Consider the following 114,743-nt stretch of genomic DNA (forward strand, 5'->3'; position numbering starts at 1 on the left):
CAGAAGTGAAACGCCGTAGCGCCGATGGTAGTGTGGGGTCTCCCCATGCGAGAGTAGGGAACTGCCAGGCATCAAATAAAAGCGAAAGGCCCGGTCGAAAGACCGGGCCTTTTGTTTTATCTGTGGTCTGTCGGTGAGTGCTCTCCTGAGGAGGACAAATCCGCCGGGAGCGGATTTGAACGTTGCGCAGCAACGGCCCGGAGGGTGGCGGGCAGGACGCCCGCCATAAACTGCCAGGCATCAAATAAGTGAAGAAGCCCATCCTGCCGGATGGGCTTTTTTGCGTTTGTGCGGAATGAAAATCGCTGGATGCAGCGTACCATTTTATCCAGCCCATCATGTTGTAACCGGTGTTCAGGCCTGAGAAGCGCAGCACACCAGGCTCTCCCGGCAGCACATTGCCTGCTATCCGTGCACGGGGTTGAGTAACAGGTACTGTCGCTCGAGATCGTCCACTTCTGTACATCCCATCACGTTAAACCCCATCTTCTTATAGAACCCAGATGTCAGCTTGTTAACAGGCACGACTAATCTTACGTATGGATTTTGTGAGGGGTAGAGCAGTAAAGATATTGAGAGATGATCGGTTGGAAAGTATCAGAAACTATAAAAGCAAAAACCCGCCTCTAGGGCGGGTTCTTTAAATAGTGGTGCCCGGACTCGGAATCGAACCAAGGACACGGGGATTTTCAATCCCCTGCTCTACCGACTGAGCTATCCGGGCAACGGGGCGCATTAAACCGTATTCACGTCTGCCAGTCAATCAAATTTCGGGAAAAGATGTTCAACCGCTTAATATTGCGGCAATCTGCGCGATTATGCCTGAAGTTTGCACAAAACTTCCAGGCAATTTACCTATCAGACCTTCTATCTCAATGAGCAAAGGCTGACGAAAACGTTACGCGGCCTGTATTACTCCCGCACACTACCGCAAGTTGTGCACAAGCCTTTTCGACGTTTCCAGTAACTAACGGTGCAATTGCTGCGGCAGGACCCGCTGGTGTGTCGGGCGATGAGTTGGGCGGGCGGTTAACAGAGTATATTGCACCACCGTGGCGATGGTGCGTTTTAGAGACTGATGGCGCTGTGTTTACTCATTTCGGCCTTGCGGGCATGCTTGCTTAGGTCAGCGCACCGCCCATACGGCACTGAGCAAAGCGCAGGATATCTTCAGCCAGACGGTGTGCCGTTTCGACATCAGCATGGCTACGATTCACCAGCATGCGGCTCAGACAGCCCTCCAGCACCAGTTCCATCTGTTTGGCAACCATTGCAGGGTCGTCAACTTCCAGCGTCGTCAGCAGCTCATGGGTGAAGTCATGTGCCGCCTTTTTTTGCTGATCGGCTAACTGATGGATCGGATGCCCGGGATCGGGGTAAAACGTACAGGCGGCGATAAACAGGCAGCCTGGGTAGCGATTATTGCTCACGCATTCGGACAGCGCGGTGTAGCGTGCCAGTAATTTCTGTTCAGCGCTCAGGGTGTCATCCAGCAAAAGTTGACGCCGCCAGATATCCACCCGCTGGCTGAGGTAACGTAACGCATCGTACAGAATGGCCTCTTTGTCGGGCCAAAAGCGTTGTAGTTCATCAAGAGGATAATCGATACGTTCGGCCACCATTTCCAGTGTGGTATTGGCTATCCCTTGAACCTCAAGTAATTTCAGGGCTTCTCCCAGGACATCTTCACGTTGCACGGTATTCTCCTCCGTATTTCCTGTTGCAAGTGTCGCTCACGGTTGGCGATCGCGCAAATGTGCGCTGAAGGTCGCGGCATCCATAAAGCCGGTTACCCGAGCCTCCGGATGCTCTTTCCCCTCGGCGTCAAAGAACAAAATAGTCGGCAAACCTAAAACCTGTAGATGTTTCAGCAGAGCGACATCCTGGGCATTATTTGCAGTCACATCCGCCTGCAAAAGTACCGTGTCGCCTAGCGCTTGCTGAACCTGCTGATTGCTAAACGTATACTTCTCAAACTCCTTACAGGCCACGCACCAGTCAGCATACAGATCCAACATCACGGGCTTGCCTTTAGCTTGTGCCAGCGCCTGATTTAGCGCATCCACCGAAGCCACAGGCGTGAAGTTAAGGTGTGTCTGGGTTTGAGCATGCGGCACGCCGAACGCCCAGTCCTGCAATGGCCGTACGCTTACCAGCGCTGCAGCTAACAGGATAATCTGCACGATGCGCATCCAGGCGTGCTTTGCCTGCAGGCTGGTGATAAATGCCCAGCTAAAGAATGCGACGCCCAACAGCGACCACAGGCGAACGCCCCAGTCGTCGCCAATGATGCGTTCGAGTAAGAAGACGGGGAGCGCCAGAATGACAAAGCCAAAAGCGGTTTTGACATGTTCCATCCATGGGCCGCTTTTAGGCAACAGACGATTACCGAATACGGTAATTAGCATCAGAGGTAATCCCATCCCTAGCGCGTACAGATACAGCGTGCCGCCTCCCAGCCACATGTTCCCGCTCTGAGCGATATACAGCAAAATCGCGCTTAGCGGGGCCGTTGTACAAGGAGAACAGATGAGGCCGGCAATCGCCCCCATCGCAAAGACGCTACCGGGGGAACCGCCTTGCTGACGGTTACTCAACAATGTAAGGCGTGTTTGCAGCGATGAAGGGAGCTGCAGCGTGAACAAGCCAAACATCGAAAGGGCCAGCAGCGTAAAGACGACGGCAAGGCCAATCAGGACGTAAGGATGCTGTAGCGCAGCCTGGAACTGCAATCCGGCGGCCGCAACAACCAGACCCAGCGCGGTATAAGTGAGCGCCATTCCCTGAACGTAGAAAAACGTCAGCAGCAGTGCACGTCCGGTTGATAAGCGTTGCTTGCCGCCCAGCACGATACCGGAAATCAGCGGATACATCGGCAATACGCAAGGTGTAAACGCGATGCCAATTCCGATTAGCAATGCCCACAGCGCAGAGAAGGGAAGCTGGGTTGCGGGTTGTGGTCTCTCTTGCAAAGCATCGGTGGCAGGCACTGGCACAGGTGTCGCCCTGGTATTGGCAGACACTTCACTTAATGGCACCGTTTTAGTTTCAGGCGGATAGCAAAAACCGGCGTCGGCACAACCTTGGTATGTGACCGTTAATGTTGCGCCAGATTTAGCCTGATTAACCGTGACCGGGATAGTCAATTGTTTACGGTAAATCTCACTTTTGCCATAAAACTCATCTTCATGCCAGACGCCTGGCGGTAGTTTTACCTCGGCGATATCGGCCTGAGATGGCGTAATGCTTATCTGTTTGCGATACAGATAGTAGCCATCTTTAACCTGCCATGAGAGGTTCAGATCGTGTTGGTTTTGCTGAAAATCAAAAACAAACGCCCGATCGGCAGGAACAAACTGCGAGCGGCCAGGCGCGTCAAATAATCCGGCAAAGGTAGATGTGCTGCACAGCAGCAGGATCAGCGTAAGGATGCGTTGAGCCATGAGCGGTAATCAAAGTCTCCGTGAGTGACGGGTAAAACCAGAAGTTCAGGCGTTTGGTATGGATGATGTGACTTCAGGCAATCGAGAAGGGCTTGCTGGTGTGTGACGGTGGTTTTTAAAATCATCTGGACTTCATATTCCTGCTCCAGTTTACCTTCCCAATAATAGAGGGAGGTCGCGCCAGGCAGCAGCGTCACGCAGGCAGCCAGTTTTTCCGCCAGTACTTTGGCGGCCAGATCCTGGGCGGTTGCTTCATCCGGGGCGGTACAGAGCACCACAACGGTATCGGGGATGGAAATATCCTGACTCTTTACATCAAGCATAAACACCTCGAAAGAACAGAGTAACCAGCTAAAGAGTGGTCACTATACAACGGACGAGGGAAGGATGTTAGTTAAAGCGGGATGATGAGGAGGAGGAACTGCAGGGCGCGAAGGCACCCTGCAGTAAAGTCTTACAGCATGAAGCTGCCCAGCAAGAAGCCGAAGCAGACAGCCAAAAGCACGCCCAGAGTACCCGGGATGAAGAACGGATGGTTAAAGACGAATTTACCGATGCGGGTTGTACCGGTGTCATCCATCTGCACCGCCGCAACCAGAGTTGGGTAGGTTGGCAGAATGAACAGGCCAGAAACAGCTGCGAAAGACGCAACAGCAGTCAGTGGGGAAACGTTCAGAGCCAGAGCCATCGGCATCAGTGCTTTAGCGGTTGCAGCCTGAGAGTACAGCAGCGCAGAAGCAAAGAAGAAGATGACAGCCAGCAACCACGGATGACCCTGAATTACGCTACCTGCAGTATCTTTGATCCAGTCAATGTTGTGAGATACGAAGGTATCACCCAGCCATGCAACACCCAGGATACAAATACAGGCGCTCATACCCGCTTTAAAGGTGCTGGAGTTCAGGATGGAGTCAGTTTCAACGCGGCAGACGATCGTAGTCAGCGTCGCGACGCTCAGCATGATGATCAGGATTGCGTTGGTGGTGTTCATCAGCGGTTTAGCGACCAGGCCGAGGCTTGGGCTGTTGATGATGGCGTATACAACTACGCAAATCACGCCCAGCAGGAACAACCAAACGGAGGTTTTCGCGCCAGCTTTGATTTCAACTTGTCTTTCACCACGCAGTTCAACCAAACCTTCTTCCAGACGCTTACGATAAATCGGGTCGTCAGACAGTTTGGAGTTGAACAGCATCGTTACCAGGAAGGACATCACCAGAACGGCCAGCAGAGTGGACGGAATGACCACGGACAGCAGGTGAATGTAGCTGATGCCATGACCTTCCATTACGGAAGACATGTAAACCACGGCTGCGGAGATTGGCGACGCCGTAATCGCAATCTGTGCAGATACCACTGCGGTAGAGAGCGGACGGCAAGGTTTGATACCTTGTTCCTTCGCGACTTCAGCGATAACCGGCAGAGTTGCCAGAGAGATGTTGCCGGTACCGGCAAAGATAGTCAGGAAATAGGTCACGATTGGTGCAAGGATCGTGATGTATTTCGGGTTTTTACGCAGCAGTTTTTCAGTTTGATGAACCAGATAGTCCAGACCACCGGCAATCTGCATGGCAGAGATGGCAGCGATAACCGCCATGATAATGGAAATAACATCGAACGGAATATTACCCGGTTTTACGCCAATAGCGGCAAGAACCAGAACACCCAGCCCACCTGCAAATCCAATACCGATACCCCCAAGTCTGGCACCTAAAAAGATTGCCAGCAAAACGATGATAAGTTCTAAAACTATCATATTAGCCTTCCTTGTTGTTTAACAAGTTGATATTAAATTGTTGTTTTTAAGTAACTTCGAGTAAGAAAAAAGGCACGTCATCATGACGTGCCTTCTCCGGTACTACCCTACACGATTACTGTTCGCTTTCATCAGTATAACGTTTTGCTTTATAAGCAGGGTGCATCAGGTTCTGTGCAGAGAAGATATCGTCCAGTTCAGACTCGGTCAACAGACCGCGTTCCAGGACAACTTCACGTACGCTCTTACCGGTTTCGGCACAAATTTTACCGACGATGTCGCCGTTGTGGTGACCGATGAACGGGTTGAGGTAAGTAACGATGCCGATGGAGTTGAATACAAACGCTTCACAGACTTCTTTGTTAGCAGTGATACCACTAACGCATTTTTCCAGCAGGTTGTAGCAAGCATTGCTCAGAATGTGAATGGATTCAAACATTGCCTGGCCAATGACCGGCTCCATTACGTTCAGCTGCAGCTGACCAGCTTCAGATGCCATAGTAACGGTGATGTCGTTACCGATGACTTTAAAGCAAACCTGGTTTACGACTTCTGGAACAACTGGGTTCACTTTTGCTGGCATGATAGAAGAACCAGCCTGCAGTTCCGGCAGGTTGATCTCGTTCAGACCAGCACGTGGGCCAGAGGAGAGCAAACGCAGGTCGTTACAGATTTTGGACATCTTAACAGCCAGACGTTTCAGTGCGCCGTGAACCATAACGTATGCGCCGCAGTCAGAAGTTGCTTCAATCAGGTCTTCTGCCGGAACACAGGCGAAGCCAGTGACTTCAGCCAGTTTCTGTACTGCCAGCGGGGAGTATTCTTTCGGCGTGTTCAGACCCGTACCGATTGCAGTTGCACCGAGGTTAACTTCCAGCAGCAGCTCAGCGGTACGACTAATGTTTTTCACTTCTTCTTTCAACAGTACGCTGAAAGCATGGAATTCCTGACCGAGGGTCATCGGTACAGCATCCTGCAGCTGGGTACGGCCCATTTTCAGGATGTCCTGGAATTCAACAGCTTTTTGTTCGAAGCCTTCACGCAGCTGGTTCAGGGCATCGATCAGTTTGATGATGGATGCGTATACCGCGATACGGAAGCCAGTTGGGTAAGCGTCGTTGGTAGACTGACATTTGTTAACGTGGTCGTTCGGGTTCAGGTACTGATATTCACCTTTCTGGTGACCCATCAGTTCCAGACCGATATTGGCCAGCACTTCGTTGGTGTTCATGTTGACGGAGGTACCCGCACCACCCTGGTAAACATCTACCGGGAATTGATCCATGCATTTTCCGTTATTCAGGACTTCATCACACGCCGCGATGATGGCATTTGCCACACTCTTAGGAATGGTTTGCAGCTCTTTGTTGGCCATTGCCGCTGCCTTTTTAACCATTACCATACCGCGAACAAATTCAGGAATGTCGCTGATTTTGTTGTTGCTAATGTAGAAGTTTTCAATCGCTCTCAGAGTGTGAACACCGTAGTAGGCGTCCGCTGGAACTTCCCTGGTACCCAACAAGTCTTCTTCGATACGAATGTTGTTTAACATGTGAACCTTCTTTTTCAAGCTGCCAATGATTTGACTAAACACACAGGATATATGTGATTTCGATTGTTTCTCGACCGACGATTATCCCCTGCATCGGTCTGATACTCGAGATCATATGCTGGTTCAGGATTTCTACCGTAATCTGGATCACTTAAAGCGTGGAATTTACCCCTTATTTATTATTCTGTGAAATGGATCACCCCTTTAGGATTAATACTAAAAATAAGTGTACAAGCGACTTGAAATTTTGCTAACCACCTCAACATCTAATTGATGCGAGTCACATAATTCATCGGACAGGCGTTGAAAAAAACGACTGTTATTGACAGGAGAACCCTTTGCGCTGGATACCATTACTTGCCATTTTTCTCTATGTTTACATAGAGATATCTATTTTTATTCAGGTTGCCCATGTCCTGGGTGTCCTGATGACGCTGATTTTGGTTATTTTTACGTCGGTTATCGGTATGTCTCTGGTTCGTAACCAGGGATTTAAAAATTTTTTACTGATGCAACAAAAAATGGCGGCTGGTGAAAGTCCTGCTGCAGAAATGATCAAGAGCGTGTCGCTGATCATTGCTGGTCTGCTGTTGGTACTGCCCGGTTTTTTCACCGATTTCCTCGGTCTTCTTCTTTTATTACCCCCGGTGCAAAAACATCTGACGATGAAACTGCTGCCGCATTTGCGTTTTTCGCGTATGCCGGGCGGTGGTTTCAGCGCCGGAACTGGGGGCGGTGAGACCTTTGATGGCGAATTTCAGCGCAAAGACGACGATCGCAACCGTATTGATCATAAAGACGATCCTCGGGATTAAGCATCAGTATGCGGGCCGGATAAGCGTGAGCACCATCCGGCAAAATGCTTATCTGCCGGATGACGGCGTCAACGTCGCCTTATCCGGCCTGCGGGGTAAAAACAGCCACAGCCCTGCCAGCATAATCAGCGCATACAGGCTCTTCCAGCCAACCATTGCCAACAGCAGCAGACACAGTAGACCGCCAATGACCGCCAGCATGCGATAATGCCCTTTCAGTAATCGACATCCCGCCAGCATGCACAGCAAATAAATCATAATAAAGATGCCGTTAGCATAGACGATTAACGCATCGAGATTGATTTTCAGCATATAGATGCACAACGTACTGATCACGCAGCAGCCCAATACGGCGTTTAGCGCATTGCGCGGAAGGTGACGGGGAGACAGACGCGCCAGATGACTTTCCGGCTTATATTGCGCTTGCGACCAGACGAGCCGGGCGAAGCTTTGAATATAAATGTTGAGACTGGCAAAACAGGCCAGATAACCAATGATGCAGGCGACCCACAGTGCCTGTACGCCAAATAACTGCACGACGATCTCTGGCAGTGAGGCCGCCGCCGCCATTTGCTCACCGTAGGCGCCAAAATGAAGCACGACGACGGTGCATGCCCAATAAACAGAGCCCGCAAGCAGCAGGCCGATCATCAGCGCGCGCGGGAAATCCCGCTCCGGGTTTTTGAATTCAGATGCCAGATGGGCAAACGCTTCAAGGCCAACAAAACACCAGAACATCACCGACAGCGCGGCGAACAGTCCGGGGAGCTCAATCTCGGTTATCGCAGGGAAGGGGATTTCGCCAGGTTTCACATCGCCCGCCCACCAGATGGCGACAATGAGGGCAACAATCAATCCGGCAATGACCGTTTGCAGATTAGCGCTAGAGCTGGCACCGTGGGAGCCGATATACCAAACCAATGCCAGCGTACCGAGCTCTGCCAACAGAAGCTGTTCGTCATGCCAGCCAAACATCGCCTGACCAAATCCGGCGGCAATATGTAATGCCGCAGGCAAGCCGACGGGAATCACCGACAAAAATAGCCATCCGGTGACGCGCTCCAGGCGTGAGCCAAAGGCCATACCAACAAAATGCGCCACGCCACCCGCGCTGGGAAAATGACGACCCAGTACGGCAAAGACAATCGCCACGGGAAAGACTAGAACAATCAGCACCGGCCAGGCCCACAGGCTGTTGTTGCCAGCCACCAGCGCGGCTAGCGCAGGGACGGCGAAAACGCCTGTACCTAGCAATGATGTCGACAACAGGCCAATGCCCTGAGCCAGTCCCAGCTCTTGTTTCAGTCCGCTCATAAGTTGTTATCCGGTTATGCCCATTGACCGGGCTACAGCGCAGATTTTTGATGGTATCACAATCGTATTTGCTTATGACGACGTGACTGAAATCGTTATAAAATGTGATGCGCGTCGGCGTTTTGACGGAATTTTCTGCTGATATAAATTTTTTTTCGCTTGCCCCCTTGAAGGTACAAAGCCCCATCCCCATTTCTCTGGTCACTAGCCGGGAAACCGTTCACGGGCCGGCGTCACCCATAACTGATAAAGACTTTCTCAAAGGAGAGCTATCAATGAGTATTCGTCCGTTACATGATCGTGTGATCGTCAAACGTAAAGAAGTTGAATCTAAATCTGCTGGCGGCATCGTACTGACCGGTTCTGCAGCAGGTAAGTCAACTCGTGGCGAAATCATCGCTGTCGGTAAGGGCCGCATCCTGGACAACGGTACCGTACAGCCGCTGGACGTTAAAGTCGGCGATATCGTTATTTTCAACGATGGCTACGGTGTTAAATCTGAGAAGATCGACAATGAAGAAGTGTTGATCATGTCTGAAAGTGACATCCTGGCAATTGTTGAAGCCTAATCCGCGAACGACACTGAACATACGAATTTAAGGGAAAGAGAAAATGGCAGCTAAAGACGTAAAATTCGGTAACGACGCTCGTGTGAAAATGCTGCGCGGCGTAAACGTACTGGCAGATGCAGTGAAAGTTACCCTCGGTCCAAAAGGCCGTAACGTAGTTCTGGATAAATCTTTCGGTGCACCGACCATCACTAAAGATGGTGTTTCCGTAGCCCGTGAAATCGAACTGGAAGACAAGTTCGAAAACATGGGGGCGCAGATGGTGAAAGAAGTTGCCTCTAAAGCGAACGACGCTGCAGGCGACGGTACCACCACCGCAACCGTACTGGCGCAGTCCATCATCACTGAAGGTCTGAAAGCCGTTGCTGCGGGCATGAACCCGATGGACCTGAAACGTGGTATCGACAAAGCTGTCGCTGCTGCCGTTGAAGAACTGAAAGCACTGTCCGTACCGTGCTCTGACTCTAAAGCGATTGCTCAGGTTGGTACTATCTCCGCTAACTCCGACGAAACCGTAGGTAAACTGATCGCTGAAGCGATGGACAAAGTCGGTAAAGAAGGCGTGATCACCGTTGAAGACGGTACCGGTCTGCAGGACGAACTGGACGTGGTTGAAGGTATGCAGTTCGACCGTGGTTACCTGTCTCCTTACTTCATCAACAAGCCGGAAACTGGCGCAGTAGAACTGGAAAGCCCGTTCATCCTGCTGGCTGACAAGAAAATCTCCAACATCCGCGAAATGCTGCCGGTGCTGGAAGCAGTAGCAAAAGCCGGTAAACCACTGCTGATCATCGCTGAAGATGTTGAAGGCGAAGCGCTGGCAACTCTGGTTGTTAACACCATGCGCGGTATCGTGAAAGTCGCGGCGGTTAAAGCGCCGGGCTTCGGCGACCGTCGTAAAGCAATGCTGCAGGATATCGCTACTCTGACCGGTGGTACCGTTATCTCTGAAGAGATCGGTATGGAGCTGGAAAAAGCAACTCTGGAAGATCTGGGTCAGGCGAAACGCGTTGTTATCAACAAAGACACCACCACCATCATTGATGGCGTGGGTGACGAGGCTGCAATCCAGGGTCGTGTGACTCAGATTCGTCAGCAGATCGAAGAAGCAACTTCCGACTACGACCGTGAAAAACTGCAGGAGCGCGTAGCGAAACTGGCAGGCGGCGTTGCGGTTATCAAAGTTGGTGCTGCGACTGAAGTTGAAATGAAAGAGAAGAAAGCCCGCGTTGAAGATGCCCTGCACGCGACCCGTGCTGCGGTAGAAGAAGGCGTGGTTGCTGGTGGTGGTGTTGCGCTGATTCGCGTAGCGTCTAAAATTGCCGGTCTGAAAGGTCAGAACGAAGACCAGAACGTAGGTATCAAAGTTGCGCTGCGCGCAATGGAATCTCCGCTGCGTCAAATCGTACTGAACTGCGGCGAAGAGCCGTCTGTAGTGGCTAACACCGTGAAAGCGGGTGACGGTAACTACGGTTACAACGCTGCAACTGAAGAATACGGTAACATGATCGACATGGGTATTCTGGATCCAACCAAAGTAACGCGTTCAGCTCTGCAGTACGCGGCTTCTGTTGCGGGTCTGATGATCACCACCGAGTGCATGGTTACTGACCTGCCGAAAGGCGATGCGCCTGACTTAGGTGCTGCTGGTGGTATGGGCGGCATGGGTGGAATGGGCGGCATGATGTAATTTAATCTTCATACTTCAAGCCGCAGGTTTATTGGCTGCGTTCGTTTACCCCAGTCACTTACTCATGTAAGTACCAGGGGATTCATGAACTTGCCGCCTGCCTGCAACTTGAATTATTTGATTAAATACGTATCTCGCGAAAAATGAGAAACCCTCGGGCAGAAATGTCCGGGGGTTTTTCTTTTGGTCATCTTTTTAGTATATGATTCAGCTACGGACATAACGTCCAGCTCATTGATTATGGGGAATGACATGCACGTGAAATATTTAGCAGGGATCGTTGGTGCCGCGCTACTGATGGCGGGTTGTAGCTCCAGCAACGAACTGAGTTCAGCCGGGCAAAGCGTACGCTTCGTCGAAGAGAAGCCTGGCGCAGAGTGTCAACTGATTGGCACTGCAACCGGTACGCAAAGCAACTGGCTTTCTGGCCAGCACGGCGAAGAGGGTGGCTCTATGCGTGGCGCAGCAAACGATCTGCGTAACCAGGCTGCGGCAATGGGTGGTAACGTGATTTATGGCGTCAGCAGCCCATCACAGGGAATGCTGTCCAGCTTTGTTCCTACTGCCAGTGAAATGACCGGGCAGGTTTATAAGTGCCCAAATTGATAAATGCTGTTGATGCCTGATGGCGACGCTAAAACGTCTTATCAGGCCTACGATACAAATTCGTCGGCCTGATAAGCGCAGCGACATCAGGCATTTTGAGCGTTATGCGCTGACTGAGCGCGTAAATGATGCAGCGCGCGCAGGCACTGATCCTGATTGAGCTTTTGCGCCTTATCACGCGTTAACGTTCTGACAAACACCTGGCACGGTACACCAGCAAGCTTTTTCAGCCGTGGGCTGAAATCGAGAAGACGGCGAGTAATGGCTTCGGCCTCTTTGCTGCCGGAAGGGGCGCGAGTTTTTACTACCGAACCACAGAACTGGGCTTTTCCTTGATCATCTGTATAGCGGTAAATAATCGCCAGATAATGATTAAACAGGCTTTTTTTCCATTCGGGGTGCGTATAAGAGTCGTATTCCAGATTGTCGTTTTCTTGGCAATCAACATCGTACAGCGGCAGGAAATCCAGCAGCGATGTAATTCGTAGCGCTAATTCCCGCATGCCAGCATTATTTATTGCATGAATAACAGCATGGACCAGCACCCGAATCTGTCGTTCATTAATCAGTAATTCACGCGTTTGTCCATCATGCAGTGTCAGAGAAAATGTTAAGTTTTCGCCTTTGTCATCCATTAACATCAGCGAATTTACGCGACGATTAATGTCGGCATTTTTTAGCTCATCTTCCTGAATCAAAGGAATATTTTCGTGCATCTTTTTGCTGACTTTATCGCATTCCTTCTCATATTGCGCATGCTCTTCTTCGCTAAGCTGATGTTTGACGGATAGCCTGCTTTCCAGGGCGATAAGCAGATCTCTTAGCCCAAGCGGAGAAAGAAAAAATAACGACGTTTTATTCCTTGGTTCTTTTATCTTTAATGCTAAAGCAATAAATTCATTCTTCTGACGAATAACACCGGTATTAATGCCCTTAATATTTATAGCCATAAAAGGTTCTCCCTAACCATATATTTATTAATATTCTGAATTTGGCTCTACTGATACAAATTATGAATCGATGATTTTATAGCGCTAATTAAAATAGCACAGATTAAAAGCGTGGCTCCACTTGTGAGGATTTAAATAATAAGTAATCGTGGTGAGTGTCCGGAATCGGACACTCAATAATGGTTATTGTTGGCGTAGTTGCAGATCCAACGGCGTTTTACTTGGCTCTCCGCCAATTTCACGCGCCAGTTTGGGGACCATATAGCCGGAAACCAACGTCAGCAGTTCACGCATAATGTGACGTGCCTCATCGTCGCTGACCATAAAGTGGGCGGCACCTTGCACTTTGTCCAGTACGTGCAGGTAATAGGGCATCACCCCCGCATCAAACAGAGTGTTGCTCAGGTTCGCCAGCGTTTGTGCGTTATCGTTCACGCCACGCAGCAAAACGCTTTGGTTGAGTAGGGTGACGCCAGCGGTACGCAGTCTGACCATCGCCTGGTGAAACGCCTCATCGACCTCATTGGCGTGGTTAATGTGGTTGACCAGCAGAACCTGCAGGGAGGAACGCGCAAAGCGCTGGGCCAGTCCTTCAGTAATGCGCGCGGGGATCACAATCGGCAAACGGCTGTGAATGCGCAGACGCTTAATGTGCGGGATGGCTTCCAGTTGCGTGAGTAACCAGTCCAGTTCATGGTCCTTGGCCATTAGCGGATCACCACCGGAGAAGATAATCTCATCCAGCTCAGGATGCGCGCTAATGTAGTCCAGGGCGACCTGCCAGTTGCGCTTATTGCCCTGGTTTTCGGCATACGGGAAGTGTCGGCGGAAGCAATAGCGACAATTTACCGCGCAACCGCCTTTAACCAACAACAGCGCCCGATTGCGATATTTATGCAGCAAACCGGGGACCACGCTGTGCTGTTCTTCCAGCGGATCGGTCGAGTAGCCAGGTGCAGCAACAAACTCTTCCTGGGAAGTAAGTACCTGACGCAAAAGCGGATCGTCCGGATTGCCTTTTTCCATACGAGCAATAAAGGCGCGTGGTACGCGCAGGGCGAAAAGTCGTCTCGCGTCGCGTCCGGCCAACAGTTTTTCATCTGCGTCTATATTCAAAAGATGCAGAAGTTCATCAGGATCGGTCACAACATCGGCAAGTTGCGATAACCAATCTTCTCTGGATGGGGTATTTAGGGTTACAATATGCGCCATTTTGTGGCTTAGCTACCAGTTAACAATTTTCAGAGGGCCTTATGGCAACGTACTATAGCAACGATTTTCGTGCTGGTCTTAAAATCATGTTGGACGGCGAACCTTATGCGGTTGAAGCCAGCGAATTCGTTAAACCAGGTAAAGGCCAGGCATTTGCGCGCGTTAAGCTGCGTCGCCTGCTGACCGGTACTCGCGTAGAGAAAACCTTCAAGTCTACCGACTCCGCTGAAGGCGCAGACGTAGCCGACATGAACCTGACCTTCCTGTATAGCGACGGTGAGTTCTGGCACTTTATGAATAACACCACTTTCGAACAGCTGGCTGCAGACGAGAAAGCGGTAGGCGATAACGCTAAATGGCTGCTGGACCAGGCTGAATGCATCGTGACCCTGTGGAACGGTCAGCCGATCTCCGTGACTCCGCCAAACTTCGTTGAGCTGGAAGTCGTTGAAACTGACCCAGGTCTGAAAGGCGATACCGCTGGTACTGGCGGCAAACCGGCTACTCTGTCTACTGGCGCAGTCGTTAAAGTTCCGCTGTTCGTACAGATCGGTGAAGTGATCAAAGTGGATACTCGCTCCGGCGAATACGTTTCTCGCGTAAAATAAGATATCTATTTGATCTTATGGCGCAGGTTGCTGCGCCATACTTTTTCCAGGGCAGGAATGATGAAACGTCTTCTCAGTCTTGTAATGCTCATCCTTTTCACCAGCACTCTCCTGGCGGGTTGTAATACCGCGCGCGGCTTCGGTGAAGACATCAAACATCTTGGCAATTCAATCTCTCACGCCGCCAGCTAACACTCTCTCATAGTCTTAAAAACGGTTGTTTATCCATCACACTTCCGGATCTTGTCTATTATTAATGAGCTATACACAAACAATATTGGCTAGAAAAGGAAGACGTTATGGTTAAAAAGACAATTGCTGCGATCTTTTCTGTGTTGGTTCTTTCTTCAGCGTTGACTGCGTGCAATACCACGAAAGGTGTTGGGCAGGATATCTCCGAAGGCGGTAGCGCAATCTCTGGTGCAGCGACAAAAGCTCAACAATAATCATTAACGGTACGACGTCACGTCGTACCGTTAATTCCCCTTCCCGGGGAGTGAGAGAAACGGCGAGAAGCGGTTCCCCATGTGCAGTTTCATGCGGATATTCCGTTTATAGGTGTAGACCGTCTTGCCATGAATGCTGAGTGCGGCGGCTATCGCATTGTTACTCACACCATCCATCCACATCGACAATACTTTCTCCTCCTGCGGCGTAAGCAGCGGAGTCGCGTTTTCGGCTATTTCTAATGTGGGGCGAAGATGTAGCGCCTCCTGAATCGTGTGTGAGAGCGCGTTCAGCGTGGTGTGCTTGGTTAAGTCCGAATAGGCGACGGATTGAGAGGAAGCCATTGAGGTGTGCTGTCTTTCAACTGATTGCAGTAAAATCAGCGGGATGACGCCGCAGCTCATGAAAAAGGGTTTAATTGGCGGACTGGTATGCGTCTCGCTAATAAAACTGTATAAATCCGCGATCACCAGATGCGGCTTCCACTGCAAAATATGCTCTTTTGCTAACAGGAGATTATTGATCCCTGACACAAGAAATGAGGAGCTGAACCTGCCAGAATGATTAAGCAAGGCCTCAATCCCTGTGCGGGTAAAGTGGCACCGGTCAATCACTAAAATTTTAAGCATAACCTTTTCGCATTCAGAAGAGAGGCAATCGACTTTCTGGATTCAGAAAGCCCTTCATCATAGAGAACTCCATGAGTGCCAAATGCGGGAACTACGCCGCTAATTATGCTTAATTCTTGCTTTTAGCGGGCAGCGAATAAAAAGGTTGAAATTCATTTTCTCTCGCGCAAAAATGCCATTTCACACATCAGCTTTGCAGGACGACCTGCAAACGCTTCTTTCACCGGGGACGGCCCCATTGTTCTGGAGCCTTATATGTCCTGGATCGTATTATTAATTGCAGGTCTGCTCGAAGTTGTCTGGGCGATTGGCCTGAAATATACCCACGGTTTTACGCGTTTGACGCCAAGCATTATCACTATTGTGGCAATGATCGTCAGTATCGCCATGCTCTCCTGGGCAATGCGTACGTTGCCTGTAGGAACCGCCTATGCCGTATGGACCGGTATCGGCGCAGTCGGCGCGGCCATTACAGGGATTCTGCTGCTGGGAGAATCTGCCAGCCCGGCGCGGTTACTGAGCCTCGGGCTGATTGTGGCCGGTATTATTGGCCTCAAGCTGAGCACCCACTAAGCGCCAGGCTGTTTTACCCAAATCAGCTTATTCACCTCAAACCCTTCCCGGGTCGCGATGGCCAGCATTTGCTGTTTCATTTCATCTGAAATAGTAGGGGTCCGTGAAAGGATCCACAGGTAGTCGCGATCCGGCCCGCAAACCAGCGCGTGACGATATTCCCTGTCGAGGGCAATCACGTTATACCCGCCATAGAAGGGGCCAAAAAACGAGACCTTGAGCGCAGCGCGGTTTGGGGCGCCAGTGAAGTAGGCTTTCCCCTCCGTTTTCTGCCACATTCCTCTGTCCGGGTTATAGCCCTTGTTAATAACATTGATACCGCCGTCGTCGCGCAGGCTGTAGGTAGCAGTCACTTTTTCCAGTCCGCGCTCGAATCGATGGTCGAAACGCGCAATTTCATACCAGGTGCCCAGATAGCGTGTGGCATCAAAGTTATTTACTACGGTAACACCTTTCGGTGGTGTTGGGGTGCTGCAAGCGACAACCAGAAATGCAGCCGTAACTGCAGCAACGACGGGCAGAATGCGCATGGGATTTTCCTTGCTGGATTTTTGTTAAGTGTAGATGACAGCAGGAAAAAAAGAGAAAGAAAGGAAGCCCGATATCCAGGGCCTCCTTGTCCGTTACTGCAGTTTTTCAAGAATGCGCCAGGCGGCCTCGACGCGAACAGGGTTTGGGTAGCTCTTGTTTGCCAGCATCACGATGCCAAGGTTTTTTTCTGGAACGAAAGCAACATAGCTGCCGAATCCGCCAGTGGAGCCCGTTTTATGCACCCATGAGGCTTTCACGGCAGGCGCGGGCGGGTTTACCTCAACGGCAGGAAGCGCTGCCAGTGCTACTTTACTGTCGCTACCGCTAATTATCGAGTCGGCCTTCACCGGCCAGTTCAGCATCTCCCAACCCAGGCCCTGGTACATATCGCCAACACGCCAGTAACGTGACTGCGCAAGCTCGATGCCCTGCTGGAGCGTTTTCTCCTGAACCTGGCTGGCGTCCATGTTGGCCTGAACCCAACGGGTCATATCGATAACGCTCGATTTCACCCCGTAGGCTTCAGCATCAAGTTGGCCAGGGGATACATGCACAGGCTTTCCTTCGCGATAACCCCAGGCATAATCTTTTTGTTCGCTCTGCGGAACCGTAATCCAGGTATGCGCCAGTTTTAAGGGGTGCAGGACGCGTTTGGTCATCGCCTCTTCGTAGCTCATGCCTGAGGGGTTCACCGCCAGGGCGCCAAACAGACCAATGCTGGAGTTAGCATAAAGACGTTTAGCGCCTGGGGCCCATTGCGGCTGCCAGTTTTGATAAAAGCGTAGTAACGCGGCTTTATCCGTAACGTCGTCCGGAACCTGAAGCGGCAGGCCACCTGCCGTGTAGGTGGCTAAGTGCAGCAGGCTGATACCCTGCCACTGCTTACCCGTCAGTTCAGGCCAGTACTGCGTGACCGGATCGCTGAGCTTAATTTCGCCGCGGGCGATAGCATCGCCGCCCAGCACACCGTTGAACGTTTTACTGACCGATCCGAGTTCAAACAGCGTTTGTTGAGTGACTGGACGGTTATTGGCGATATCGGCTTTACCCCAGGTAAAGTAATAAGGTTTCCCTTGATAGATAATCGCAACGGCCATACCCGGAATTGCCTGCTCCTGCATCAGCGGTGTGATGGTGCGGTTAACGATATCGGCAATTTGTTGTTCTGTTTTTGCGGCGGCAAACGTGGAGAACGAAGCTGTCAGCAGCAGCGCGCAGCATATCGATTTTTTCATCATGAAATCAGTTCCGTAATTAAAAGCGAAAGGGTGTCCGGGCCCGTCAGACGTAATCAGTGTGTTTGATTTGCACCGTGTTGACAAACGGTTAAATTTAGCAGCAGATATAAGTTTTTCTAACAGGCCAGATAATGACGCGTAGCTATATCCCCCTTAACTCGCTGCGGGCTTTTGAAGCAGCGGCCAGACATCTCAGCTTTACCCGCGCTGCGATTGAGCTCAACGTGACGCATTCTGCAATAAGCCAGCATGTGAAAGCGCTGGAGCAACAGCTGAATTGTCAGCTTTTTGTGCGTGGTTCTCGAGGGTTAATGTTGACGACTGAAGGGGAAAGTCTGTTACCTGTACTTAATGACTCTTTCGATCGTATGGCGGGGATGCTGGATCGTTTTGCCACTAAACAGACTCAGGAAAAACTAAAAATTGGCGTGGTGGGGACCTTTGCGGTCGGCTGTCTTTTCCCTCTGTTGAGCGACTTTAAGCGCCACTGTCCGCATATTGATTTGCATATTTCCACCCACAATAACCGTGTGGATCCCGCCGCCGAAGGGCTGGATTATACTATTCGCTACGGAGGAGGAGCCTGGCACGATACCGATGCGCAATATTTGTGTAGCGCGCTGATGTCTCCGCTGTGTTCACCGACATTGGCCTCGCAGATTAAAGCACCTGTGGACATCCTGAAATTTCCGTTATTACGATCGTATCGGCGTGATGAATGGACGCTTTGGATGCAGGCCGCCGGAGAAGCACCTCCGTCACCGACGCACAACGTGGTGGTGTTTGACTCGTCCGTCTCAATGCTGGAAGCCGCGCAGGCGGGGATTGGTGTGGCAATTGCACCGGTAAGAATGTTCACGCATTTGCTCAGTAGTGAACGTATCGTGCAGCCTTTTCTAACGCAGATTGATCTGGGGAGTTACTGGATAACGCGTTTACAATCTCGTCCGGAGACGCCCGCGATGCGTGAGTTTTCCCGCTGGTTGACCGGGATGCTGCACTAATAAAAAGGCCCGCCATTGGCGGGCCTGATAATTAACGCATGCGATTAGATGGTCAGGATCCCAATAGCCGTTACAACGGTCAGGATAGCTGCCAGTCCGTAGAATACCCATTTGCCCGCAGGCACGTGGATTTTCAGGTCATGCATCGCGTGGTGCATACGGTGTAAACCGCACCACAGCGGCAGAACGATCATCAGGAACAGAAACGCACGTCCGATGAAGCTCTGAGCGAATGCCAGTACGCGTTCATAGCTGAAAGCATCAGGAACAAAGCCCAGCGGCAGCATAATGCCGACCAGCAGGATCATCACCGGCGCAATGATTGCGCTCCACATACCGCCTGCACCAAACAGGCCCCAGAATACGGGTTCGTCAGAGCGTTTTGGATTTGGATTAATCATTCCGGACTCCTTACCAGAACAGGGCAACAAACAGTATTACTACTGTCGCAACCACAGTAACTGCCCAGAGACCTTTGATGATCGGCTCTGGCCCCATTTTTTCGTCTTTTACGATGATGTTGGCAGCTTTTGGCGCCAGCTCAAACCAGGTTTTGGTATGCAGCAGCGCTGCTGCCAGGGCGATAATATTCAGGATCACCACCACCGGGTTTTGCAAAAAGGCGACAAAGCCCATCCAGGACTCTGCACCATGCTTGAGTGCAAACAGGCCGATAATCAGTTCAATGCTGAACCAGACTGCCGGAACCGCCGTGCCTTCGCGCAGCATGTAAAAACGATAAAATGGCAGCTTTTTCCACCAGGTGGACGTCATTGGTCGCACATAGGGTTTGCGTTTAGTCGTCATCGTGCACTCCTTAGCGTGGTTTCAGGGTAGCGATAAGAAAGTCTTTTGAACTTTCAACTTTACCCTGCTGAATGGCCGCAGCCGGATCGACGTGTTTCGGGCAGACTTCGGAGCAGTAGCCCACAAAAGTACAGGACCAGACGCCGTTCGGGCTGTTCAACTGAGCCATACGCTCCTTCTTACCGTGGTCGCGGCTATCTTCGTTGTAACGATGCGCCAGCGTAATCGCAGCCGGTCCAATGAACTCTGGGTTCAGGCCGAACTGCGGGCACGCGGCGTAGCACAGACCACAGTTGATGCAACCGGAGAACTGATGATACTTCGCCATCTGCGCCGGAGTCTGGGTGTTTGGACCCTGATCCGGTGTACGCGGGTTACCGATGATGTACGGTTTGATCGCTTCCAGGCTTTCGATAAAGTGCGTCATGTCGACGACCAGATCGCGCTCAATCGGGAAGTTGCCCAGCGCTTCAACCTTCATGCCGTTGGTGTAATCACGCAGGAAGGTTTTGCACGCCAGTTTAGGTACATTGTTGACCATCATGCCGCAGGAGCCGCAGATCGCCATACGGCAGGACCAGCGGTAGCTCAGGTCCGGTGCCAGGTTATCCTTGATGTAGCCCAGCGCATCCAGCAGTGACGTGGTTTCATCATAAGGAACTTCGTAGAAAGCACTGTGCGGCGCGGTATCGGTTTCCGGGTTATAGCGCACCACCTCAACTTTCAGGTTTTTCATCTCAGCCATTCGCCTTCTCCTTCTTATCGGCTGCTTCCGCTTCGCCACCGTAAACACGTTTAGCCGGTGGCAGAGTGGTGATTTTCACGTCGCTGTATTCCAGGCGAGTCGTGCCGTCAGCATCGCGGAAGGCGAGGGTGTGTTTGAGGAAGTTCACATCGTCACGCTCGGTGCAGCCTTCATCCAGACGCTGATGCGCGCCGCGGGATTCTTTACGCGCCAGAGCAGAGTGCGCCATACATTCAGCAACGTTCAGACCGTGACCCAGTTCGATGGTGTACAGCAGGTCGGTGTTGAAGACGCTGGAGGTATCAGTGATACGGACGCGCTTGAAGCGTTCCTGCAGCTCCGCCAGTTTATCAACGGTTTTCTGCATGAGTTCCGGTGTACGGTAGATACCGCAACCTTCTTCCATGGACAGGCCCATTTCGTCACGGATCTTAGACCAGTTTTCGTTACCTTCCTGGTTAACCAGATCTTTCAGACGTTTTTCAACGCCAGCAACCTGCGCATCGAGCGCGGCACTGTTTGCAGCGCCAGCCGTTGCAGCACGTTCTGCAGCCTGTTCACCGGCCATACGACCGAAGACCACCAGTTCCGCCAGGGAGTTAGAACCCAGACGGTTAGCGCCATGCAGACCAACAGAGGAACATTCGCCCACAGCGAACAGACCTTTAATGCGGGTTTCACAGTGCTGATCGGTTTCGATACCGCCCATGGTGTAGTGCGCGGTAGGACGTACCGGGATCGGCTCTTTAACCGGATCGACACCCACGTAGGCTTTCGCCAGTTCGCAGATGAACGGTAAACGTTCGAGCAGTTTTTTCTCGCCGAGGTGACGCAGGTCGAGGTGAACCACATCGCCACGCGGGGTGGAAATGGTGTTGCCTTTACGCCATTCGTGCCAGAAAGCCTGAGAAACTTTGTCGCGCGGACCGAGTTCCATGTATTTGTTTTTCGGTTCGCCCAGCGGGGTTTCCGGACCCATGCCGTAATCTTGCAGATAACGGTAGCCGTTTTTGTTGACCAGGATACCGCCTTCACCACGGCAGCCTTCGGTCATCAGGATACCAGAGCCTGGCAGACCCGTCGGGTGATACTGAACGAATTCCATATCACGCAGCGGAACGCCGTGGCTCAGCGCCATGCCCATACCGTCGCCAGTTACGATGCCGCCGTTGGTGTTGTAACGGTAAACACGACCTGCGCCGCCCGTTGCCATCACAACAGCATTAGCACGGATCTGCATCAGCGTGCCTTCCATCATGTTCATGGCAACCAGGCCGCGAGCATGGCCATCATCAACCAGGATATCCAGAACGAAGTGTTCGTCAAAGCGCTGAATCTGCGGGAACTGCAAAGATGTTTGGAACAGCGTATGCAACATGTGGAAGCCGGTTTTATCCGCGGCAAACCAGGTACGCTCGATTTTCATACCGCCGAAGCGACGTACGTTGACGCTACCGTCTTCACGGCGGCTCCATGGGCAGCCCCATTGTTCCAGTTGCGTCATTTCAGTTGGGCAGTGGTGGACAAAGTAATCCACGACATCCTGCTCACACAGCCAGTCTCCGCCTGCTACCGTATCGTGAAAATGGTAGTCAAAGCTGTCATGATCCTGCGCGACAGCAGCAGAGCCGCCTTCGGCAGCAACGGTATGGCTGCGCATTGGGTACACTTTTGAGATCAGTGCGATTTTAGCGTTGGGATTTGCTTGTGCGGCAGCAATTGCAGCACGTAATCCCGCGCCACCGGCGCCTATAATGGCAAGATCGGCTTGAAAGGTTTGCACGACATTCCTCCAGATTGTTGTTATTTCATTCCTGCCTGAAATCAGATGCTTCATCGGCTTCAAACAGGTTATGAACGCGTTTCCACTGCTCCTTTATAGGTACAATAGTATAGTCTCAGGGATGTGCGGGAAATTTGACGTGTTCGATTTTTTTAGCGTGTCAAAGGGGGGAATTATCATTGAATTTGATTAATTTAATTACTAAACCACCCCATGTCGCTTTTTTTATCCAATTGCCAGTGTGGATTATTGGCGTGCGAAATTTGTCTCGTTAACGCGATACGAGTAGACTTCGTGCCCTTGTCTTAAATCGGAGAAACAACCATGAGCGAAACGGCAACCTGGCAGCCGAGCGCGTCCATCCCCAATCTGTTAAAACGTGCAGCAATTATAGCGGAGATTCGCCGCTTTTTTGCCGATCGTGGCGTGCTTGAGGTTGAGACCCCTTGTATGAGTCAGGCAACGGTAACGGACATCCATCTGTTCCCGTTCGAAACGCGTTTCGTCGGCCCTGGACACTCCCAGGGAATGAATCTCTATTTAATGACCAGCCCGGAATACCATATGAAGCGCCTGCTGGTGGCAGGATGCGGCCCGGTGTATCAACTGTGCCGCAGCTTCCGTAATGAAGAGATGGGGCGTCATCATAACCCTGAATTCACCATGCTCGAGTGGTATCGTCCGCACTACGATATGTATCGCCTGATGAATGAAGTGGATGATTTGCTCCAGCAGGTGCTGGACTGCTCACCTGCGGAAAGTCTCTCTTACCAGCAAGCCTTCCAGCGTCATCTGGAGATAGACCCGCTGTCTGCGGATAAAACCCAACTGCGGGAAGTGGCGGCGAAATTGGATCTCAGCAATATCGCCGATACCGAAGAAGACCGGGACACCTTACTGCAGTTGCTGTTTACGATGGGCGTTGAGCCGCATATTGGCAAAGACAAACCGACGTTTGTGTATCATTTCCCGGCCAGCCAGGCATCACTGGCGCAAATCAGTACCGAAGATCACCGCGTGGCTGAACGTTTCGAGGTTTACTACAAAGGTATTGAACTGGCGAATGGTTTCCATGAATTGACCGACGCGCGCGAACAGCAGCAGCGGTTTGAACAGGATAACCGCAAACGTGCCGCACGTGGCTTGCCGCAGCAGCCTATCGACACCAACCTTCTTGAAGCGTTAAAAGTGGGGATGCCGGATTGCTCTGGCGTGGCGCTGGGCGTTGACCGTCTGGTGATGCTGGCGCTGGGCGCAGAGAGCCTTGCCGAGGTTATCGCATTTACCGTCGATCGCGCGTAACGCACTCTCCTTCCATACAAAGTGGCGGTGAAATGGCCACTTTGTAGCATATTTTTTCATTTACCCTCTAATAGCCACAATTTACTCCTGGATATTTGATATCGTTCAGGTATCAATTCTGTGTTGATTTTTCTATCGCTGAACTCTGAAAAGAGGGCAGTGCCAACCGGTGAGTGGCGTTTGTTAAACGCTTGCCAGAGTAAGGGATGGTTTAATGACCCAAACAATAAAAAAGATGAGCCTAATAGGTCTCATCCTCATGATATTTACGTCTGTTTTCGGTTTTGCGAATAGCCCCTCCGCATTCTATTTAATGGGGTATAGCGCGATTCCGTGGTATATATTTTCTGCATTATTATTCTTTATCCCATTTGCTTTAATGATGGCGGAAATGGGGGCTGCCTATCGGAAAGAAGAGGGCGGAATCTATTCGTGGATGAATAATAGCGTTGGGCCACGCTATGCGTTTATCGGCACGTTTATGTGGTTTTCTTCCTATGTAATATGGATGGTAAGTACCGCAGCGAAAGTTTGGGTACCTTTTTCAACCTTCTTATTTGGCGCAGACATGACGCAGCATTGGCGTTTTGCGGGGCTTGAGCCTACGCAGGTCGTCGGGTTGCTCGCCGTCGGTTGGATGATTCTGGTAACCTGCGTGGCCTCCCGGGGTATTAATAAGATTGCTCGTATTACGGCTGTAGGCGGAATTGCCGTAATGTGTCTTAATTTAGTTCTGTTGTTAGTGAGTGTCGCTATTTTGTTATTAACTGGTGGTCACTTTGCGCAGGATATTAATTTCATCTCCTCGCCTAATCCTGGATATCAGTCCGGTCTGGCCATGTTGTCATTTGTTGTGTTTGCTATTTTTGCTTACGGCGGAATAGAAGCCGTGGGGGGATTAGTTGATAAAACAGAAAAGCCAGAAAAGAACTTTGCGAAAGGCATTGTCTTTGCCGCGATTGTCATTTCTGTCGGTTATTCACTGGCCATATTTTTATGGGGCGTTAGCACCAACTGGCAGCAAGTATTAAGCAATAGCTCGGTCAACCTCGGCAATATAACGTATATCCTGATGAAAAGCCTTGGGATGACGTTAGGTAACGTGCTGCATTTTTCTCCTGAAACCGCGATGGCGACGGGGGTGTGGTTCGCGCGTATCACCGGGCTTTCTATGTTTCTCGCTTATACCGGCGCTTTTTTCACGCTCAGCTATTCGCCACTGAAAGCGATTATTCAGGGAACGCCGAAGGCGCTGTGGCCAGCGCCAATGACCAAACTGAATGCCGTGGGGATGCCGACGACGGCAATGTGGTTGCAGTGCCTGCTGGTGAGCCTGTTTATCCTGCTGGTTTCGTTTGGCGGCGATACGGCTTCAGCGTTCTATAACAAACTGACGCTGATGGCGAACGTCTCGATGACGCTGCCGTATCTGTTCCTCGCGCTGGCGTTTCCGTTCTTTAAAGCCCGTACGGGCCTGGAAAGACCGTTTGTTGTCTTTAAAACCCGAGCGGCGACGTTACTGGCCACATCGGTGGTTGTGCTGGCGGTGACGTTTGCCAATGTGTTCACCATCATCCAGCCGGTGATTGAAGCTGGGGACTGGAACAGCGCATTGTGGATGACCGGAGGCCCGATCTTCTTCTCGCTGTTGGCAATGGCGATTTATCAGAACTACAGCCGTCGTATGGTGAAACTCCCCCGGTGGGTGACAGACTAAGGAAAGATAAATATTGAATTTCCGCAAAGCCCGATAGGGATACCGTCCGGGCTTTGTTCGTATTAAATCATTTTTATAATTTATCAAAATGATATTCGTGTGTATATCTTTTGATATATTTATTATGACAATCATCTTGGGGTGATATTGTATAATTGGAAATGATTGCTGCTATGAATTTATTTTAAAAAATATAACTTCTGATTTTTCCTTTTATGCTTGTGATGTCTGTCTCATTACTGGTTGAGAATCATGGCTATTGTTAGGTCAATGTTTACATTGCCTTGGTGATTAAATTTTTATGATGATCAGCTCTCCGCCATTTTGTGAGATAGACGAATATGGTTTTCCTCATTGGAACGGGTTGGATTTTTTCCGTTGGTATGCCCTGCCTACCAATTGGCGTTTTATGACTGGGAAATCATATCTTTGGTATTATAAAACGGCTTGGTTAATTCACCATAGAACTATTATAAAACAATGTGCTTATGAAGCAAGAGTCCCAGAATTACTCCTTGCAGGTGTTGCTGTCGCAGAAGTTGGCGGAACTCCAGAGAGATTTAAAGGTGTTGGTGTTCTGCAATTTAGACAGGTAATTGAAGAAGTATTGGGAAAGAGCAGCAATGAATGGTCGAATGCTACATCTGTCGGTTCAGTTGCTATCCAGATAGGCGTTGCAGCAAGAACAATAGGTATTCACCCAGATAAACTGACTCATTTTCAGCAATTCCGCTTGTCGCAGTGTTTGCTTGATAACCACTTTAATATTCGGGTGGTAGCATTCCATTTACGCGATCTTATTTTATATGACAATCCAGATTCTGATACTATGTACTTGACAGATGAACAAATAATATTGGCTGGTTCTAGATATAATCGTGGAACCATGAGAAATAAAAAGGATATTATCCAATCTATTAGTGAACAACCCGGTTTTCCGGATCGTGAGTATAGTGAATATGGTCGTCGAATTATAGAAAAGAAAGATGCAATACTTAAAATTATGCGAGGCGGCTAATGAGTTGGAAGTCTTTTACATTGAATTTCATCTGGGGCATAGTTAGCATTATATTGATAATTATGTTTTCAACTCAGGACAAGGAATGGTTTATTGACGGCAGGGGAATCAATAATGTCTGTGATGTCATGGATTATATTGAGGACGACGATGTTCGTTCTGTGGGCATAATCTTAACACTACCTCTGTTTATTCCTTTTATCTATGCGATCGTATGGAGAAGACAGCGCGGTATCTGGCAATATTCTGTCATGGCGGCTCTCCTGCTTTTTTGGTTATGGCGTTTTATCATTAGATATCAATTATGCTGGTAAATAAGACGCTGGGTAGTGTAAGCACACCTCACGTCTTATTGTGGCATGACTTACAAACTCCCCGCCGGGCGACTGCTTCTGCCCGCAGAACTTAAGGTTCTTCCCGTTTGCTTACCGCCGAGGCTCTCCAGACGCATCTGGAACGGTGGGAACGGCATATCGATACCGTGCTCACGGAAGCCTGCCAGAATCAACTGGTGGATTTCGTGGCGCAGCGGCATACGATGCCCCATTTCAGCGGCATAAATACGCAGTTCGAAGATTTGAATCCCTTGCTGCAGGTCAACCAGGAAGACTTCTGGTGCCGGGTTATCGATAACCAGCGAGCAGCGTTGTGCGGCAGTAAGCAGGATCTGCGTAACCTCCTCGCTGTTAGCCTCCGACGGTGCCGGGATGGTTAATACCACACGGGTGACCGAATCCGATAACGACCAGTTGATAAACTGCTCGGTGATAAAGGCTTTGTTGGGGACGATGATCTCTTTGCGGTCCCAGTCGCTGATGGTCGTGGCGCGGGTATTAATTTTCGTCACGCTACCGGTAAGATCGCGAATCGTCACCGTGTCGCCAATGCGGATTGGTTTTTCAAACAGGATAATCAGGCCGGAAATAAAGTTGGCGAAGATCTCCTGCAAACCAAAGCCCAGACCGACACCGAGAGCCGCTACCAGCCATTGCAGTTTGGACCACTCAATACCGATCATTGAGAAGCCAACCAGACCGCCAATCAGCATCAGCAGGTACTTGGTGATGGTGGTGATGGCGTAACCGGTGCCGGGGGTTAAATCGAGATGTTGCAGTAGCGCCAGCTCAAGCAGCGCGGGCAGGTTGCGCACTAACTGGGTAGTGATGATAAACACCAGGATTGCGATAAGCACCGCACCCAGCGTTATCGGCTCTAAACTTTCCACACCCTGCACCGTGGAGGTGACATCCCACAACGAGATATTTTCCAGGAAGCCGAAAGCGGAATGAATTTCTGACCACAGCACAATGACCGAGAGCAGGGCGATAAGCATCAGGATAGAGCGCACCAGGCGCAGTGATTGCGCGCTGATAGCATCCAGATCCACTTCGCTTTCATCAACATCAATCGTGCCTTCAAGGCTGGTGGAATGCGCTGGTTCTTCTTCACCCCGTGCGCGCTGCGCCAGCATTTCAGCACGTCGATGCTTGGCGCGGTCAAACGCCAGCCGGCGGCGCTGGATCAGCATCCAGCGGCGGATAACGTGATACACCACCAGTAACAAGAACCAGATAGCTACGGACGTTTCCAGACGCGCCAGTAAAGCTTGCGACGTGGCGAGATAGCCCACTGCCGCAGCGAGAATGGCAATTAGCGGTGCGCCCATCAGCATATTCCACAGCATGCTGTTGACCATGTTATCGCTGTTGCCTTCTTTATCGAGGTACAGCGGTATTCCGGCGCGTTTCAGGCTCAGGGTCACGACCGCCAGCGCACCGCAAATCAGAATAAAGCACAGACGCCCCAGTGAGGCGGAGAATTCCCGGTCATTGAGATTATCAAACATAATCACCGCCATGATCAGCGGCACAATCAGCCCGATACTCATCAGGTAATAGTGCATGGCTTTCGCGACGCGGTTACGCGGCCAGCCAAAGTGGGCAATGAACAGACCGTTGGGGCGCGCAAAGGTGGCGCAAATCATTACTGCCCACAGCATGGGCACCGTGGCGGTAACGCCATCGCCGATAGCGACAGCCAATGGATAAGGCCAGGCTTCCTGCAATCCGTAACCGAGCGTTGCCCACAGCACCGGCAACGGAGAAGCGACGAGTATCGACCAGAACACCGTGCGTATCGTCAGCCAGAAGTGGTCCTGGGTGACTTTCCCGACCCGGGCAGATGAACGCTCCAGAAAACGGGTGAAGTGTTTGCGCGAAGAGAGGCTAAAGCCAACCAGCACCAATGCCGCGAAAAGCGGCAGCAGCGTTTCTTTGCTGGTCAGCATCATGATGCTGGCTTTGCCCAACTGATTAAACGTATCTAATGAGATCAGACGCCGCAGATCCTGGACGATGTCGACAGGCCAGGAGAGGGAGATGGGGCTAACGTCCGACGTCCAGAACAGATAACGGTGCGTTGCTTCGTTGACCTCTTTTAGCGCATCTTCCAGTTGGCTATTAGAGACTTTGAGCTTGGTCAGCTCAAGGATCAGCGTATCGCCACCCTGTAACAAAGAGTTCAGCAGCTCACGTTGGGTGCGTAACTGGGCGTTGAGAATGCTGCTCTGTTCAGCGGTCAGCGGTTGTCCATCGGCCTGATGAATCTGACGCAACTGCGGCTGTTTGTTGAGGAGATCCTCATAGCGCATACGGTGCACGCGAAGCTGCGCCATTTCGGTATCCAACTGCTGAGGCTTGGGCATTTCCGGTAAACGGGATACCTGCGCGCGCAGTGCTTCTCCCAGCATATTTGAGACCCCAAGCCACTGAGACTGCTCTCGCAGCGTATTCAATGCCTGGCGCACCTGTAGCGTTTGGCTGGCGGCTTGACGCTGTTGCGAGGCGACCAGGTCCATACGTTGCGCCTGCTGGTTTAATGCCTGAGACAGTTCGCGGTTAACCTTGAACTGGTCGACAATACCTTCCGGCAGTCCCGCGCTGTTTTCCGCCAACAGTTCGGTGCTTTCCAGCGCTCGCTCTGCTTCACGCTGACGTTGACTGTTGAGCTGGTTGCGCAAAGCCTGCAGGTAAGTATCGAGCTGCTGGCTCTGTTTTTCCGCCAGCTCTGAGCGCATACGCGCCAGCTCCTGGCGGTTATTAGCGGAAAGCTGCGCCAGCTCCAGTTCATCGACCAGGGCTTTGAGTTTGGCGGATTCAGCCTGCATCGCCTGATTCTGCGCGGGATTAGAGTTGGCGGTACCAATACGTCGCTCAAGCTCATTTAGCTGGCGGCGGGCATCGGTTTGCTGTTGAGGAAGCTGGCTTAACGAGTCGGCGATTTCCCGGGCGCGATCCTGCTCCTGCTGGGCTTGACGACTCTTTTCCAACAGTTGGCTGCTGACCTGGAGGATCTCCTGGTTTAACGCATCGGTGGTGAGTCCGGTTGGCACATTGCGCGGTTCGTCGCGCAGGTTGCTAAGCTGCGCGCGTAATGTTGCGGACAGCTTGGGGAAGTTATCAATAACCTGCTGATATTGCTGGGCACGTTCGAGAGAACCTTTACGCTCCTCGAGGGCATTCAGCGCGGACTGGAGCGCCTCGACGGTTTCTGGCTGAGCAGGTTTCGCCGCTTTTGCCTGCTCCAGTTCCTGGGTGAGTTGTTTGGCATCGGGGGCCGTCGCAGCGTACGCCCCCAGGCTGAGGCACCAGGCCATCAGAAAAGTGATAATCAGGCGCACAGCAGCGATTCCTATGTTTAACTTTCGTCTTTTTTGTCGTCAACCAGCGGGCTGGCGTCGTGTTCTGCTTCGATCTCTTCTTTCGCAAGCGGGGCAGGTTCTGCCTCTGGCGTCACGAATGTCTCGGTCGAGATGGCCATTGGCTGGCCGATTTTGGTCACTGAAAGGTCCTGCAACTGCTCAACCAGGTTAACTTTGCCAGGCGCGAACAGGTTGATAACGGTGGAACCGAGCTTAAAGCGGCCCATTTCCTGACCTTTCAGCAGCGCCACCGACCCTTCGCTTTCGCCTTCCGGCCAGGTCCAGCGTTTGATGACGCCTTCACGCGGTGGGGTAATGGTGCCAGCCCATGCGGTTTCAATACTGCCGACGATGGTCGCGCCGACCAGAATCTGCACCATCGGGCCAAATTCGGTATCAAACAGACAGATTACGCGTTCGTTGCGTGCAAACAGGTTTGGAACGTTTTGCGCAGTCAGGATATTTACAGAGAAGAGATCGCCTGGCACGTACATCATTTCACGCAGGATACCGTTACACGGCATATGTACACGGTGGTAATCGCGTGGAGATAAGTAAGTGGTCACAAACGTACCGTTGCGGAATTTGTCCGCCATCTGGTAGTTGCCGGCCAGCAGTGCTTCAAGGGTATAGCTGTGCCCTTTGGCCTGCAGCAGTTTGTCTTCTTCGATGTTTCCTAACTGGTTAATCACGCCGTCAGCAGGCATGACCAGTACGTTTGGATCGGTGTTAATCGGGCGAACGTCGTCGCGCAGTGGGCGAACAAAGAAGTCGTTAAAGGTGCGATAGCTGGCGGTATCCGGCTTTTGCGCCTCTTTCATATCGACCTTGTAATATTTCACGAACAGATCGATAACCAGTTTAGTCAGCCATCCCGCTCGTTTGCTCGCACCCCAACCCGCCAGGCGAGTGAGCCATAGTTTCGGCAGAATGTATTGTAGCGAAAGCTTAAATGAGTTTAACAAGGTAGCCTCCAGGCCATAATTTGTTCCCGATCCGGCATACGGGCCGGATCCTGAAAAAAGGGGGACGATTCTAGCGATGCTTAGCTTAGTTGTCAGTTGTCTGTATCAGAAAAGTTTTTACGTGTTTTTACCTGCGCCATGCTTTCCAGGATGCGGTGATAATTTTCAAACCGAGTTTCAGCTATTGCCCCTTTTTCTACGGCCTCACGGATAGCGCAGCCTGGATCGGTATCATGCTTGCAGTCGCGGTATTTGCAGTGGCCCAGGTAGTCATGGAATTCGACAAAACCATGTGTGATTTGTTCCGGCTCCAGATGCCACAACCCGAACTCACGTACGCCAGGGGAGTCGATAACGTCGCCACCGTGCGGGAAATGATACAGGCGAGAGGCAGTGGTGGTGTGCTGTCCAAGGCCGGAGTTGTCGGAGACATCGTTGGTCAGGATCTCTTCCTGCAGACCGAGAAGATTATTGAGCAGGCTAGATTTACCAACGCCCGACTGACCGGCAAAAATGCTGATGCGATCGGTTAATGCTTCTTCAAGCGGTTTCAGGCCGTCTTTCGTGCGGCTTGATACCATCAACACGCGATAGCCAATGTGGCGATAAATATCCATCTGTTCGTTAACAAAGGCCATGCCTTCGTCATCCAGCAGATCGATCTTATTCAATACGATAATTGGTTCAACGTGTAGCGTTTCACAGGCTACCAGATACCGGTCGATAATATTGAGTGACAGCTCGGGTAAGATGGCTGAGACAATAACGATCTGGTTGATGTTGGCGGCAATGGGTTTCACCCCGTCGTAAAAGTCGGGACGTGTCAGTACCGAGGTACGCTCGTGTACCGCCTCAACGATGCCTTTGACATTCACGCCTTCTGCTGCTGCTTTTCCCGGGCGCCAGACAACGCGATCGCCGGTCACCAGCGAGCGAATTGTACGGCGGATGTTGCAGCGGTGAATCTCACCGTCAGCAGATTCCACGTCGGCATGCATGCCAAAACGGCTGATAACGATGCCTTCAGCGGTTTCGCCAAACAGGTTGTCGTCGTAGTCTGGCTTCTCCGTGGACGTTTTCAGACGACGCTGGTGATTGGCGTTCACACGGCGCTGTTGGCCTTTGGAGAGTTTATTCTTACTCAATCGGACTGACTCCTGGTCGCCCATAATGGGCAAAACATTTATGATACACGCAATTTTAGATGAATATAGTCACACTGAATGTGACGCTGAAGGGTGGAAAATAGCATGAGTGCCAATGAAAACAACCTGATTTGGATCGATCTGGAGATGACAGGTCTGGATCCCGAGCGCGATCGCATAATTGAGATAGCCACGCTGGTGACGGATGCCAACCTGAATATTCTGGCTGAAGGACCGACAATTGCGGTGCACCAGTCCGACGAACAGTTGGCATTAATGGATGACTGGAACGTACGTACGCATACCGGTAGTGGGCTAGTGGATCGCGTGAAGGCGAGCACCATGGGGGATCGTGAAGCTGAACTGGCTACGCTGGCTTTTTTGAAAGAGTGGGTTCCAGAAGGGAAATCACCTATCTGCGGCAACAGCATCGGTCAGGATCGCCGTTTCCTGTTTAAATACATGCCGGAGCTGGAGGCGTATTTCCATTATCGCTATCTTGACGTCAGTACTCTGAAAGAGCTGGCGCGTCGTTGGAAGCCGGAGATTCTTGCTGGCTTCACCAAGCAGGGAACGCATCAGGCGATGGACGATATTCGTGAATCTGTTGCTGAGCTTGCTTACTATCGCGAACATTTTATTAAGCTTTGATTTTATGGATTGCCGGGCGGTGCTGTGGCTTACCCGGCCTACGAATATCGTTCCTGTGAGCTTGCACTGAGGCTGGATTGTCGCTAAATTAGACGACTTGCCGATAAATTCAGCACTTAAACAGAAAAACAAAAAAATCGCTTTTAGGGGGGTTGCAGCTAAACGGATTTCTCGTATAATGCGCCTCCCGTAACGACAGAGAATTACACGTTACGGCAGCAGCAAAAGCAGTACAAATTTGCGGGAATAGCTCAGTTGGTAGAGCACGACCTTGCCAAGGTCGGGGTCGCGAGTTCGAGTCTCGTTTCCCGCTCCAAAATTTGAAAGTGCTTGTAAAGCACAGACCACCAATCGCAGAATTTCGAATTGCGACAAGGCGGCAACTGAATGAGTCCTTAGAAGCTTACCGAAGTAAGTGACTTAGGCGAATGAAGGCAGCCAACGCAGTAGCGGTTCGAAAGACGAAGATTAAGCGGGAATAGCTCAGTTGGTAGAGCACGACCTTGCCAAGGTCGGGGTCGCGAGTTCGAGTCTCGTTTCCCGCTCCAAAATTTGAAAGTGCTTTTGTCTACAAAGCACAGACACACCCAAGCGGGAATAGCTCAGTTGGTAGAGCACGACCTTGCCAAGGTCGGGGTCGCGAGTTCGAGTCTCGTTTCCCGCTCCAAATTCTTACCCCAATAAAAATATCCACAGCGAATAAATACGTTGGGGACGTTTTGTTTCGTCATTGACATACTCTTGTAAACAGACTTATCCACAGGTTTGGGTATTATTCCTGGAGTGCAAAAAACTTAGTCGGGTGAATAGTATCATTTTAACTCTTTGAAAATATTGAATTAATTATCATTTCAAATTGTTAATGCGATCACTTGACGATTTTTTCCCTCTTGAATATCAATGTGTTTTTATTTTTATACACAAGCTGTGGATGACTTAAGCGTCACGCGGCAGACCCTTTTCAATGACTCTGACTAAACGTTGTTTCTTCGGTAACTGCACTTCAACTACGCAGGCATTTCGCTTCTCGATTTGCTGAGCAACCGCCCACTCTATGTGTTCGTCGAGAAGTGGGTGCTCACCTCTGCGACTTTCCAGCGCGTGAATAACGGCTTCATCCCATGGGGCATTACCCAGCGCAACAGCGATATTTCGCAGCCAGCGCAGGTGACCAATACGACGAATAGCAGACCCCTCCGTGACTTTTAAAAACCCCGTTTCGCTCCAGCTAAACAGCTCTATTAACTCCGGAGCATGAAGCTGTTTGCGTGGGTTGAAGTCATCCTCTGTCGTCAACTGCGAGTAGCGGTTCCACGGGCAAATGAGCTGGCAATCATCGCAGCCGTAAATTCGATTCCCCAACAGGGGACGAAATTCTTCCGGGATCGCGCCTTCCAGTTCGATAGTGAGATAAGAGATACAGCGGCGCGCATCTACCGTGTAGGGTTCAACGATGGCTCCGGTGGGACAGATGGTCATACAGGCGACGCATTTCCCGCATCCTTCTTCTACTGGGTTGTCGACCGGCAGGGGCAAATCGATCAGTAATTCCCCGAGAAAGAAAAATGAACCAGCTTCGCGATTGAGGATAAGTGAGTGCTTACCTGTCCAGCCAAGCCCGGCTTTTTCCGCTAATGGACGCTCAAGAATGGGCGCAGAATCGACAAAAGGTCTAAAATTCAGCGAAACGCAGTGCTGTTGAATCCTCTCTCCCAGTTTTTTTAAGCGGTTACGCAGCAGTTTATGGTAGTCGCGCCCAAGCGCGTAACGGCTGACGTAACCCAGAGAGGGGTTTTTCAACGTGCTGGCAAAGGCCGCATTGGCAGGAAGATAGTTCATACGTACGCTGATGACACGTAACGTACCGGGTAATAATTCGTGAGGTCGGGCGCGCATCATGCCGTGACGGGCCATCCAGTCCATCTCGCCGTGATAGTGTTTATCCAGCCAGGCCTGCAGTTTGGGCTCCGCTTCGCTGAGGTCGGTATCGGCAATACCGACCTGCTGAAAGCCAAGCTCCAGCCCCCACTGCTTAATATTTTGCGCTAACTGATTGAGATCGAGGGGCTCTGACATGACGGACCATACAATGAAGAAAAACCCCGCAAGTATACCACACTCCATTTGGCACGCCGATGACATCAGGCGGATGGAGCGAGAGGCGGCAGACAGTTTAGGACTGACGTTGTACGAGCTGATGCAACGGGCGGGAGAGGCGGCGTTTCAGGTCACCCGCGAGACATATCCAAACGCTCAGCACTGGCTGGTGCTATGTGGCCATGGCAACAACGGTGGTGATGGTTACGTGGTGGCAAGGCTTGCCAAAGCCCAGGGGCTTGATATTACGTTGCTGGCGCAGGAGAGTGATAAAGCGCTCCCCGAGGAAGCACAGCAGGCGCGCGACGCCTGGCTTAACGCCGGTGGCGTCATTCATGCTGCGGATATCAATTGGCCAGATCGCGTGGATGTCATTATTGATGCGCTGTCAGGCACGGGCTTAAAACACGCGCCGCGTGAGCCTCTCTCGGCATTGATCGAACGTGCCAATCACCATCCTGCCCCTGTCGTGGCGATAGACATTCCATCCGGCCTGCTGGCGCATACGGGCGCGGCGCCGGGCGCGGTTATCAACGCTGCGCACACCGTGACCTTTATTGCGTTGAAGCCAGGTCTGCTAACCGGTAAAGCGCGCGATGTCACCGGACGCCTGCATGTTAACGCACTCGGTCTGGACGACTGGCTGGCGGGGCAGAACGCGCCGCTGCAACGGTTTGATGCTCAACAGCTTGTACATTGGTTAACGCCGCGTCGACCCACCTCGCACAAAGGCTCCCACGGTCGTCTGGTGATCATCGGTGGTGACCACGGCACGGCTGGCGCAATACGCATGGCCGGTGAAGCGGCGCTGCGTGCAGGAGCCGGGTTGGTCAAAGTGCTGACCCGAAGTGAAAATATTGCGCCTATTCTGACTGCCAGACCGGAACTGATGGTCGATACGCTGACGCCGCAGACTCTGGAGGAGAGCCTGGCGTGGGCGGATGTTGTGGTGATAGGACCAGGGCTTGGTCAGCAGGAATGGGGTAAAAAAGCGCTGCAAAAGGTAGAGAATTTTCGCAAACCGATGCTCTGGGATGCGGATGCGCTGAACCTGCTGGCAATCAACCCCGATAAACGTCACAATCGCGTGATCACGCCGCATCCTGGTGAAGCCGCGCGACTTCTGGGCTGTTCCATTGCAGAAATTGAAGACGATCGCTTACTTTGTGCACAACGTCTGGTAAAACGGTACGGAGGCGTCGTCGTGCTGAAAGGCGCGGGTACGGTTGTTGCTGCCGAACAGGCCGAATTGGGTATTATTGATACCGGCAATGCTGGAATGGCCAGCGGCGGAATGGGTGATGTGCTTTCCGGTATTATTGGCGCATTGCTCGGACAGAAGCTTACCCCGTATGATGCGGCATGTGCGGGATGTGTCGCGCACGGTGCGGCGGCGGATGTGCTGGCGGCGCGTTTTGGTACGCGCGGCATGCTGGCGACAGATCTCTTTACCACGCTACAGCGTATTGTTAACCCTGATGTGATTGACGTTTATCATGATGAATCGAGTAATTCCACTACCTGATGAGCAGGCGACTTTAGACCTGGGACTGCGGGTAGCCAAAGCCTGTGATGGCGCGACGGTAATTTATTTGTACGGCGACCTGGGGGCGGGTAAAACCACTTTCAGCCGGGGATTCCTGCAGGCGTTAGGTCACAAAGGAAATGTAAAAAGCCCCACCTATACGCTGGTTGAACCCTATTCGCTCGATAATTTGATGGTATATCACTTCGATCTGTACCGACTTGCGGACCCAGAGGAGCTGGAATTTATGGGGATCCGCGATTATTTTGCCAATGACGCCATCTGTCTGGTGGAATGGCCGCAACAAGGTAAAGGTGTACTGCCAGACCCGGACGTCGAAATACACATTGAATATCAAGCGCAAGGTCGAGAAGCGCGCATAAGCGCAGTCTCCTCATCGGGTGATTTATTGCTGGCGCGTTTAGCCGATTAACCTTAAGGGTGGCGGGATGATTTATCGCATCAGAAACTGGCTGATGGCAACACTGGTCCTGCTGTGCGCGCAGGCAGGGGCCGCCAGCCTCTCCGATCTTCAGGTGTCCAATGGCGATCAGCAAGCGCGGATTACGCTGAGCTTTATTGGCGATCCTGAATACGCAGTTTCGCAGGACGGGAAACGAACCGTCGCGTTGGATATTAAACAAACCGGTGTGATTCAGGGGTTACCGCTGCTGTTTAGCGGCAATAATCTGGTGAAATCTATCCGTTCCGGCACGCCAAAAGATGCGCAGTCTCTGCGCCTGGTGGTGGATTTAACCGAGAACGGCAAAGCCGAAGCCGTAAAACGCCAGAACGGCGGCAATTATACCGTCGTGTTTACCATCAAAGCTGATGCGCCTCCGCCGCCTCCACCACCTCCAGTGGTTGCGAAGCGTGTTGAAGCGCCGGTTATCGCCCCGCGCCCTGCCGAGCCTGCGCGTAATCCGTTTAAAGCGGAAAACGATCGCACCACGATGGTAACCAACAGTAATACCTCCACACGGCCTGCGGCGCGCGCCAGTACAAGTAACGGCGAAAAAGTAGTTATCGCCATTGATGCCGGACACGGCGGGCAGGATCCTGGCGCTATTGGTCCCGGTGGCACACGTGAGAAAAACGTCACGATTGCCGTGGCGCGCAAACTGCGCAGTTTGCTCAATGATGACCCGATGTTTAAAGGCGTACTCACCCGTGATGGCGATTACTTTATCTCGGTGATGGGGCGTTCAGACGTTGCGCGTAAACAAAACGCCAACTTCCTGGTCTCTATACATGCAGATGCCGCACCAAACCGGGATGCCACAGGTGCTTCCGTCTGGGTACTGTCAAACCGTCGGGCAAACAGTGAAATGGCCGGCTGGCTGGAACAGCACGAAAAGCAATCGGAACTGTTGGGTGGGGCGGGCGATGTGCTGGCAAACAGCCAGTCCGATCCTTATCTCAGCCAGGCCGTGTTGGATCTGCAGTTCGGTCATTCGCAACGCGTTGGGTATGATGTAGCGACCAGCATGATCGGCCAGTTAGAACGTATTGGCTCGATGCATAAGCGTCGTCCGGAACACGCCAGCCTTGGGGTATTACGTTCGCCTGATATCCCGTCAGTGCTGGTTGAAACTGGCTTTATCAGTAACAACAGCGAAGAGCGTCTGTTGGCGAGTGATGACTACCAGCAGCAGCTGGCCGAGGCAATTTACAAAGGATTGCGTAACTATTTCCAGGCGCACCCGATGCAAACCGGGCCTCAAGGTACACCGGCGCAAACCGCGAGTGCGGTATCGCCTGGCAACACGTTAACAAATTAAGGATTAGCCATGCCGATTCAGGTTCTACCGCCACAGTTGGCGAACCAGATTGCCGCAGGCGAGGTGGTAGAACGGCCTGCGTCAGTGGTGAAGGAGCTGGTGGAAAACAGTATTGATGCTGGTGCGACGCGCATTGATATTGATATTGAGCGCGGCGGCGCGAAGCTTATCCGTATTCGTGACAACGGCTGCGGGATTAAAAAAGACGAGCTGGCGCTGGCGCTGGCGCGTCATGCCACCAGTAAAATTTCCTCGCTTGACGATCTCGAAGCCATCGTGAGCCTCGGGTTTCGCGGCGAAGCGCTGGCCAGTATCAGCTCCGTTTCTCGTTTAACCCTGACGTCGCGTACGCAAGAACAACCTGAAGCCTGGCAAGCTTATGCCGAAGGGCGCGACATGGATGTGACGGTTAAACCCGCTGCGCATCCGGTGGGAACCACGCTGGAGGTGTTAGATCTGTTCTACAACACTCCGGCGCGGCGCAAGTTTATGCGCACCGAGAAAACTGAATTTAATCATATCGACGAAATAATCCGCCGCATTGCGCTGGCACGTTTTGATGTGACGATTAATTTGTCGCACAACGGCAAAGTGGTGCGTCAGTACCGGGCAGTGGCCGCGGATGGGCAGCAGGAGCGCCGACTGGGCGCGATTTGCGGCACGCCATTTCTGGAACATGCGCTGGCGATTGAATGGCAGCATGGCGATTTAACGCTGCGCGGCTGGGTGGCCGATCCTAACCACACAACGGCGGCGCTGGCGGAAATCCAGTACTGCTATGTGAATGGCCGGATGATGCGCGACCGGTTGATCAACCATGCTATTCGTCAGGCCTGTGAAGATAAGCTGGGAGCCGATCAGCAGCCCGCTTTTGTGTTGTATCTGGAAATCGACCCGCATCAGGTGGATGTTAACGTACATCCCGCCAAACATGAGGTCCGTTTTCATCAATCACGCCTGGTGCATGATTTTATTTACCAGGGCGTGTTGAGCGTCCTGCAACAGCAGCTTGAAACGCCGCTGCCGTTGGCTGATGACGACGAGCCCGCCCCAAGGCACATCCCAGAAAACCGCGTCGCGGCCGGGCGTAACCATTTTGCCGAACCGGCCCCGGCGCGTGAACCTGCGACACCGCGTTACTCAGCATCTGCTGGCGCTGGCAGCAGTGGTGGCCGTCAGACGGGGGCCAGTTGGCCTCATGCCCAGCCTGGATATCAAAAGCAGCAGGGTGAGATTTATCAGCAACTGTTACAAACACCGGTTCCGCCGCGTAAAACGCCGGTTTCTGAAACGCCATCAGCACCTCTGACCGGCAACAGTCAGGGCTTTGGGCGGGTGCTAACCATTGTCGGTACGGACTGCGCATTACTCGAATGCGATGGTCATATTCGGTTGCTGGCATTGCCGGTGGCGGAACGTTGGCTACGTCAGGCGCAGTTAACGCCGGACCAGGGCGTCGTTTGCGCTCAGCCGTTACTGATCCCTTTACGTCTAAAAGTGACCGCTGATGAAAAAGCGGCGCTGCAAAAAGGGCAGAGCCAACTGGCTGAGTTGGGTATTGAATTTCAACTGGATGCACAGCATGTGACCATCCGGGCGGTGCCTTTACCCTTACGCCAACAAAATTTACAAATCTTGATTCCTGAACTGATAGGCTACCTGGCGCAGCAGTCCGAATTCGAACCGGGCAATATTGCACAGTGGATTGCACGTAATCTGATTAGCGAGCATCCGCAGTGGAGCATGGCTCAGGCGATTACGCTGTTAGCGGATGTTGAGCGGCTTTGCCCACAACTCGTGAAGGCGCCGCCGGGTGGTTTGTTACAACCTGTTGATTTACATTCGGTAATGAATGCCCTGAAACATGAGTGATACCCGTAAGGCGAGCCTGCCAAAGGCGATTTTTTTGATGGGGCCGACGGCCTCCGGTAAAACGGCACTGGCAATTGAATTGCGTAAAGTTTTGCCTGTAGAGTTGATAAGCGTTGATTCCGCCCTTATTTACAAGGGGATGGATATCGGTACAGCCAAGCCTGATGCAGATGAATTACAGGCCGCGCCGCACCGGTTGCTGGATATCCGCGATCCGTCCCAGGCGTACTCTGCTGCGGATTTTCGCCGCGATGCGTTAGCCGAGATGGCCGATATCACCGCCGCGGGGCGTATTCCGCTGCTGGTGGGCGGCACAATGTTATATTTCAAAGCCTTGCTTGAAGGGCTGTCGCCGTTACCGTCGGCAGATCCGGAAGTCAGGGCCAGAATTGAGCAGCAGGCGGCAGAGCATGGGTGGGACGCGTTACACCGACAGCTTCAGGAAATAGATCCAGTGGCTGCGGCGCGTATTCATCCAAATGATCCGCAAAGACTTTCCCGGGCACTGGAAGTTTTTTTCATTTCGGGTAAAACTTTAACGGAGCTGACGCAAACGTCAGGAGATGCTTTGCCGTATCAGGTGCATCAGTTTGCTATCGCCCCGGCGAGCCGTGAACTGCTCCATCAGCGAATTGAGCAGCGTTTTCATCAGATGTTGGCTTCAGGTTTTGAAGCAGAAGTCCGGGCGCTATTTGCCCGTGGAGATTTGCATACGGATTTGCCTTCCATTCGTTGTGTAGGGTATCGCCAGATGTGGTCATACATTGAAGGCGAAATTTCATACGATGAAATGGTTTATAGAGGTGTTTGCGCCACGAGGCAGTTGGCGAAGCGACAGGTAACCTGGTTGCGTGGTTGGGAAGGGGTGCACTGGCTTGACAGTGAAAAGCCTGACCAGGCGCGAAACGAAGTATTACAGGTTGTTGGTGCTATCGCGAACTGAATGTGTACAATTGAAACGTATCGTGCGCAATTTTTCAGAATCGAAAGGTTCAAAGTACAAATAAGCATATAAGGAAAAGAGAGAATGGCTAAGGGGCAATCTTTACAAGATCCGTTCCTGAACGCACTGCGTCGGGAACGTGTTCCAGTTTCTATTTATTTGGTGAATGGTATTAAGCTGCAAGGTCAAATCGAGTCTTTTGATCAGTTCGTGATCCTGTTGAAAAACACGGTCAGCCAGATGGTTTATAAGCACGCGATTTCTACTGTTGTCCCGTCTCGCCCGGTTTCTCATCACAGCAATAATGCCACCGGCGGCACAGGCAGCAACTACCATCACGGTAGCAACGCGCAAGGTTCATCTGCGCAACAGGACAGCGAAGAAACCGAATAAGGTTGTTAGCTGTTTTACACACGGGGAGCCAGCGATCCTGCGTTCCCCGTTGATATATATTAAGGGGTTGACGCTTGTTTGACCGTTATGATGCCGGTGAGCAGGCGGTACTGGTACACATCTATTTTTCGCAAGACAAAGATATGGAAGACCTCCAGGAGTTTGAATCTCTGGTTTCTTCCGCCGGTGTCGAAGCAATGCAGGTGATTACCGGGAGCCGTAAAGCACCGCACCCGAAGTATTTTGTTGGTGAAGGTAAGGCAATCGAAATTGCGGAAGCCGTAAAAGCGACTGGCGCTGCGGTGGTGATTTTTGATCATGCTCTAAGCCCCGCCCAGGAACGTAACCTGGAACAGTTGTGCCAGTGTCTTGTTATCGACAGGACAGGTCTTATTTTAGATATTTTTGCCCAGCGTGCGCGCACCCATGAGGGGAAGTTGCAGGTTGAGCTGGCGCAGTTGCGCCATATGGCTACTCGTCTGGTCCGTGGCTGGACCCACCTTGAAAGGCAAAAGGGCGGGATTGGTTTGCGCGGTCCGGGTGAAACCCAGCTCGAAACCGACCGTCGTTTGCTGCGTAATCGCATTTTGCAAATACAGTCGCGCCTGGAAAAAGTTGAAAAGCAACGTGAGCAGGGGCGACAGTCGCGCAAGAAAGCGGATGTCCCAACCGTATCACTGGTGGGATATACCAACGCCGGAAAATCCACCCTGTTCAACCAGATCACCGAAGCCCGGGTTTACGCAGCGGATCAACTGTTTGCGACCCTGGACCCAACGCTGCGCCGTATAGACGTAGCGGACGTCGGTGAAACCGTGCTGGCGGATACCGTAGGGTTTATCCGTCATTTGCCGCACGACCTGGTGGCGGCGTTTAAAGCCACCCTGCAGGAAACGCGTCAGGCGACATTGCTGCTGCATGTTATTGATGCTGCAGATTTTCGTGTGCAGGAAAACATCGAGGCCGTCGACACGGTGCTCGAAGAGATCGATGCGCATGAGATCCCGACTCTGCTGGTGATGAATAAAATCGATATGCTGGATGATTTTGAACCACGTATCGACAGAGATGAAGAGAATAAACCCATTCGCGTTTGGGTTTCAGCGCAAACGGGAATAGGTATACCACAGCTTTTTCAGGCTTTGACTGAGCGACTTTCCGGTGAGGTGGCGCAGCATACGTTGCGTTTGCCGCCGCAGGAAGGGCGTCTGAGAAGCCGGTTTTACCAACTTCAGGCAATAGAAAGAGAGTGGATGGAGGAGGACGGCAGCGTAGGTCTGCAGGTTCGTATGCCGATCGTAGACTGGCGTCGCCTCTGTAAACAAGAACCGGCACTGGAAGACTATATTGTCTGACCTGACGGATATGGCCTGAAGATTTTTTCGCCTCTATACCTTGTGGGTTTTGTGCAGCATGAAGGTGGCAAGTCCTGAAATCTTCAGGAGCATAGTCAACTATGTGACTGAGATTAAGGGGCGTAGCCAACGCATCGGCAGCGCAAAATACGCAGGTATAGCATCGCATAACAAATATGGAGCACAAAAATGGCGTGGAATCAGCCCGGTAATAACGGACAAGACCGCGACCCGTGGGGAAGCAGCAAACCTGGCGGCAACCCTGAGGGAAATGGAAACAAAGGTGGTCGCGATCAGGGACCTCCCGATCTGGATGATATCTTCCGCAAACTGAGTAAAAAGCTCGGTGGTCTGGGTGGCGGTAAAGGTGCTGGTTCTGGCGGCGGTAGCTCATCGCAAGGCCCGCGTCCGCAATTGGGTGGTCGAGTCTTTACTATCGCAGCGGCAGCTATCGTCATTATCTGGGCGGCCAGCGGTTTCTACACCATTAAAGAAGCGGAACGCGGCGTGGTGACACGCTTCGGTAAATTCAGCCATTTGGTTGAGCCGGGTCTGAACTGGAAACCGACCTTTGTCGACGAAGTGACCCCGGTCAACGTGGAAGCCGTGCGTGAACTTGCCGCATCCGGCGTGATGCTGACCTCTGACGAAAACGTCGTACGCGTTGAAATGAACGTGCAGTACCGCGTGACCGATCCGCAGCGTTACCTGTTTAGCGTAACCAGCGCGGATGACAGTCTGCGTCAGGCAACCGACAGCGCCCTGCGTGGGGTTATCGGTAAATACACCATGGATCGTATCCTGACCGAAGGGCGTACCGTTATTCGTAGCGATACCCAGCGTGAACTGGAAGAAACGATCCGTCCGTACAACATGGGTATCACCCTGCTGGACGTCAACTTCCAGGCAGCACGTCCGCCGGAAGAAGTAAAAGCCGCGTTTGACGATGCCATTGCAGCACGTGAAAACGAGCAGCAGTACATCCGTGAAGCAGAAGCGTACACCAACGAAGTTCAGCCACGTGCTAACGGTCAGGCGCAGCGTATTCTGGAAGAAGCGCGTGCTTACAAAACGCGAACCATCCTGGAAGCACAGGGTGAAGTGGCTCGTTTCGCAAAAATTCTGCCGGAATATAAAGCCGCACCGCAAATTACTCGCGAGCGTCTGTATATCGAAACCATGGAAAAAGTGCTGAGCAATACCCGCAAAGTCCTGGTTAACGATAAGGGCAGCAATCTGATGGTTCTGCCGCTGGATCAAATGCTGAAAGGCGGTAGTGCGCCAGCAGCAAAGAGTGACAGCAGTTCAAACCTGCTGCGTCTGCCGCCAGCAACGACGTCCGGCGCTGGAGCAAGCAATACCTCGTCCACCAGTCAGGGCGATATTATGGACCAACGCCGCGCGAACGCGCAGCGTAACGACTACCAGCGTCAGGGGGAATAACGATGCGTAAGTCAGTTATTGCGATTATCATCATCGTTCTGGTAGTTCTGTTCATGTCTGTCTTTGTGGTCAAAGAAGGCGAGCGCGGGATTACTCTGCGCTTTGGTAAAGTTCTGCGTGACGATGAAAACAAGCCGCTGGTTGTTGCACCAGGCCTGCACTTCAAGATTCCGTTTATTGAATCTGTGAAGATGCTGGATGCGCGTATTCAGACCATGGACAACCAGGCCGATCGCTTTGTTACCAAAGAGAAGAAAGACCTGATCGTTGACTCCTACATTAAGTGGCGCATCAGTGACTTTAGCCGTTACTACCTGGCAACGGGCGGTGGCGATGTTTCTCAGGCAGAAGTCCTGCTGAAACGTAAGTTCTCTGACCGTCTGCGTTCTGAAATTGGTCGTCTGGACGTGAAAGACATCGTTACCGATTCCCGCGGTCGTCTGACGCTGGAAGTTCGTGATGCGCTGAACTCCGGTTCTGCTGGCACGGAAGATGAAGTCGCGACACCGGCGGCAGATAGCGCGATTGCCGAAGCGGCTGAGCGTGTTCAGGCTGAAACAAACGGTAAAGTACCTGTCATCAACCCGAACAGTATGGCGGCATTGGGCATCGAAGTGGTTGACGTGCGTATCAAGCAAATCAACCTGCCTGCTGAAGTGTCTGAGGCTATCTACAACCGTATGCGCGCTGAGCGTGAAGCGGTAGCGCGTCGCCATCGTTCACAAGGTCAGGAAGAAGCGGAAAAACTGCGTGCCACGGCGGATTATGAAGTGACTAAAACGCTGGCAGAATCTGAGCGTCAGGGCCGCATCATGCGCGGTGAAGGCGATGCAGAAGCCGCTAAACTGTTTGCCGATGCGTTCAGCCAGGATCCTGACTTCTACGCCTTCATCCGTAGCCTGCGTGCTTACGAGAAGAGCTTTGAAGGCAACCAGGACGTGATGATCATGAGCCCGGACAGCGATTTCTTCCGCTATATGAAGACACCGAGCACTACGACACGCTAATAAAGTTCCAGCGGTTTTAAACCAGCAAAACCACCGGCATCCCCAGGGATGCGGTGGTTTTCTTTTTATAAAGGACGATGGATGAATTCAACAATTTTGCTGGCGCTCGCGCTGGTTTTGGTGCTGGAAGGCCTGGGCCCTATGCTTTATCCACGCGCGTGGAAGAAAATGATTTCCGCAATGGCGCAACTTCCCGAAAATACTTTGCGTCGTTTTGGTGGAGGTCTTGTGGTTGCGGGCGTTGTGGTCTACTACATGTTGAGGAAAACGATTGGCTGATCAATAAGTAGCCTATTTTGCGGATTTTCGCATGCAAAAAGTGCTGTATATCTGAAAAAGCGGTGGTAGAATCCATTTTTAAGCAAACGGTGATTTTGAAAAATGGGTAACAACGTCGTCGTACTGGGCACCCAATGGGGTGACGAAGGTAAAGGGAAGATCGTCGATCTTCTGACTGAACGGGCTAAATATGTTGTGCGCTACCAGGGTGGTCACAACGCAGGCCATACTCTCGTAATCAACGGTGAAAAAACCGTCCTCCATCTTATTCCATCAGGTATTCTTCGCGAGAATGTCATCAGCATCATCGGTAACGGTGTTGTACTGTCTCCGTCCGCGCTGATGAAAGAAATGAAAGGACTGGAAGATCGTGGCATCCCGGTTCGCGAGCGCCTGCTGTTGTCTGAAGCTTGTCCGCTGATCCTTGATTATCACGTTGCGTTGGATAATGCTCGTGAGAAAGCGCGTGGCGAGAAAGCGATCGGTACTACCGGTCGTGGCATCGGTCCGGCTTATGAAGACAAAGTAGCTCGTCGCGGTCTGCGCGTTGGCGATCTGTTTGATAAAGCAACCTTCGCTGAAAAACTGAAAGAAGTGATGGAATATCACAACTTCCAACTGGTGAATTTCTATAAAGTTGAAGCAGTTGACTACCAGAAAGTGCTGGATGATGTGATGGCGATTGCCGACATCCTGACCTCTATGGTTGTTGATGTTTCCGATCTGCTGGACCAGGCGCGTAAGCGTGGCGATTTCGTCATGTTCGAAGGCGCACAGGGTACCCTGCTGGATATCGACCACGGTACCTATCCGTACGTAACGTCTTCCAACACCACCGCAGGTGGCGTGGCGACCGGCTCCGGCCTGGGTCCACGTTATGTGGATTACGTTCTGGGTATCATCAAAGCTTACTCAACACGTGTAGGCGCGGGTCCGTTCCCGACTGAGCTGTTTGATGACGTTGGCGAGTTCCTGTGCAAACAAGGTAACGAGTATGGCGCGACCACCGGTCGTCGTCGTCGCACCGGTTGGCTGGACTCCGTTGCGGTACGCCGTGCAGTACAGATTAACTCCCTGTCTGGCTTCTGCCTGACCAAACTGGACGTACTGGACGGTTTGAAAGAGGTGAAAATCTGTGTCGCTTATCGTATGCCGGATGGCCGTGAAGTAACGACTACCCCGCTGGCTGCAGACGACTGGAAAGGTATCGAGCCGATCTACGAAACCATGCCGGGCTGGTCTGAATCCACCTTCGGTGTGAAGGAACGTAGCGGTCTGCCGCAGGCAGCACTGAACTACATCAAGCGTATTGAAGAACTGACCGGTGTGCCGATTGATATTATCTCAACTGGCCCAGACCGTACTGAGACCATGATCCTGCGCGACCCGTTCGACGCATAATTATGGTTATAGCGTGGCGTCGAATGGCGCTGCGCTTGCACTATCTTAGGCCGGATGAGGCGCTTTGCATCATAATCCGGCTTAAAATCACGTAAGTTCCTCGCTTTTTTCCTTCCTGAACTGAAATAAATTAGCGACCTGGCTGGTGGCTGGTTTATCATCAATGTAATTAATACCACCAGGTTTATCCGTTTTATCCCTTTTCCTGAGGTTGATGTGCAGTTAACAAGTTTCACCGATTACGGATTACGTGCGCTAATCTACATGGCGTCACTTCCCGAAGGACGTATGACCAGTATTTCTGAGGTGACAGAAGTCTACGGCGTGTCCCGTAATCATATGGTCAAAATAATCAATCAACTTAGCCGTGCGGGCTTCGTTACTGCTATTCGAGGAAAAAATGGCGGTATCCGCCTGGGTAAACCAGCTAAGGATATTGGTATTGGTGATGTGGTTCGCGAGCTGGAACCACTATCGTTGGTCAATTGTAGCAGCGAGTTTTGCCACATTACCCCAGCCTGTCGACTTAAACAGGCGCTTTCTAAGGCAGTGCAAAGTTTTCTCACGGAACTGGACAACTACACACTTGCTGATTTGGTTGAAGAGAATCAACCGCTTTATAAATTATTGCTGGTGGAGTGACGAAAATCTTCATCAGAGCTGACAATGGAGGAACCTCGATGTCACAAGATCCTTTCCAGGAACGCGAAGCAGAAAAATACGCGAATCCTATCCCGAGCCGGGAATTTATCCTCGAACATTTAACTAAACGTGAAAAACCGGCCAACCGCGATGAGCTGGCCGCTGAACTCAACATTGAAGGTGAAGAGCAGCAAGAAGCGCTGCGTCGCCGCCTGCGCGCCATGGAACGTGACGGGCAACTGGTCTTCACTCGTCGTCAGTGCTATGCGCTGCCGGAGCGTCTTGACCTGCTGAAAGGTACCGTTATTGGCCACCGTGATGGCTACGGCTTTCTGCGCGTTGAAGGCCGCAAAGATGATCTGTACCTGTCCAGCGAGCAGATGAAAACCTGCATTCATGGCGATCAGGTGTTGGCACAGCCGCTGGGCGCGGACCGTAAAGGTCGTCGCGAAGCGCGTATTGTGCGCGTACTGGTGCCGAAAACCAGCCAGATTGTCGGTCGCTACTTCACCGACGCTGGCGTTGGGTTTGTCGTCCCTGACGACAGCCGCCTGAGCTTTGATATCCTGATCCCGCCGGAAGAGGTGATGGGTGCTCGTATGGGTTTTGTGGTCGTGGTTGAGCTGACCCAGCGTCCGACGCGTCGCACTAAAGCGGTGGGTAAAATTGTTGAAGTCCTGGGCGACAACATGGGAACCAGCATGGCCGTTGATATGGCGCTGCGTACTCATGAAATCCCGTATATCTGGCCTCAGGCCGTCGAAAAACAGGTCGCCGGACTGAAAGAAGAAGTGCCGGAAGAAGCGAAAGCCGGACGTGTCGATCTGCGCTCCCTGCCGCTGGTCACTATCGATGGCGAAGATGCGCGTGACTTCGACGATGCGGTTTACTGCGAGAAGAAACGCGGCGGCGGCTGGCGTTTATGGGTGGCGATTGCTGACGTAAGCTATTACGTTCGCCCGCCGACTCCGCTGGACCAGGAAGCGCGCAGCCGTGGCACATCCGTCTACTTCCCATCGCAGGTTGTTCCGATGCTACCGGAAGTGCTGTCTAACGGATTGTGTTCGCTCAACCCGCAGGTGGACAGGCTGTGTATGGTCTGTGAAATGACCATTTCGTCGAAAGGCCGCTTAACAGGCTTTAAATTCTACGAAGCGGTTATGAGCTCCCATGCGCGTCTGACCTACACCAAGGTCTGGCACATGCTGCAGGGCGATCAGGAACTGCGTGAGCAGTACGCGCCGTTGGTTAAACACATTGAAGAGCTGCATAACCTCTACAAAGTGCTGGATAAAGCGCGTGAAGAGCGTGGCGGTATCTCGTTTGAAAGTGAAGAAGCGAAGTTTATCTTCAATGCTGAACGCCGTATTGAGCGTATTGAGCAGACGCAGCGTAATGACGCGCACAAACTGATTGAAGAGTGCATGATCATGGCGAACATCTCAGCGGCGCGATTCGTTGAGAAAGCCAAAGAGCCGGCACTGTTCCGTATTCACGATAAGCCGACGACCGAAGCGATTAATTCGTTCCGTTCGGTGTTGGCGGAGCTGGGGCTGGAGCTGCCCGGCGGTAATAAACCCGAGCCGCGTGATTACGCTGAACTGCTGGAGTCGATTGCTGACCGTCCTGACGCAGAAATGCTGCAAACTATGCTGCTGCGTTCAATGAAGCAGGCGATTTACGATCCGGAAAACCGCGGTCACTTTGGCCTTGCGTTGCAATCTTATGCACACTTCACCTCGCCGATCCGTCGTTACCCGGATCTCTCCTTGCACCGGGCGATTAAGTATCTGCTGGCGCAGGAGCAGGGCCATAAAGGCAACACCACGGAAACGGGTGGCTACCATTATTCGATGGAAGAGATGCTGCAGCTGGGTCAACACTGTTCGATGGCCGAGCGCCGTGCTGACGAAGCCACACGCGACGTCTCTGACTGGCTGAAGTGCGACTTCATGCTGGATCAGGTAGGTAATGTCTTCAAAGGCGTGATCGCCAGCGTGACCGGGTTTGGTTTCTTCGTCCGTCTTGATGAGCTGTTTATCGACGGTCTGGTGCATGTCTCCTCCCTGGATAACGACTACTATCGTTTTGACCAGGTTGGGCAGCGTCTGACGGGAGAATCCAGCGGTCAAATGTATCGCCTGGGCGATCGCGTGGAAGTTCGCGTGGAAGCGGTCAACATGGACGAGCGTAAAATCGACTTCAGTTTGATCTCCAGCGAACGTGCACCGCGCAATGAAGGTAAAACCGCGCGTGAAAAAGCGAAAAAAGGCGATGCGGGTAAAAATACCGGTAAGCGTCGTCAGATGGGCAAAAAAGTGAATTTCGAGCCGGATAGCGCTTTCCGCGGCGAGAAGAAAGGCAGAGCCAAACCTCAGGCGGATAAAAAAACGGCTGAGAAGAAAGGCGATAAAAAAGCGAAAAAACCATCGGCAAAAACGCTTAAAATCGCTGCCGCCACCAAAGCTAAACGCGCGACGAAAAAGAAAGTCGCGCAATAACAGCCATAAACAGTAAGTCGGGCAACCTCGCGTTGCCCGCGTTACGCATAAACTATTAACGAGTACATTCATGAGTGAAATGATTTACGGCATCCATGCGGTGCAGGCTCTGCTGGAACGTGCGCCTGAGCGCTTCCAGGACGTCTTTATTCTCAAAGGTCGTGAAGATAAACGCCTGCTGCCGCTGATCCACGCACTGGAAGCACAGGGTGTTGTCATTCAGCTGGCTAACCGCCAGTTCCTGGATGAGAAAAGCGAGGGTGCGGTACATCAGGGAATTATTGCTCGCGTGAAACCGGGTCGTCAGTATCAGGAAAACGATCTGCCGGATCTGATTGCTACGCTCGATCAGCCGTTCTTTTTGATCCTCGATGGTGTTACCGATCCGCATAACCTGGGGGCATGCCTGCGTAGCGCCGATGCTGCTGGCGTCCATGCTGTTATCGTACCGAAGGATCGTTCTGCGCAGTTGAATGCAACGGCGAAAAAAGTGGCCTGCGGCGCGGCAGAAAGCGTACCGCTGATCCGTGTGACCAACCTGGCGCGCACTATGCGTATGCTGCAGGAAGAGAATATCTGGATCGTCGGAACCGCAGGTGAAGCTGACCATACTCTCTACCAGAGCAAAATGACCGGACGTCTGGCGCTGGTGATGGGCGCAGAGGGTGAGGGTATGCGTCGTTTGACCCGCGAACACTGTGACGAACTGATCAGCATCCCGATGGCTGGGAGCGTTTCGTCGCTGAACGTTTCAGTTGCGACTGGCATCTGCCTGTTTGAGGCTGTACGCCAGCGCGGCTAAACTTATTTTTCGGAAAAAGCCATCCAGATTTGGATGGCTTTTTTTTATCTTAAACAAGTATGATAAATGGTGGAAAATGATATTCATTTTATTTATTTTTAACTAACTAATATATGGGAAATATATGGCATGGACTCCGCAGTTGCTTGCTAAAGCACTACAAACTCTTCCTGAATTAAATATAAATACTGAATATAACGAACAATCATTAATGGTCAAAATGAATGATTTTGGTGATTTGTCGCTCAGTGTTCTATTCACATCCCGCCAAATTATTATAGAAACCGTTATTTGTTCTGTTAGTAGTATTCATGATCAGGATGAATTTAATATTTTCTTATTACGTAATCAAAAAATCCTTCCTTTGTCTTCTGTGGGAATTTCTCGCGTTCAGCATGAAGAATATTATGTCGCATTTGGCGCCCTCTCGCTTAATTCATCGTTGGATGATGTGGTTCTGGAGATGACTACGCTTGCGGATAACGCGCTGGATCTCGCTGAAGTAACTGAAGAATACACTTACGAATAACAAGGAACGCTATTTATGGGAATTTTGAAAAGCCTGTTTACTCTCGGCAAGTCTGTGCTTTCGCAAGCGGAAGAGTCAATCGAAGAAGCGCAGGGGGTGCGGATGCTGGAACAGCATATTCGCGATGCGAAAGGTGAACTGGATAAAGCCGGAAAATCACGGGTTGACTTGCTGGCGCGCGTGAAGTTGAGCAACGATAAATTAAACGATCTGCGCGAGCGCAAGGCCAGTCTGGAAAACCGGGCACTTGAGGCGCTGAGTAAAAATGCTAATCCGTCTCTGATTAACGAAGTTGCGGAAGAGATTGCCCGTCTGGAGAATGTCATAACTGCCGAGGAGCAAGTGCTTACTAACCTTGAGAGCTCTCGTGATGGCGTTGAAAAAGCGGTTAATGCCACCGCGCAGCGGATTGCGCAGTTTGAACAGCAGCTTGAGGTGGTAAAGGCAACGGAAGCGATGCAGCGTGCCCAACAGGCCGTAACCACATCGACTGTCGGCGCGTCTTCCAGTGTCTCTACGGCGGCGGAGTCGCTCAAGCGTTTGCAAACACGCCAGACAGAGCGTCAGGCCCGCCTGGATGCGGCCGCACAGCTTGAGAAAGTTGCAGATGGGAGTGACCTTGACGAAAAACTGGCAGAGGCAGGCATTGGCGCAACTAATAAAAGCTCTGCTCAGGATGTTCTGGCGCGACTGCAACGGCAGCAAGGCAAGTAATGCTGTTCACTTGGGTCATCAAAATATGCCAACGGAATCTCTCAAGACTGACCTGGCCTGCTTTGATTGGGCTATTTGTAGGGCAGTACCTGTTTTGTTACCTGGTGCTGAGATTACTGGGCGAAGAGATGCTGGTTGGTCGCCTGAGCGATTTTATCTATTACTGCTCGGTCGTGGGTTCTACGCTGGGGTTTGGCGACCTTAGTCCGCAAACAGCAGAAGGGCGAGTTTTTACAGCTCTATGGCAGATCCCAGTCAGCGTTGGGTTATTCGGCGCATTAATGGGTAAGGTTATTGGCATGGTACAAGGAATGTTAGCGAAAGGAATGATGGGGATGGGGGATTATCGTCATTTGCGCAATCATATACTGGTGGTTGGCTGGCGCGGCCACCAGACGGAAAAAATGATATCGCTGCTGTTGTATGACACCCGGCGTGCTTTCGAGCGGGTGCTCCTGTGTGAATCGGATGATATTCAACATCCTTTGCAGGGGAATCACTGGGTTGATTTCATTCGTATTCGTAATTTTAATGACGCAAATGAGCATGCTCGTATGGGGTTATGCACGTGCCAGAGCGCTATCATCTTTGCCCGTACGGATGAACTTACGTTTACCATCGCACTTTCGCTGGCTGATTCGATCCCTGATCAGTGCCATGTTGTTGCTTATATGGAAGATGAGCGTTACGCAGGATTGCTTGAGGTGCATTGTCCGCGCATTGAAATTGTACGCAATCTCTCTGCTGAACAAATTTCTCGATCCATTCAGGATCCTGGTTCTTCCCAGTCGGTTGCATCCATTATGAATCCTATGCTGGGCGACACGGGTTTTGCCGTACCGATTCCGGAAGAGGTGACTTCAATTCGTTATGGCAATTTAATGCGTTATATGAAGCTCCGCCATGATGCAACCGTGTTGGGCATTAGCACCTGTAAAAATGGTCGTGGTATGGAATTGAACCCGGTCATCTCGACGGAGGTAAAAGGAGGAATGTGGCTACATCTGATTGGTAATAGCCGCATTCTGGCGAAGGAGATTGCCTGGCTGGAGATCGAGGATAAATGATGACAAGTTTTTTCCAACGTTTATTTGGTAAGGCCGCTGCTGTTGCGCCAGTTCGTGGGCCGTTGGGGTTACATCTGAATGCAGGGTTCACGATCGATACATTGGCGTTTCGCCTGTTAGAAGAAGCTTTATTGATTGAATTGCCGGGTGAAGAGTACACCGTTGCAGCCGTCAGCCACATTGATTTAGGTGGTGGAAGTCAGATTTTCCGCTACTACACGTCTGGAGAGGAGTTTTTGCAAATCAATACCTCCGGTGGAGCAGATATCGATGATATCGACGATATCAAACTCTTTGTTTATGAAGAAAGTTACGGGATTTCGCAAAAAAAACACTGGCAGTCTGCCATTAGCCCGTCAGTGATAGGTACGCCAACACTTAGCTGGCAGGAAGAACGTTGGCAGCGCTTTTTTAACGATGAAGAACCGGGGAATATTGAACCGGTTTATATGCTGGAAAAGGTGGAAAACCAGCAGCACGCCACATGGGAAGTGCACAATTTTACCATGGGCTACCAGCGACAGGTGGAAGATAATACCTGGGAATACCTGCTGTTAAACGGTGAAGAGTCATTTAATGAGCAGGGAGAACCTGAGTGGGTATTCTCCCGGGCGTTGGGCATCGATATTTCTTTAACATCAATCAATATTATTGGTTAATTTCAGGGACGGTTACAATGCATATACTGGATTCATTATTGGCTTTTTTCGCCTATTTTTTTATTGGTGTAGCCATGGTGATAATTTTCCTTTTTATTTATTCGAAAATAACGCCGCACAATGAATGGCAACTTATCAAAAATAATAATACGGCAGCGTCGCTGGCATTTAGTGGAACCTTGCTTGGTTACGTTATTCCGCTATCCAGTGCGGCAATTAATGCTGTTAGCATTCCAGATTATTTTGCCTGGGGTGGTATTGCACTGGTAGTTCAACTCGTTATTTACGGCGGTGTGCGCTTATATATGCCGACGCTGAGTGAAAAAATCATTAATCACAATAGCGCCGCGGGATTATTTATGGGAACCGCTGCGCTGGCGGGAGGCATTTTTAACGCCGCCTGCATGACATGGTAATGGACGATCATGGCAAGAAAACGTAAATCAGGAAGCAAAAACAAGGTGGTGGGGCATTCTGCTATTACGCGGATTAACCGCCCGATTAATCCCTTTGAAAAAAAACGTAGCCGTTACAGCGGCAAATATCTGACGCTGGCTATTATGGGCGGCGCGGCCTTTTTTATTCTTAAAGGATGTGCAGACGACGCCGATACCGATAATGATGGCGACGGTAAATTTTACTCAACGGTGAGTGAATGCATTGATGATGGCAATAGCGCCACCGTTTGTACCGATGGCTGGAACAACGCGAAAGCTGAATTCTATGCCAGCTTGCCAAAGCAAATGAGTAAGGAGAGTTGTCAGGCACAGTTTGGTGACTGTTATCTCGATAGCACGGCTCAGAGCTGGGTACCTGTGGTCACCGGGTTTTTACTCACCAGGATGATTCGCAAAGATCGCGATGAACAGTATGTTTACAGCAGCGGCGGTTCTTCATATGCTTCGCGACCGGTCTGGCGTACGACTTCGGGAGAGTATGGCTGGCGTTCCGGCAGCGGAAAAAATGATACCGCTACCACCCATACTTATACGACGAAGAAAGTATCGACGGTTTCTCGTGGCGGCTATGGAAGATCATCCAGCGCACGTGGGCACTGGGGAGGTTAACGATGCTGCGACATGATGTCCCTATACGCCGGGATCTGAACCGGATCGCTTACGATCACGGTTTTGATTTTCATATCATCGACAATGAGATTTATTGGGATGAGAGCCGGGCATACCGCTTTACGCTTCGGCAAGTGGAAGAGCAGATCGAAAAGCCCACTGCGGAACTGCACCAGATGTGTCTGGACGTTGTCGAACGAGCAGTTAACGACGAACAGATTATGCAGCAACTGGCGATCCCGCCGCTGTACTGGGACGTTATTGCCGAAAGCTGGCGCAATCGTGATCCCTCTCTGTACGGCCGCATGGATTTTGTTTGGTGCGGAAATAACTCCCCGGTCAAGCTGCTGGAATACAATGCTGATACGCCAACGTCGCTCTATGAGTCGGCGTATTTTCAGTGGCTATGGCTGGAAGATGCGCGTCGTAACGGCGTTATCCCACGCGATGCCGACCAGTATAATGCCATTCAGGAACGGCTTATATCCCGTTTTGCTGAACTTTATAGCCAGGAACCCTTCTACTTCTGCTGCTGTGAAGATACCGATGAAGATCGCACTACCGTGCTGTATTTACAGGATTGCGCGCAGCAGGCAGGGCAAGAATCGCGGTTTATGTATATTGAAGAACTGGGGCTTGGCGTCGGCGGTGTGCTCACGGACCTGGATGACAATGTGATTCGTCGCGCTTTTAAGCTCTATCCCCTGGAATGGATGATGCGAGATGAAAATGGTCCCTTGCTTTGCCATCGTCGCGAGCAGTGGGTTGAACCGTTGTGGAAAAGTGTGCTCAGTAATAAAGGGTTGATGCCATTGCTGTGGCGTTTTTTCCCCAATCATCCCAACCTACTGCCAGCTTGGTTCGACGGAGAAGTACCGCAAATAGCGCAGGGTGAAAGCTATGTGCGTAAACCCATATTCTCCCGTGAAGGGGGAAACGTCACCATTTTTGATGGTCAGCAACATATCGTCGAACACGCTGAGGGCGACTACGCCGAAGAGCCGATGATCTATCAGGCATTTCAGGCGCTACCGCGTTTTGGTGATAGCTATACGCTGATTGGCAGTTGGATCGTGGATGATGAAGCGTGTGGCATGGGGATCCGCGAAGATAATACGTTGATCACGAAAGATACTTCTCGCTTTGTTCCTCACTATATTGCGGGCTAACCGTGCTTTTGTGATCTCCCTCCGTCGCGAATAATGTGGTTCTGACCATACTTAAGGTGACGGCCATTGACGGAGGGAGACACAATGCACTGGCAAACGCATACCGTTTTTAACCAACCTGTACCGCTCAATAACAGCAACTTATATCTGTCCGATGGCGCGCTGTGTGAAGCGGTTATCCGTGAAGGCGCTGGCTGGGACAGCGATCTTCTCGCCAGTATTGGTCAGCAGCTAGGGACAGCCGAGTCGCTCGAGCTTGGCCGTCTGGCCAATGCTTTTCCACCCGAGTTGTTGCGCTACGACTCGCAGGGTCAGCGGCTGGATGATGTGCGTTTTCATCCTGCATGGCATTTGCTGATGCAGGGATTATGCGCCAATCGTGTACATAATCTGGCCTGGGAAGAAGACGCGAGGCAGGGAACATTTGTTGCCCGGGCGGCCCGTTTCATGCTGCATGCGCAGGTGGAAGCGGGCACGTTGTGTCCGGTTACCATGACTTTTGCCGCCACGCCGTTGTTACTTCAGATGTTACCTACCCCCTTTCACGACTGGTTTACGCCGCTGCTAAGCGACCGTTATGACTCGCATTTACTGCCCGGAGGGCAAAAGCGTGGGTTATTGATCGGCATGGGAATGACCGAGAAGCAGGGGGGGTCAGATGTGCTAAGCAATACCACTCAGGCAGAACGTCTTACAGACGGCTCGTATCGGCTGGTGGGACATAAGTGGTTTTTCTCCGTGCCGCAAAGCGATGCCCATTTGGTACTGGCCCAGGCAAAGGGAGGCTTATCCTGCTTTTTTGTACCGCGATTTTTACCCGACGGGCAGCGTAATGCTATCCGTCTGGAGCGGCTGAAAGATAAGTTAGGCAATCGCTCCAACGCCAGCTGCGAGGTTGAATTCCACGATGCGATTGGCTGGCTATTGGGTGAAGAAGGGGAAGGTATACGTCATATCCTGAAAATGGGCGGGATGACGCGTTTTGACTGTGCGCTCGGCAGTCATGGCATGATGCGACGTGCTTTTTCCGTCGCGATTTACCATGCGCACCAGCGACAGGTTTTTGGCAAACCATTGATCGAACAACCGATGATGCGCCAGGTATTAGGTCGGATGGCGCTCCAACTGGAAGGTCAGACGGCGTTACTGTTCCGACTGGCACGGGCCTGGGACCGTCGCGCTGATGCCAAAGAATCTCTGTGGGCCAGGTTGTTCACGCCAGCAGCGAAATTCTCTGTTTGCAAGGCCGGTATGCCGTTTGTTGCAGAGGCGATGGAAGTGCTCGGCGGGATTGGCTACTGCGAGGAGAGTGAATTGCCGCGCCTGTATCGTGAGATGCCGGTAAACAGTATCTGGGAGGGCTCTGGCAACATTATGTGCCTCGATGTATTGCGGGTGCTGACAAAACAACCCGGCATATACGATATGCTCAGCGAAGCCTTTGCTGAGGTAAAAGGGCAAGACCGACATTACGATCGAAGGGTACGTCAACTACAGCAGCGTTTACGTAAACCCAGTGAGGAGTTGGGACGGGAGATTACACAGCAGCTTTTCCTGCTCGGTTGCGGGGCGCAGATGTTGCGCTATGCCTCTCCGCCAGTGGCGCAGGCCTGGTGTCAAATGATGCTCGATACGCGTGGTGGACTACGATTGTCCGAGCAGGTGCTGAACGACTTGCTCCTGCGGGCAACGGGGGGATTACGGTAATAATATGCCTGATGGCGACGCTGGCGCGCCTTATCATGCCTACATTCAATGTAGGCCGGATAAGTTTACGCCATCCGGCAATCTGTTAAGCATAGAGTATGGCCTGTACGCGCCAGTTGTCGGGCTGCTGGTCTTCGTACATCTGAATGATCCGATACCATGAGGCACCCTGTTCATCCGCTTTTAACGCGACTACTCGTTCTACATCCTGCGGATTCCCTGCAATGTTACTGACAGATATCAGGCCAATTTCGTTCAGGCCTGTAACGCAGTCAGCACTGGCGAACTCGGCAGACTGCGCCGTAGTACCTACCAGTCCGGCAGAAAGCAGCAGTGAGGATAAGGCAAGTGATTGTTTCATCGTCAGCTCCATTATTCGTACCCCTACACACGGCAGGGCATTCCATCGCGATCATAAACCTCAAGCTTCCTGCTGTTGGTTTATTGTGCACAGGTAAACGCATAGCGGCGCAAAGCAATGTAAAGCTGACTAAATTCCAACCCAATGTTATTTACGATACAAAATAGCCTGTGAATACCATTGGCCTGTCACGATGGTTTCATCCACTAATAAAACCACGTAGTAATCAGCTTTAGCCGCGACGGCTTTGTCACGGATCTCTGCCAGCGCATCATCCGGAGAGCCTCTTACCAGCGCGCTGACCGTTCCTATTCGCTGTAACCCATTACTCTGGTCACGGCGGATCTCCTGCGGGTGGTCGGCAACGGGCGGTGCGGGTTGCGGCGTTCCCTGTAGCACGCTACAGGCGCTTAAAAGCATCACCAGCAATAAAGAGGCAAACCGACGCATAACTCTATCTCGTTTCCTGATAGCCATAGTGTAGTGCCTTATCAATTTCCCTTTAGGGGAATGTTCCCGAAGTGTTATCTCTCACGCGATTTTCGAATGAAAATGTTGCGAAAGCGTAACCCAGTTCTCAACATTATGAATCATTGCCGAACACATTCGCTTGCGTTAAGTATTGCTGCATGGCATACCAGAAAAAAAGAGGCGACAAATGATCGAAATTGAAACACGACAGTTGGCTGGTATCCCTGTCCTGCACGCCGTGCCGGCTGGCAAACGCGAGTGTTCACTCCCTTGCATTATTTTCTATCACGGGTTTACATCTTCAAGTCTGGTCTATAGCTATTTTGCCGTTGCTCTGGCTCAGGCCGGATTCCGGGTTGTCATGCCAGATGCGCCCGACCATGGTGCCCGCTTCAACGGTGATGCTCAGGAGCGAATGTTCCGCTTCTGGCATATATTGCAGCAAAACATGCAGGAGTTTACGACGTTACGTGCGGCGCTGGTGGCGGAAAATTGGCTATCAGATGAAAGACTTGCTGTTGCGGGGGCGTCGATGGGAGGCATGACGGCGTTGGGCATTATGGCCCGCCATCCCGAGGTTAAATGTGTAGCCAGCCTGATGGGTTCGGGCTATTTTACCCGTCTTGCACAAACGCTTTTTCCCCCTTTACGGGTCCAGACGCCAGAGCAGCAGGCAGAGTTCGATGCCATTATCGCACCGCTCGCCGAATGGGACGTTACGCATCAGCTACAACGCCTGGCCGACAGACCGTTGCTGTTGTGGCATGGACAGGAGGACGATGTGGTGCCCGCGGTTGAAACCTTCCGCTTACAGCAGGCGCTGATTCAGGCAGGGCTGGATAACAATTTAACCTGCCTGTGGGAAGCGGGCGTACGCCACCGCATCACGCCAGAGGCGCTGGCAGCGACGGTAACGTTTTTTCGCCAGCACCTTTAAACGCGCACGATGCTTACGCCCTGAGCTTCAAGTTGTTGCAGAATCTCAGGGTTAGCATTTTTGCCGGTAATGAGCATATCGATTTGATCGGCGCGACTGAACAGCATCCCCGCGCGTTCACCGACCTTACTGCTATCGACCAGCACCACCAGTTTACCCACTACGTTAAGCATCTTCTGCTCAGCCATCGCGGTTAGCATATCGGTTTTATACAGTCCGTCCGCGGTCAACCCTTTACCGCTGGTAAACATCCAGTGTCCGGCATACAGGCTATTTTCGCTGCCTTGCGGACTAAGCGTGATGGACTGGCTTTTGTTGTATTGCCCTCCCATGATGATCACGCTGTCATGCTCCTGGTCGATCAGATAGTTCGCCAGCGGCAGATAATTGGTGATGATCTGCACCGGCTTGCCGCACATTTCACGACCAAGCAGGAAGGCGGTTGATCCACAGTTGATCACCACGCTTTCACCCGCATTTACAAGTTGGGATGCGGCCTTGGCAATGCGAACTTTTTCATCGTGGTTCTGCGCCTGATGCAGATTCATAGGTGTCCAGCGCGGACGTTGCTGGGTGATGGCTTCTGCGCCATTGCGGACTTTCTTGAGTTTGCCGCTTTCGTCGAGTTTATTGATGTCCCGGCGTGCTGTGGCTGGTGAAATCCCCAGACGCTCAATCACGTTCTCAACGGTAACAAAGCCCAACTGCGCCAGCATATCCAGCAATATTTGATGTCTTTGTGCTTCAGTCATGAGCTATTCCGATACAAATTGATTTGAAAAGATGATATTTGAAATAGCCTGGAAATACTAAAGTAAATGGGAAAAAATGCCGGAATAGACCGGCATTTTGTAGGGGTCACAAGAAGGATTTAAACGGCAGATCCGGTTCAATCGTGAAGCAGTCATCAAAGCCGCGCGGATAGTGATATTCAAAGTTATCTTTGTCCAGCGGCCAGGTGAACTTACCGCCCACCTGCCAGATAAACGGCTTAAAGCCATACTTCAGTCGATCTTTTTTCATCTCCCACAGTACGCGGATCTCCTGAGGGTCGGCCTGGAAGTTTGACCAGATGTCATGATGGAAAGGGATCACCACTTTCGTATTCAACGCTTCCGCCATGCGCAGCATGTCGGAGCTGGTCATTTTGTCCGTAATCCCGCGCGGATTCTCACCATAGGAGCCGAGCGCAACGTCGATCTGGTGCTCGTTGCCATGCTTTGCGTAGTAGTTAGAGTAGTGCGAGTCTCCGCTGTGGTACAGCGTACCGCCCGGTGTTTTGAACAGGTAGTTTACCGCACGTGCATCCATACCATCCGGCAGCACACCTGCCGCTTTTTGATCGGCAGGCAGCGTGATTAATGCCGTACGATCAAACGCGTCAAGCGCATGAATTTCAATATCTTTCACTTTCACCACATCGCCTGGTTTTACCACGATGCAGCGCTCTTTTGGCACACCCCAACCCATCCACAGATCCACACAGGTTTGCGGCCCGATAAATGGCACGTCATCGGCGCAGTTTTGCATGACGGCGGCCGCGACATTCACGTCGATGTGATCGTTATGATCGTGTGTCGCCAGCACTGCATCGATCTGTCGAATTGCAAACGGATCAAGAACAAACGGCGTGGTGCGCAGGTTTGGCTGCAGTTTCTTCACCCCAGCCATGCGTTGCATCTGGTGGCCGGTTTTCATTAGCGGGTTACCGTGACTCTGTTTACCCGTTCCGCACCAGAAATCGACGCAAATGTTCGTCCCGCCTTCCGACTTCAGCCAGATGCCGGTACAGCCAAGCCACCACATAGCGAATGTGCCCGGGGCGACCTGCTCCTGTTCGATCTCTTCATTCAGCCAACTTCCCCACTCCGGGAATGTGCTCAGGATCCATGATTCACGCGTGATGCTTTTTACTTTACTCATCGCATTTACCTTCATATTTATTCAGATTAAGTCAATTTATGATTTGTTTTGATTGATATTGACATCATTTTTTCAAGAAGGCAATGCGTTGATTTTTGGTGTTCAGCGGGGAAATGTGAGCAAATCACAGCGTGACAGGATGGTTTACTTGAGTGTTTGTTTTGTATTTTATTGTTTTAATAGAGTTTATTTTGGAAGTGATTAATTAGAAGTAAAGCCACTCTGCAAGTGTGTGAATTATTTGCGTACTGCATCACATTTAATCAAATTCAATCTTGTTGTGATTACTTTTGAAAATTAGAGTGAGGGCACAACATCCTGGGCATCTGTAATGAATGTTCAGCAACTTCGTCTACTGGAGATCGTTATGGAGATCCTCTACAACATCTTTACCGTCTTTTTTAATCAGGTTATGACCAACGCGCCCTTGCTGTTGGGTATTGTGACCTGTCTTGGTTACATCCTGCTGCGTAAAAGCGTCAGCGTTATTATCAAAGGCACGATCAAAACGATTATCGGTTTTATGTTGCTGCAAGCGGGATCGGGCATTCTGACCAGCACGTTTAAACCGGTGGTGGCGAAGATGTCCGAAGTTTACGGTATCAATGGTGCGATTTCCGATACCTATGCCTCCATGATGGCAACCATCGAACGTATGGGCGATGCCTATAGTTGGGTGGGTTATGCTGTGCTGTTGGCGCTGGCGCTGAATATTTGTTACGTACTGCTACGGCGTATTACCGGCATTCGCACCATCATGTTGACCGGCCACATAATGTTCCAGCAGGCGGGCCTGATTGCCGTCTCTCTCTACATCTTCGGTTACCCGATGTGGACCACCATCATCTGCACCGCGGTGCTGGTGTCGCTCTACTGGGGCATTACCTCCAATATGATGTACAAGCCGACGCAGGAAGTGACCGACGGCTGCGGTTTCTCCATCGGTCACCAGCAACAGTTCGCTTCATGGATTGCCTACAAAGTCGCGCCTTATCTGGGTAAGAAAGAGGAGAGTGTTGAAGATCTGAAGCTGCCGGGCTGGCTGAATATCTTCCATGACAACATCGTTTCTACCGCGATTGTTATGACCCTCTTCTTCGGCGCGATCCTGCTCTCTTTCGGCATTGATGTGGTTCAGGCGATGGCGGGTAAAACCCACTGGACGGTCTATATTCTGCAGACCGGTTTTTCGTTTGCCGTCGCTATTTTCATCATCACTCAGGGCGTACGTATGTTCGTTGCTGAGCTTTCAGAAGCGTTCAACGGTATCTCTCAACGTCTGATCCCGGGTGCAGTGCTGGCTATCGACTGCGCGGCGATTTATAGCTTTGCGCCCAACGCGGTGGTCTGGGGCTTTATGTGGGGCACCATCGGCCAACTGATTGCGGTGGGCATCCTGGTGGGTTGCGGCTCTTCTATTCTGATTATCCCTGGCTTTATTCCGATGTTCTTCTCGAACGCGACTATCGGCGTGTTTGCTAACCACTTTGGCGGCTGGCGCGCGGCACTCAAGATTTGCCTGGTGATGGGGATGATCGAAATCTTCGGCTGCGTCTGGGCGGTGAAGCTCACCGGGATGAGCGCCTGGATGGGCATGGCGGACTGGTCAATTCTGGCGCCGCCGATGATGCAGGGCTTTGCCTCCATCGGCATCGTGTTTATGGCCGTCATTATTCTGATTGCACTGGCTTATATGTTTTTCGCAGGACGCACCTTGCGCGCTGAGGAAGACGCAGAAAAACAACTGGCAGAACACTCTGCTTAATAAGGAGTTCCGATTATGACCGTACGTATTTTGGCTGTATGTGGCAATGGGCAGGGGAGTTCCATGATCATGAAGATGAAGGTGGATCAGTTTTTAACCCAGTCAAATATTGACCATACGGTAAACAGTTGCGCAGTAGGTGAATACAAAAGTGAACTGAGCGGCGCGGATATCATCATCGCTTCTACCCATATTGCCGGTGAGATTACCGTATCGGGCAATAAATATGTTGTTGGCGTACGCAACATGCTGTCTCCCGCCGATTTTGGACCAAAACTGCTGGAAGTGATCAACGCGCATTTCCCTCAGGACGTGAAGTAAGGAGGCGGCCTATGAAATTACGTGATTCGCTGGCAGACAATAACGCCATCCTTTTACAGGCCGAGGCCAGCTCCTGGCAGGAAGCGGTAAAGCTGAGCGTGGATCTGCTGGTTAAGGCTGATGTGGTTGAACCACGCTACTACCAGGCCATCCTCGACGGAGTCGAACAGTTCGGCCCGTATTTCGTGATTGCGCCCGGCCTGGCAATGCCGCACGGCCGTCCGGAGGAAGGGGTCAAGAAAACCGGTTTTGCGCTGGTGACGCTGAAAACACCGCTGGTGTTTAACCACGAAGATAACGACCCGGTCGACATCCTGATCACCATGGCGGCAGTAGACGCCAACACACATCAGGAAGTCGGCATCATGCAGATCGTGAATCTCTTTGACGATGAAGCCAATTTCGACCGTTTACGCGCCTGCCGCACCGCGCAGGAAGTGCTGGATTTAATTGATAACGCCACTGCGGTGGCTGTTTAAAAGGATACCAAAATGTCATTACCTATGTTGCAGGTTGCGCTGGATAACCAATCAATGTCTTCCGCCTATGAAACGACGCGTCTGATTGCCGAAGAGGTCGATATCATTGAGGTGGGCACGATTCTTTGCGTGGCAGAGGGGGTGCGCGCCGTACGCGATCTGAAGGCGCTTTATCCGCATAAAATTGTGCTGGCGGATGCCAAAATCGCCGACGCGGGTAAAATCCTCTCGCGCATGTGTTTCGAAGCCAATGCTGACTGGGTTACCGTCATCTGCTGCGCGGATATCAACACCACCAGGGGGGCGCTGGAGGTGGCGAAAGAATTTAATGGCGACGTGCAGATTGAACTGACTGGTTACTGGACCTGGGAGCAGGCGCAGGAGTGGCGTGACGCGGGCATTGGGCAAGTGGTATATCACCGCAGCCGTGACGCGCAGGCGGCGGGTGTGGCATGGGGAGAGGCAGATATTAGCGCCATCAAACGCCTTTCTGATATGGGCTTTAAGGTCACCATCACCGGCGGCCTGGCGCTGGAGGATCTGCCGCTGTTCCGGGGGATCCCTATCCACGTCTTTATTGCCGGACGCAGCATTCGCGATGCTGCCTCTCCGGTAGACGCTGCGCGTCAGTTCAAACGTTCCATCGCCCAACTGTGGGGATAAGGAGCGACTATGTTGTCGAAACAGGTCCCGCTCGGTATCTATGAAAAAGCGCTCCCCGGCGGGGAGTGCTGGCTGGAACGCTTGCAGCTGGCGAAGGAACTGGGCTTTGATTTTGTTGAAATATCTGTTGATGAGACCGACGATCGCCTGGCGCGTCTTGACTGGCGCCGCGAGCAGCGACTGGCGCTGGTGGCCGCTATCGCTGAGACAGGGATACGCGTACCGTCCATGTGCCTGAGCGCTCATCGTCGTTTCCCGCTTGGCAGTGAAGATGATGCGGTGCGCGAACAGGGGCTGGAGATCATGCGTAAAGCCATTCAGTTTGCGCAGGATATCGGTATTCGCGTTATTCAACTGGCGGGTTACGACGTCTATTACCAGCAGGCCAATAACGAAACGCGTCGTCGGTTTCGCGATGGGCTGAAAGAGAGTGTGGAGATGGCGAGCCGCGCGCAGGTGACGCTGGCGATGGAAATCATGGATTATCCGCTGATGAATTCGATCAGCAAGGCACTGGGTTATGCCCACTATCTCAACAATCCGTGGTTCCAGCTGTATCCCGATATTGGCAATTTGTCGGCGTGGGATAACGACGTGCAGATGGAGCTGCAGGCTGGGATGGGTCATATCGTTGCCGTACACGTGAAGGATACCAAACCTGGTGTATTCAAAAATGTGCCGTTTGGTGAAGGGGTTGTTGAGTTCGAACGTTGTTTTGCGACGCTCAAACAGAGTGGGTACTGCGGACCATACCTGATTGAGATGTGGAGTGAAACGTCGGACGACCCGGCACGTGAAGTCGCGAAGGCGCGCGACTGGGTGAAGGCGCGAATGGCCAGCGCAGGTCTGGTGGAGGCGGTGTAATGCAAAAACTTAAACAGCAGGTTTTTGAGGCCAATATGGATTTGCCGCGCTACGGGCTGGTGACGTTCACCTGGGGGAACGTCAGCGCCATTGACCGCGAGCGCGGGCTGGTGGTGATTAAGCCTAGCGGCGTCGACTACCAAACGATGCAGGTAGATGACATGGTGGTTGTGGATCTGGCCGGCAACGTAGTGGAAGGGCGCTATCGTCCTTCTTCTGATACCGCCACCCATCTGGAGCTGTATCGCCGCTATTCTTCTCTCGGCGGCGTGGTGCACACCCACTCAACCCACGCGACGGCATGGGCGCAGGCGGGTCTGGCAATTCCCTCTCTTGGCACGACGCATGCGGATTACTTCTTTGGCGATATTCCCTGCACCAGGGCGTTAACTGAAGCTGAAGTTCAGGGCGAGTATGAGCTAAATACCGGTAAGGTGATTGTCGAAACGCTGGGGGAGGTGGAACCTTTGCATACGCCTGGCATAGTGGTGTACCAGCATGGCCCGTTTGCCTGGGGCAAGGATGCTCACGATGCGGTACATAACGCCGTGGTGATGGAGGAAGTGGCAAAAATGGCATGGATTGCGCGTGGTATTAATCCGGCTCTTAGCCCCATCGACAGCTATCTGATGAATAAGCATTTCATGCGTAAGCACGGTCCAAACGCCTATTACGGACAGAAGTAACGACTAAGTCCTGGAGCCCAATCATTCAGGGGATGTTATTGATCTGGCTGTAGGACTTTTTTGCAAAAAAAGCCCCCTGTGAAGGGGGCAAATTAAACTGCGGCAATGTTCTCGTTGGTTATTTCTGGTGCTAGCGGTAAATATCTGCACTGGCGTGCATATTTCCGTTACTACCGGGTTCCCTGGTGAGGATCACGTGGTAGTAGGTTGCGCCTTGCGCATCGGTCTCTTCATTCAGGGCCTGAGTGGCTTCACTTTCAGTGGCGAAGTTATGATTTATGTAAATGACGCCTAAGCTCTGCACATCATCCATATTCCTGGCCTGATGATTGTCAATTTTGATGGCTGCCGTTGCATTTGCACTAAGCAAAAGCATAGCCAGAAGGGTCAAAACACGGGCTCGCATATGTACCTCCTCGACTGCGGTCTCTGGTTGCCTCTCTCCTGTGAGTGATTAGCTTCTGATGTAATTTTAACCGCTACCGGCGCAGTCGATAGCGACCATTTCTGATGCAGTTGTTCAAAAAATTACCGCATGACCATCTTTTCTTTTATTAACAGGCCGCTGGTGTGTACCGCTGCGGTCAAAAATACCTGTCTTTCGCGCATAAGCACTTACCAAATAGTCAATTTAATCGGGTGAGTACGCCGTTTATAGTGAGCTGGATAATTAATATAACTTTATGATAATAAGGCAAAAACTTATGGATACTTCATTCATGGATTTCAGCTACTTTGTGATTATGTTTATGGTCGCGCTGGTGGCAGGCTTTATTAACGTGGTGTCGGGCGGCGGTGGTTTTCTCTCGATTGGCGCACTGTTAATTTCTGGTTTACCCCCGGCGAATGCGCTGGCAACCAATAAAATTCAGGCGCTGGGCAGCTCGCTGACCTCCGGGATTTATTTTTTACGCCGGGGGCATATCAACGTGCAGGAGCACAAGTATGTGTTTTTATCTGCCTTTATCGGTTCTGCGATGGGAACGACGCTTATCCAGTTCATTGAACCGGAACTGCTGAAGAAACTGCTCCCGATCCTGATTATCGCGGTCGCCATCTACTTTATTTTTGCGCCAAATCTCAGCGAACCGAAAAGAAAGCAGCAGGTATCCCTGTTTCTCTTCTCGTTGATCGGCGGGGGATGCATTGGTTTTTATGACGGCTTTCTCGGTGCCGGGGCTGGCTCCTTTTATACCCTCAGCTATATCCTGCTGTGGGGATACAGCATCGATAAGGCGCAAATTCACTCGAATTTTATTAACCTGGCGTCCAACATCGCCTCGATATTGTTCTTCATTTTTGGCGGTAAAATGATCTGGTCGCTGGGGCTGGTGATGTTTGCCGGGCAGTCCCTCGGCGCACGTCTTGGCGCGACGGTCGTACTAACGCGCGGCAAGAAAGTTATCCGACCCATGATTGTCATTGTCTCCATTTGCATCAGCGTCAAAATGCTGCTGGATATGTATTAATGGCGACATGATAAATAATCGTACAATTACCTTGAGTTTAGTGGCAGGCGCCAGTATTATGACGCGTCAATTTTTCAGCCGACCTTTAACACGTTCCTTGCCTCCCCGGGCCTCGGCTGACCCAGACAGGAGGCTGAATAATCCGTAAGGAGCAATTCGATGCGTCATTACGAAATCGTTTTTATGGTCCATCCTGACCAGAGCGAACAGGTTCCGGGTATGATCGAACGCTACACTGCTGCCATCACTGGTGCAGAAGGCACGATCCACCGTCTGGAAGACTGGGGCCGCCGTCAGCTGGCTTACCCGATCAACAAACTGCACAAAGCTCACTACGTTCTGCTGAACGTTGAAGCGCCGCAGGAAGTGATCGATGAGCTGGAAACTACCTTCCGCTTCAACGATGCCGTTATCCGCAGCATGGTTATGCGTACTAAACACGCTGTTACCGAAGCATCTCCGATGGTTAAAGCGAAAGACGAGCGTCGTGAACGTCGCGATGATTTCGCTAACGAAACCGCAGATGATGCTGAAGCTGGGGATTCTGAAGAGTAATTTCTGATGACCAACCGTCTGGCGTTGTCCGGCACCGTGTGCAGGGCTCCCCTTCGAAAGGTCAGTCCATCAGGAATTCCTCATTGCCAGTTCGTGCTTGAGCATCGTTCTGTGCAGGAGGAAGCCGGGTTTCACCGGCAGGCGTGGTGCCAAATGCCCGTTATTATTAGCGGATACGAAAACCAGGCCATTACTCACAGTATAACGGTCGGTAGCGCAGTGACCGTTCAGGGGTTCATCTCTTGCCACAAGGCAAAGAACGGCCTGAGCAAAATGGTTCTGCATGCCGAGCAGATTGAATTGATAGATTCTGGAGACTAGCCATATGGCACGTTATTTCCGTCGTCGCAAGTTCTGCCGTTTCACCGCGGAAGGCGTTCAAGAGATCGACTATAAAGATATCGCTACGCTGAAAAACTACATCACCGAAAGCGGTAAGATTGTCCCAAGCCGTATCACCGGTACCCGTGCAAAATACCAGCGTCAGCTGGCTCGCGCTATCAAACGCGCTCGCTACCTGTCCCTGCTGCCGTACACTGATCGTCATCAGTAATCGGTCACGGTCCATTAATACGACTTTGAGAGGATAAGGTAATGCAAGTTATTCTGCTTGATAAAGTAGCAAACCTGGGTAGCCTGGGTGATCAGGTTAACGTTAAAGCGGGCTATGCTCGTAACTTCCTGGTACCACAGGGTAAAGCTGTTCCTGCTACCAAGAAAAACGTTGAATTTTTCGAAGCGCGTCGCGCTGAGCTGGAAGCTAAACTGGCTGACGTTCTGTCCGCTGCTGAAGCTCGTGCTGAGAAAATCAACGCACTGGAAACCGTAACCATCGCGTCTAAAGCTGGCGACGAAGGTAAACTGTTCGGTTCCATCGGTACTCGCGACATCGCTGACGCTGTAACTGCAGCTGGCGTTGAAGTAGCTAAGAGCGAAGTTCGTCTGCCGAACGGCGTTCTGCGTACCACTGGTGAGCACGAAGTGAGCTTCCAGGTTCACAGCGAAGTGTTTGCTAAGCTGACTGTAAACGTAGTTGCAGAATAAGTTTTTATTCTGATTACTGCGTAAAAGCGCCGGCCTTGTGTCGGCGTTTTGCTTTTCTGTTCCCTCCGCTTTTCGCTCTGGCTATTCTTTATCCTTTTCGGGATAATCATAAAAATAAAACATTATTTCAAAGTGGTGATGGAATGGAACCAACGCACCAACCTCTGTTTGCGCGTAAAAATGTTGTCTACCTGAGCGCAGCGTTCTGCTGCCTGCTGTGGGGGAGCGCCTATCCGGCGATCAAAAGCGGATATGAGATCTTCCAGATTGCCACGGATGACATTCCTTCAAAAATTGTCTTTGCCGGCTATCGCTTCCTGTTTGCTGGATTATTGCTGCTATTGCTGGCGGTGGCGCAGCGTAAACCGATTGGCCGGTTAAGCCCGCGTCAGTACGGTCAGCTCACGCTGTTGGGACTGACGCAAACCTCGCTGCAATACATCTTCTTCTATATTGGCCTGGCGTTCACGACGGGGGTGAAGGGGTCGATCATGAACGCGACCGGCACCTTCTTCAGCGTGCTGCTGGCCCATTTTATCTATCAGAACGACAAGCTGAGCTACAACAAAGTGCTGGGCTGTATCCTGGGCTTTACCGGCGTAATGGTGGTGAACTTTAGCAGCGGACTGGATTTTAACTTCAGCCTGTTAGGGGACGGTTCAGTGGTGATGGCGGCCTTTATTCTTTCTGCCGCCACGTTATACGGTAAACGCATTTCTCAGACGGTAGACCCGACGGTAATGACAGGATATCAGTTGGGTGTCGGCGGTCTGGCGCTGGTTATCGGCGGCTACGCTTTTGGTGGCACGCTGACCGTACACGGCGCGTCTTCAGTGGCGATTCTGGGCTACCTGACGTTACTCTCTTCGGTCGCTTTTGCGTTGTGGAGTATTCTGCTCAAGCATAACCGCGTGGGGATGATTGCGCCGTTTAACTTCCTGATCCCGGTTTCGGGGGCGGTTCTGTCGGCGATATTCCTCGGCGAAAACATTCTCGAATGGAAATATGCGCTGGCGCTGGTGCTGGTCTGTTCCGGGATCTGGTGGGTGAACAAGGTGAAGCGCTGACGCTTCACCTTAATGTCTGATGCGCTGTGTTTATCAGGTACACAGGTGTGCCGGTTAACGGGCGCGAATAAAACTGCCGTTAGGTTGTCGAGTAAACAGTACCTGCTGACCATTACCGGTATCAATGGTTAATCCCGTTACCACGCCGTTGGCATTCTGCCTGATTTGTACCATCTGGCCGTCTTTCAGGTTGCTCAGCGGTTTTCCGGCACCTTCAACCTGCGCCATTGCGTATACATCGGTTGGCGGGAGGTTATGGTCACGGAATACCTGCGCCAGCGTTTTGCCCGAGTCTACGCGATAGGAGCGCCACTGCTGCTCAATTCCACTATCCTGTTGGAAAGGTTGCGTCTGCGGCTGAGATTGCTGAGCCTGCGGCTGCGCGTCTGGTTCTCCTTCCTGGATTGGCTCTGGGGCAAGCGGAGCGACCTGGCCCGGATCGTTTTGCGGGGCGACCAACTGTGCCTGCAGTTGAGCTTCGGTCGGCGGCTGCGACTGTGACTGTAAATCCAGCTGAGCAGTACGCGTAACCACAGGGGCATCGCTGGTGTCACTGGAGGGCAGCAGGAAGCCTATCACCAGCACGATAGCAGCAATTATAATGCCGCGTCGGTGCATAGGCGGTAGCGGATCCATAATGCGAAAATTGTCCGGTGCATGCCAGATTTTCGCCAGGGTTGGTTTTAATTCAAAGCGCCCGGGCATGGCTTTCCTCCTGCTCCGCGTCTCGTTCCTCGATCATAGAGTATAGATGGCTAATGCTATGATGTTCGTCATATTACCCGCTTTCGTGACGTCAACGCGGGGTATTCCTATTGTTTATGTTTCCTCGCGATTTGTCATCTGTTCCCGAGACAAAGTTTTACCGGATGCGGCATGGCTGATATGCTGCCCGCTACTTTACATCCGATGAAAGGAAATATGATGGCTAACCCGACTTTTGACACTATCGAAGCGCAAGCAAGCTACGGCATTGGTTTGCAGGTAGGACAACAGCTGAGCGAATCCGGACTGGAAGGACTGTTGCCTGAAGCGCTGGTAGCGGGTATCGCTGACGCGCTGGAAGGTAAGCACCCGGCAGTGCCGGTTGATGTTGTGCATCGCGCACTGCGTGAAATCCACGAACGCGCTGATGCAGTACGTCGCGAGCGTTTCCAGGCTATGGCGGCTGATGGCGTCAAATATCTGGAAGAAAACCGTGAGAAAGACGGTGTGAACAGCACTGAATCCGGTTTGCAGTTCCGTGTTCTGACTCAGGGCGAAGGTGCTATTCCAGCGCGTACTGACCGCGTTCGCGTGCACTACACCGGTAAACTGATCGACGGTACCGTGTTTGACAGCTCTGTCGCACGCGGCGAACCGGCTGAATTCCCGGTTAACGGCGTGATCCCTGGCTGGATTGAAGCGCTGACCCTGATGCCGGTAGGTTCCAAATGGGAACTGACTATTCCTCAGGAACTGGCTTACGGCGAGCGTGGCGCTGGCGCGTCCATTCCTCCGTTCAGCACGCTGGTGTTCGACGTTGAGCTGCTTGAGATCCTGTAAGCAGTGACTTCTGTTCCCTCCGAGGCCGGGGGGAACAAAAAAATAGCGTGAAAAGCTATAGTTACGTGGTTGTCGATATTTTATTTTGCAAATGCCTCGTTAGCGTGTATTTTTGTGAGCTGATTCGCGCTATCAGAGTGATATGACACTCACTTTAAACATTAAATTAACATTATATCTAAATCTTAGTATTCATCCCGCCAATTCTTACCTAATATCGATGAGTCCTGATAATCAGGAACGTCGTATCATAGACACACTAAAGGCCGTAGAGCCTGAACAACACAGACAGGTACAGGAAGAAAAAACATGGTAGATCAGGTAAAAGTCGACGCCGCTGATGAGGCTTCGTCTGAACAGTCGCTACGGCGCAATCTCACAAACCGTCATATTCAACTTATTGCCATTGGTGGTGCTATTGGTACCGGCCTGTTTATGGGCTCTGGTAAAACCATCAGCCTCGCCGGACCGTCGATCATCTTTGTGTATATGATCATCGGTTTTATGCTGTTTTTCGTGATGCGTGCAATGGGTGAATTGCTGCTCTCGAATCTGGAGTACAAATCTTTTAGTGATTTCGCCTCTGACCTGCTCGGGCCATGGGCCGGGTATTTTACCGGCTGGACTTACTGGTTCTGCTGGGTTGTTACCGGGATGGCAGACGTTGTCGCCATTACGGCGTATGCGCAATTCTGGTTCCCCGAACTTTCAGACTGGGTCGCCTCGCTGGCGGTGATCGTGCTGCTGCTGAGCCTCAACCTTGCCACTGTAAAAATGTTCGGTGAGATGGAGTTCTGGTTTGCGATGATCAAAATCGTCGCCATCATCGGCCTGATTGTCGTTGGTCTGGTGATGGTGTTGACGCACTTCCAGTCGCCAACCGGCGTTCAGGCATCGTTCACGCATCTGTGGAATGACGGTGGCTGGTTCCCGAAAGGTCTGAGCGGCTTCTTTGCTGGCTTCCAGATAGCCGTGTTCGCGTTTGTGGGTATTGAGCTGGTGGGAACGACCGCTGCAGAAACCAAGGACCCAGAGAAATCTCTGCCGCGCGCCATTAACTCGATTCCGATCCGTATCATCATGTTCTACGTTTTTGCGCTGATCGTGATTATGTCCGTAACACCGTGGAGCTCGGTAGTGCCAACCAAGAGCCCATTCGTTGAACTGTTTGTGCTGGTCGGTCTGCCTGCCGCGGCGAGCCTGATCAACTTTGTGGTGCTGACTTCAGCTGCCTCTTCCGCAAACAGTGGCGTGTTCTCTACCAGCCGTATGCTGTTCGGCCTGGCACAGGAAGGCGTAGCGCCTAAAGCGTTTGCCAAACTGTCTAAACGCGCAGTTCCGGCGAAAGGTTTAACCTTCTCCTGTATCTGTCTGCTGGGCGGCGTGGTGATGCTTTACGTGAACCCGAGCGTGATTGGCGCGTTCACCATGATCACCACCGTGTCGGCGATTTTGTTCATGTTCGTCTGGACCATCATTCTTTGCTCGTACCTGGTGTACCGCAAGCAGCGTCCGCACCTGCATGAAAAATCAATCTACAAGATGCCGCTAGGCAAGCTGATGTGCTGGGTATGTATGGCGTTCTTCGTCTTCGTACTGGTACTGCTGACGCTGGAAGATGATACCCGTCAGGCGCTGATCGTGACGCCGCTGTGGTTCATCGCGCTGGGTCTGGGTTGGTTGTTTATCGGTAAGAAACGTATGGCAGGTATGCGTTAATTTTAGTGCCCGGTAGCGCGATGCTTACCGGGCCTGAATTCCGTAGGCCGGATACGCGTTAGCGCTATCCGGCGATATCTTTACTCCCCGGCGAGAGCTCGCGGGAACAACACATTATTTTCCAGACTGATGTGTTCCATCAAGTCGTCGATCATCTCGTTAATGCCGTTATACATGGCTTTCCAGGTGGTGCAGGCTTCTGGCGGCGGCGTCACGTTATGGGTGATGTGTTTGATCACTTCGACCAGTTCACCGGCATCGTCATGTTCGCTTTCCATCACGCTGATTGGTCCCATCGCCTGGCTACCCATGCCCTGTTTGATCATCGGGAACAGGATCTGCTCTTCTTTCATCATGTGGCTGGACAGCTCTTCATGCAGCATGGTCAGGTTTTTCGCCAGACCGCGTGGTACGTTCGGTTTATCTGCGTGAACGCGTTCAACTTTCGTGGCCTGCAGGATCAGTTCCGGTAGCTGTTCGCGGTGTCTGTCGTGATAACGCACGATGATATGATCGATGATTTCAGCCAGTGCCACGGTACGCCAGTCTTTCTCCAGCGGCTGTTCAGCCAACTGCGCGAGCTGTGCCTCAATAACGTCTAAATCCAGCTCTTTACGCGCAGCAGCGCGTGCCAGCGTTTGCTTACCGCCGCAGCAGTAATCCATATCGTATTTACGAAACAGGGCCGAAGCGCGAGGAATAGAGAGCGCCAGTTCACCTAAAGGTTGATCGCGATAAGACATTGCCGTTACCTCATTCTCAATAATATAAGATGCATTTTAAATGCAACTTATGACGAAGGATATAACCCTTTCGGGGTGGGGGTTTTTGTGAGGAATGTCACGAAAATTTCTTGTTTCGTTAAGGTGCTGAATCTTATTAGAAAGGAGAGGGATGGCAAAAAAAGCCGCGCGACAGGATTAAATAAGCGCACGCCGCTGCCGATAGTTAGACCTCAGACAATACCTGCATAATAAAAGGCTACAGATGTTCAAACGAATCAAAGTGATAACCTTACTTATCACCGTGTTACTTGCCCTTGGCGCGATGCAGCTCATCTCCGCGGGCGTCTTTATTGGCGCGCTCAATAACGATAAGCAAAACTTTAACGTCTCTCAGCTTTCCAGCCAGAACGTGGCCGAGTTTACCGATGCGTGGATTAGCCTGAACCAGGCTCGCGTCACGCTCAACCGGGGCATGTTGCGTTTACAGGGAACGATGGCCAGCGAGATTAACGGCGGTCAGTTGAAGGAACTGGTGAACACGGCAAATCGCCTGTTGGCCGAATCGAAAGAGCATTACGATAAATACTACGCCCTGCCGGAAACGCCGGGGCTTGATGAACATCTGGCCGATCGACTGGAAGAGCAGTACGGCATCTATTCTGCGACGCTGGCTAAAATGAACGCGCTGCTGGCTGAAGGTAAGCTGGAAGAGATGTTCAAGCAGAATGCCGAACAAAAGCAAACGGCCATGCAGGAAGTCTATCGGGAATGGCGTAGCGCGCAAACGGCGCTGGCCACTGCCGGGGTGCAGGACAATGAGAGTGATTACCAGAAGATAATCTGGCTGCTGTCCGCCGTGATGCTGATTGTCGTCACCGTGATTATCGCCAGCTGGCTGGCGATGCAGCGAGTGCTGCTCAAGCCTCTCCACGAAGTGATGGGGCATATTCGCCACATTGCTGCGGGTGATTTGACGCACAGCATCAACGCCGATGGCAGCAATGAGATGGCGCTGCTGGCAGTCAACGTTCGCGACATGCAGCAGGCGCTGGCGAACACAGTCAGCGTGGTGCGTGACGGGGCTGACACCATCTATACCGGCGCAGGTGAAATTGCCGCCGGCAGTAACGATCTCTCTTCACGTACCGAGCAGCAGGCCGCCTCTCTGGAAGAGACTGCTGCCAGCATGGAACAACTCACCGCTACCGTGAAACAGAACGCGGATAACGCGCGTCAGGCGACCAGTCTGGCAAAAAATGCCTCACAGACGGCGCAGAAAGGCGGAACCGTGGTTGATGGCGTAGTGCGTACGATGGATGAAATTGCCACCAGTTCCAGCAAAATCGCGCAAATTACCAATGTTATCGACGGCATTGCCTTCCAGACCAATATTCTGGCTCTGAACGCGGCAGTAGAAGCGGCGCGTGCGGGCGAGCAGGGGCGTGGGTTTGCCGTGGTAGCTGGCGAGGTCCGTACACTGGCACAGCGTAGCGCTCAGGCGGCGAAAGAGATTAAGGCGCTGATTGATGACTCGGGGAATCGGGTGAATGCCGGTACGGCGCTGGTGCATGAAGCGGGTGAAACGATGGCGGAAATTGTGAGCGCCGTGACCCGTGTGACCGACATCATGGGCGAGATAGCCTCGGCCTCTGATGAACAGAGCCGGGGTATCGATCAGGTAGGTCAGGCGGTTGCCGAGATGGATCGCGTGACGCAGCAAAACGCCTCGCTGGTGGAGGAGTCCGCTTCCGCCGCCGCCGCGCTCGAAGAGCAGGCAGCACGACTGAATCAGACCGTAGCGGTGTTTAAAGTTTAACGTCTACTCCGGCCTACAAAATAATACCTTGTAGGTCGGATTAGCGCAGCGCCGTCCGGGCCATTATGATTGTGGAACCACGACGACGCTTGGTTTCTGTGGTTTGGCTCTGACGGCTATCACCACCCCAACAATCAGCAGCGCAATGCCGCTTACCGTCAGCAGCGGCGGGAATTCCTGGCGCAGGATAAAGGTGTACACCAGGCCAGCCAGCGTTTCGAAGACAATCAGCGGGCCGAGGATCACCGTCGGCAATTTTTGGCTGGCGACGTTCCAGCACAGTGCGCCAACCCACGAACACAATACCGCAATCGCTATCATCAGGCTGATAAACGCGCCCGGACGCGGGCCGAAGGGCAGGGCAAAGTCCGGCGTTTGCCCGTTCAGCCACAGGCAGGCTGCAATATAACCGAGCAGAGAAACAGGCAACGTTACCAGTGCCTGGGCCGTCGCCCACATCATCGGGTGCTTATCTGGATTCTCGCGCAGCCAGCGGGCATTACGCAGCGCATACCACGCCCAACACACTACCGAGATCAGCGCCAGCGCGATTCCAGAACCATAACGCCAGCCGCTAAAGTAGGGTAAGCCTTGATTCAGCTCCGAGATATTCACGCACAGCAGACCGATACCAATCAGCACCAGCGCAGGCGACAGACGCCACCATGATAATTTGCCGTCGCGCTGGCTGTAGAGCAGGTTAGCGAAGACCGGGATCACAACCGGCAATGTACCAATAATCATCGTTGAAACCGGCGCGCCAGTGCGCTGGATGGCGCTTGCCAGGCAAACGTAATAAATCAGATTACCCATCATCGTTAGCGCCAGCGCAGTGACCCAGTCTTTACGCGTCAACTGACGCAAGCGCACACGCCCCAGCCAGGCAATCGGCAACGCTATTAGCCCCAGCGCCAGATAGCGTCCCATCGACTGCAATACCGCCGGATATTCCGGTACGATCAGCGGCCCAACAAAAATTAATCCCCACATCAGCCCAGCCAGCAGGGCATACAACACGCCGCTAATCATTTTTGACATCCACATCGCTTAACAATAAGTCGAGTGTAGGCAGGAAAAATGCAGCCGTATTGTATGAGATTGCTGTTCAACGCCGGACGACTTGTTTCTGATAACGTACCGGCGTAATACCATAGCGATGGGTAAACGCGCGGGTGAGATGCGACTGGTCGGTGAGGCCGGTTGCGGCAGCGACCTCCGCGGCGGGCATTCCGTGAGTGAGAAAACCTTTGGCTCGCCACAGGCGGATCGCCATCAGCATCTGGTGCGGCGTGACGTGGAAATGAGATTTAAACTGGCGCTGAAAATGCCAGGGACTCAGCGCTGCAACCCGCGCCAGTTCGTCGAGCGTGACCGGGTGCATATAATTATCGTGCAAATACTCGCGTACCCGTTCAAAGCGATGCGCTCCCTCCGGTAATACCGGCGCATGGCGGGCCAGCGGCTGGAACGTGTCGATCAGATCGAGTAATAGCCCTTTTTGCGCCAGCGGATCCTCAGTGTTCCACAGGCCATGGATCAGCGAGCAGATCTGGCGCGAGCGTAGCGGATCGTGACGCGTTACGTCATGAAACCACCAGTGGCGGATCCCAGTGACTTCTTCCAGAAGCTCTGGCTCAAGATAGATCATCCGATAGCGCCAGCCGTCGGCGGTTTCCGCTTCGCCGGTATGTAGCTCATCGGGATTCATGGTGACGACGGAATGGGCGGGGGCCACGTACTGCGTGCCGCGATAGCGAAAACGTTCGGCTCCGGCTTCTATCGCGCCAATACCAAACGCTTCATGGGTGTGGGGTTCAAAGGCGTAACGCGAGATGTGCGCATGATACAGCTCAACGCCCGGCACCTGTGCCAGATGGCGAAAGCGAGCGCTGTCTTTCTCATCAATAAACTGCTCAGGTACACCTTGCACGTATTCTCTCCCCACGCATCATCATGTCATTATCAGAGAGGATGCGCGGGGATGCCACCACAATTAACTAATTTTTAACACTTACACGATGCCTTTGACGCTGTCTGCCAGCGACGTGGTTGGGCGACCAATCAGTTTGCTCAGCGTATGGCTGTCGTCGAAGAGGCCACCTTTAGAGGCACCGACGTCTGAGTCAGCCAGCATGTCCGCCAGTCCGGCAGGCAGACCAACACCTTTCAGCGCGGCGGCAAAATCAGCTTCGCTCAGGTTTTGATACACCACTTTTTTACCGCTCTGTTTTGCCAGTTCGGCCGCCAGCTGGCTCAGGGTCCAGCCTGCGTCGCCCGCCAGTTCATAGATTTTACCGGCATGACCGTCTTCACTGATGACGCGCGCGGCGGCAGCGGCATAGTCGGCACGGGTCGCCGAGGCGATTTTGCCTTCTCCCGCCGCCCCAATAAACACGCCGTGTTCCAGCGCGGCTGGTGCGCTGGCGAGATAGTTTTCGGTGTACCAACCGTTACGCAGCAGCGCGTACGCGATACCGGATTCAGCCAGCATCTTCTCGGTTGCGACATGCTCATCAGCCAGCCCCAGCGGGGAGCGATCGGCGTGCAGCAGGCTGGTGTAGGCGATAAATTTCACGTGGGCCGCTTTCGCCGCGTTAATCACGTTGCGATGCTGCGGGGCACGTTGTCCCACTTCGCTGGAGGAGATTAGCAGTAACTTGTCTATCCCCTGTAAGGCCGTGGTAAAGGCAGCTTCATCGCTGTAATCCGCCTGACGAACGGTAATGCCCTGCTGGCTAAGCGCCGTCGCTTTAGCAGGATTACGCACAATAGCCACAATCTGGCTGGCAGGAACGGTTTTCAGTAGCGTTTCAATAACGTGTTGGCCCAGTTGGCCAGTGGCACCAGTAATCGCGATCATAGGATAACTCCTTTGGTATTGGTCTTGTGTTTAATCACATTAACACCTAAACTTACTTTTAGTAAGTACGTACAAAAAGGTTAGTATGAAAATGACAGCTTTGACGCTCTCCCAGCAATTACGTGATGGCAACTTGTTTGCCGAGCAGTGTCCCTCCCGCGAGGTGTTAAAACACGTCACCAGCCGCTGGGGTGTATTGATTCTGGTGGCGCTGCGCGACGGTACGCACCGTTTCAGCGATTTGCGCCGTAAGATGGGCGGCGTCAGTGAAAAAATGCTGGCGCAATCCCTGCAGGCGTTAGAACAGGACGGGTTTATCAATCGGGTGTCATATCCGGTGGTACCGCCGCATGTGGAGTATAGCCTGACACCGTTGGGTGAGCAGGTGAGCGAAAAAGTCGCAGCGCTGGCGGACTGGATAGAGGTGAATTTGCCGCAGGTTTTGGCAAATCATACCGTTAAGAACGAAGACGTCCCGGCATCAACGTAAACGACCCGGTCGGGCTTGCCGGATGGCGCAGCGCCACCCGGCGTGGTCTTACTTACTCAAATCCAACTGATAAATGGCGAAGCCGATGTCATCGGTAGCGACTTTCTTCAGTGGATACTGGCCTTTCTCTTTGATAAACGCAGCGGCTTTATCAGACGGTGATGTTTCAAAGCGAATATCCAGTTGTGTCTCGCTGTGAATCGGCGCCAGACGCCAGTTGTTATCTGCCGCCGGATGAATTTCGCCTGCGCTCTTTGTCTGGAAACCTATCCATGCTGCCAGCACCGAGCGGTTTTCATCTGGTGATGCAAACGCGATGTGACTGTCGCCGGTCCCGGCAAACTTACCACCGTAGGCGCGGTAGTTGTTGGTCGCGACGAGGAAGGTTGCGTTCGGATCGATCGGTTTACCGTTAAAGGTCAGATTTTTAATACGCTCCGCTTGCGGGTTAATCGTCTGGCATTCACCGTCATAGCGAGCGGGTTGTGAAACATCAATCTGATAATTCACGCCGTCAATCACGTCGAAGTTATAGGTACGGAAGCCATCCCAGTTAATTAACGACTGTGGTTTGCTGCTGTGGATATCAATCTGATTAAACTGCCCGGCAGAACATTCCAGCCACTCTTTCACCTCTTTACCGCTGGCTTTCACCACGACCAGGGTATTGGGATAGAGATACAAATCAGCGGCGTTACGGAAGGTAAGCTGACCTTTTTCGACTTCGACAAAGCTGGCCGGATCGTTCTTGCGTCCACCGACTTTAAACGGTGCAGCGGCGGAAAGTACCGGTAGTTTCGCCAGGTCTGGATCGCCCTGGATAAAATGTTCCACATAGGCTTTCTGCGCATTATTCACCACCTGCACGGTCGGGTCGTCCTGAACCAGCGCCAGATAGCTGTACATGTTGTCGGCAGATTTACCGATTGGCTTGCTGACAAACTCACGCGTGGCATCGTGATCGGCTTTTAGGATCTCAACGATTTTTTGGTCTTCGCCAGCCAGTGATTTTTTGGCCGCGGCGTCATAAATCGGGCGCGCCTGCGCTTTCCCCTGCGTAACCTGCCATTTACCGCTATCGTTATTCAGCACTAAATCTACTACGCCCAGGTGATCGCCCCACATGCCCGGCATCACCGCAGGAACGCCATTGAGCGTACCTGTTGTGATATCTGCGCCTTTGATGTTGGCAAAGTCTTTCCCCGGGAAAACGGCGTGAGCGTGACCAAACATAATGGCATCCACGCCCGGAACTTCACTGAGGTAGTAAACGGAGTTTTCCGCCATCGCCTGGTATGGGTCGGCAGAAAGCCCGGAGTGAGCAACCACCACCACGACATCGGCACCTTTGGCTCGCATTTCCGGCACGTATTTACGTGCGGTTTCCGTAATGTCATTCACCGTCACTTTGCCGCTGAGGTTGGCTTTATCCCAGGTCATGATCTGCGGCGGCACAAAACCGATATAGCCAATTTTCAGCGTCTGCGTGTTTCCTTCCTGATCGACAACCTCAGTCTCTTTGATCAGATAAGGAGTAAACAGCGGCTTTTTGGTCTTAACGTCGATGATATTGGCGTTAACGTAAGGGAATTTCGCCCCGGCTAGCGCGTTGTGCAGATACTCAAGACCGTAGTTGAATTCATGGTTGCCAAGGTTACCCACGGCGTAATCCAGCGTATTCAGTGCCTTATATACCGGATGCGTTTCGCCCGCTTTCAGCCCCTTGGCCGCCATATAATCCCCGAGCGGGCTGCCCTGAATCAGATCACCGTTATCAACCAGCACGCTGTTTTTGACTTCACCACGTGCTGCGTTGATCAGGCTTGCCGTACGAACCAGGCCAAATTTTTCAGTCGGCGTATCTTTGTAATAATCGAAATCCATCATATTGCTATGTAAATCAGTGGTTTCCATTATGCGCAGATCGACGGTCGCGGCATTGACGCTGGCTGCAATCAGCGTGGCCAGAAACGTTGCACTAAACTTAATCATCAGGGGCATCCTTTTAAGATCTAAGCCACAAAAGAAAATGTATATAAATCTTCTTGCTTACAGAACTGTGAATCATGACATGAATATAGCGTTTAAAACCGCAGACGCTATCACAGTTGGCGGATCCTTTGGCGATCGGGTATAAGTAAAACAACGAGTTAACACCACGACAGAAACGAGGTGGAGAATGTTAGAACATGTATGCCAGCTTGCACGGAATGCGGGCGATGCCATTATGCAGGTCTACGATGGAATCAAACCGATGGAGATTACCAGCAAGCAGGACGATTCTCCGGTCACGGCGGCGGATATCGCCGCGCATACGGTGATCCTCGAAGGATTACTGGCGCTGACGCCGGATATTCCGGTCCTGTCTGAAGAAGCGCCTCCTGGCTGGGATGTTCGCCAGCACTGGCAGCGCTACTGGCTGGTAGACCCGCTGGACGGTACCAAAGAGTTCATTAAGCGTAACGGTGAATTCACCGTCAATATTGCGCTTATCGAGCAAGGAAAGCCGGTACTGGGCGTGGTTTACGCGCCGGTGATGAAAGTGATGTACAGCGCGGCAGAAGGTAAAGCGTGGAAAGAAGAGTGCGGCGTGCGCAAACAAATCCATGTTCGTGACGCGCGTCCGCCGTTGGTGGTGATTAGCCGCTCGCATGCTGACAATGAGTTAAAAGAGTATCTGCAACAGTTAGGTGAGCACCAGACCACGTCGATTGGCTCATCGCTGAAGTTCTGCCTGGTGGCGGAAGGGCAGGCGCAGCTGTACCCACGTTTTGGGCCAACTAACGTATGGGACACTGCCGCTGGCCACGCCGTTGCCGCCGCAGCCGGGGCGCACGTTCACGACTGGCAGGGGAAATCTCTGGATTACACCCCACGTGAATCATTCCTCAACCCCGGCTTCCGCGTCGCTATTTACTGAGTAATTTGTGCAGCAGGGCAATAACCTGCTGCACCTCTTCCTGCGTCAACGCACCATCTTTTGCCCACTGAACGCGTCCGTCCTTATCAAGTACGGCGATAGCGGAGCTCTCTTCATCCAGTTGCCAGGCTTTACGCGCAATGCCATTGCTGTCGACAATAAATTGTGACCACGGGTAGAGCTTCTTATTGCTCTCCAGACTGCTGCGCACAAACATACCGGAGCCAGGAATAGCGTCATCGGTGTTGACGATCGTGGTGGTCTGGTATTTGTCGTGCGGCAGGTTGGCCGCTTTGATTGCCTCGATCAGCGTAGCATTTTTCTCTTTGGCGGAGGTGCGTCCGGCAATGTGTTGCACAATTCGCACTTTCCCTGGCAGCTGCGCGCTATTCCAGCTTTTGTAGCTAAACTTATCGTTATCGAGAATCAGTTCGCCACGATCGGCGATCCCCACCGGCGGTACGCGCTGGTTAGTCTCAAACGAATGCGCACAGGCAATCATCGGCAGCAGCAGGCACGACAGCGCCAGCAGTTTTTGTAAGGTCATAGGTTTTCCTTCTTTCTTTATTTTGCAGGTGATCCGACCACTTGGGTCTGGAATTTAATCATATGTGCGATTGATGCTTTTTCCCGCAAGCGCGATGCCAGTTTGCGGACGGGCGCACAAATCCTGCGAAAAATGAAGGCTTATACTGAAGACAGCGAAGCGTTGAAAAGATAATTCTGAATATTTGTAACCTGAAGGTAAATAAACTTATACACGCTGGAAACATGAGCGAGATAGTCTATAGTCATAGGGCATTAAAATTTGCGCCTGAGGATTGTCGGACCGATTGTGGTACCGCAAAGGCGTAATGCTCAGCAGGAGACAACAATGAAAATTTTCCAACGATACAACCCGCTGCAGGTGGCGAAGTACGTGAAGATCCTGTTTCGTGGACGGTTATATATCAAGGATGTAGGCGCTTTTGAATTTGATAAGGGTAAGATTCTTATCCCAAAAGTGAAGGACAAACTGCATTTTTCCGTGATGTCCGAAGTTAACCGTCAGGTCTTGCGTCTGCAAACTGAGATGGCTTGATCAAAGTGCTATGCGGTAGTTTAAAAAACGGCTCCTGAATGGGAGCCGTTGATGTTTCTGCAGGACGTTAAGACGCCTTTGCCTCTTCTTTTGCATCCGGCAGTTTCGGTACCAGTACGGTAGGTTTACTGTCCAGACGCGTCACCAGCAGCTGATCAATCTTGTAGTTATCGATATCCACCACTTCAAATTTGTAGCCTGAATACTTCACCGAGTCGGTGCGTTTCGGGATTTTACGCAGCATGAACATCATAAAGCCGCCGATGGTTTCATAGTTGCCGGACTGCGGGAACTCATCGATATCCAGGACGCGCATAACGTCATCAATCGGCGTACCGCCATCGACTAACCATGAGTTTTCATCGCGCGCCACGATCTGCTCTTCCAGACCCTGACCGACTAAATCGCCCATCAGCGTAGTCATAACGTCGTTGAGCGTGATAATCCCCACCACCAGCGCGTACTCGTTCATGATGACGGCAAAGTCTTCGCCTGCGGTTTTGAAGCTTTCCAGCGCTTCAGAGAGCGTCAGCGTATCCGGCACAATCAGCGTATTGCGGATCTGTACGCCACTGTTCAGCGCCATGCTTTGGTTCGCCAGTACGCGGTTGAGGAGATCCTTTGAATCGACATAGCCAATGATGTGGTCGATATCTTCGTTACACACCAGGAATTTGGAGTGTGGGTGTTCCGCCACCTTGTTCTTCAGGCTTTGCTCATCTTCGTGGAGATCGAACCAGATAATATTCTCGCGCGAGGTCATGGAAGACGGTACGGTACGGGATTCCAGTTCGAACACATTTTCAATCAGCTCATGTTCCTGCTTACGCAGAACCCCTGCCAACGCACCCGCTTCGACCACGGCGTAAATATCGTCCGAGGTGATGTCGTCTTTACGCACCATCGGGATCTTAAACAGACGGAAGATGTTATTTGCCAGACCGTTAAAGAACCACACCAGCGGGCGGAAGACGAGCAGGCAGAAGCGCATCGGGTTGATGATACGCAAAGCCACAGCTTCTGGCGCAATCATACCGATGCGTTTCGGAGTTAAATCCGCGAACAGGATGAACAGGCCAGTAACCAGCGAGAACGACAGAATAAAGCTTAACTGTTCGGACAGCTCTGGAGTGAAGTACTTCGAGAAAAGGCTGTAAAACGCCGGGGAGAATGCCGCATCACCGACAATACCACCGAGAATAGCGACCGCGTTAAGGCCAATTTGCACGACGGTAAAAAACATGCCGGGGTTTTCCTGCATCTTCAAAACACGTTGTGCGTTTACGTTGCCTTCATCGGCAAGCAGTTTAAGTTTTATTTTGCGTGATGCAGCAAGCGAGATCTCGGATATCGAGAAAAACGCACTCACGGCGATCAGGCAGAGAATGACTAAAATACTGTTTAACATATCTTATCCGACCGTTAAGGCCAGATCCTCGGAAGGGAGAAGTTGATAAATCCATGTGAAAACCGGCTCGTGGCGTTGAGCCGGTAAATTCAGAAGCTAGTATAGCGTAAGGTACTGTAAAGTCGCCAGAGGAGCTTTTTTGGCCTTATTCTGCGGGGTTAAGCCTACGTACCATCTGCATCTCACTTTCGCTATAAGGCGAACCATCCGGCTTCAGCACATCATGAAACCATAGCGGCGCCGTCGCTTCGTCAAGCGGGATATCCGGCCACGGCAACCAGGTTTGCGTTTTCCCTTGTACCAACCCCCAGTGAAAGCTGGAAACACGCTGGGCGCTAAACAGCGGTAGCTGCTCTTCTATTCGGCTATCAACATGGCGTGCCAGCCACTCGGTACAAAAGAGCGGCCTGCCAAATTCGGCCAACTGCGACAGAAGAGACAACTGGCCTGGGGTATCGACGTAGGCATGGTAGCTAATCACATCGGAAAGCCGCAGCGCGGCGATATCAACAGGATGCGTAAACGCATTCCCGCACGCAGTGCGATCGTCAATATGCCAGGCCGCTACGGTCAACGGTTGAGACGGTGACTCCTGCCGTGCCCAGCCAAACAGATGGGTCATCAAGGTTAAGGCGTAAATTTCCAGCCTGTCGTCATAGTGGGCAAATTCGCCAGTGTGACAAAAAATCCCGCCGTTGCCTGGCTCATTATATAAATCCCAGACGCTGATACGTGAGTCATGGCGAAAGTAACGGATGATATCTCTGACGTAGGCTTCAATTTGCGGCCAACAGCGTCGGTCCAGCACGCAGGCGCGGCCTGGGCTACCCGCTGCCTGGCTATTGTGAACGCCGGGAACTGGGGCCTTTTGCTGGCCGATAACGGGCTCATCACCGGAAAAAGCGCAGTCGTCGAGCAGCGTCAGCATCACTTTTATGCCGTGGCTACGGGCAATGTTCAGGAAGAGATCAATGCGCTCGAGCAGCCCATCGCGGTCATGCTGCCAGACGGTAAACGGTAAATTTGTTCGTAGCTGGTTATAGCCATACTGGCTGGCCCAGCCGAGTTCCTGATCGATAGTGCTGCTATCGAAACTCTCTACCTGCCACATTTCGAGCCAGTTAACCGCGGTGCGCGGCAAGTAGTTAAAACCGCAGCCCCAGGGTTGATCTTGATACCAGCTTTGCGCTCGTGTTTTGCTCCATGGGTTATACATGATGCGCTCCTTATTCGGCATCTGAGAGACTGACGCGTCCTGCCGTACGCTGCGTGGCGCTGCCACCCCAAACTTCATCGTATTCGTAGCCGGTAAGCTGTTTTATCACCACCCGGGTTTCTTCATCGCAGTCGCGATAGTTGCCACCCAGCATGCGGCGGGCGATCTCTTTGAGCAGAACTTTGTGGGTTTCGCGGGTAAGTTTAAATTTGTAGGTGGCGTAGAAACTCACCGCCAGCAGCGCCGCAGTAGCAAAGATCATCAATCCGATAATGGCGTGTAATGCGCTTTCCGGCTGCGCGCCGCTGCCTTTTACAAAGCCTGCCTCTTCCAGCACCATGCCGATAAGCAAAATAGCGATTGCCACCGTACTTTTACGGGTGAGTACCATAACACCCGCAAAAATCCCTTCGCGGCGCTGTTGGGTCACCATCTCATCGATATCAGGAATAAAGCTGTAGATATTCCACGGGATATAGTAAAGACCGGAACGAGCCATACCAAGCAGAATAAATATCGCAGAGAACAGAATATTGGACACCTGGGTTTCGGTGTAATAAATAACAAATAAAAATACCAATACGCTAAATATACAGGTGTAAGCGAGGCGTAGTGCTGCTGATGGGGTTATATTGAGTTTGTTCAGTAATAGCATAAACCCATAGGTGCCAAAAACTGAAGCGAAGGCGGCAATACTTAACCAGCCAGAAACGGAGGCTACATCCTGACTCAAGCAATAAACTACGTAATAGGTAAATACTGACCCGAATACATCCATAGCGGTAAATGAGAAAATATAAATAATAATATGCAGGCGAAATGCCCGGATCCTGAAAGAAGAAAACAGATCGAGTATCAAATATTTAAGGTGATTCAGTATCCCGCTATTGCGCTGCAGGTTAGCTTGAAATGTCTCTTCCTGAACGTCTTTGGCCTCCCACGTGCAGCGCCAGGTTATGAACACGGCGAGGCAGAACACGACGGAAAATATCAGCCCGGTTAGTGTATAGGTAAATGGGTTATCTTTGCCCGTAAACTGCATCAGGATACCGGGTACCGATACGGCAAGGAATCCGCCCAGCTGCGAGCAGATCATGCGCATACCGGAGAGGCGGCTGCGTTCTTCGTAGCGGTTAGTCATTTCTGCGGCCAGGGTTTCCCACGGCACCAGGACCATCGCTGACAGCAGCTCAATCGACAGATAGGTTCCCAGGTAGTACCAGTAACCCATGTCGGTCAGCCATAGCAGGGCATAGAGAAACATCAAAGGACAACTGAGTAATAAAAAGAAGCGGCGACGGCCAAATCTTCGACCTAGCCAGGTGTTGCCAAAGTTATCGGTGATATAACCCATAATTGGGCTAAGTACAGCATCAATCACGCGGGCAATGGCAAATATTGATCCTGCTTCCAGCACGCTTAAACCGCAGTAGGTTGTGTAAAAAAATAAAAGCCATGTTCCGATAATGGCGAAAGCACCGCCGCCAAATAAATCAGTAATGCCATAGCCGATCGCTACACCATAACTGACTCTGCGTTCAGTTGGTTTGACCATAATATTTTCCAGTATGTAGGGTATGCGTAATCCGGTATTATCCGGCTGTTGTTATTTAATTCTTCAGCGCTGAGTTAATTTTAATTATTAATGGTTATCCATTGTCGTGTTTTAGATGAATGATAAATAGCATCGACTATCGCCAGTGATTTTCGGGCTTCATTAATATTGATATATTCTGTCTGACCTCCATGAGTAATAGCATGATAAAACTGACGAATAGCCTGTTGGTGGCCCAGGCCCCAGTAACTTTTGACGTGACCGTCCGGCGAACCATCGCAATCCAGCTTCAGGCGTCGGTCCGCTGTAACGCGCCACAGGGTGTTATCGGTGAGCTGGAGCATGCCTTGCTCGCAATGGATCTCCAGCAGCAGCGGTGAATCGAGGGTGTTACAGTTGCTGGCGTAAAACAGACCGCGGGCGCCGTTGGCAAAGTGCAGGGTCGCCATCGCGCTGTCTTCGGCTTCAGTGACGTCCGCCAGTTCACTGCTATCCACTACGCCTTTCAAACGCGTCACGCCGCCTGCGAACCACTGCATCAGATCGAGGGTATGAATAGCCTGGTTGATTAGTAAACTGCCGCCTTCGCTGGCAAAACGCCCACGCCACGGACTTTCGCTGTAATAAGCCCGGGAGCGCGACCAGGTCAAAACCGCTTTAATGCTTAGCATTCTGCCGAGCGTATTTTTCGCCAGTTCGTCGCGGATACGTAAACTGGTTGGATTAAGGCGGTTTTGATAGCACACGCCCAGTAAGCCTTGGGCAGACGCCGCCGCGTAAGCTATGTCTGCTACCTCTGTGCAATTCAACCCTACCGGTTTTTCGCAAAACACATGTTTCCCGGCGGCAAGCGCGGCCGTAATCATGTTTTTGTGCTCGAAGTGAGGCGTACAGATATGGACGACGTCAATGTCATTATCCAGCAGCATTTCCCGGTAATTCTGGTAATAGCGGCAGTTATACGCGATGGCCTGTTGCAAACCGTTGGCGCTATCAATATCGACCAGCGCGCGCAGCGTGACCCTCGGCAAAAGCCGGAGGGCGTTTACGTGGATGCTGTGGATAGCCCCCGCGCCGATGATGGCGGCATTTAGCGTTGTCATGTCACCTCCGGTTATGTGCGGGCATTCGCCAGCATTTGTGCCTTCACGCACAGTTCTGCGGCTTTAAAGGCGTGGGCCTGAGTCATGGCGTTTTCCGTGCGATTCAGACAATCGAGAATGAATTCGCCGAAGAAAGGAAAACCAACTTTGCCCGCGACTGGGTAGCGGAATTCCCCTTCTTTATTCACCAGATACACCACGTCCTGTTCACCTCGGGTGATATCCACATACTTGCGGATCTCAATGTAACCTTCGGTACCCAGCAAGGTCAGGCGTCCATCCCCCCAGCTACTGAGCCCCTGCGGCGTGAACCAGTCGCAGCGGAAGTAGCCGGTCGCCCCGTTGTCGCCCGCCAGCATAGCATCGCCAAAGTCTTCGAACTGCGGATACTGCGGATGATTGACGTTACGCACATGGCTGGCGACGATATGCGCCTCGCTATTGCCGGTATAAAAGAGAAATTGTTCGATTTGATGGCTGCCGATGTCGCACAGAATGCCGCCAAAATAGCGTTTGTCGTAAAACCAGTTCGGGCGACCGTTGCCTTCGCGGTGCGGACCGGTGCCCAGAGTTTGCATCACGCGCCCAATAGCCCCTTGATGGATTAGCTGGCCGGCAAACACGGCGCTTTCAACGTGCAGACGCTCGCTGTAATAGACCGCGTATTTACGTCCGGTCTTCGCCACCATTGCTTTGGCGTCTTCCAGCTGTGCGAGGGTGGTTAACGGAGCCTTGTCGGTGAAGTAGTCTTTACCAGCCGCCATTACCTTCAGCCCCAGCGGGCAGCGTTCAGAGGGAATTGCCGCCCCGGCAACCTGCCGGACCTCGCGATCGTTCAGGATAGTCTCGAGCGAATCGGCAACCTGCGCTTGCGGATAATGCTGCAGAAATTGATCTATTTTGAGCGGGTCGGGATCGTAAACCCATTTCAGCGTGGCGCCTGCTTCAATCAACCCGTTGCACATGCCGTAGATATGACCGTGATCGAGTGAGGACGCGGCAATGACAAACTCGCCAGGCTCAACGACCGGCTGAGGCTTCCCGGTAGGGGCGTAGTGCATTCCATCTTGCTTGTTCATTTTTTAACTCCTGAATCTAAGTCTTTACCCAGGGGGATAGCGCCCACCTCCGTGAAATTGCTCACGGAGGCGGATTTCTCATAAAAATGTGGGGCGATTTCAATCAGCCCGCTGGTGCGATAAAACGCATCGGTGTGGTGGATGGGCAGTGTTACCACCGTGCGGGTGATGGCGGATTTATAGATAGCGGTAATCAGCTCCAGCGAGCGCTTGCCTTGTTCGCCATCGACCAGGGGACATGTCCGTTTGTCGATGGCGTTAAGCAGGTTATCGATTTGTCCGGTATGTAGCGTCCATTGCAGTGCTGGCGTAGCGCGAAAAAGTGTCTCCAGATGCTGTTCCAGTTCGCCGTTATTGTTTGGTTGCGGGAAGCCGTTATCCGCCGACTGGCTGGCATGAACCTGCCACGGCGCAGAAATACGCGCCTTTTCGCCTTGAATGACAATCTTTTGGTCTTCGCCGTGATGCACCACGGAGGCGGTCACCTGTGTCAGTGCCCCGTTGGGGTATTTGAAGATAGCCGCGCTAAGGTCTTCGACTTCCGCATTGTCATGAGCAACGTTAGTCATCATCGCCACCACTTCGGCCGGGAAACCCAGCATCCATTGAATGGCGTCAATGTGGTGCACTGCGTGATTCAGCGTGCAGCCGCCGCCTTCTTTCTGCCACGTGCCGCGCCACCATAAGTCGTAATAGCAGTGTCCGCGCCACCAGAATGAATCCACCTGCGCATGGCAAATCTTGCCCGCCAGCCCGGAATCAACAACGGTTTTCAGACGCCAGAAGGCATCGGTAAAGCGGTTTTGCGCGATGACCGATAAGGTTTTCCCGCTGGCCTTTTGCGCGGCGATCATCGCATCGCACTCTTCGAGTGAGGCGGCCATCGGTTTTTCGCACAGCACATGTTTTCCGGCCTGCAGCGCATCAATGCTGATAGCTGCGTGCACGTACGGCGGAGTGCAGACATCGACCACATCTACTTCGATGCCCGCGTCCAGCATCGCCTGATGACTGCGGTAGACCCGCGCTTCGCCCAGGCCATAGCGTGATTTCTTCTCTTCGGCCTTCTCCGGGTAGATATCAACCAGGGCGACAATCCGGCAACGATCGGCGAACTGTAAATACCCCTGAATGTGGTTGTGGGAGATATTCCCGGTTCCAACAATGGCAATATTCAGCATGATTTTCTCCTGCGCGTTACCAGCTACCGGAAGCGTCCAGCGTGCGGCTGGCCGTGGTTTTTTCCACTGAAGAGGCGATACGTTGTTGGAGCAACTGGAAGTAACGCTGTTCATCGATCGGTAGCTCGACCCAGTCATCGGTCCAGGTAGAGAGGTGCATCGCATTGGAAAGCGTCAGGCCGTGAATGCCTTCCAGACCGGGGGCAATCAGCGGCTCGCCGTGCAGAATCGCGGCGGTGAAATTGCGGGTAATGACATAGTGCTCGCTGCATTCTGGTTCGGTAGGGATAGTCACCTCCCAGCATTCCGGCTCACCAAAACCGTTTTGCCAGCGGGCGTTAAAGTCGGTTTCGGATTCCCGTAGTTTCCAGAAGCGCAGGCGGCCTTCTTCCACTACCACTTTTCCCCGGCTGCCGACAATTTCCAGGCGATTTGTGCCGGGCGTTTCGGCGACGGTGGTGATGAACACGCCGGTCGCGCCGTTGGCGTATTCCGCGTAGGCCGTGACGTCATCTTCAACTTCAATCTGGCGGTGTTTGCCAAACTGGCAAAAGGCACGCAAGCGTACCGGCATGCCGACCAGCCATTGCCATAAATCGAGTTGGTGCGGATCCTGATTAAGCAGCACGCCGCCGCCTTCACCTTTCCAGGTCGCGCGCCAGCCGCCGGAGTTGTAATAGCTCTGCGAACGATACCAGTTGGTAATGATCCAGTTAGAGCGACGCAGCTCGCCGAGTTCGCCACTGTCGATCAGATCTTTAACTTTCTGATACAGCGGATTGGGGCGCTGGTTGTACATCAAGCCGAACACCACATCGCATTCGCGCGCACAGGCGTTCATCTCTTGTACCTGCGCGGTGTAGACCCCAGCAGGCTTCTCGCACAGCGTATGGATGCCAAGACGCATGGCCATCATCGATAAACCTGGATGGTCATAGTGCGGTGTGGCGACGATAACGGCGTCGATCAGCCCACTTTCCAGCATCTCACGCGCATCGCTGAACAGTGTCACCTCTTCACCGACCAGCCGTTGGATCGCCGCATGCTGATCAGGATTGTTATCGCATACTGCGGCGAGCGCTGCTTCTTGTACCGTTCCGGCCAGCAGGTAGCGCGCGTGGACGGTACCAATGTTGCCAACCCCAATAATGCCAAAGCGTATTTTTTTCATGTCGTGCCTTTTTCATGAGAAAGAAGGGATATGCGGAACATATGAAACGCCTGGAATATCGACAATGTGATTTTGTGAGAACGGTTGCAGGATGAAAAAGAAGTTCATCCAGTCATTGAAAAAGTGTTTTAGAGTCAATGAACTACGTTTGCAAAAAATTGCAAATATTGATTGCGAGTGAGGTCACAGAATGTCTGGCAAGCTAAAAATGGACGAAATTGCTGCCCTGACAGGGTACTCGGTGAGTACGGTGTCGAGAGTACTTAGCGGAAAGTCATATACCAGCGATAACGCGCGCGATGCGATTGTCAGCTGCGCGCGCAGGCTGGGCGTTCTGGACTCGCTGTCCAGTGGACGGCTATTGATCAACGGTATCGCCATTTTCGCCCCGTTGCGTACCTTTACCGCCCGTGGCGATGCATTTTACCTCGAAGTGACGCGCGGAATTGCTGAGGCGATAGCGCCGCATGATGTCTATCTGAGTTACTGCGGACTGGATGAGCAACGCGCGGACATAAAGGTCTTTCAGGAAAAGGCCAACAGTAAAAATATCAATGCCATTATTCTCATCGGCATTGATGACCCGACCGTGCATAAACTGGCGCTACTGCTGGATAAACCCTGCGTGTTGATTAACTCGCAGGACAAAGAAGGGTTACTGGATGCGGTATCCCCCGATCACCGGGCAATTGGCAACCGTGCTGTGCAATATCTTTTTGATCAGGGGCATCGGCGTATTCTCCATGTCACCAGCCTGCGCCGGGAAACCTTGTACTGGCGTCTGGAGGGCATTAAGGAGGTCTACCGACAATATCAGATACCGTTTGATACCGGGCGTGATCTGCTGGTGACGGAAGGGTTTTCTGAGGATGAATCAGAACGTGCGATGGACCACTGGCTACGTGAGACGCCGCGTGAAGCGTGGCCAGAGGTCATTTTCTGCGCTGGGGCATCAATGTCGACGGGCATCCAGCGGGTGCTGGAAAACGGTGGCGTGGAGATACCCGGTGAGATGTCGCTGATGACGACGGATGTTCAGGAGCTGGATGCGCATATCGTCGCCGCGGTAACCAGTATCACTATCCCCTGTCGGGCACTGGGCGTGGAGGCGGTGCATTTGCTACAGAACCGTCTTAATCGCCCCTCTGCGCCCGTGTTTAACCTGTTGTTGAAGGGAAAGGTGACGGATCGGGGAACCGTTACCCACGCAACGCGCCATGCCGCGCGGGTGACGGTAGCGCGTTAATCGCGGATCAACGTTCTGGCGGCAGGCAAACGCCAATCCCGCCAATGCCACAGTACCCATAAGGATTTTTATGCAGATACTGCTGGTGGTCGTCCTCGGCATAGTAGAACGGGGTTGCGGTAGTGATTTCCGTTGTAATAGTGCGCTCGTCGCCAGCGGCGGTCATTGCTGCCTGAAAACGCTCAAGGCTTGCCCGTGCCGCGACGGTTTGCTCCGGCGTTAACGGGTAAATGGCGGAGCGATACTGCGTCCCCTGGTCGTTCCCCTGACGCATGCCCTGCGCCGGGTCGTGATTTTCCCAGAACACCTGCAGCAGTTGCTCGTAGCTGATAACATGCGGATCATAGACGACGCGTACCGCTTCGGCGTGTCCGGTATCGCCGGAACACACTTCCCGATAGGTTGGGTTAGGGGTGTAGCCGCCGGTATATCCGGCCGCTGTGCTGTATACCCCGGGTAATGACCAGAATAAACGTTCAACGCCCCAGAAACATCCCATGGCGAAAAAGGCTATCTCCATACCGTCGGGCACGTTGGTCATCGAATGTTGGTTAACCGCATGCAGCGTTGCCACTGGCATCGGGGTGTTGCGTCCAGGTAGGGCATCTGCTTGAGTAACAAGATGCTTTCTATCAAATAAACTCATGGCCGTTCTCCCGAAATCAGTCATTTGGGTTAAGGTTGTAACGAGACGCGTCTTTGCCCACAATAAACGGCGTGAATACGTCTAGAGTTAAACATAAGAAATATTTGGGTTGTCGTCTGTTTTTCAACTCTTATTGTTGATTTTTTGTTAAGCCGAGGAACGGCATAGTATTTTTTTCCAGGGGTGGGAAAAAAGGATATTCAGGAGAAAATGTGCCACATATCCGTCAGTTATGTTGGGTGGGATTACTGTGCTTAAGTGGCTCCGCCGCCGCAGCGAATGTTCGCTTACAGGTCGAGGGATTATCAGGACCGCTGGAGAAAAACGTCCGTGCGCAGCTATCCACGATTCAAAGTGATGAAGTCACTCCAGACCGACGCTTTCGTGCGCGCGTTGATGATGCCATCCGCGAAGGGCTAAAAGCGCTGGGCTACTTTGAGCCCACCATTGATTTTGAGCTGCGTCCGCCGCCGGCGAAAGGACGCCAGGTGTTGATTGCCAAAGTGACCCCTGGTGAGCCGGTGCTGATTGGCGGCACCGAAGTGATTCTGCGCGGTGGCGCACGTACGGATAAAGATTACCTGGATCTGCTGAAAACGCGACCGGCAATCGGCACCGTGCTGAATCAGGGGGACTATGATAACTTCAAAAAGTCACTCACCAGCGTGGCGCTGCGCAAAGGCTATTTCGACAGTGAATTTAATAAAAGTCAGCTTGGAATAGCGCTCGAACGCCGCCAGGCATTCTGGGATATCGATTACAACAGCGGTGAACGCTATCGCTTTGGGCATGTCACTTTTGAAGGCTCGCAAATTCGCGATGAGTACCTGCAAAATTTGGTGCCCTTTAAAGAGGGTGAAGAGTACGAGTCGAAAGATCTGGGCGAACTGAACCGTCGTCTGTCGGCGACCGGATGGTTTAATTCCGTGGTCGTCGCACCGAAATTTGATAAAGCCCGTGAAACCAAAGTGCTGCCGCTGAAAGGCGTGGTGTCGCCGCGAACTGAAAATACCATCGAAACCGGGGTCGGTTACTCAACTGACGTCGGTCCACGGGTGAAGACCTCGTGGAAAAAGCCGTGGATGAACTCCTATGGCCACAGCCTGACCACCAGCGCCAGCATCTCTGCGCCAGAGCAGGTTCTTGATTTCAGTTATAAAATGCCGCTATTAAAGAACCCGCTGGAGCAGTATTACCTGGTGCAGGGGGGCTTTAAGCGTACCGATTTAAACGATACCGAGCAGGACTCCACTACGCTTGCGGTTTCCCGCTACTGGGATCTTTCCAGCGGCTGGCAGCGCGCGATTAACCTGCGCTGGAGCCTCGATCACTTTACCCAGGGTAACGTCACTAACACCACCATGCTGCTCTATCCGGGCGTGATGATCAGCCGGACGCGCTCGCGCGGCGGTCTGATGCCAGTCTGGGGCGACTCCCAACGTTATTCCATCGATTACTCCAACACGGCCTGGGGTTCAGACGTTGATTTCTCCGTCTTCCAGGCGCAAAACGTCTGGATCCGCACGCTGTACGATCGTCATCGCTTTGTGATGCGCGGCAACCTCGGCTGGATCGAAACCGGGGACTTCGACAAAGTACCGCCGGATCTGCGTTTCTTCGCCGGGGGCGATCGCAGCATTCGCGGCTACAAATACAAATCTATTTCGCCTGAAGGCAGCGACGGCAAGCTGAAAGGGGCCTCTAAACTGGCGACCGGCTCGCTGGAATATCAGTACAACGTGACCGGAAAATGGTGGGGCGCGATGTTTGTCGATAGCGGCGAAGCGGTCAGCGATATCCGCAGAAGCGATTTCAAAACCGGTGCCGGGGTCGGTGTACGCTGGCAATCGCCAGTGGGACCCATCAAGCTCGACTTTGCTGTCCCTGTGGGCGACAAAGATGAACATGGTTTACAGTTTTACATCGGTCTGGGGCCTGAATTATGAGTTTATGGAAGAAGATAAGCCTCGGCGTGCTGATTTTTATCCTGCTGTTGTTAGGCACGGTGGCGTTCCTCGTCGGCACCACTTCGGGCCTGCATCTGATCTTCAAAGCGGCGAATCGTTGGGTTCCGGGGCTGGAGATTGGTCAGGTCACCGGCGGCTGGCGGGATTTATCGCTCAAAAATATTCGTTATGACCAACCTGGCGTGGCGGTGAATGCTGGCGAAGTGCATCTGGCCGTGGGGCTTAACTGCCTGTGGGACAGCAGCCTGTGCGTCAACGATCTGTCGCTGAAAAATATCAACGTGGCGATCGACAGCAAAAAGATGCCGCCATCAGCGCCGGTTGAAGAGGAAGAGAGCGGTCCGCTTAACCTTTCCACACCTTACCCAATCACGCTTTCGCGCGTGGCGCTGAACAACATCAATATCAAAATCGATGACACCACGGTTTCGGTGCTGGAATTTACCTCCGGCCTGAACTGGCAGGAAAAAACGCTAACCCTAAAGCCAACGTCATTACAGGGGCTGCTGATTGCCCTGCCTAAAGTGGCGGAAGTGGCGCAGGAAGAGGTTGTCGAACCAAAGATTCAAAATCCGCAACCGGATGAAAAACCGCTCGGCGAAACGCTAAAAGATCTGTTCTCAAAGCCGGTGCTGCCGGAAATGACCGATGTCCATCTGCCGCTCAATCTCAACATTGAAGCGTTTCGCGGCGAGCAGCTGCGCGTGACCGGGGATACGGATTTAACGGTACATAACATGCTGCTGAAAGTGAGCAGCATTGACGGCAACATGAAACTCGATGCACTGGATATCGACTCGAATCAGGGGACGGTAAAAGCCAGCGGCACGGCGCAACTGACCGACACGTGGCCGGTCGATATTACTTTAAACAGCACGCTCAACGTCGACCCGTTAAAAGGCGAAAAGGTGAAGCTGAAGGTCGGCGGCGCGCTGCGTGAACAGCTGGAAGTCGGCGTAAATCTGTCTGGTCCGGTGGATATGGACCTGCGGGCGCAGGCGCGTCTGGCGGAAGCCGGATTGCCGCTCAACCTTGAGGTGGTGAGTAAGCAGGTTTACTGGCCGTTTACTGGCGACAAGCAGTTCCAGGCTGATGACATCAAGCTCAAACTGACCGGTAAGATGACCGACTATACGCTGTCGATGCGTACCGCTGTGAAAGGTCAGGATATTCCTCCGGCTACCATCACGCTGGACGCCAAAGGCAACGAACAGCAGATCAATCTCGACAAACTCAGCGTTGCGGCGCTGGAAGGGAAAACTGAGCTGAAAGCGCTGGTGGACTGGCAGCAGGCGATCAGCTGGCGCGGGGAGCTAACGCTGGATGGCATTAACACGGCGAAAGCGATCCCGGAGTGGCCATCAAAACTGAATGGCCTGGTGAAAACTCGCGGCAGTCTGTACGGCGGAAGCTGGCAGATGGAGGTGCCCGAGCTGAAGCTGACCGGCAACGTGAAGCAGAACAAGGTAAATGTGCACGGTTCGCTGAAGGGTAACAGCTACCTGCAGTGGACGATCCCGGGCCTGCATCTGGAACTGGGACGCAACAGCGCCGATGTTAAAGGGGAACTGGGGGTCAAAGACCTCAATCTCGACGCGACGATTGATGCCCCGAGCCTGGATAACGCGCTGCCGGGACTGGGCGGTACGGCGAAAGGGCTGGTAAAAGTTCGCGGTACGGTTGAAGCGCCACAGCTGCTGGCGGATATCACCGCCCGGGGTCTGCGCTGGCAGGAGCTGTCCGTCGCTCAGGTGCGCGTCGAAGGCGACGTGAAATCGGCAGAGCAAATCGCTGGTAATCTCAACGTTCGCGTAGAGCGGATTGTACAGCCTGACGTGAATATTGGCCTGGTGACGCTCAATGCCAAAGGTAGCGAAAAGCAGCATGAGCTGCAGCTGCGCATTCAGGGGGAACCGGTCTCCGGGCAGCTCTCCCTGGCAGGTAGCTTTGATCGCAAAGAGCAGCGCTGGAAAGGTGCGTTAAGCGATACCCGCTTCCAGACGCCGGTCGGTCCGTGGTCCCTTAACCGCCCTGTCGCGCTGGATTATCGCAATCAGGAACAGAAAATCAGCATTGGGCCACACTGCTGGAACAACCCGAATGCGGAACTGTGCGTACCGCAAACCATTGATGCCGGTGCACAAGGACGCGCGGTGGTGAACCTTAACCGCTTCGACCTGGCGATGCTAAAACCGTTTATGCCGGATACAACCCAGGCCAGCGGCGTTTTCACTGGCAAAGCTGATGTTAGCTGGGACACCACCAAAGAGGGGCTGCCGCAGGGGCAGGTTACGCTGAGCGGACGTAACGTGAAGGTCACGCAAAGCGTGAACGATGCGCCGCTCCCTGTGGCGTTTGAAACGCTGAATCTGACCGCCGACCTGCACAATAACCGTGCCGAGCTGGGCTGGCTGATTCGCCTGACCAACAACGGGCAGTTTGACGGCCAGGTGCAGGTGACGGATCCGCAAGGACGCCGCAGTCTCGGCGGCAACGTCAACATCCGCAACTTCAATCTGGCGATGGTGAACCCCATTTTCTCGCGCGGTGAAAAAGCGGCAGGGGTGATCAACGCCAACCTACGTCTGGGCGGCGATGTGCAAAGCCCGCAACTGCTCGGACAGCTGCAGCTGAGCGGTCTGGATATCGACGGTAACTTTATGCCGTTTGACATGCAGCCAAGCCAGTTAGCCGTTAACTTCACTGGAACACGCTCAACGCTGGCGGGCGTGGTGCGTACGCAGCAGGGCGAAATTAACCTGAGCGGCGATGCCGACTGGAGTCAGATAGACAACTGGCGGGCGCGCGTTGCGGCTAAAGGCAGCAGGGTTCGTATTACCGTGCCGCCGATGGTCCGCCTGGACGTATCGCCGGACGTGGTCTTTGAAGCCACGCCGAGCCTGTTTACCCTTGATGGCAACGTGGATGTGCCGTGGGCGCGTATCGTGGTACACGATCTGCCGGAGAGCGCGGTAGGGGTTTCCAGCGATATGGTCATGCTTAACAACAATCTGCAACCGGAGAAACCGCAGACAGCAGGTATTCCGATCAACAGCAACCTGAACATTCACGTCGGTAACAACGTGCGTATTGACGCCTTTGGTCTGAAAGCGCGTCTGACGGGCGATCTGAAAGTGGTGCAGGATAAGCAGGGGCTGGGGCTGAACGGACAAATTAATATTCCGAGCGGGCGTTTCCATGCCTATGGTCAGGATCTGATTGTGCGTAAGGGTGAGCTGTTGTTCTCCGGCCCGCCGGATCAGCCGTTACTCAACATCGAAGCAATTCGTAACCCGGAAGCCACCGAAGACGACGTGATCGCCGGGGTTCGTGTCACGGGCTCCGCCGATGAACCGAAGGCGGAAATCTTCTCCGACCCGGCGATGTCGCAGCAAATGGCGCTTTCCTACCTGCTACGCGGACAAGGACTGGATAGCGAACAGAGCGACAGCGCGGCAATGACTTCAATGCTTATTGGTCTGGGGGTTGCACAAAGTGGTCAGGTTGTGGGTAAAATCGGGGAGACATTTGGCGTAAGCAATCTGGCACTGGACACACAAGGGGTGGGTGATTCATCTCAGGTGGTTGTCAGCGGATACGTACTGCCAGGTCTGCAGGTGAAATATGGTGTGGGTATATTTGACTCCTTAGCGACACTCACGCTACGTTATCGTCTGATGCCTAAGCTATATCTGGAAGCAGTGTCTGGCGTAGATCAGGCACTTGATTTGCTCTATCAGTTCGAGTTTTAGCAATGCGAATATTTGTCTACGGCAGTTTACGAACCAAACAAGGCAACAGCCACTGGATGACCAATGCCCTGTTGCTGGGAAATTTCAGTATCGACAACTACCAGTTGTATAGCCTGGGCCACTATCCAGGCGCCGTTCCAGGAGAGGGAACAGTACACGGGGAAGTTTATCGTATTGATAACGCCACGCTGGCAGAGCTTGACGCTCTGCGTACCCGCGGCGGTGAATACGCACGCCAGTTAATTCAAACGCCGTACGGAAGTGCATGGATGTACGTGTACCAACGTCCGGTTGATGGCTTAACGCTGATTGAAAGCGGTAACTGGTTAGACCGAGACCAGTACTGATATGAACACGCCACCCTCGGGTGGCGTTGTTTTATTCTGGATTTAAAACTCCACGCGCGCGCCGAGGTTATAGCGGCGTCCTTCCACCTGTGCGGATTCGTTCCACGCGGTTGTCAGTTTCGGATCCTCATCCAGCACGTTGTAGACCCCAGCCATCAGTTGCGTGTGCTTATTGAGCTGATAACGTACGCCTACGTCCACCATCGTGTAGTCATCGTATTTATAGTTATTGCCGCTGTTGCGGTTACTGCTGCGATAATTCACCGTACTCCATACGTCCAGGCTTTGCGTTGCCGCCCAGTTCAGCGACAGATTCGCCATATGGCGCGGATAATCGTTGAGCGCGTAGCCTTTGTTAACGCCGCTTTTTTGTTCGCTGTGGTTCCAGGTGTAGTTAGCGTTGGCTTTTACATCGGCGGTAATCTGCCAGTCGGCATTCAGTTCTATACCGTATACATCCGCCTCGCTGACGTTGAAGTATTTACTGACGGAATCCGCGTTGTAGCCGTTGACGGAGCACTGGTTCGTCGACGTGGTTTCACAAATAGTTTGTTCAGCAATTTTGTCTTTGAACTGCGTATAGAAGACGGTGCTGTCGAGCGATAGCGCATCTCCCGTCCAGTAGAGGCCCAGTTCAGAGTTAACGCTTTGTTCAGGTTTCAGGTCGTCGTTACCAACGGTGAGGAAGGGATAAGGTACGGTTGAGCCGTAAGGGGTTACGAAGTTGCTGGACGTCGCGCGCAGCTCCGGTTTTTTATAGCCTGCGGAAACGCCGCCTTTCAGCGCCCAGTCATTGCTAAAGGCCCAGTTACCGTACATTTTCGGCGTAATATGTGTGCCAAAATTGTCATCCTGGTCCATCCTCGCTGACGTGGTCAGGATGAAATCGCCAATGCTCCAGCCGTCTTCAGCAAACAATGCCCAACCGTTACGGCTGATTTTGGTCACCGGGTCAGATCCGGGCAGCGTTTTGTTGGCCACATCAAAGCGGTCATTCAGCTCTTCGCGCGTGAAATTCGCCCCAACGGTCAGTTTATGGGTGTCGAGCGTGAAAGTGGTTTGCGAATTGGCGACGTAGTTCTCCATCTGCACATACTGCGGGGACTGTCCGTCATAAACGTACTTCGAACGGCCTTTTTCATAGTTTATGTAGTTGGTCGTCGCGATGGTGTCGTCTGCATACCAGCCGGTATGCGTCAGGGTGGCGGCGTTACGATCGAACAGCCATGACCACGGCGCACCGCGTTTCTGGGTACGGTTTTTTTCCTGCTCACCGGTGACCACGTTGAGATCGAACAGGTTATTCTCGCTGGCGGCCAGGCCCAATGTCATATCAACGGATTTACGATTGTGTTTGCCAAAATAGTTATTGCGATCGTCATCGCGACGGTCAAGCCAGTCGGCCGCCACGCTAAGGCCGAGAACATCGGGCACAATCGGCCCCATGGTAAACAAATTCATCTGGCTGGTATTACCTAAATACTGGTGCTCCTGCAGCCAGGTATTGGCAGCAATTGCCGTGGTCCACTCTTTTGCGCCGTACGGTTTTTTGGTAATGACGTTAACCACACCGCCGATGGCGTCTGAACCGTACAGCGAGGACATCGGCCCACGGATAACTTCGATACGCTCAATGGCCTCCATTGGCGGTAAGAAGTTGGCTTCAGTACCAATATCATGTCCGTAAGGGCGAGATTCACCGGTATTTTGTTTGACGCTGTTGACCATAAAAGCGGTATAGGATGGGTCCATGCCGCGGATCATAATGCTGCCGGCGTTCATGCCGCTGCTGTTGGTGACCGAGACGCCGGGCAGGTTTTTAATTGCTTCACCGATGCTACGGTCCGGCTGAATATCCAGCGTGTTACGATCGATAACTGAAATAGTGGCCGGCGCTTCGCGTTTTTGCTGCGAGAATCCGGATGCGGTGATCACCATTTCATCTTCGCTAGTGCGTGAGGTCTCGGTGAGTTCTTCTGCCTGAGTGGGGAAAATAACACCGCCTGAGAATGCAACGATCCCTGTCAGCGTAATAAGTTGACGCGTTTTCATAATATAGACACCTGAAAAGTAAAAAATAAAAACATCACCTTGCAGCTCAAAAAAGCTGCAAGGTGCAGATAGTTTTTTAATTATTAATATTTAGAGAGATCGATTTTCAGCACGTAGTCGGGCTTCACACCTGTCATTTTTTCCGACTGTTTGACGCTGACGTACAGGGTGTTAGCATCAGCCGAGAGCGCCAGACTGTTAGGTAATGCCTTGGTTTCAATGCTTTGTTTTACCTGATAGGTCTTGCTGTTCACAATGCTGATGCGTTTAGCATTACGGTGGGTGATATAAACTTCCTGGCGTTTTTCGTTATATATCACTGTCAGCGAGTTAATAACCTTAATTGGTGCAATAACCTTACCGGTATTAAGATCAACAACCAGTACGTCCGCTAAATCCGGATCGGTCAGGAATGCGCGGTTATTTTTTGCATCCAGGGCAATATTCAAGAAAAAATGTTTTTTATCTGGCTCAATGGTAAAGCGATTAATAATTTGATGGTTGGTGGTGTCCAGCGTAATAAGCTCGTTTCGGCCATTCACAACATACAGGCGGTTCTTATTTGCATCCACGGCCATGCCGGTCGGGTACTGGCCCATGTTCTCGAGGGTGGCGATTTTCTCGCGCTTTTGTGTGTCCACCACCCAGACTATGCCCTTTTCAGCCACGCCGGAAACGTACAGACGGTGGTGCTGTTTATCGAGCACCATTTCACGCGTATGAACAATATCTTTCGGGTTTTTGGCTTCGCTCAGTTGCAGTATCGCCAGCTCTTTACCGCTGCGGGTATCGACTAGCGTTACTGAACCTTCCAGCGTGTTGCCGACATACAGCACCTGGTTTTCTTCATCCAGCGCGGTGGCAAAGGCACGACGACTGGTGTCGATGACTTCAGTCGTCGTGAGTTTCTCCAGATCGAGTTTGTAGATAAGCCCGCTGGTTTTATCTTTATCAAACGACGGCGACGAGGCGACAAAAAGCGCATTCTGCTGGCTATCTACCGCCAGTTCATACACGCCATTACCGACATCGCGGGTCAGAAAATCTTTCTCAGGTAGCGTCTGCGCCACGCTGGACAGGCTGGTAAATAACAGCGCTGTGGCGAGTGCCACGCAGGAATAGCGTTTCAGGGACTTCACATTGTGGAGGTTCATTGACTTTTATTCACATTTATTTACATGATGAGAATGATAATGAGATCTAATATCATTCGCAATTAAGATTAATGAAATGTGACTACCCATTCTGGTAGGTCAAAAAGAAAACAGCGAAGGGGAGAGGTGGTAGAACGTAGAAATTTAAAAACCCTTACTAACCAGAGACTGGCGTTCAGGGTTTTAAGCTAACGCGAACTTACTTCTTCGCGCGCTCGAAAGAAGCAACGATTTCAGCTTTAGCGGCTTCAGCGTTGTCCCAACCGTCAACTTTTACCCATTTGCCCGCTTCGAGATCTTTGTAGTGTTCGAAGAAGTGGGTGATCTGCGCTTTCAGCAGTTCCGGCAGGTCGGTCACATCTTTGATGTGATCGTATTCTTTGCTCAGCTTAGTGTGCGGAACCGCAACCAGTTTCGCATCTTCACCGGATTCGTCAGTCATTTTCAGCACGCCAACCGGACGGCAGCGGATCACTGAACCTGGCTCCAGCGGGTACGGAGTCGGGACAAGAACGTCTACCGGGTCACCGTCCAGAGACAGGGTGTGGTTGATGTAACCGTAGTTGCACGGATAGAACATCGCGGTGGACATGAAGCGGTCAACGAACAGGGCGCCGCTCTCTTTGTCAACTTCGTATTTGATCGGATCTGCGTTGGCAGGGATCTCGATAACAACGTAGATATCTTCCGGCAAGTCTTTACCGGCAGGGACGTTGAGTAAGCTCATGTCTGTTTCCTTTAAATAAGCTATGGCAAACAAGTGGCGGGTATTATAGCCAACTCGCGCTGAATGTCTCCGCTTGTTTTCGCTTTCTCTGCGCTCATTTTCTTCTTTTTACCCCTCTCCCGTGACAGAAAAATCCATATCTTCAGCCGCATTTTTCATAGCGAGATGAAAGCGATTACAAAGTTGTGATTAACGTTTTATTTACTTTTTTGAAGTGTGATGTAACGCAATTCGTTACATGCTCAATTGTCTATAGTTTTTTCGCGAAGGTTTATTAACCAACAATAATCACCCTACGAGGACGCACTTATGTGGAAGCGCTTACTTTTAGTCACAGCAGTTTCGGCAGCCATGTCGTCTATGGCAATGGCAGCCCCTTTAACCGTAGGATTTTCGCAAGTTGGCTCTGAATCCGGCTGGCGCGCCGCAGAAACCAACGTTGCGAAAAGCGAGGCTGAAAAGCGTGGTATTACGCTGAAAATCGCTGACGGCCAGCAAAAGCAGGAAAACCAGATTAAAGCAGTTCGCTCATTTGTTGCGCAGGGCGTTGACGCCATCTTTATTGCGCCGGTCGTGGCAACGGGTTGGGAACCGGTTTTAAAAGAAGCTAAAGATGCCGACATTCCGGTCTTTTTGCTCGATCGTTCCATCGATGTAAAAGACAAATCTCTCTATATGACCACGGTCACCGCCGACAACGTGCTGGAAGGTAAATTGATCGGCGACTGGTTGATTAAACAAGTGAACGGCAAGCCGTGTAACGTCGTTGAGCTGCAAGGGACCGTCGGGGCCAGCGTGGCCATCGATCGTAAAAAAGGGTTTGCTGAAGCCATCGCCAACGCGCCAAACATTAAGATTATCCGCTCACAGTCCGGCGACTTCACCCGCAGTAAAGGGAAAGAAGTGATGGAGAGCTTTATCAAAGCGGAAAACAATGGCAAGAACATCTGCATGGTTTACGCCCATAACGATGACATGGTGATCGGGGCAATCCAGGCGATTAAAGAAGCAGGCCTGAAACCCGGCAAAGATATTCTGACCGGTTCCATCGACGGCGTTCCGGATATCTACAAAGCAATGATTGACGGTGAAGCCAACGCCAGCGTCGAGCTGACGCCGAATATGGCAGGTCCGGCATTCGACGCGCTGGAGAAATTCAAAAAAGACGGCACGATGCCTGAGAAGCTGACCATTACCAAGTCGATCCTCTATCTGCCGGATACGGCGAAAGAAGAGTTAGAGAAGAAGAAAAACATGGGCTACTAGTTTTGCTGCCGGTCTTCCGTAGGCCTGATGGCGTTGCGCTTATCAGGCCGACGAAAAGGCCGTGATTTCGTACCGGAGGAATGCCATGACCACCGACCCCCATCAGGAAATCCTCCGCACCGAAGGATTAAGCAAATTCTTTCCCGGCGTCAAAGCGCTGGATAACGTGGATTTCAGCTTGCGTCGCGGTGAGATTATGGCGCTGCTGGGAGAAAACGGAGCCGGTAAATCGACGCTGATCAAAGCGCTGACCGGCGTTTACCATGCAGATCGCGGCACGATCTGGCTCGAAGGCCAGCCTATCTCCCCCAAAAATACCGCCCATGCCCAGCAGTTGGGGATCGGTACCGTGTATCAGGAAGTGAATCTGCTGCCCAATATGTCGGTAGCGGATAACTTGTTTATTGGCCGTGAACCGCGGCGTTTTGGTCTGCTGCTGCGCAAGCAGATGGAAAAACGCGCGACGGAGTTGATGGCGTCATACGGTTTTTCCCTCGACGTGCGCGAGCCGCTGAACCGCTTTTCCGTGGCGATGCAGCAGATCGTCGCCATCTGTCGGGCGATCGATCTCTCCGCGAAAGTGCTGATCCTCGATGAGCCCACCGCCAGTCTTGATACCCAGGAGGTAGAAATGCTGTTCGGCCTGATGCGGCATCTGCGCGATCGGGGCGTCAGTCTGATCTTCGTTACCCACTTCCTCGATCAGGTCTATCAGGTCAGCGATCGCATCACCGTCCTGCGTAACGGCGGCTTCGTTGGCTGCCGTGAAACCCGCGAACTGCCACAGATCGAACTGGTCAAAATGATGCTGGGTCGCGAACTGGATACCCATGCGCTACAGCGTGCGGGCCGTACGTTGCTGAGTGATAAACCAGTGGCGGCCTTTAGCGACTTTGGCAAGAAAGGCACCATCGCGCCGTTTGATCTTCAGGTGCGTCCTGGTGAGATCGTCGGTCTCGCTGGACTGCTGGGATCCGGGCGAACGGAAACGGCGGAGGTGATCTTCGGTATTAAACCCGCCGACAGCGGCAGTGCGCTGATCAAAGGCAAAGCGCAGACCTTGCGATCGCCGCATCAGGCTTCGTGTCTGGGGATCGGCTTCTGTCCGGAGGATCGCAAAACGGATGGCATTATCGCCGCCGCCTCGGTGCGTGAAAACATCATTCTGGCATTACAGGCGCAGCGTGGCTGGCTGCGGCCTATTCCGCGGAAAGAACAAAATGAGATTGCCGAGCGTTTTATCCGCCAGCTCGGAATTCGCACCCCCAACGCTGAACAGCCGATCGAATTCCTCTCCGGCGGCAATCAGCAAAAAGTATTGCTCTCGCGCTGGTTACTGACCAAACCGCAGTTCCTGATCCTCGATGAACCCACGCGTGGGATCGACGTCGGCGCGCATGCCGAGATCATCCGCCTGATCGAAACGCTGTGCGCGGATGGTCTGGCGCTGCTGGTGATTTCATCCGAACTGGAAGAGTTAGTGGGCTATGCCGATCGGGTCATTATTATGCGCGATCGCAAACAGGTGGCCGAGATCCCGCTGGCTGAACTGTCCGTGCCGGCGATCATGAACGCCATTGCGGCCTAAGGAGACTATGGTGATGCCTCAATCTCTCCCTCAATCCACTCCGCCGCAACGGCGATTCCGCTGGCCAAAGGGCATGCCACAACTGGTGGCGCTACTGCTGGTGCTGCTGGTGGATAGCCTGGTCGCGCCGCACTTTTATCAGGTGATTTTGCAAGATGGTCGGCTGTTCGGTAGCCCGATTGATATTCTCAACCGTGCCGCCCCCGTGGCGCTGTTAGCGATTGGCATGACGCTGGTGATTGCCACCGGCGGCATCGACCTTTCCGTAGGCGCCGTCATGGCTATTGCCGGTGCCACCACCGCGGCGATGACGGTGGCCGGGCACAGTTTGCCGGTGGTGCTGCTTGCCGCCTTAGGCTCCGGCATTCTGGCAGGGTTATGGAACGGGATTCTGGTGGCAATCCTCAAAATCCAACCGTTCGTTGCCACGCTAATCCTGATGGTGGCCGGACGCGGAGTGGCGCAGCTTATCACCTCCGGGCAGATCGTCACCTTCAATTCGCCCGAACTGTCGTGGTTTGGCAGCGGCTCGCTCTTACTGTTCCCCACGCCAGTGATCATTGCACTGTTAACGCTGGTGGTGTTCTGGCTACTGACGCGTAAAACGGCGCTGGGGATGTTTATTGAAGCGGTAGGCATCAACATTCGTGCGGCAAAAAACGCCGGGGTGAACACGCGCATTATCGTGATGCTTACCTATGTGCTGAGCGGTCTGTGTGCGGCTATCGCTGGCATTATCGTCACGGCGGATATCCGCGGGGCAGATGCCAATAACGCCGGATTGTGGCTGGAACTGGATGCCATCCTGGCGGTAGTTATCGGCGGTGGCTCGCTGATGGGCGGGCGCTTTAATCTGCTGCTGTCGGTGGTCGGGGCATTGATTATTCAGGGCATGAACACCGGGATTTTACTGTCGGGCTTCCCGCCAGAACTAAATCAAGTGGTCAAAGCCGTGGTGGTGTTGTGTGTGCTGGTCGTGCAATCACAACGCTTTATCAGCCTGATAAAAGGAGTGCGTGGTCATGATAAAACGTAATTTACCGCTGATGATCACCCTCGGCGTGTTTGTGCTAGGTTACCTCTACTGCCTGACACAGTTTCCGGCTTTTGCTTCAACCAGAGTTATCTGCAATATCCTGACCGATAACGCTTTTCTGGGCATCATCGCCGTGGGCATGACCTTCGTGATTCTCTCTGGCGGGATCGACCTGTCCGTTGGCTCGGTGATTGCGTTTACCGGCGTATTTCTGGCGAAGGCCATTGGCTACTGGGGTATATCTCCGCTGTTGGCGTTTCCCCTGATTCTGCTGATGGGCTGCGCGTTTGGCGCGTTTATGGGGTTACTGATTGATGCGCTGAAGATCCCAGCATTCATTATTACCCTGGCGGGAATGTTCTTCCTGCGCGGCGTCAGCTATCTGGTGTCTGAAGAGTCGATCCCAATTAACCATCCGGTTTATGACATGCTCTCAAGCCTGGCATGGAAAATTCCCGGCGGCGGTCGCCTGAGTGCAATGGGATTGCTGATGCTGGCGGTAGTCGTCATTGGCATATTCCTGGCGCACCGTACGCGCTTTGGTAATCAGGTTTACGCGATTGGCGGCAACGCCACCTCTGCCAACCTGATGGGGATCTCAACCCGCAGCACGACCATCCGTATCTATATGCTGTCGACCGGGCTTGCGACGCTTGCTGGCATTGTCTTTTCAATTTACACCCAGGCGGGTTATGCGCTGGCGGGCGTCGGCGTTGAGCTGGATGCGATTGCCTCAGTCGTGATTGGCGGAACCCTGTTGAGCGGCGGGGTCGGTACGGTGTTAGGAACGTTGTTTGGTGTCGCCATTCAGGGGTTGATCCAGACCTACATTAATTTTGACGGCACATTAAGTTCCTGGTGGACGAAGATCGCGATTGGCATTTTATTGTTTATTTTTATTGCCTTACAGCGCGGTCTGACGGTACTTTGGGAAAATCGTCAAAGCTCGCCAGTAACCCGAGTGGGGACGGCGGCAACACCAAAGTAACATCCTGATTTTTCAATAAACATTTAAATACCTAAACTTTTTCCGGTTGTAGTCGATAGGTTCTGTACAGGTCTGTTTTAACCCTACAACCGGAAATATAACGATGCCAAAATCCCTTTCAATTCGATCAAGTTTGTTGGTGTTATTGTCTCTGCTAACGTTCCTTCTGTTGCTGACCGGCGGTATGGGGCTGTATGCCTCTACCCGTATCATTACTTCGTTGATTTACCACGGTATTATGAGCGCCTCGATGTTGGCTGCCCTCGCATTGCTGGCGGTGATTTGGTTCATGCTGCGAAATAAGTTTCTCAAGCCGCTGGATAATATGGTTGAGCAACTGGAACGCCTGGCGACGGGGGATTTGTCGCCGGTTACCTCGCTGTCGGCCAGCGCCGAATTCAACCGTCTGAACGCGGCAATGGATGAAATGCGCCATGCGCTGGGCGACTCGGTACAGCGTGTCCGTGATGCCAGTTTACAAATTGATATTGGTAGCCGTGAGCTGACGGCCGGGAACCAGCATCTGGCGCAACGTACTGAATCGACAGCCACTTCGCTGGAGCAGACCGCCGCCAGTATGGAAGAACTCACGGCGACCGTGAAACAGAATGCGCAAAACGCGGAACAGGCACACCAGTTGGCAAAATCGGTGTCGGATACCGCCGATCGCGGCAGTGAGATGGTGTGCTATGTGATTGAGAAAATGCGCGATATTTCCGGCAGTTCCAGCCGAATCGCCGACATCCTCAGCGTAATCGACGGTATTGCTTTCCAGACTAATATCCTTGCGCTCAATGCTTCTGTTGAAGCGGCACGTGCCGGTGAGCAAGGGCGGGGCTTTGCGGTCGTTGCGGGTGAAGTGCGTAATCTGGCCAGCCGCAGCGCCGAGGCGGCAAAAGAGATCCGCACGTTAATCAGCGATTCACACACCCATGTGGGAGAAGGCAGCGAGCTGGCGCAGCAGGCGGGCGAAACCATGGATGAGATTGCCAATGAAGTGATGCGCATGACCAAACTGATGCGTGAAATTGCCAGCGCGTCGCAGGAACAGAGTCGCGGCATTGAGCAGGTGAATATCGCGGTGATTCAGATGGATGAAACGGCGCAGCAAAATGCGGCGCTGGTACAGCAATCTTCAGCGGCTACCCGCTCGCTGGAAGAGCAGTCACATGCGCTGCTCGAAGCAATGGCGGCGTTTAAAGTACAAACGGCGTAGGGGATAAATTTGCCGGATGATGGCGTTAACACGTCTCATCCGGCAAAGCGTATTACGCGTCCGGGAATTCGCGGATAAAGCGTTCTACATCTTCAACCATATGGTCGTTACCTACGAAGAAGGAGCGACGCTGGTGCAGGCTTTCCGGGGTGATATCCAGAATGCGATCCTTACCATCGCTCGCTTTGCCGCCCGCCTGCTCGGCCAGGAAGGCCATCGGATTGCATTCGTACAGCAGACGCAGCTTCCCTTGCGGGTGGCTGGCTGTGCTTGGGTACAGGTAGATCCCGCCTTTGAGCAGATTACGATGGAAATCCGCAACCAGAGAGCCAATGTAGCGCGAGGTGTACGGGCGCTGAGTTGACTTATCTTCTTCCTGGCAGAATTTAATGTACTTCTTCACGCCGTTCGGGAATTTAATGTAGTTGCCTTCGTTAATGGAGTACGTGCTGCCTTTCGCCGGGAAGCGCATACGTTCCTGGCTGAGGCAGAATACGCCCAGAGAAGGATCGTAGGTGAAGGCGTGTACGCCACAGCCGGTGGTATACACCAGCATGGTGGAAGAACCATAAACAACGTAGCCCGCAGCAACCTGCTTGTTGCCTGGTTGCAGGAAATCCTCTTCCGTGACCGGCGTGCCGACTGGGGTTACGCGGCGATAAATAGAGAAAATCGTACCGACAGAGACGTTAACATCGATGTTGGATGAGCCATCCAGAGGATCCATCAGCACAACATATTTTGCGTGTTCACAGCCTTCAAAGACGACGATTTCATCTTCTTCTTCCGAGGCAATGCCCGCCACAATGTCGCGCGCCTTCAGTGCAGCTTTCAGTTTTTCGTTCGCGAACAGATCGAGTTTTTGCTGAACCTCTCCCTGCACGTTCTCAGCACCGCTGGCACCCAGGATATCGACCAGACCGGCCTTGTTGATATCGCGGTGGATGATCTTGGCGCCCAGCTTTATTGCCGACAACAAAGCAGTGAGTTCACCGGTAGCATGAGAAAACTCGTGCTGCTTTTCGACAATAAATTCACCTAACGTTTTCATAACACTTTCCCTGCAATTTATGTGGAGTAAAGCGACCGCAACAATATTAACAAATATTTCCATTGTCGCGCTTAGGTGAATCGCGCCAGCAAACTACGGAATATCCTGAAATGCGTTTCTCACTTGCCGGACATGTGCGTAAAATGGCCCCCAGATTAAAAAAGGATAGTGACGTATGCGCATTCATATTTTGGGAATTTGTGGCACTTTCATGGGCGGTCTGGCGATGCTGGCGCGCTCACTCGGTCATGAAGTAACCGGTTCGGACGCCAATGTGTATCCGCCGATGAGTACCTTACTTGAGAAGCAAGGCATTGATCTGATTCAGGGTTACGATGCCAGCCAGCTCGATCCGCTGCCGGACCTGGTGATCATTGGCAATGCCATGACCCGGGGTAATCCGTGTGTGGAAGCGGTGCTGGAAAAGAACATTCCGTACATGTCCGGCCCGCAGTGGCTGCATGACTTTGTGCTGCGCGATCGTTGGGTACTGGCGGTTGCGGGGACGCACGGCAAAACCACCACCGCCGGAATGGCGACCTGGATCCTCGAAGCCTGCGGCTATAAGCCTGGCTTTGTGATCGGCGGCGTACCGGGTAACTTTGAGGTTTCCGCGCGCCTGGGTGAGAGCGACTTCTTCGTGATTGAAGCGGATGAGTACGATTGCGCCTTCTTCGATAAGCGTTCTAAATTCGTACATTACTGCCCGCGTACGCTGATCCTCAACAACCTTGAGTTCGATCACGCGGATATCTTTGACGATCTGAAAGCGATCCAGAAACAGTTCCACCATCTGGTGCGTATCGTGCCGGGCCAGGGACGCATTATCTACCCGGAAAACGACATCAATCTGAAACAGACGATGGCGATGGGCTGCTGGAGTGAACAAGAGCTGGTTGGCGAACAAGGTCACTGGCAGGCGAAAAAGCTGACCACTGATGCATCCGAATGGGAAGTGTGGCTGGACGGTGAAAATGTTGGCGTGGTGAAGTGGGGCCTGGTAGGCGAGCACAACATGCACAACGGTCTGATGGCGATTGCTGCCGCGCGCCATGTTGGCGTCGTGCCTGCGGATGCAGCCAATGCGCTGGGCTCGTTTATCAACGCCCGTCGTCGTCTTGAGCTGCGCGGCGAAGCCAATGGCGTGACGGTGTATGACGATTTCGCCCATCACCCAACGGCCATTCTGGCAACGCTTGCGGCGCTGCGCGGTAAAGTAGGTGGCACGGCGCGCATCATCGCGGTGCTGGAACCACGCTCGAACACCATGAAAATGGGCCTGTGCAAAGATGACCTGGCGCCGTCGTTAGGGCGTGCGGACGAAGTGTTCCTGCTGCAACCCCCGCATATTCCGTGGCAGGTAGCAGAAGTCGCTGAAGCCTGCGTTCAGCCTGCGCACTGGAGCGGCGATGTGGATGCGCTGGCAGATATGGTGGTGAAAACTGCACAGCCTGGCGATCACATCCTGGTGATGAGTAACGGCGGGTTTGGTGGCATCCATCAAAAACTGCTGGATGGCCTGGCGAAGAAAGCCCAGGCAGAAGAAGAGTAAAAAAATGCCCGGTGGCGCTACGCTTACCGGGCCTACGAACCGTTGTGGGCCGGATAAGGTGTTTACACCGTTATCCGGCACTTTCTCAGGAGCACGATCTCCGTTGCCATCCGGCCTTCTGGTTACGCCATACTTCTCAACGGAATGGGAAGCCTCCATATGGAAATTTATAACTCAGATCGCAGAAATTAATTTCTAAATCATAAAATCTATTTCCGCTTTTCCCTTGCTAATATCCCCTCGAGAGCCAATGTGGCGCAAGTGCCACATAATAAAAGGTGCGCTCCATGCGAAAAAATTTAACCAATAATGAACTGCGAGTTTATAAATTCTGTCAGGAGAACCCTGCTGATGTTTATAAAATGAAAATTCATGAACTGGCAGATCGCGTTTATACTACCGCGCCATCTATTTCTAAGTTGGTAAAGAAATTAGGCTTTAATAATTTCCAGGAGTTTAAGGTCAACATTCGGGACGTATTCTCCAGATCGCAAAACTCGCAGCACCATAACGCGTTTGTTAGCGAATATATACAAGAAATGCAGGATGCTTTAACCAGAGTGTCTGAGAATAAAGTCAAAGTCTTTTGTGATTTTTTGTCCGACTGCAATACGATTATCACCTGGGGATACGGTACATCAGATAGCGTGGCGAACTATGTTAGCTATAATTTGATGGTGCTGGGCTTTAATATCCTCAATGAAACCGACTACACCAACTGTAATGTCCGCAGCCGCTTTCTGACCGCTAACGATTGTATGCTGATTGTTTCCAACAGCGGTGAGTCAGAAATGCTGGAAGAGATAATTTTTAATGCCAGAAAAAACGGCATCAAGGTGGCCGCGATTACCAGCCGGGAAAACTCTACGCTGGCGCTTAAGGCCGATGCAGTCTTGATCTACAAAAACGCCATTATTAAAGATACTGCTTTCGAAAATATAAGCTATCCGATACAGATAGCCATCGTAGATATTATGCTTTTCCATTTATCCAATGTCAGAAAAGTGTCGTTGAAATTTAATTCAAAAGTAGAAGACTAATGAAAAAACTAAAACTAGTGGTGATTGGCGCGGGTAGCAGCTATACGCCAGAACTGATTGAAGGGGTAATTAAAAACTACCACCAGCTTCCCATCTCTTACATCGCTTTTGTCGACGTTGAAATGGGTAAAGAGAAAATGAACATCATTTTCGATCTCACCAAAAGAATGCTTGCCAAAGCAAATTTACCAATTGATGTCATCCAAACTTTTGACCGCAAAACAGCGCTGCTGGGTGCCGACTTCGTGGTGACTCAACTGCGCGTCGGTGGTATCGATGCCCGAATCGTTGATGAAAAACTGCCGAAGTCATACGGTTTTATTGGCCAGGAAACCAACGGTGCGGGCGGGATGTTCAAAGCTCTGCGCACCATTCCGGTCATCATTGAAATAGCGAATGAAATGAAGGCGATTTGTCCAAACGCCTGGCTGATTAACTTCACCAATCCAGCTTCCATGGTGACAGAAGCGGTACTCAAATACAGCAACAACAATCGAGTCATCGGCCTGTGCAATGGTCCTGTCAATATGACCCATCAGGTGGCCGGGCTGCTGAATGCCAACGTAGAGGATTTATACGTCGAGTTCAAAGGCTCCAACCATATGAACTTTATTACCAAAATTTTGCATAACGGCGTCGACCGTACCCGCGAAGCCATCGAGATAATCAACGCCGCCGACGTTGATGCACTGAGCTTTAAAAACATCAGCAATGAGCAGTTTAATAAAGAGCTGCTGGCCGCCACCAATCTGATCCCCTCTTCCTATTTAAAATACTACCTCAAGACGACTGAAATGCTGGCCGAGCAGGAAGCAGCCGAGCAATCACGGGGTGAGATCGTCAAAAATATCGAAGCCGAACTGTTTAAAAAATACAGCGACGTTACGCTTCAGGATAAGCCTAAAGAGCTGGAAGCCC

The 114,743-nt window shown here is 52.2% G+C and carries 111 protein-coding genes and 4 tRNA genes (1 of these 115 running past the window's edge); 70 read left to right on the top strand and 45 right to left on the bottom strand.

Annotated features, from left to right (window positions below; translation table 11 throughout):
- The 7 genes from N0B36_RS09500 to aspA all read right to left on the bottom strand — a co-directional run.
- A partial coding sequence (locus tag N0B36_RS09500; protein ID WP_259687238.1) for a hypothetical protein occupies positions 1-376 on the bottom strand: 376 nt, incomplete at its 3' end.
- Positions 377-648: 272 nt separating this feature from the next.
- Positions 649-724, bottom strand: a tRNA-Phe gene (locus N0B36_RS09510).
- A gap of 397 nt (positions 725-1,121) precedes the next feature.
- Positions 1,122-1,697 (bottom strand): transcriptional regulator, encoded by a 576-nt coding sequence (locus tag N0B36_RS09515; RefSeq protein ID WP_008785982.1) that lies wholly within the window; start codon positions 1,695-1,697, stop codon positions 1,122-1,124.
- Between the two features lie 36 nt (positions 1,698-1,733).
- Complete coding sequence (locus N0B36_RS09520) at positions 1,734-3,443, bottom strand: protein-disulfide reductase DsbD (protein WP_235117275.1); 1,710 nt, start codon at positions 3,441-3,443, stop codon at positions 1,734-1,736.
- Positions 3,419-3,766, bottom strand: a complete 348-nt coding sequence (cutA, locus tag N0B36_RS09525; protein ID WP_003025447.1) for a divalent cation tolerance protein CutA — start codon at positions 3,764-3,766, stop codon at positions 3,419-3,421. Before cutA ends, N0B36_RS09520 begins: the two co-directional genes overlap by 25 nt.
- 131 nt (positions 3,767-3,897) lie before the next feature.
- A complete protein-coding gene (gene dcuA, locus N0B36_RS09530) occupies positions 3,898-5,199 on the bottom strand; it encodes an anaerobic C4-dicarboxylate transporter DcuA (RefSeq protein ID WP_016151387.1) in 1,302 nt (433 codons plus the stop codon).
- 115 nt (positions 5,200-5,314) lie between these two features.
- Entirely contained in the window at positions 5,315-6,751 is a 1,437-nt protein-coding gene (gene aspA / locus N0B36_RS09535; protein WP_016151388.1) for an aspartate ammonia-lyase, read from the bottom strand.
- Positions 6,752-7,089: 338 nt separating this feature from the next.
- Here aspA and N0B36_RS09540 point away from each other — a divergent pair, with 338 nt between their 5' ends.
- A complete protein-coding gene (locus N0B36_RS09540) occupies positions 7,090-7,566 on the top strand; it encodes an FxsA family protein (protein WP_016151389.1) in 477 nt (158 codons plus the stop codon).
- A gap of 48 nt (positions 7,567-7,614) precedes the next feature.
- Here N0B36_RS09540 and yjeH read toward each other — a convergent pair whose 3' ends face one another.
- A complete protein-coding gene (gene yjeH / locus N0B36_RS09545; protein WP_095715376.1) occupies positions 7,615-8,880 on the bottom strand; it encodes an L-methionine/branched-chain amino acid transporter in 1,266 nt (421 codons plus the stop codon).
- Positions 8,881-9,155: 275 nt separating this feature from the next.
- Between yjeH and N0B36_RS09550 the strand changes: the two genes are divergently transcribed.
- From N0B36_RS09550 to N0B36_RS09560, 3 genes are all read left to right on the top strand, one after another.
- Positions 9,156-9,449 carry a co-chaperone GroES gene (locus N0B36_RS09550; protein WP_000027827.1) on the top strand — a complete coding sequence of 98 codons (294 nt, stop codon included), beginning with the start codon at positions 9,156-9,158 and terminating at the stop codon, positions 9,447-9,449.
- Between the two features lie 43 nt (positions 9,450-9,492).
- On the top strand, positions 9,493-11,139 hold the full coding sequence (gene groL / locus N0B36_RS09555; protein ID WP_003025464.1) for a chaperonin GroEL: 1,647 nt from the start codon (positions 9,493-9,495) through the stop codon (positions 11,137-11,139).
- 252 nt (positions 11,140-11,391) lie between these two features.
- Positions 11,392-11,745, top strand: coding sequence for a DUF4156 domain-containing protein (locus N0B36_RS09560; protein WP_016151391.1), 354 nt, complete (start codon positions 11,392-11,394; stop codon positions 11,743-11,745).
- A gap of 86 nt (positions 11,746-11,831) precedes the next feature.
- On the opposite strand, the gene yjeJ is transcribed toward N0B36_RS09560, so the two are convergent.
- Together yjeJ and epmB are read right to left on the bottom strand one after the other, a co-directional pair.
- Positions 11,832-12,695, bottom strand: coding sequence for a YjeJ family protein (yjeJ, locus tag N0B36_RS09565; protein ID WP_259687372.1), 864 nt, complete (start codon positions 12,693-12,695; stop codon positions 11,832-11,834).
- A gap of 183 nt (positions 12,696-12,878) precedes the next feature.
- Positions 12,879-13,907, bottom strand: a complete 1,029-nt coding sequence (gene epmB / locus N0B36_RS09570; protein WP_259687377.1) for an EF-P beta-lysylation protein EpmB — start codon at positions 13,905-13,907, stop codon at positions 12,879-12,881.
- A 41-nt stretch (positions 13,908-13,948) separates the two neighbouring features.
- Between epmB and efp the strand changes: the two genes are divergently transcribed.
- The 3 genes from efp (at position 13,949) to ecnB (ending at position 14,961) form a co-directional block, all read left to right on the top strand.
- Positions 13,949-14,515: an elongation factor P gene (efp, locus tag N0B36_RS09575; RefSeq protein WP_003025478.1), complete on the top strand. Its 567-nt coding sequence runs from the start codon at positions 13,949-13,951 to the stop codon at positions 14,513-14,515.
- A gap of 57 nt (positions 14,516-14,572) precedes the next feature.
- Positions 14,573-14,707 carry a lipoprotein antitoxin entericidin A gene (gene ecnA / locus N0B36_RS09580; protein ID WP_016151394.1) on the top strand — a complete coding sequence of 45 codons (135 nt, stop codon included), beginning with the start codon at positions 14,573-14,575 and terminating at the stop codon, positions 14,705-14,707.
- Between the two features lie 107 nt (positions 14,708-14,814).
- Entirely contained in the window at positions 14,815-14,961 is a 147-nt protein-coding gene (ecnB, locus tag N0B36_RS09585; RefSeq protein WP_216404276.1) for a lipoprotein toxin entericidin B, read from the top strand.
- 30 nt (positions 14,962-14,991) lie between these two features.
- Here ecnB and N0B36_RS09590 read toward each other — a convergent pair whose 3' ends face one another.
- Positions 14,992-15,591: a helix-turn-helix transcriptional regulator gene (locus N0B36_RS09590; RefSeq protein ID WP_259687390.1), complete on the bottom strand. Its 600-nt coding sequence runs from the start codon at positions 15,589-15,591 to the stop codon at positions 14,992-14,994.
- Positions 15,592-15,846: 255 nt separating this feature from the next.
- Here N0B36_RS09590 and sugE point away from each other — a divergent pair, with 255 nt between their 5' ends.
- Positions 15,847-16,164: a quaternary ammonium compound efflux SMR transporter SugE gene (gene sugE, locus N0B36_RS09595; RefSeq protein ID WP_016151397.1), complete on the top strand. Its 318-nt coding sequence runs from the start codon at positions 15,847-15,849 to the stop codon at positions 16,162-16,164.
- On the opposite strand, the gene N0B36_RS09600 is transcribed toward sugE, so the two are convergent.
- Positions 16,161-16,694: a lipocalin family protein gene (locus N0B36_RS09600; RefSeq protein ID WP_204552603.1), complete on the bottom strand. Its 534-nt coding sequence runs from the start codon at positions 16,692-16,694 to the stop codon at positions 16,161-16,163. The genes sugE and N0B36_RS09600 overlap by 4 nt on opposite strands.
- A gap of 93 nt (positions 16,695-16,787) precedes the next feature.
- Positions 16,788-17,933 (bottom strand): CMY-2 family class C beta-lactamase, encoded by a 1,146-nt coding sequence (gene blaCMY, locus N0B36_RS09605; RefSeq protein ID WP_216403879.1) that lies wholly within the window; start codon positions 17,931-17,933, stop codon positions 16,788-16,790.
- Between the two features lie 131 nt (positions 17,934-18,064).
- On the opposite strand from blaCMY, the gene ampR reads away from it, so the two are divergent.
- A complete protein-coding gene (ampR, locus tag N0B36_RS09610) occupies positions 18,065-18,937 on the top strand; it encodes a LysR family transcriptional regulator AmpR (protein WP_016155499.1) in 873 nt (290 codons plus the stop codon).
- A gap of 44 nt (positions 18,938-18,981) precedes the next feature.
- Here the strand turns inward: ampR and frdD are convergent, their stop codons facing one another.
- From frdD to frdA, 4 genes are read right to left on the bottom strand one after another with little or no spacing between them, the layout of a single operon-like run.
- Positions 18,982-19,338, bottom strand: a complete 357-nt coding sequence (gene frdD, locus N0B36_RS09615) for a fumarate reductase subunit FrdD (protein ID WP_003025535.1) — start codon at positions 19,336-19,338, stop codon at positions 18,982-18,984.
- A gap of 10 nt (positions 19,339-19,348) precedes the next feature.
- Positions 19,349-19,744, bottom strand: coding sequence for a fumarate reductase subunit FrdC (gene frdC / locus N0B36_RS09620; protein ID WP_016151401.1), 396 nt, complete (start codon positions 19,742-19,744; stop codon positions 19,349-19,351).
- Between the two features lie 10 nt (positions 19,745-19,754).
- On the bottom strand, positions 19,755-20,489 hold the full coding sequence (gene frdB, locus N0B36_RS09625; RefSeq protein WP_006686291.1) for a fumarate reductase iron-sulfur protein: 735 nt from the start codon (positions 20,487-20,489) through the stop codon (positions 19,755-19,757).
- Positions 20,482-22,272: a fumarate reductase (quinol) flavoprotein subunit gene (frdA, locus tag N0B36_RS09630; protein WP_016151402.1), complete on the bottom strand. Its 1,791-nt coding sequence runs from the start codon at positions 22,270-22,272 to the stop codon at positions 20,482-20,484. Before frdA ends, frdB begins: the two co-directional genes overlap by 8 nt.
- A gap of 324 nt (positions 22,273-22,596) precedes the next feature.
- Here frdA and epmA point away from each other — a divergent pair, with 324 nt between their 5' ends.
- From epmA to N0B36_RS09650, 4 genes are all read left to right on the top strand, one after another.
- Complete coding sequence (gene epmA, locus N0B36_RS09635; RefSeq protein ID WP_003830517.1) at positions 22,597-23,574, top strand: elongation factor P--(R)-beta-lysine ligase; 978 nt, start codon at positions 22,597-22,599, stop codon at positions 23,572-23,574.
- A gap of 214 nt (positions 23,575-23,788) precedes the next feature.
- A complete protein-coding gene (gene yjeM / locus N0B36_RS09640) occupies positions 23,789-25,291 on the top strand; it encodes a glutamate/gamma-aminobutyrate family transporter YjeM (protein WP_216403878.1) in 1,503 nt (500 codons plus the stop codon).
- Between the two features lie 301 nt (positions 25,292-25,592).
- Positions 25,593-26,309, top strand: coding sequence for a hypothetical protein (locus tag N0B36_RS09645; RefSeq protein ID WP_077249808.1), 717 nt, complete (start codon positions 25,593-25,595; stop codon positions 26,307-26,309).
- Positions 26,309-26,623, top strand: coding sequence for a YjeO family protein (locus N0B36_RS09650; RefSeq protein WP_047500022.1), 315 nt, complete (start codon positions 26,309-26,311; stop codon positions 26,621-26,623). Before N0B36_RS09645 ends, N0B36_RS09650 begins: the two co-directional genes overlap by 1 nt.
- A 50-nt stretch (positions 26,624-26,673) precedes the next feature.
- Here N0B36_RS09650 and mscM read toward each other — a convergent pair whose 3' ends face one another.
- From mscM to rsgA, 3 genes are all read right to left on the bottom strand, one after another.
- A complete protein-coding gene (gene mscM, locus N0B36_RS09655; RefSeq protein WP_016151404.1) occupies positions 26,674-29,988 on the bottom strand; it encodes a miniconductance mechanosensitive channel MscM in 3,315 nt (1,104 codons plus the stop codon).
- Between the two features lie 17 nt (positions 29,989-30,005).
- Entirely contained in the window at positions 30,006-30,974 is a 969-nt protein-coding gene (gene asd, locus N0B36_RS09660; RefSeq protein ID WP_016155504.1) for an archaetidylserine decarboxylase, read from the bottom strand.
- A 92-nt stretch (positions 30,975-31,066) separates the two neighbouring features.
- Positions 31,067-32,119, bottom strand: coding sequence for a small ribosomal subunit biogenesis GTPase RsgA (gene rsgA / locus N0B36_RS09665; RefSeq protein ID WP_019078196.1), 1,053 nt, complete (start codon positions 32,117-32,119; stop codon positions 31,067-31,069).
- Between the two features lie 105 nt (positions 32,120-32,224).
- Here rsgA and orn point away from each other — a divergent pair, with 105 nt between their 5' ends.
- The 4 genes from orn (at position 32,225) to N0B36_RS09685 (ending at position 33,437) form a co-directional block, all read left to right on the top strand.
- Complete coding sequence (gene orn / locus N0B36_RS09670; protein WP_016151407.1) at positions 32,225-32,770, top strand: oligoribonuclease; 546 nt, start codon at positions 32,225-32,227, stop codon at positions 32,768-32,770.
- Positions 32,771-33,010: 240 nt separating this feature from the next.
- Positions 33,011-33,086 (top strand) — tRNA-Gly (locus N0B36_RS09675).
- A 156-nt stretch (positions 33,087-33,242) separates the two neighbouring features.
- A tRNA-Gly gene (locus N0B36_RS09680) sits at positions 33,243-33,318 on the top strand.
- 43 nt (positions 33,319-33,361) lie between these two features.
- Positions 33,362-33,437: transfer RNA gene (locus N0B36_RS09685), tRNA-Gly, on the top strand.
- A gap of 269 nt (positions 33,438-33,706) precedes the next feature.
- Here the strand turns inward: N0B36_RS09685 and queG are convergent.
- Positions 33,707-34,846 (bottom strand): tRNA epoxyqueuosine(34) reductase QueG, encoded by a 1,140-nt coding sequence (gene queG, locus N0B36_RS09690; protein ID WP_259687430.1) that lies wholly within the window; start codon positions 34,844-34,846, stop codon positions 33,707-33,709.
- On the opposite strand from queG, the gene nnr reads away from it, so the two are divergent.
- The 22 genes from nnr to N0B36_RS09800 all read left to right on the top strand — a co-directional run bounded on the left by nnr (position 34,845) and on the right by N0B36_RS09800 (position 57,723).
- Positions 34,845-36,392 (top strand): bifunctional ADP-dependent NAD(P)H-hydrate dehydratase/NAD(P)H-hydrate epimerase, encoded by a 1,548-nt coding sequence (nnr, locus tag N0B36_RS09695; protein WP_259687432.1) that lies wholly within the window; start codon positions 34,845-34,847, stop codon positions 36,390-36,392. The genes queG and nnr overlap by 2 nt on opposite strands.
- Positions 36,364-36,825 carry a tRNA (adenosine(37)-N6)-threonylcarbamoyltransferase complex ATPase subunit type 1 TsaE gene (gene tsaE / locus N0B36_RS09700; RefSeq protein WP_016151410.1) on the top strand — a complete coding sequence of 154 codons (462 nt, stop codon included), beginning with the start codon at positions 36,364-36,366 and terminating at the stop codon, positions 36,823-36,825. Before nnr ends, tsaE begins: the two co-directional genes overlap by 29 nt.
- Before the next feature lie 16 nt (positions 36,826-36,841).
- Positions 36,842-38,173, top strand: coding sequence for an N-acetylmuramoyl-L-alanine amidase AmiB (gene amiB, locus N0B36_RS09705; RefSeq protein WP_019078199.1), 1,332 nt, complete (start codon positions 36,842-36,844; stop codon positions 38,171-38,173).
- A 9-nt stretch (positions 38,174-38,182) separates the two neighbouring features.
- The gene (gene mutL, locus N0B36_RS09710; protein ID WP_049041783.1) at positions 38,183-40,045 is read left to right on the top strand and encodes a DNA mismatch repair endonuclease MutL; all 1,863 of its coding nucleotides are present in this window, start codon (positions 38,183-38,185) and stop codon (positions 40,043-40,045) included.
- Positions 40,038-40,988 (top strand): tRNA (adenosine(37)-N6)-dimethylallyltransferase MiaA, encoded by a 951-nt coding sequence (gene miaA / locus N0B36_RS09715; protein WP_016151413.1) that lies wholly within the window; start codon positions 40,038-40,040, stop codon positions 40,986-40,988. The genes mutL and miaA overlap by 8 nt, the downstream gene beginning before the upstream one ends.
- A gap of 84 nt (positions 40,989-41,072) precedes the next feature.
- Entirely contained in the window at positions 41,073-41,381 is a 309-nt protein-coding gene (hfq, locus tag N0B36_RS09720; protein WP_003025584.1) for an RNA chaperone Hfq, read from the top strand.
- A 74-nt stretch (positions 41,382-41,455) separates the two neighbouring features.
- On the top strand, positions 41,456-42,736 hold the full coding sequence (gene hflX, locus N0B36_RS09725; protein ID WP_016151415.1) for a ribosome rescue GTPase HflX: 1,281 nt from the start codon (positions 41,456-41,458) through the stop codon (positions 42,734-42,736).
- A 189-nt stretch (positions 42,737-42,925) separates the two neighbouring features.
- Positions 42,926-44,179, top strand: a complete 1,254-nt coding sequence (hflK, locus tag N0B36_RS09730) for an FtsH protease activity modulator HflK (RefSeq protein WP_200080260.1) — start codon at positions 42,926-42,928, stop codon at positions 44,177-44,179.
- Between the two features lie 2 nt (positions 44,180-44,181).
- Positions 44,182-45,186 carry a protease modulator HflC gene (hflC, locus tag N0B36_RS09735; protein WP_047500009.1) on the top strand — a complete coding sequence of 335 codons (1,005 nt, stop codon included), beginning with the start codon at positions 44,182-44,184 and terminating at the stop codon, positions 45,184-45,186.
- Positions 45,187-45,267: 81 nt separating this feature from the next.
- Complete coding sequence (locus N0B36_RS09740; protein WP_019078201.1) at positions 45,268-45,465, top strand: DUF2065 family protein; 198 nt, start codon at positions 45,268-45,270, stop codon at positions 45,463-45,465.
- A gap of 102 nt (positions 45,466-45,567) precedes the next feature.
- A complete protein-coding gene (purA, locus tag N0B36_RS09745) occupies positions 45,568-46,866 on the top strand; it encodes an adenylosuccinate synthase (RefSeq protein WP_003025606.1) in 1,299 nt (432 codons plus the stop codon).
- Between the two features lie 216 nt (positions 46,867-47,082).
- Positions 47,083-47,508, top strand: a complete 426-nt coding sequence (nsrR, locus tag N0B36_RS09750) for a nitric oxide-sensing transcriptional repressor NsrR (RefSeq protein WP_003025609.1) — start codon at positions 47,083-47,085, stop codon at positions 47,506-47,508.
- Between the two features lie 38 nt (positions 47,509-47,546).
- Entirely contained in the window at positions 47,547-50,009 is a 2,463-nt protein-coding gene (gene rnr / locus N0B36_RS09755; RefSeq protein ID WP_016151418.1) for a ribonuclease R, read from the top strand.
- Positions 50,010-50,079: 70 nt separating this feature from the next.
- Entirely contained in the window at positions 50,080-50,811 is a 732-nt protein-coding gene (gene rlmB / locus N0B36_RS09760; protein ID WP_003830482.1) for a 23S rRNA (guanosine(2251)-2'-O)-methyltransferase RlmB, read from the top strand.
- A 124-nt stretch (positions 50,812-50,935) separates the two neighbouring features.
- Positions 50,936-51,340 (top strand): DUF2170 family protein, encoded by a 405-nt coding sequence (locus N0B36_RS09765; protein ID WP_259687465.1) that lies wholly within the window; start codon positions 50,936-50,938, stop codon positions 51,338-51,340.
- Positions 51,341-51,355: 15 nt separating this feature from the next.
- A complete protein-coding gene (locus tag N0B36_RS09770; RefSeq protein ID WP_259687467.1) occupies positions 51,356-52,054 on the top strand; it encodes a PspA/IM30 family protein in 699 nt (232 codons plus the stop codon).
- Positions 52,054-53,121 (top strand): potassium channel family protein, encoded by a 1,068-nt coding sequence (locus tag N0B36_RS09775; RefSeq protein WP_259687468.1) that lies wholly within the window; start codon positions 52,054-52,056, stop codon positions 53,119-53,121. The genes N0B36_RS09770 and N0B36_RS09775 overlap by 1 nt, the downstream gene beginning before the upstream one ends.
- On the top strand, positions 53,121-53,780 hold the full coding sequence (locus N0B36_RS09780; RefSeq protein WP_149381786.1) for a YjfK family protein: 660 nt from the start codon (positions 53,121-53,123) through the stop codon (positions 53,778-53,780). The genes N0B36_RS09775 and N0B36_RS09780 overlap by 1 nt, the downstream gene beginning before the upstream one ends.
- 17 nt (positions 53,781-53,797) lie before the next feature.
- Complete coding sequence (locus N0B36_RS09785) at positions 53,798-54,196, top strand: DUF350 domain-containing protein (protein ID WP_149381748.1); 399 nt, start codon at positions 53,798-53,800, stop codon at positions 54,194-54,196.
- Between the two features lie 9 nt (positions 54,197-54,205).
- Positions 54,206-54,847: a DUF1190 domain-containing protein gene (locus N0B36_RS09790; RefSeq protein WP_181221124.1), complete on the top strand. Its 642-nt coding sequence runs from the start codon at positions 54,206-54,208 to the stop codon at positions 54,845-54,847.
- Positions 54,848-54,849: 2 nt separating this feature from the next.
- Complete coding sequence (locus N0B36_RS09795) at positions 54,850-56,016, top strand: glutathionylspermidine synthase family protein (protein ID WP_149381752.1); 1,167 nt, start codon at positions 54,850-54,852, stop codon at positions 56,014-56,016.
- Between the two features lie 84 nt (positions 56,017-56,100).
- On the top strand, positions 56,101-57,723 hold the full coding sequence (locus N0B36_RS09800) for an isovaleryl-CoA dehydrogenase (protein WP_259687476.1): 1,623 nt from the start codon (positions 56,101-56,103) through the stop codon (positions 57,721-57,723).
- A gap of 85 nt (positions 57,724-57,808) precedes the next feature.
- Here N0B36_RS09800 and yjfN read toward each other — a convergent pair whose 3' ends face one another.
- Entirely contained in the window at positions 57,809-58,084 is a 276-nt protein-coding gene (gene yjfN, locus N0B36_RS09805) for a DUF1471 family protease activator YjfN (RefSeq protein WP_016151420.1), read from the bottom strand.
- 147 nt (positions 58,085-58,231) lie between these two features.
- Positions 58,232-58,561: a biofilm peroxide resistance protein BsmA gene (gene bsmA / locus N0B36_RS09810; RefSeq protein WP_029139740.1), complete on the bottom strand. Its 330-nt coding sequence runs from the start codon at positions 58,559-58,561 to the stop codon at positions 58,232-58,234.
- Between the two features lie 181 nt (positions 58,562-58,742).
- Here bsmA and yjfP point away from each other — a divergent pair, with 181 nt between their 5' ends.
- Entirely contained in the window at positions 58,743-59,492 is a 750-nt protein-coding gene (yjfP, locus tag N0B36_RS09815) for an esterase (RefSeq protein WP_016151422.1), read from the top strand.
- Here yjfP and ulaR read toward each other — a convergent pair.
- Together ulaR and ulaG are read right to left on the bottom strand one after the other, a co-directional pair.
- Positions 59,489-60,244: an HTH-type transcriptional regulator UlaR gene (ulaR, locus tag N0B36_RS09820; protein WP_016151423.1), complete on the bottom strand. Its 756-nt coding sequence runs from the start codon at positions 60,242-60,244 to the stop codon at positions 59,489-59,491. The two genes, yjfP and ulaR, sit on opposite strands and share 4 nt — an antisense overlap.
- Before the next feature lie 106 nt (positions 60,245-60,350).
- A complete protein-coding gene (gene ulaG / locus N0B36_RS09825) occupies positions 60,351-61,415 on the bottom strand; it encodes an L-ascorbate 6-phosphate lactonase (RefSeq protein WP_049282114.1) in 1,065 nt (354 codons plus the stop codon).
- Between the two features lie 367 nt (positions 61,416-61,782).
- On the opposite strand from ulaG, the gene ulaA reads away from it, so the two are divergent.
- From ulaA to N0B36_RS09855, 6 genes are read left to right on the top strand one after another with little or no spacing between them, the layout of a single operon-like run.
- Entirely contained in the window at positions 61,783-63,180 is a 1,398-nt protein-coding gene (gene ulaA, locus N0B36_RS09830; protein WP_016155515.1) for a PTS ascorbate transporter subunit IIC, read from the top strand.
- 15 nt (positions 63,181-63,195) lie between these two features.
- Positions 63,196-63,501: a PTS ascorbate transporter subunit IIB gene (ulaB, locus tag N0B36_RS09835; RefSeq protein ID WP_016151426.1), complete on the top strand. Its 306-nt coding sequence runs from the start codon at positions 63,196-63,198 to the stop codon at positions 63,499-63,501.
- A gap of 11 nt (positions 63,502-63,512) precedes the next feature.
- Positions 63,513-63,980 carry a PTS ascorbate transporter subunit IIA gene (ulaC, locus tag N0B36_RS09840; RefSeq protein ID WP_259687508.1) on the top strand — a complete coding sequence of 156 codons (468 nt, stop codon included), beginning with the start codon at positions 63,513-63,515 and terminating at the stop codon, positions 63,978-63,980.
- A 12-nt stretch (positions 63,981-63,992) separates the two neighbouring features.
- A complete protein-coding gene (locus N0B36_RS09845; RefSeq protein WP_259687510.1) occupies positions 63,993-64,643 on the top strand; it encodes a 3-keto-L-gulonate-6-phosphate decarboxylase UlaD in 651 nt (216 codons plus the stop codon).
- A gap of 9 nt (positions 64,644-64,652) precedes the next feature.
- Positions 64,653-65,507, top strand: coding sequence for an L-ribulose-5-phosphate 3-epimerase (locus N0B36_RS09850; RefSeq protein ID WP_016151429.1), 855 nt, complete (start codon positions 64,653-64,655; stop codon positions 65,505-65,507).
- Positions 65,507-66,193, top strand: coding sequence for an L-ribulose-5-phosphate 4-epimerase (locus N0B36_RS09855; protein WP_259687512.1), 687 nt, complete (start codon positions 65,507-65,509; stop codon positions 66,191-66,193). The genes N0B36_RS09850 and N0B36_RS09855 overlap by 1 nt, the downstream gene beginning before the upstream one ends.
- Before the next feature lie 130 nt (positions 66,194-66,323).
- On the opposite strand, the gene yjfY is transcribed toward N0B36_RS09855, so the two are convergent.
- Positions 66,324-66,599, bottom strand: a complete 276-nt coding sequence (yjfY, locus tag N0B36_RS09860; protein ID WP_016155520.1) for a DUF1471 family protein YjfY — start codon at positions 66,597-66,599, stop codon at positions 66,324-66,326.
- A gap of 298 nt (positions 66,600-66,897) precedes the next feature.
- Between yjfY and N0B36_RS09865 the strand changes: the two genes are divergently transcribed.
- From N0B36_RS09865 to N0B36_RS09890, 6 genes are all read left to right on the top strand, one after another.
- Positions 66,898-67,662 carry a TSUP family transporter gene (locus N0B36_RS09865; RefSeq protein WP_016151432.1) on the top strand — a complete coding sequence of 255 codons (765 nt, stop codon included), beginning with the start codon at positions 66,898-66,900 and terminating at the stop codon, positions 67,660-67,662.
- 159 nt (positions 67,663-67,821) lie between these two features.
- Positions 67,822-68,217, top strand: a complete 396-nt coding sequence (gene rpsF / locus N0B36_RS09870) for a 30S ribosomal protein S6 (protein ID WP_016151433.1) — start codon at positions 67,822-67,824, stop codon at positions 68,215-68,217.
- 6 nt (positions 68,218-68,223) lie between these two features.
- Positions 68,224-68,538 carry a primosomal replication protein N gene (gene priB / locus N0B36_RS09875; protein WP_259687535.1) on the top strand — a complete coding sequence of 105 codons (315 nt, stop codon included), beginning with the start codon at positions 68,224-68,226 and terminating at the stop codon, positions 68,536-68,538.
- 4 nt (positions 68,539-68,542) lie between these two features.
- Positions 68,543-68,770, top strand: a complete 228-nt coding sequence (gene rpsR / locus N0B36_RS09880) for a 30S ribosomal protein S18 (RefSeq protein WP_000135199.1) — start codon at positions 68,543-68,545, stop codon at positions 68,768-68,770.
- Between the two features lie 41 nt (positions 68,771-68,811).
- Positions 68,812-69,261, top strand: a complete 450-nt coding sequence (rplI, locus tag N0B36_RS09885; RefSeq protein WP_003025676.1) for a 50S ribosomal protein L9 — start codon at positions 68,812-68,814, stop codon at positions 69,259-69,261.
- Positions 69,262-69,404: 143 nt separating this feature from the next.
- The gene (locus tag N0B36_RS09890; protein ID WP_016151434.1) at positions 69,405-70,328 is read left to right on the top strand and encodes a DMT family transporter; all 924 of its coding nucleotides are present in this window, start codon (positions 69,405-69,407) and stop codon (positions 70,326-70,328) included.
- A gap of 54 nt (positions 70,329-70,382) precedes the next feature.
- Here the strand turns inward: N0B36_RS09890 and N0B36_RS09895 are convergent, their stop codons facing one another.
- Positions 70,383-71,033 carry a LysM-like peptidoglycan-binding domain-containing protein gene (locus tag N0B36_RS09895; RefSeq protein ID WP_016151435.1) on the bottom strand — a complete coding sequence of 217 codons (651 nt, stop codon included), beginning with the start codon at positions 71,031-71,033 and terminating at the stop codon, positions 70,383-70,385.
- Between the two features lie 219 nt (positions 71,034-71,252).
- Here N0B36_RS09895 and fklB point away from each other — a divergent pair, with 219 nt between their 5' ends.
- Together fklB and cycA are read left to right on the top strand one after the other, a co-directional pair.
- Positions 71,253-71,873, top strand: coding sequence for an FKBP-type peptidyl-prolyl cis-trans isomerase (fklB, locus tag N0B36_RS09900; RefSeq protein ID WP_029139741.1), 621 nt, complete (start codon positions 71,253-71,255; stop codon positions 71,871-71,873).
- 309 nt (positions 71,874-72,182) lie between these two features.
- Entirely contained in the window at positions 72,183-73,592 is a 1,410-nt protein-coding gene (cycA, locus tag N0B36_RS09905; RefSeq protein ID WP_259687546.1) for a D-serine/D-alanine/glycine transporter, read from the top strand.
- A gap of 80 nt (positions 73,593-73,672) precedes the next feature.
- Here cycA and ytfE read toward each other — a convergent pair whose 3' ends face one another.
- The gene (ytfE, locus tag N0B36_RS09910) at positions 73,673-74,335 is read right to left on the bottom strand and encodes an iron-sulfur cluster repair protein YtfE (RefSeq protein ID WP_003025690.1); all 663 of its coding nucleotides are present in this window, start codon (positions 74,333-74,335) and stop codon (positions 73,673-73,675) included.
- 244 nt (positions 74,336-74,579) lie between these two features.
- Between ytfE and N0B36_RS09915 the strand changes: the two genes are divergently transcribed.
- Entirely contained in the window at positions 74,580-76,133 is a 1,554-nt protein-coding gene (locus N0B36_RS09915) for a methyl-accepting chemotaxis protein (RefSeq protein WP_046275835.1), read from the top strand.
- Between the two features lie 63 nt (positions 76,134-76,196).
- Here N0B36_RS09915 and N0B36_RS09920 read toward each other — a convergent pair whose 3' ends face one another.
- The 3 genes from N0B36_RS09920 to N0B36_RS09930 all read right to left on the bottom strand — a co-directional run bounded on the left by N0B36_RS09920 (position 76,197) and on the right by N0B36_RS09930 (position 78,993).
- Positions 76,197-77,162: a DMT family transporter gene (locus tag N0B36_RS09920; protein ID WP_259688176.1), complete on the bottom strand. Its 966-nt coding sequence runs from the start codon at positions 77,160-77,162 to the stop codon at positions 76,197-76,199.
- Positions 77,163-77,238: 76 nt separating this feature from the next.
- Positions 77,239-78,063, bottom strand: a complete 825-nt coding sequence (locus tag N0B36_RS09925; protein ID WP_049270628.1) for an AraC family transcriptional regulator — start codon at positions 78,061-78,063, stop codon at positions 77,239-77,241.
- 81 nt (positions 78,064-78,144) lie between these two features.
- The gene (locus N0B36_RS09930) at positions 78,145-78,993 is read right to left on the bottom strand and encodes an SDR family oxidoreductase (protein ID WP_046275833.1); all 849 of its coding nucleotides are present in this window, start codon (positions 78,991-78,993) and stop codon (positions 78,145-78,147) included.
- Positions 78,994-79,078: 85 nt separating this feature from the next.
- On the opposite strand from N0B36_RS09930, the gene N0B36_RS09935 reads away from it, so the two are divergent.
- Positions 79,079-79,483 (top strand): helix-turn-helix domain-containing protein, encoded by a 405-nt coding sequence (locus N0B36_RS09935; protein ID WP_047358571.1) that lies wholly within the window; start codon positions 79,079-79,081, stop codon positions 79,481-79,483.
- Positions 79,484-79,531: 48 nt separating this feature from the next.
- Here N0B36_RS09935 and cpdB read toward each other — a convergent pair whose 3' ends face one another.
- Positions 79,532-81,475 carry a 2',3'-cyclic-nucleotide 2'-phosphodiesterase gene (gene cpdB / locus N0B36_RS09940; protein WP_259687564.1) on the bottom strand — a complete coding sequence of 648 codons (1,944 nt, stop codon included), beginning with the start codon at positions 81,473-81,475 and terminating at the stop codon, positions 79,532-79,534.
- Positions 81,476-81,662: 187 nt separating this feature from the next.
- On the opposite strand from cpdB, the gene cysQ reads away from it, so the two are divergent.
- Positions 81,663-82,403: a 3'(2'),5'-bisphosphate nucleotidase CysQ gene (gene cysQ / locus N0B36_RS09945; protein ID WP_016151445.1), complete on the top strand. Its 741-nt coding sequence runs from the start codon at positions 81,663-81,665 to the stop codon at positions 82,401-82,403.
- Here cysQ and N0B36_RS09950 read toward each other — a convergent pair.
- Positions 82,393-82,950: a YtfJ family protein gene (locus N0B36_RS09950; RefSeq protein WP_016151446.1), complete on the bottom strand. Its 558-nt coding sequence runs from the start codon at positions 82,948-82,950 to the stop codon at positions 82,393-82,395. The genes cysQ and N0B36_RS09950 overlap by 11 nt on opposite strands.
- Before the next feature lie 327 nt (positions 82,951-83,277).
- Here N0B36_RS09950 and N0B36_RS09955 point away from each other — a divergent pair, with 327 nt between their 5' ends.
- Complete coding sequence (locus N0B36_RS09955; RefSeq protein WP_003025710.1) at positions 83,278-83,484, top strand: DUF1107 domain-containing protein; 207 nt, start codon at positions 83,278-83,280, stop codon at positions 83,482-83,484.
- A 67-nt stretch (positions 83,485-83,551) separates the two neighbouring features.
- Here the strand turns inward: N0B36_RS09955 and N0B36_RS09960 are convergent, their stop codons facing one another.
- The 7 genes from N0B36_RS09960 to N0B36_RS09990 form a co-directional block, all read right to left on the bottom strand.
- The gene (locus tag N0B36_RS09960; protein WP_003830418.1) at positions 83,552-84,892 is read right to left on the bottom strand and encodes a hemolysin family protein; all 1,341 of its coding nucleotides are present in this window, start codon (positions 84,890-84,892) and stop codon (positions 83,552-83,554) included.
- Between the two features lie 145 nt (positions 84,893-85,037).
- Positions 85,038-86,108, bottom strand: a complete 1,071-nt coding sequence (locus N0B36_RS09965) for a 1,4-beta-xylanase (protein ID WP_259687574.1) — start codon at positions 86,106-86,108, stop codon at positions 85,038-85,040.
- 10 nt (positions 86,109-86,118) lie between these two features.
- Entirely contained in the window at positions 86,119-87,663 is a 1,545-nt protein-coding gene (locus N0B36_RS09970; RefSeq protein WP_259687580.1) for an MFS transporter, read from the bottom strand.
- 80 nt (positions 87,664-87,743) lie between these two features.
- A complete protein-coding gene (locus N0B36_RS09975; protein WP_259687585.1) occupies positions 87,744-88,766 on the bottom strand; it encodes a Gfo/Idh/MocA family protein in 1,023 nt (340 codons plus the stop codon).
- Positions 88,767-88,777: 11 nt separating this feature from the next.
- Positions 88,778-89,845: a Gfo/Idh/MocA family protein gene (locus tag N0B36_RS09980; RefSeq protein ID WP_103766909.1), complete on the bottom strand. Its 1,068-nt coding sequence runs from the start codon at positions 89,843-89,845 to the stop codon at positions 88,778-88,780.
- The gene (locus tag N0B36_RS09985) at positions 89,842-91,026 is read right to left on the bottom strand and encodes a Gfo/Idh/MocA family protein (protein WP_259687598.1); all 1,185 of its coding nucleotides are present in this window, start codon (positions 91,024-91,026) and stop codon (positions 89,842-89,844) included. Before N0B36_RS09985 ends, N0B36_RS09980 begins: the two co-directional genes overlap by 4 nt.
- A 16-nt stretch (positions 91,027-91,042) precedes the next feature.
- Entirely contained in the window at positions 91,043-92,197 is a 1,155-nt protein-coding gene (locus N0B36_RS09990; RefSeq protein ID WP_103766907.1) for a Gfo/Idh/MocA family protein, read from the bottom strand.
- Positions 92,198-92,387: 190 nt separating this feature from the next.
- Between N0B36_RS09990 and N0B36_RS09995 the strand changes: the two genes are divergently transcribed.
- The gene (locus N0B36_RS09995) at positions 92,388-93,443 is read left to right on the top strand and encodes a LacI family DNA-binding transcriptional regulator (protein ID WP_047499954.1); all 1,056 of its coding nucleotides are present in this window, start codon (positions 92,388-92,390) and stop codon (positions 93,441-93,443) included.
- 7 nt (positions 93,444-93,450) lie between these two features.
- Here N0B36_RS09995 and msrA read toward each other — a convergent pair whose 3' ends face one another.
- Positions 93,451-94,089 (bottom strand): peptide-methionine (S)-S-oxide reductase MsrA, encoded by a 639-nt coding sequence (msrA, locus tag N0B36_RS10000; protein ID WP_049283035.1) that lies wholly within the window; start codon positions 94,087-94,089, stop codon positions 93,451-93,453.
- A gap of 212 nt (positions 94,090-94,301) precedes the next feature.
- On the opposite strand from msrA, the gene tamA reads away from it, so the two are divergent.
- From tamA to N0B36_RS10015, 3 genes are read left to right on the top strand one after another with little or no spacing between them, the layout of a single operon-like run.
- Positions 94,302-96,035: an autotransporter assembly complex protein TamA gene (gene tamA / locus N0B36_RS10005; RefSeq protein WP_259687616.1), complete on the top strand. Its 1,734-nt coding sequence runs from the start codon at positions 94,302-94,304 to the stop codon at positions 96,033-96,035.
- A complete protein-coding gene (tamB, locus tag N0B36_RS10010) occupies positions 96,032-99,808 on the top strand; it encodes an autotransporter assembly complex protein TamB (protein ID WP_259687622.1) in 3,777 nt (1,258 codons plus the stop codon). The genes tamA and tamB overlap by 4 nt, the downstream gene beginning before the upstream one ends.
- A 2-nt stretch (positions 99,809-99,810) precedes the next feature.
- The gene (locus tag N0B36_RS10015) at positions 99,811-100,155 is read left to right on the top strand and encodes a gamma-glutamylcyclotransferase (protein ID WP_016151451.1); all 345 of its coding nucleotides are present in this window, start codon (positions 99,811-99,813) and stop codon (positions 100,153-100,155) included.
- Between the two features lie 42 nt (positions 100,156-100,197).
- On the opposite strand, the gene N0B36_RS10020 is transcribed toward N0B36_RS10015, so the two are convergent.
- The 3 genes from N0B36_RS10020 to ppa all read right to left on the bottom strand — a co-directional run bounded on the left by N0B36_RS10020 (position 100,198) and on the right by ppa (position 104,088).
- On the bottom strand, positions 100,198-102,207 hold the full coding sequence (locus tag N0B36_RS10020) for a TonB-dependent receptor domain-containing protein (protein WP_016155530.1): 2,010 nt from the start codon (positions 102,205-102,207) through the stop codon (positions 100,198-100,200).
- An 83-nt stretch (positions 102,208-102,290) separates the two neighbouring features.
- The gene (locus tag N0B36_RS10025; RefSeq protein ID WP_259687628.1) at positions 102,291-103,361 is read right to left on the bottom strand and encodes a YncE family protein; all 1,071 of its coding nucleotides are present in this window, start codon (positions 103,359-103,361) and stop codon (positions 102,291-102,293) included.
- Between the two features lie 199 nt (positions 103,362-103,560).
- A complete protein-coding gene (ppa, locus tag N0B36_RS10030) occupies positions 103,561-104,088 on the bottom strand; it encodes an inorganic diphosphatase (protein ID WP_003025726.1) in 528 nt (175 codons plus the stop codon).
- Between the two features lie 309 nt (positions 104,089-104,397).
- Here ppa and ytfQ point away from each other — a divergent pair, with 309 nt between their 5' ends.
- The 5 genes from ytfQ (at position 104,398) to N0B36_RS10055 (ending at position 110,182) form a co-directional block, all read left to right on the top strand.
- On the top strand, positions 104,398-105,354 hold the full coding sequence (gene ytfQ / locus N0B36_RS10035) for a galactofuranose ABC transporter substrate-binding protein YtfQ (RefSeq protein ID WP_016151454.1): 957 nt from the start codon (positions 104,398-104,400) through the stop codon (positions 105,352-105,354).
- Between the two features lie 85 nt (positions 105,355-105,439).
- Positions 105,440-106,942: a galactofuranose ABC transporter, ATP-binding protein YtfR gene (ytfR, locus tag N0B36_RS10040; RefSeq protein ID WP_046275826.1), complete on the top strand. Its 1,503-nt coding sequence runs from the start codon at positions 105,440-105,442 to the stop codon at positions 106,940-106,942.
- A gap of 13 nt (positions 106,943-106,955) precedes the next feature.
- Entirely contained in the window at positions 106,956-107,978 is a 1,023-nt protein-coding gene (ytfT, locus tag N0B36_RS10045) for a galactofuranose ABC transporter, ATP-binding protein YtfT (protein WP_016155534.1), read from the top strand.
- A complete protein-coding gene (gene yjfF / locus N0B36_RS10050) occupies positions 107,965-108,966 on the top strand; it encodes a galactofuranose ABC transporter, permease protein YjfF (protein WP_016151457.1) in 1,002 nt (333 codons plus the stop codon). Before ytfT ends, yjfF begins: the two co-directional genes overlap by 14 nt.
- A gap of 103 nt (positions 108,967-109,069) precedes the next feature.
- The gene (locus tag N0B36_RS10055; protein WP_080762979.1) at positions 109,070-110,182 is read left to right on the top strand and encodes a methyl-accepting chemotaxis protein; all 1,113 of its coding nucleotides are present in this window, start codon (positions 109,070-109,072) and stop codon (positions 110,180-110,182) included.
- 52 nt (positions 110,183-110,234) lie between these two features.
- Here N0B36_RS10055 and fbp read toward each other — a convergent pair whose 3' ends face one another.
- Positions 110,235-111,233 carry a class 1 fructose-bisphosphatase gene (fbp, locus tag N0B36_RS10060; protein ID WP_016151459.1) on the bottom strand — a complete coding sequence of 333 codons (999 nt, stop codon included), beginning with the start codon at positions 111,231-111,233 and terminating at the stop codon, positions 110,235-110,237.
- A 175-nt stretch (positions 111,234-111,408) separates the two neighbouring features.
- Here fbp and mpl point away from each other — a divergent pair, with 175 nt between their 5' ends.
- From mpl to N0B36_RS10075, 3 genes are all read left to right on the top strand, one after another.
- Positions 111,409-112,785: a UDP-N-acetylmuramate:L-alanyl-gamma-D-glutamyl-meso-diaminopimelate ligase gene (gene mpl / locus N0B36_RS10065; protein WP_259687650.1), complete on the top strand. Its 1,377-nt coding sequence runs from the start codon at positions 111,409-111,411 to the stop codon at positions 112,783-112,785.
- Positions 112,786-113,072: 287 nt separating this feature from the next.
- Positions 113,073-113,825, top strand: a complete 753-nt coding sequence (locus N0B36_RS10070; RefSeq protein ID WP_016151461.1) for a MurR/RpiR family transcriptional regulator — start codon at positions 113,073-113,075, stop codon at positions 113,823-113,825.
- Positions 113,825-114,743, top strand: the 5' portion of a protein-coding gene (locus N0B36_RS10075; protein WP_259687651.1) for a 6-phospho-beta-glucosidase. 404 nt of this gene lie beyond the right edge of the window; the window shows 919 of its 1,323 coding nt (coding positions 1-919); the start codon lies at positions 113,825-113,827; the stop codon falls past the right edge of the window. The genes N0B36_RS10070 and N0B36_RS10075 overlap by 1 nt, the downstream gene beginning before the upstream one ends.

Source organism: Citrobacter sp. XY323 (genome assembly GCF_025106035.1).
Taxonomy (GTDB): domain Bacteria; phylum Pseudomonadota; class Gammaproteobacteria; order Enterobacterales; family Enterobacteriaceae; genus Citrobacter; species Citrobacter braakii.

Excerpts from the sequence above, each read along its gene's own strand:
- N0B36_RS09520 (WP_235117275.1), bottom strand. The coding sequence starts at position 3,443 with ATGGCTCAACGCATCCTTACGCTGATCCTGCTGCTGTGCAGCACATCT.
- cutA (WP_003025447.1), bottom strand. The coding sequence starts at position 3,766 with ATGCTTGATGTAAAGAGTCAGGATATTTCCATCCCCGATACCGTTGTG.
- dcuA (WP_016151387.1), bottom strand. The coding sequence starts at position 5,199 with ATGATAGTTTTAGAACTTATCATCGTTTTGCTGGCAATCTTTTTAGGT.
- aspA (WP_016151388.1), bottom strand. The coding sequence starts at position 6,751 with ATGTTAAACAACATTCGTATCGAAGAAGACTTGTTGGGTACCAGGGAA.
- yjeH (WP_095715376.1), bottom strand. The coding sequence starts at position 8,880 with ATGAGCGGACTGAAACAAGAGCTGGGACTGGCTCAGGGCATTGGCCTG.
- N0B36_RS09550 (WP_000027827.1), top strand. The coding sequence starts at position 9,156 with ATGAGTATTCGTCCGTTACATGATCGTGTGATCGTCAAACGTAAAGAA.
- groL (WP_003025464.1), top strand. The coding sequence starts at position 9,493 with ATGGCAGCTAAAGACGTAAAATTCGGTAACGACGCTCGTGTGAAAATG.
- N0B36_RS09560 (WP_016151391.1), top strand. The coding sequence starts at position 11,392 with ATGCACGTGAAATATTTAGCAGGGATCGTTGGTGCCGCGCTACTGATG.
- yjeJ (WP_259687372.1), bottom strand. The coding sequence starts at position 12,695 with ATGGCTATAAATATTAAGGGCATTAATACCGGTGTTATTCGTCAGAAG.
- epmB (WP_259687377.1), bottom strand. The coding sequence starts at position 13,907 with ATGGCGCATATTGTAACCCTAAATACCCCATCCAGAGAAGATTGGTTA.
- efp (WP_003025478.1), top strand. The coding sequence starts at position 13,949 with ATGGCAACGTACTATAGCAACGATTTTCGTGCTGGTCTTAAAATCATG.
- ecnA (WP_016151394.1), top strand. The coding sequence starts at position 14,573 with ATGATGAAACGTCTTCTCAGTCTTGTAATGCTCATCCTTTTCACCAGC.
- ecnB (WP_216404276.1), top strand. The coding sequence starts at position 14,815 with ATGGTTAAAAAGACAATTGCTGCGATCTTTTCTGTGTTGGTTCTTTCT.
- N0B36_RS09590 (WP_259687390.1), bottom strand. The coding sequence starts at position 15,591 with ATGCTTAAAATTTTAGTGATTGACCGGTGCCACTTTACCCGCACAGGG.
- sugE (WP_016151397.1), top strand. The coding sequence starts at position 15,847 with ATGTCCTGGATCGTATTATTAATTGCAGGTCTGCTCGAAGTTGTCTGG.
- N0B36_RS09600 (WP_204552603.1), bottom strand. The coding sequence starts at position 16,694 with ATGCGCATTCTGCCCGTCGTTGCTGCAGTTACGGCTGCATTTCTGGTT.
- blaCMY (WP_216403879.1), bottom strand. The coding sequence starts at position 17,933 with ATGATGAAAAAATCGATATGCTGCGCGCTGCTGCTGACAGCTTCGTTC.
- ampR (WP_016155499.1), top strand. The coding sequence starts at position 18,065 with ATGACGCGTAGCTATATCCCCCTTAACTCGCTGCGGGCTTTTGAAGCA.
- frdD (WP_003025535.1), bottom strand. The coding sequence starts at position 19,338 with ATGATTAATCCAAATCCAAAACGCTCTGACGAACCCGTATTCTGGGGC.
- frdC (WP_016151401.1), bottom strand. The coding sequence starts at position 19,744 with ATGACGACTAAACGCAAACCCTATGTGCGACCAATGACGTCCACCTGG.
- frdB (WP_006686291.1), bottom strand. The coding sequence starts at position 20,489 with ATGGCTGAGATGAAAAACCTGAAAGTTGAGGTGGTGCGCTATAACCCG.
- epmA (WP_003830517.1), top strand. The coding sequence starts at position 22,597 with ATGAGCGAAACGGCAACCTGGCAGCCGAGCGCGTCCATCCCCAATCTG.
- yjeM (WP_216403878.1), top strand. The coding sequence starts at position 23,789 with ATGACCCAAACAATAAAAAAGATGAGCCTAATAGGTCTCATCCTCATG.
- N0B36_RS09645 (WP_077249808.1), top strand. The coding sequence starts at position 25,593 with ATGATGATCAGCTCTCCGCCATTTTGTGAGATAGACGAATATGGTTTT.
- N0B36_RS09650 (WP_047500022.1), top strand. The coding sequence starts at position 26,309 with ATGAGTTGGAAGTCTTTTACATTGAATTTCATCTGGGGCATAGTTAGC.
- orn (WP_016151407.1), top strand. The coding sequence starts at position 32,225 with ATGAGTGCCAATGAAAACAACCTGATTTGGATCGATCTGGAGATGACA.
- nnr (WP_259687432.1), top strand. The coding sequence starts at position 34,845 with ATGACGGACCATACAATGAAGAAAAACCCCGCAAGTATACCACACTCC.
- queG (WP_259687430.1), bottom strand. The coding sequence starts at position 34,846 with ATGTCAGAGCCCCTCGATCTCAATCAGTTAGCGCAAAATATTAAGCAG.
- tsaE (WP_016151410.1), top strand. The coding sequence starts at position 36,364 with ATGATGAATCGAGTAATTCCACTACCTGATGAGCAGGCGACTTTAGAC.
- amiB (WP_019078199.1), top strand. The coding sequence starts at position 36,842 with ATGATTTATCGCATCAGAAACTGGCTGATGGCAACACTGGTCCTGCTG.
- mutL (WP_049041783.1), top strand. The coding sequence starts at position 38,183 with ATGCCGATTCAGGTTCTACCGCCACAGTTGGCGAACCAGATTGCCGCA.
- miaA (WP_016151413.1), top strand. The coding sequence starts at position 40,038 with ATGAGTGATACCCGTAAGGCGAGCCTGCCAAAGGCGATTTTTTTGATG.
- hfq (WP_003025584.1), top strand. The coding sequence starts at position 41,073 with ATGGCTAAGGGGCAATCTTTACAAGATCCGTTCCTGAACGCACTGCGT.
- hflK (WP_200080260.1), top strand. The coding sequence starts at position 42,926 with ATGGCGTGGAATCAGCCCGGTAATAACGGACAAGACCGCGACCCGTGG.
- hflC (WP_047500009.1), top strand. The coding sequence starts at position 44,182 with ATGCGTAAGTCAGTTATTGCGATTATCATCATCGTTCTGGTAGTTCTG.
- N0B36_RS09740 (WP_019078201.1), top strand. The coding sequence starts at position 45,268 with ATGAATTCAACAATTTTGCTGGCGCTCGCGCTGGTTTTGGTGCTGGAA.
- purA (WP_003025606.1), top strand. The coding sequence starts at position 45,568 with ATGGGTAACAACGTCGTCGTACTGGGCACCCAATGGGGTGACGAAGGT.
- rnr (WP_016151418.1), top strand. The coding sequence starts at position 47,547 with ATGTCACAAGATCCTTTCCAGGAACGCGAAGCAGAAAAATACGCGAAT.
- rlmB (WP_003830482.1), top strand. The coding sequence starts at position 50,080 with ATGAGTGAAATGATTTACGGCATCCATGCGGTGCAGGCTCTGCTGGAA.
- N0B36_RS09765 (WP_259687465.1), top strand. The coding sequence starts at position 50,936 with ATGGCATGGACTCCGCAGTTGCTTGCTAAAGCACTACAAACTCTTCCT.
- N0B36_RS09770 (WP_259687467.1), top strand. The coding sequence starts at position 51,356 with ATGGGAATTTTGAAAAGCCTGTTTACTCTCGGCAAGTCTGTGCTTTCG.
- N0B36_RS09775 (WP_259687468.1), top strand. The coding sequence starts at position 52,054 with ATGCTGTTCACTTGGGTCATCAAAATATGCCAACGGAATCTCTCAAGA.
- N0B36_RS09780 (WP_149381786.1), top strand. The coding sequence starts at position 53,121 with ATGACAAGTTTTTTCCAACGTTTATTTGGTAAGGCCGCTGCTGTTGCG.
- N0B36_RS09785 (WP_149381748.1), top strand. The coding sequence starts at position 53,798 with ATGCATATACTGGATTCATTATTGGCTTTTTTCGCCTATTTTTTTATT.
- N0B36_RS09790 (WP_181221124.1), top strand. The coding sequence starts at position 54,206 with ATGGCAAGAAAACGTAAATCAGGAAGCAAAAACAAGGTGGTGGGGCAT.
- N0B36_RS09795 (WP_149381752.1), top strand. The coding sequence starts at position 54,850 with ATGCTGCGACATGATGTCCCTATACGCCGGGATCTGAACCGGATCGCT.
- N0B36_RS09800 (WP_259687476.1), top strand. The coding sequence starts at position 56,101 with ATGCACTGGCAAACGCATACCGTTTTTAACCAACCTGTACCGCTCAAT.
- yjfN (WP_016151420.1), bottom strand. The coding sequence starts at position 58,084 with ATGAAACAATCACTTGCCTTATCCTCACTGCTGCTTTCTGCCGGACTG.
- bsmA (WP_029139740.1), bottom strand. The coding sequence starts at position 58,561 with ATGGCTATCAGGAAACGAGATAGAGTTATGCGTCGGTTTGCCTCTTTA.
- yjfP (WP_016151422.1), top strand. The coding sequence starts at position 58,743 with ATGATCGAAATTGAAACACGACAGTTGGCTGGTATCCCTGTCCTGCAC.
- ulaR (WP_016151423.1), bottom strand. The coding sequence starts at position 60,244 with ATGACTGAAGCACAAAGACATCAAATATTGCTGGATATGCTGGCGCAG.
- ulaG (WP_049282114.1), bottom strand. The coding sequence starts at position 61,415 with ATGAGTAAAGTAAAAAGCATCACGCGTGAATCATGGATCCTGAGCACA.
- ulaA (WP_016155515.1), top strand. The coding sequence starts at position 61,783 with ATGGAGATCCTCTACAACATCTTTACCGTCTTTTTTAATCAGGTTATG.
- ulaB (WP_016151426.1), top strand. The coding sequence starts at position 63,196 with ATGACCGTACGTATTTTGGCTGTATGTGGCAATGGGCAGGGGAGTTCC.
- ulaC (WP_259687508.1), top strand. The coding sequence starts at position 63,513 with ATGAAATTACGTGATTCGCTGGCAGACAATAACGCCATCCTTTTACAG.
- N0B36_RS09845 (WP_259687510.1), top strand. The coding sequence starts at position 63,993 with ATGTCATTACCTATGTTGCAGGTTGCGCTGGATAACCAATCAATGTCT.
- N0B36_RS09850 (WP_016151429.1), top strand. The coding sequence starts at position 64,653 with ATGTTGTCGAAACAGGTCCCGCTCGGTATCTATGAAAAAGCGCTCCCC.
- N0B36_RS09855 (WP_259687512.1), top strand. The coding sequence starts at position 65,507 with ATGCAAAAACTTAAACAGCAGGTTTTTGAGGCCAATATGGATTTGCCG.
- yjfY (WP_016155520.1), bottom strand. The coding sequence starts at position 66,599 with ATGCGAGCCCGTGTTTTGACCCTTCTGGCTATGCTTTTGCTTAGTGCA.
- N0B36_RS09865 (WP_016151432.1), top strand. The coding sequence starts at position 66,898 with ATGGATACTTCATTCATGGATTTCAGCTACTTTGTGATTATGTTTATG.
- rpsF (WP_016151433.1), top strand. The coding sequence starts at position 67,822 with ATGCGTCATTACGAAATCGTTTTTATGGTCCATCCTGACCAGAGCGAA.
- priB (WP_259687535.1), top strand. The coding sequence starts at position 68,224 with ATGACCAACCGTCTGGCGTTGTCCGGCACCGTGTGCAGGGCTCCCCTT.
- rpsR (WP_000135199.1), top strand. The coding sequence starts at position 68,543 with ATGGCACGTTATTTCCGTCGTCGCAAGTTCTGCCGTTTCACCGCGGAA.
- rplI (WP_003025676.1), top strand. The coding sequence starts at position 68,812 with ATGCAAGTTATTCTGCTTGATAAAGTAGCAAACCTGGGTAGCCTGGGT.
- N0B36_RS09890 (WP_016151434.1), top strand. The coding sequence starts at position 69,405 with ATGGAACCAACGCACCAACCTCTGTTTGCGCGTAAAAATGTTGTCTAC.
- N0B36_RS09895 (WP_016151435.1), bottom strand. The coding sequence starts at position 71,033 with ATGCCCGGGCGCTTTGAATTAAAACCAACCCTGGCGAAAATCTGGCAT.
- fklB (WP_029139741.1), top strand. The coding sequence starts at position 71,253 with ATGGCTAACCCGACTTTTGACACTATCGAAGCGCAAGCAAGCTACGGC.
- cycA (WP_259687546.1), top strand. The coding sequence starts at position 72,183 with ATGGTAGATCAGGTAAAAGTCGACGCCGCTGATGAGGCTTCGTCTGAA.
- ytfE (WP_003025690.1), bottom strand. The coding sequence starts at position 74,335 with ATGTCTTATCGCGATCAACCTTTAGGTGAACTGGCGCTCTCTATTCCT.
- N0B36_RS09915 (WP_046275835.1), top strand. The coding sequence starts at position 74,580 with ATGTTCAAACGAATCAAAGTGATAACCTTACTTATCACCGTGTTACTT.
- N0B36_RS09920 (WP_259688176.1), bottom strand. The coding sequence starts at position 77,162 with ATGATTAGCGGCGTGTTGTATGCCCTGCTGGCTGGGCTGATGTGGGGA.
- N0B36_RS09930 (WP_046275833.1), bottom strand. The coding sequence starts at position 78,993 with ATGATCGCGATTACTGGTGCCACTGGCCAACTGGGCCAACACGTTATT.
- N0B36_RS09935 (WP_047358571.1), top strand. The coding sequence starts at position 79,079 with ATGAAAATGACAGCTTTGACGCTCTCCCAGCAATTACGTGATGGCAAC.
- cpdB (WP_259687564.1), bottom strand. The coding sequence starts at position 81,475 with ATGATTAAGTTTAGTGCAACGTTTCTGGCCACGCTGATTGCAGCCAGC.
- cysQ (WP_016151445.1), top strand. The coding sequence starts at position 81,663 with ATGTTAGAACATGTATGCCAGCTTGCACGGAATGCGGGCGATGCCATT.
- N0B36_RS09950 (WP_016151446.1), bottom strand. The coding sequence starts at position 82,950 with ATGACCTTACAAAAACTGCTGGCGCTGTCGTGCCTGCTGCTGCCGATG.
- N0B36_RS09955 (WP_003025710.1), top strand. The coding sequence starts at position 83,278 with ATGAAAATTTTCCAACGATACAACCCGCTGCAGGTGGCGAAGTACGTG.
- N0B36_RS09960 (WP_003830418.1), bottom strand. The coding sequence starts at position 84,892 with ATGTTAAACAGTATTTTAGTCATTCTCTGCCTGATCGCCGTGAGTGCG.
- N0B36_RS09965 (WP_259687574.1), bottom strand. The coding sequence starts at position 86,108 with ATGTATAACCCATGGAGCAAAACACGAGCGCAAAGCTGGTATCAAGAT.
- N0B36_RS09970 (WP_259687580.1), bottom strand. The coding sequence starts at position 87,663 with ATGGTCAAACCAACTGAACGCAGAGTCAGTTATGGTGTAGCGATCGGC.
- N0B36_RS09975 (WP_259687585.1), bottom strand. The coding sequence starts at position 88,766 with ATGACAACGCTAAATGCCGCCATCATCGGCGCGGGGGCTATCCACAGC.
- N0B36_RS09980 (WP_103766909.1), bottom strand. The coding sequence starts at position 89,845 with ATGAACAAGCAAGATGGAATGCACTACGCCCCTACCGGGAAGCCTCAG.
- N0B36_RS09985 (WP_259687598.1), bottom strand. The coding sequence starts at position 91,026 with ATGCTGAATATTGCCATTGTTGGAACCGGGAATATCTCCCACAACCAC.
- N0B36_RS09990 (WP_103766907.1), bottom strand. The coding sequence starts at position 92,197 with ATGAAAAAAATACGCTTTGGCATTATTGGGGTTGGCAACATTGGTACC.
- N0B36_RS09995 (WP_047499954.1), top strand. The coding sequence starts at position 92,388 with ATGTCTGGCAAGCTAAAAATGGACGAAATTGCTGCCCTGACAGGGTAC.
- msrA (WP_049283035.1), bottom strand. The coding sequence starts at position 94,089 with ATGAGTTTATTTGATAGAAAGCATCTTGTTACTCAAGCAGATGCCCTA.
- tamB (WP_259687622.1), top strand. The coding sequence starts at position 96,032 with ATGAGTTTATGGAAGAAGATAAGCCTCGGCGTGCTGATTTTTATCCTG.
- N0B36_RS10015 (WP_016151451.1), top strand. The coding sequence starts at position 99,811 with ATGCGAATATTTGTCTACGGCAGTTTACGAACCAAACAAGGCAACAGC.
- N0B36_RS10020 (WP_016155530.1), bottom strand. The coding sequence starts at position 102,207 with ATGAAAACGCGTCAACTTATTACGCTGACAGGGATCGTTGCATTCTCA.
- N0B36_RS10025 (WP_259687628.1), bottom strand. The coding sequence starts at position 103,361 with ATGAACCTCCACAATGTGAAGTCCCTGAAACGCTATTCCTGCGTGGCA.
- ppa (WP_003025726.1), bottom strand. The coding sequence starts at position 104,088 with ATGAGCTTACTCAACGTCCCTGCCGGTAAAGACTTGCCGGAAGATATC.
- ytfQ (WP_016151454.1), top strand. The coding sequence starts at position 104,398 with ATGTGGAAGCGCTTACTTTTAGTCACAGCAGTTTCGGCAGCCATGTCG.
- ytfR (WP_046275826.1), top strand. The coding sequence starts at position 105,440 with ATGACCACCGACCCCCATCAGGAAATCCTCCGCACCGAAGGATTAAGC.
- ytfT (WP_016155534.1), top strand. The coding sequence starts at position 106,956 with ATGCCTCAATCTCTCCCTCAATCCACTCCGCCGCAACGGCGATTCCGC.
- yjfF (WP_016151457.1), top strand. The coding sequence starts at position 107,965 with ATGATAAAACGTAATTTACCGCTGATGATCACCCTCGGCGTGTTTGTG.
- N0B36_RS10055 (WP_080762979.1), top strand. The coding sequence starts at position 109,070 with ATGCCAAAATCCCTTTCAATTCGATCAAGTTTGTTGGTGTTATTGTCT.
- fbp (WP_016151459.1), bottom strand. The coding sequence starts at position 111,233 with ATGAAAACGTTAGGTGAATTTATTGTCGAAAAGCAGCACGAGTTTTCT.
- mpl (WP_259687650.1), top strand. The coding sequence starts at position 111,409 with ATGCGCATTCATATTTTGGGAATTTGTGGCACTTTCATGGGCGGTCTG.
- N0B36_RS10070 (WP_016151461.1), top strand. The coding sequence starts at position 113,073 with ATGCGAAAAAATTTAACCAATAATGAACTGCGAGTTTATAAATTCTGT.